General features: G+C 73.1%; 67 protein-coding genes and 2 pseudogenes (2 of these 69 running past the window's edge). 22 read left to right on the top strand and 47 right to left on the bottom strand.

Annotation, left to right across the window (positions count from 1 at the left end; genetic code table 11):
- Window positions 1–1210 carry the start of a CHAT domain-containing protein gene (locus OIM89_RS29745; protein WP_226964868.1) on the bottom strand. It extends 2210 nt beyond the left edge of the window, so the window shows 1210 of its 3420 coding nt (coding positions 1–1210); the start codon lies at window positions 1208–1210; its stop codon lies off the left edge, out of view.
- Between the two features lie 183 nt (window positions 1211–1393).
- On the opposite strand from OIM89_RS29745, the gene OIM89_RS29740 reads away from it, so the two are divergent.
- Both OIM89_RS29740 and OIM89_RS29735 read left to right on the top strand, forming a co-directional pair.
- Window positions 1394–1813, top strand: a complete 420-nt coding sequence (locus OIM89_RS29740; protein WP_264491761.1) for a hypothetical protein — start codon at window positions 1394–1396, stop codon at window positions 1811–1813.
- Entirely contained in the window at window positions 1810–2709 is a 900-nt protein-coding gene (locus tag OIM89_RS29735) for a hypothetical protein (protein ID WP_264491760.1), read from the top strand. The genes OIM89_RS29740 and OIM89_RS29735 overlap by 4 nt, the downstream gene beginning before the upstream one ends.
- Before the next feature lie 380 nt (window positions 2710–3089).
- Here OIM89_RS29735 and OIM89_RS29730 read toward each other — a convergent pair whose 3' ends face one another.
- The gene (locus OIM89_RS29730; protein WP_264491759.1) at window positions 3090–3746 is read right to left on the bottom strand and encodes a transposase; all 657 of its coding nucleotides are present in this window, start codon (window positions 3744–3746) and stop codon (window positions 3090–3092) included.
- Between the two features lie 309 nt (window positions 3747–4055).
- Between OIM89_RS29730 and OIM89_RS29725 the strand changes: the two genes are divergently transcribed.
- Window positions 4056–4847 carry an ABC transporter permease gene (locus OIM89_RS29725; RefSeq protein ID WP_226964872.1) on the top strand — a complete coding sequence of 264 codons (792 nt, stop codon included), beginning with the start codon at window positions 4056–4058 and terminating at the stop codon, window positions 4845–4847.
- Here the strand turns inward: OIM89_RS29725 and OIM89_RS29720 are convergent.
- Window positions 4820–5977, bottom strand: coding sequence for an MFS transporter (locus OIM89_RS29720; RefSeq protein ID WP_226965600.1), 1158 nt, complete (start codon window positions 5975–5977; stop codon window positions 4820–4822). The two genes, OIM89_RS29725 and OIM89_RS29720, sit on opposite strands and share 28 nt — an antisense overlap.
- A 159-nt stretch (window positions 5978–6136) precedes the next feature.
- Window positions 6137–6676: a winged helix-turn-helix domain-containing protein gene (locus tag OIM89_RS29715; protein ID WP_226964873.1), complete on the bottom strand. Its 540-nt coding sequence runs from the start codon at window positions 6674–6676 to the stop codon at window positions 6137–6139.
- A 514-nt stretch (window positions 6677–7190) separates the two neighbouring features.
- Here OIM89_RS29715 and OIM89_RS29710 point away from each other — a divergent pair.
- A complete protein-coding gene (locus tag OIM89_RS29710; protein WP_226964874.1) occupies window positions 7191–7670 on the top strand; it encodes a hypothetical protein in 480 nt (159 codons plus the stop codon).
- Here OIM89_RS29710 and OIM89_RS29705 read toward each other — a convergent pair.
- The 3 genes from OIM89_RS29705 to OIM89_RS29695 form a co-directional block, all read right to left on the bottom strand.
- The gene (locus OIM89_RS29705) at window positions 7637–7993 is read right to left on the bottom strand and encodes a hypothetical protein (RefSeq protein ID WP_226964875.1); all 357 of its coding nucleotides are present in this window, start codon (window positions 7991–7993) and stop codon (window positions 7637–7639) included. The two genes, OIM89_RS29710 and OIM89_RS29705, sit on opposite strands and share 34 nt — an antisense overlap.
- Before the next feature lie 374 nt (window positions 7994–8367).
- Window positions 8368–9129: a thioesterase II family protein gene (locus OIM89_RS29700; protein WP_226964876.1), complete on the bottom strand. Its 762-nt coding sequence runs from the start codon at window positions 9127–9129 to the stop codon at window positions 8368–8370.
- A gap of 145 nt (window positions 9130–9274) precedes the next feature.
- Window positions 9275–10123, bottom strand: a complete 849-nt coding sequence (locus OIM89_RS29695) for an IS5 family transposase (RefSeq protein ID WP_264491818.1) — start codon at window positions 10121–10123, stop codon at window positions 9275–9277.
- A 153-nt stretch (window positions 10124–10276) separates the two neighbouring features.
- On the opposite strand from OIM89_RS29695, the gene ccrA reads away from it, so the two are divergent.
- A complete protein-coding gene (ccrA, locus tag OIM89_RS29690; protein WP_226964877.1) occupies window positions 10277–11620 on the top strand; it encodes a crotonyl-CoA carboxylase/reductase in 1344 nt (447 codons plus the stop codon).
- Between the two features lie 22 nt (window positions 11621–11642).
- The gene (locus tag OIM89_RS29685) at window positions 11643–13439 is read left to right on the top strand and encodes a 3-hydroxyacyl-CoA dehydrogenase family protein (RefSeq protein WP_226964878.1); all 1797 of its coding nucleotides are present in this window, start codon (window positions 11643–11645) and stop codon (window positions 13437–13439) included.
- Between the two features lie 10 nt (window positions 13440–13449).
- On the opposite strand, the gene OIM89_RS29680 is transcribed toward OIM89_RS29685, so the two are convergent.
- Window positions 13450–16029: an AAA family ATPase gene (locus OIM89_RS29680; protein WP_226965601.1), complete on the bottom strand. Its 2580-nt coding sequence runs from the start codon at window positions 16027–16029 to the stop codon at window positions 13450–13452.
- Between the two features lie 579 nt (window positions 16030–16608).
- Here OIM89_RS29680 and OIM89_RS29670 point away from each other — a divergent pair.
- Entirely contained in the window at window positions 16609–17826 is a 1218-nt protein-coding gene (locus tag OIM89_RS29670) for a beta-ketoacyl-[acyl-carrier-protein] synthase family protein (protein WP_226964879.1), read from the top strand.
- Window positions 17827–17841: 15 nt separating this feature from the next.
- On the opposite strand, the gene OIM89_RS29665 is transcribed toward OIM89_RS29670, so the two are convergent.
- The gene (locus OIM89_RS29665) at window positions 17842–18825 is read right to left on the bottom strand and encodes an IS481 family transposase (protein ID WP_226964861.1); all 984 of its coding nucleotides are present in this window, start codon (window positions 18823–18825) and stop codon (window positions 17842–17844) included.
- A 145-nt stretch (window positions 18826–18970) separates the two neighbouring features.
- Here OIM89_RS29665 and OIM89_RS29660 point away from each other — a divergent pair.
- Window positions 18971–19319: pseudogene (locus OIM89_RS29660) on the top strand (transposase); the annotation flags it as partial.
- Between the two features lie 470 nt (window positions 19320–19789).
- Here the strand turns inward: OIM89_RS29660 and OIM89_RS29655 are convergent.
- Window positions 19790–20899 (bottom strand): PucR family transcriptional regulator, encoded by a 1110-nt coding sequence (locus OIM89_RS29655; protein ID WP_254643013.1) that lies wholly within the window; start codon window positions 20897–20899, stop codon window positions 19790–19792.
- 117 nt (window positions 20900–21016) lie between these two features.
- On the opposite strand from OIM89_RS29655, the gene OIM89_RS29650 reads away from it, so the two are divergent.
- Complete coding sequence (locus OIM89_RS29650) at window positions 21017–22072, top strand: ferredoxin reductase (protein WP_078858283.1); 1056 nt, start codon at window positions 21017–21019, stop codon at window positions 22070–22072.
- Window positions 22073–22079: 7 nt separating this feature from the next.
- The gene (locus OIM89_RS29645; RefSeq protein WP_030699634.1) at window positions 22080–23198 is read left to right on the top strand and encodes a fatty acid desaturase family protein; all 1119 of its coding nucleotides are present in this window, start codon (window positions 22080–22082) and stop codon (window positions 23196–23198) included.
- A 345-nt stretch (window positions 23199–23543) separates the two neighbouring features.
- Here OIM89_RS29645 and OIM89_RS29640 read toward each other — a convergent pair whose 3' ends face one another.
- Window positions 23544–24044: a DinB family protein gene (locus OIM89_RS29640; protein ID WP_030699633.1), complete on the bottom strand. Its 501-nt coding sequence runs from the start codon at window positions 24042–24044 to the stop codon at window positions 23544–23546.
- Between the two features lie 35 nt (window positions 24045–24079).
- Complete coding sequence (locus OIM89_RS29635) at window positions 24080–24709, bottom strand: class I SAM-dependent methyltransferase (protein WP_030699632.1); 630 nt, start codon at window positions 24707–24709, stop codon at window positions 24080–24082.
- A gap of 101 nt (window positions 24710–24810) precedes the next feature.
- On the opposite strand from OIM89_RS29635, the gene OIM89_RS29630 reads away from it, so the two are divergent.
- On the top strand, window positions 24811–25386 hold the full coding sequence (locus OIM89_RS29630; RefSeq protein ID WP_030699631.1) for a helix-turn-helix domain-containing protein: 576 nt from the start codon (window positions 24811–24813) through the stop codon (window positions 25384–25386).
- Window positions 25387–25956: 570 nt separating this feature from the next.
- On the opposite strand, the gene OIM89_RS29625 is transcribed toward OIM89_RS29630, so the two are convergent.
- Entirely contained in the window at window positions 25957–27423 is a 1467-nt protein-coding gene (locus OIM89_RS29625) for an oxygenase MpaB family protein (RefSeq protein WP_264491758.1), read from the bottom strand.
- Complete coding sequence (uppS, locus tag OIM89_RS29620; protein ID WP_257381352.1) at window positions 27420–28130, bottom strand: polyprenyl diphosphate synthase; 711 nt, start codon at window positions 28128–28130, stop codon at window positions 27420–27422. Before uppS ends, OIM89_RS29625 begins: the two co-directional genes overlap by 4 nt.
- 1388 nt (window positions 28131–29518) lie before the next feature.
- Between uppS and OIM89_RS29615 the strand changes: the two genes are divergently transcribed.
- Both OIM89_RS29615 and OIM89_RS29610 read left to right on the top strand, forming a co-directional pair.
- Window positions 29519–30130 (top strand): hypothetical protein, encoded by a 612-nt coding sequence (locus tag OIM89_RS29615; RefSeq protein WP_151170320.1) that lies wholly within the window; start codon window positions 29519–29521, stop codon window positions 30128–30130.
- Between the two features lie 52 nt (window positions 30131–30182).
- Complete coding sequence (locus tag OIM89_RS29610) at window positions 30183–30830, top strand: class F sortase (protein ID WP_030699627.1); 648 nt, start codon at window positions 30183–30185, stop codon at window positions 30828–30830.
- 249 nt (window positions 30831–31079) lie between these two features.
- Here OIM89_RS29610 and OIM89_RS29605 read toward each other — a convergent pair whose 3' ends face one another.
- From OIM89_RS29605 to OIM89_RS29585, 5 genes are all read right to left on the bottom strand, one after another.
- Complete coding sequence (locus OIM89_RS29605; RefSeq protein WP_047471732.1) at window positions 31080–32120, bottom strand: vWA domain-containing protein; 1041 nt, start codon at window positions 32118–32120, stop codon at window positions 31080–31082.
- A gap of 240 nt (window positions 32121–32360) precedes the next feature.
- Complete coding sequence (locus OIM89_RS29600; RefSeq protein ID WP_047471731.1) at window positions 32361–32840, bottom strand: thioesterase family protein; 480 nt, start codon at window positions 32838–32840, stop codon at window positions 32361–32363.
- Complete coding sequence (locus OIM89_RS29595) at window positions 32837–33853, bottom strand: 3-hydroxyacyl-CoA dehydrogenase NAD-binding domain-containing protein (RefSeq protein WP_247861465.1); 1017 nt, start codon at window positions 33851–33853, stop codon at window positions 32837–32839. Before OIM89_RS29595 ends, OIM89_RS29600 begins: the two co-directional genes overlap by 4 nt.
- Window positions 33854–33880: 27 nt before the next feature.
- A complete protein-coding gene (locus OIM89_RS29590) occupies window positions 33881–34774 on the bottom strand; it encodes a 3-keto-5-aminohexanoate cleavage protein (protein WP_226964880.1) in 894 nt (297 codons plus the stop codon).
- A 67-nt stretch (window positions 34775–34841) separates the two neighbouring features.
- Complete coding sequence (locus tag OIM89_RS29585; protein ID WP_151170318.1) at window positions 34842–35699, bottom strand: TetR/AcrR family transcriptional regulator; 858 nt, start codon at window positions 35697–35699, stop codon at window positions 34842–34844.
- A 395-nt stretch (window positions 35700–36094) separates the two neighbouring features.
- Here OIM89_RS29585 and OIM89_RS29580 point away from each other — a divergent pair, with 395 nt between their 5' ends.
- Complete coding sequence (locus OIM89_RS29580; protein ID WP_030699621.1) at window positions 36095–36685, top strand: TetR/AcrR family transcriptional regulator; 591 nt, start codon at window positions 36095–36097, stop codon at window positions 36683–36685.
- A 9-nt stretch (window positions 36686–36694) separates the two neighbouring features.
- On the opposite strand, the gene OIM89_RS29575 is transcribed toward OIM89_RS29580, so the two are convergent.
- Together OIM89_RS29575 and OIM89_RS29570 are read right to left on the bottom strand one after the other, a co-directional pair.
- The gene (locus OIM89_RS29575) at window positions 36695–37282 is read right to left on the bottom strand and encodes a hypothetical protein (RefSeq protein WP_008414039.1); all 588 of its coding nucleotides are present in this window, start codon (window positions 37280–37282) and stop codon (window positions 36695–36697) included.
- A 46-nt stretch (window positions 37283–37328) separates the two neighbouring features.
- A complete protein-coding gene (locus OIM89_RS29570) occupies window positions 37329–37682 on the bottom strand; it encodes a VOC family protein (protein ID WP_223282322.1) in 354 nt (117 codons plus the stop codon).
- Between the two features lie 217 nt (window positions 37683–37899).
- Between OIM89_RS29570 and OIM89_RS29565 the strand changes: the two genes are divergently transcribed.
- Window positions 37900–38328 (top strand): VOC family protein, encoded by a 429-nt coding sequence (locus OIM89_RS29565; protein WP_030699619.1) that lies wholly within the window; start codon window positions 37900–37902, stop codon window positions 38326–38328.
- A gap of 84 nt (window positions 38329–38412) precedes the next feature.
- On the opposite strand, the gene OIM89_RS29560 is transcribed toward OIM89_RS29565, so the two are convergent.
- The 14 genes from OIM89_RS29560 to OIM89_RS29495 form a co-directional block, all read right to left on the bottom strand.
- Window positions 38413–39969 (bottom strand): MFS transporter, encoded by a 1557-nt coding sequence (locus OIM89_RS29560; protein WP_101281489.1) that lies wholly within the window; start codon window positions 39967–39969, stop codon window positions 38413–38415.
- A complete protein-coding gene (locus OIM89_RS29555) occupies window positions 39966–40808 on the bottom strand; it encodes a thioesterase II family protein (RefSeq protein ID WP_264491757.1) in 843 nt (280 codons plus the stop codon). Before OIM89_RS29555 ends, OIM89_RS29560 begins: the two co-directional genes overlap by 4 nt.
- On the bottom strand, window positions 40801–41949 hold the full coding sequence (locus tag OIM89_RS29550; protein WP_264491756.1) for a class II histone deacetylase: 1149 nt from the start codon (window positions 41947–41949) through the stop codon (window positions 40801–40803). Before OIM89_RS29550 ends, OIM89_RS29555 begins: the two co-directional genes overlap by 8 nt.
- A complete protein-coding gene (locus OIM89_RS29545) occupies window positions 41946–42254 on the bottom strand; it encodes a hypothetical protein (RefSeq protein WP_023420871.1) in 309 nt (102 codons plus the stop codon). The genes OIM89_RS29550 and OIM89_RS29545 overlap by 4 nt, the downstream gene beginning before the upstream one ends.
- 65 nt (window positions 42255–42319) lie before the next feature.
- The gene (locus OIM89_RS29540; RefSeq protein WP_264491755.1) at window positions 42320–46069 is read right to left on the bottom strand and encodes a bifunctional SDR family oxidoreductase/pyridoxal phosphate-dependent aminotransferase family protein; all 3750 of its coding nucleotides are present in this window, start codon (window positions 46067–46069) and stop codon (window positions 42320–42322) included.
- A complete protein-coding gene (locus tag OIM89_RS29535) occupies window positions 46066–47187 on the bottom strand; it encodes a DNA alkylation repair protein (protein WP_030700193.1) in 1122 nt (373 codons plus the stop codon). Before OIM89_RS29535 ends, OIM89_RS29540 begins: the two co-directional genes overlap by 4 nt.
- The gene (locus tag OIM89_RS29530; RefSeq protein WP_226964884.1) at window positions 47180–53299 is read right to left on the bottom strand and encodes a type I polyketide synthase; all 6120 of its coding nucleotides are present in this window, start codon (window positions 53297–53299) and stop codon (window positions 47180–47182) included. Before OIM89_RS29530 ends, OIM89_RS29535 begins: the two co-directional genes overlap by 8 nt.
- A 38-nt stretch (window positions 53300–53337) precedes the next feature.
- Window positions 53338–62235 (bottom strand): SDR family NAD(P)-dependent oxidoreductase, encoded by an 8898-nt coding sequence (locus OIM89_RS29525; RefSeq protein ID WP_226964885.1) that lies wholly within the window; start codon window positions 62233–62235, stop codon window positions 53338–53340.
- Window positions 62232–71465 carry a polyketide synthase gene (locus OIM89_RS29520; protein ID WP_264491754.1) on the bottom strand — a complete coding sequence of 3078 codons (9234 nt, stop codon included), beginning with the start codon at window positions 71463–71465 and terminating at the stop codon, window positions 62232–62234. Before OIM89_RS29520 ends, OIM89_RS29525 begins: the two co-directional genes overlap by 4 nt.
- 2 nt (window positions 71466–71467) lie before the next feature.
- Window positions 71468–72646, bottom strand: coding sequence for an aromatic ring-hydroxylating oxygenase subunit alpha (locus OIM89_RS29515; RefSeq protein ID WP_226964887.1), 1179 nt, complete (start codon window positions 72644–72646; stop codon window positions 71468–71470).
- Between the two features lie 315 nt (window positions 72647–72961).
- The gene (locus tag OIM89_RS29510; RefSeq protein ID WP_217465911.1) at window positions 72962–74203 is read right to left on the bottom strand and encodes an NAD(P)/FAD-dependent oxidoreductase; all 1242 of its coding nucleotides are present in this window, start codon (window positions 74201–74203) and stop codon (window positions 72962–72964) included.
- 542 nt (window positions 74204–74745) lie between these two features.
- On the bottom strand, window positions 74746–75621 hold the full coding sequence (locus OIM89_RS29505; protein ID WP_030696854.1) for a LysR substrate-binding domain-containing protein: 876 nt from the start codon (window positions 75619–75621) through the stop codon (window positions 74746–74748).
- A gap of 101 nt (window positions 75622–75722) precedes the next feature.
- A complete protein-coding gene (locus OIM89_RS29500; protein ID WP_030696853.1) occupies window positions 75723–76037 on the bottom strand; it encodes a nuclear transport factor 2 family protein in 315 nt (104 codons plus the stop codon).
- 94 nt (window positions 76038–76131) lie between these two features.
- The gene (locus OIM89_RS29495) at window positions 76132–76881 is read right to left on the bottom strand and encodes an SDR family oxidoreductase (RefSeq protein ID WP_030696852.1); all 750 of its coding nucleotides are present in this window, start codon (window positions 76879–76881) and stop codon (window positions 76132–76134) included.
- 534 nt (window positions 76882–77415) lie between these two features.
- Here OIM89_RS29495 and OIM89_RS29490 point away from each other — a divergent pair.
- Window positions 77416–77598: pseudogene (locus OIM89_RS29490) on the top strand (hypothetical protein); the annotation flags it as partial.
- Between the two features lie 109 nt (window positions 77599–77707).
- On the opposite strand, the gene OIM89_RS29485 reads toward OIM89_RS29490, so the two are convergent.
- From OIM89_RS29485 to OIM89_RS29460, 6 genes are all read right to left on the bottom strand, one after another.
- On the bottom strand, window positions 77708–78295 hold the full coding sequence (locus OIM89_RS29485; protein WP_030696850.1) for a GAF domain-containing protein: 588 nt from the start codon (window positions 78293–78295) through the stop codon (window positions 77708–77710).
- Window positions 78279–79154: a S8 family peptidase gene (locus OIM89_RS29480; RefSeq protein ID WP_030696849.1), complete on the bottom strand. Its 876-nt coding sequence runs from the start codon at window positions 79152–79154 to the stop codon at window positions 78279–78281. The genes OIM89_RS29485 and OIM89_RS29480 overlap by 17 nt, the downstream gene beginning before the upstream one ends.
- A 3-nt stretch (window positions 79155–79157) precedes the next feature.
- Entirely contained in the window at window positions 79158–82301 is a 3144-nt protein-coding gene (locus tag OIM89_RS29475; protein ID WP_264491753.1) for an adenylate/guanylate cyclase domain-containing protein, read from the bottom strand.
- 91 nt (window positions 82302–82392) lie between these two features.
- Window positions 82393–82599 (bottom strand): aroma-sacti cluster domain-containing protein, encoded by a 207-nt coding sequence (locus OIM89_RS29470; RefSeq protein WP_030696847.1) that lies wholly within the window; start codon window positions 82597–82599, stop codon window positions 82393–82395.
- Complete coding sequence (locus OIM89_RS29465) at window positions 82596–83330, bottom strand: iron-containing redox enzyme family protein (protein ID WP_175457289.1); 735 nt, start codon at window positions 83328–83330, stop codon at window positions 82596–82598. Before OIM89_RS29465 ends, OIM89_RS29470 begins: the two co-directional genes overlap by 4 nt.
- Window positions 83327–84424: a radical SAM protein gene (locus OIM89_RS29460; protein ID WP_030696845.1), complete on the bottom strand. Its 1098-nt coding sequence runs from the start codon at window positions 84422–84424 to the stop codon at window positions 83327–83329. The genes OIM89_RS29465 and OIM89_RS29460 overlap by 4 nt, the downstream gene beginning before the upstream one ends.
- A 368-nt stretch (window positions 84425–84792) precedes the next feature.
- Here OIM89_RS29460 and OIM89_RS29455 point away from each other — a divergent pair, with 368 nt between their 5' ends.
- The 3 genes from OIM89_RS29455 (at window position 84793) to lanKC (ending at window position 89104) form a co-directional block, all read left to right on the top strand.
- Entirely contained in the window at window positions 84793–84960 is a 168-nt protein-coding gene (locus tag OIM89_RS29455; protein WP_162911630.1) for a hypothetical protein, read from the top strand.
- A 169-nt stretch (window positions 84961–85129) separates the two neighbouring features.
- Window positions 85130–86473 carry an MFS transporter gene (locus OIM89_RS29450; protein WP_030696844.1) on the top strand — a complete coding sequence of 448 codons (1344 nt, stop codon included), beginning with the start codon at window positions 85130–85132 and terminating at the stop codon, window positions 86471–86473.
- A 39-nt stretch (window positions 86474–86512) separates the two neighbouring features.
- A complete protein-coding gene (gene lanKC / locus OIM89_RS29445; protein ID WP_226964891.1) occupies window positions 86513–89104 on the top strand; it encodes a class III lanthionine synthetase LanKC in 2592 nt (863 codons plus the stop codon).
- 5 nt (window positions 89105–89109) lie between these two features.
- Here lanKC and OIM89_RS29440 read toward each other — a convergent pair whose 3' ends face one another.
- The 4 genes from OIM89_RS29440 to OIM89_RS29425 form a co-directional block, all read right to left on the bottom strand.
- Window positions 89110–90912 carry a BTAD domain-containing putative transcriptional regulator gene (locus OIM89_RS29440; protein ID WP_217466772.1) on the bottom strand — a complete coding sequence of 601 codons (1803 nt, stop codon included), beginning with the start codon at window positions 90910–90912 and terminating at the stop codon, window positions 89110–89112.
- Window positions 90913–91065: 153 nt separating this feature from the next.
- A complete protein-coding gene (locus OIM89_RS29435; protein WP_226964892.1) occupies window positions 91066–93984 on the bottom strand; it encodes a helix-turn-helix transcriptional regulator in 2919 nt (972 codons plus the stop codon).
- A 63-nt stretch (window positions 93985–94047) separates the two neighbouring features.
- Window positions 94048–94239 carry a hypothetical protein gene (locus tag OIM89_RS29430; RefSeq protein ID WP_003946487.1) on the bottom strand — a complete coding sequence of 64 codons (192 nt, stop codon included), beginning with the start codon at window positions 94237–94239 and terminating at the stop codon, window positions 94048–94050.
- Window positions 94240–94324: 85 nt separating this feature from the next.
- A complete protein-coding gene (locus OIM89_RS29425) occupies window positions 94325–97330 on the bottom strand; it encodes a type 2 lanthipeptide synthetase LanM family protein (RefSeq protein WP_151170310.1) in 3006 nt (1001 codons plus the stop codon).
- Between the two features lie 654 nt (window positions 97331–97984).
- Between OIM89_RS29425 and OIM89_RS29420 the strand changes: the two genes are divergently transcribed.
- Together OIM89_RS29420 and OIM89_RS29415 are read left to right on the top strand one after the other, a co-directional pair.
- Window positions 97985–99220 carry an MFS transporter gene (locus tag OIM89_RS29420; protein ID WP_051727140.1) on the top strand — a complete coding sequence of 412 codons (1236 nt, stop codon included), beginning with the start codon at window positions 97985–97987 and terminating at the stop codon, window positions 99218–99220.
- Entirely contained in the window at window positions 99180–109925 is a 10746-nt protein-coding gene (locus OIM89_RS29415; protein WP_264491752.1) for a non-ribosomal peptide synthetase/type I polyketide synthase, read from the top strand. The genes OIM89_RS29420 and OIM89_RS29415 overlap by 41 nt, the downstream gene beginning before the upstream one ends.
- A gap of 362 nt (window positions 109926–110287) precedes the next feature.
- Here OIM89_RS29415 and OIM89_RS29410 read toward each other — a convergent pair whose 3' ends face one another.
- Together OIM89_RS29410 and OIM89_RS29405 are read right to left on the bottom strand one after the other, a co-directional pair.
- The gene (locus OIM89_RS29410) at window positions 110288–110809 is read right to left on the bottom strand and encodes an RNA polymerase sigma factor (RefSeq protein ID WP_003946493.1); all 522 of its coding nucleotides are present in this window, start codon (window positions 110807–110809) and stop codon (window positions 110288–110290) included.
- A gap of 56 nt (window positions 110810–110865) precedes the next feature.
- Window positions 110866–112155, bottom strand: coding sequence for a phthiocerol/phthiodiolone dimycocerosyl transferase family protein (locus OIM89_RS29405; protein ID WP_413747424.1), 1290 nt, complete (start codon window positions 112153–112155; stop codon window positions 110866–110868).
- A 586-nt stretch (window positions 112156–112741) separates the two neighbouring features.
- Between OIM89_RS29405 and OIM89_RS29400 the strand changes: the two genes are divergently transcribed.
- Window positions 112742–115343, top strand: the beginning of a protein-coding gene (locus tag OIM89_RS29400; RefSeq protein WP_264491750.1) for a non-ribosomal peptide synthetase. It continues 6092 nt past the right edge of the window; only the first 2602 of its 8694 coding nucleotides appear in the window; its start codon is at window positions 112742–112744; its stop codon lies beyond the right edge, outside the window.

Here is a 115343-nt window from a genome sequence, read left to right as displayed (position 1 = left end):
TGGGGACGCGGTGGCTCCCCTCCGACACCGTCCACGCCTGTTGGAGCAGGTCGATCGCCTCGTCCAGGTCCGCTCGTTCACGGTCCAGCCCGTGGCGCAGGCGCAGCGCGGCGGCGAGTCCTCCGAGCGCGGGCACCAGGTTGGTCCGGTCGCCGGCCACGGCGGCGAGAGCCTCGCGTCCCCGGCGCACGGCCAGTTGGAGAAAGGCGGGGTCTTCGTCGAGGCCGAAGCGGGTACGGCAGACCTGGCCGGCCGTCGCCAGCAGGGCAGCCCGGCCCCAGTCCTGTTCGGGCCGGTGGGCGACGACCGTGTCCAGCAGGAGGAGCACGGAGTCGAGTCCGCCGGTCCGGCCCAGCCGGGTGGCGCGGGCGATCACCGCGTCGGCGAGGGAGACCGCGCGTCCGACCGCTTCGTCCGCCTCGGGCGGGGTGCGGTGGCAGGCACGCTCCAGCACCATCACCGCCTCTTCGAGATCCTGTGCCGCCCTGGCCTCCTCGTACCGGGCGAGCAGGGCGGCTCCGAGGCCGGCGAGGGCCAGCGCGTGGCGGGAGTCCGGACCGGGGTGGGCGCCCAAGGCGTCTCGCCAGGCGGCCACCCGCTCCCCCGGCCCGCGCGAGCCGTCCGTCCCGTTGGCGTCCTGGTGGTCCAGCCCCTCAGCGCGGGTCAGCAGCCACTCCGGCCGCCGCGGGTCGGTGGGCGGGACCAGGGAGGCGGCCCGGCCATACAGCTCCAGGGCCTCGGCCAGGTCCGCGCGGTCACCGCGTGCTCGGTGGCGGGCGCGGAGCACCTCCGCGGCGCCCGCGAGCTCCTCGGGCCGGGCGGGGCGGTCGGCGGCGGTGAGCAGGCGGCGGTACGTCCCTACGGACTCGTCCAGTTCGCCCGTTCCCCCGTGGTGGTACAGGGCGTCGGCGAGAGTCGCCAGGCACATCGCGGCCAGCTCCGGATCGTCCGGGGCCTCGTCGAGGGCGGCCCGCGTCAGCGCCACCGCCTCCTCGGCGTGGCTCCGGTCGCCGCCGAGCCGTCGGCGCAGCAGGGCGATCGCCGCAAGGTTCTGCAGGATGCCGGGCCGCGCCTCGGCGACGACGTGCGGGAGCACCTCGCGCAGCAGGGACTCCGCCTGCTCCAGTGGCGCCCGTTCACCGGTTGTCAGGTACTGCTGGAGCAGTTCGACGGCCGCCAGGTGTCGTGCGCTGACCGAGTCGTGACGCATGCTCTCTCCTGGTCTCGCCCGGCGGCGCCGGGCGCCACTACGCTGGCGGCGCACGCGTCGGTGCCTGCCGCGCTTGGTCCTGGCGGGTCCGCCGCCGGTGGAGGGGATGATGAGAAGCGCATGATCCGACGCGAGGACCCGGCTCGGCGTCTCGGGGACGCCACCGCGGCTCAACTATCACGTATGTGCGACGACTTGGTCGAGGCCGCGGCGCTCCTCGGCCCCGAGGCCGACGAGGCGCTGGCCCGGCTGCGGGCACCGGATGTGCCGGAGGAGCGGATTCTGGCGGAACTGGCGCATCTGGGGGAGTTGATGCGCCGTCACGGGCTGGTCGGCGGCGGCTCGGTGGGCCGGGGTGAGGCGGACCCCGGGGGCACCGCGTACCAGTCGCTTCCCGGCCTCGGGCCGGGCCGGCCGCTGGAGGAGGTGTACGTCTGCCCCGCCGGCCTGTGCGACCGTGTGGAGATCCCGCGACCGGGGGAGGCGGCGCGCCCCCTGTGCGCGGTGTGGGCATGCCCGCTGCGCCGGTTCCGCACGGACCGCCTCGCGCCCGGCGCCGACGGCTCGCGCAGCCGGCATCCGCGTCCCCGGACAGACCGGTGACCGCCTTCCTCACCTCGCTGGGCGGGAAGCTGGCGGAGCGGTGGCTCGCCGGGCTGATGCTGCCGGGTGTGGTGTTCGTGTGCGGGGTCGTGGCGGGAACCGGACTCGGCCACGGGCACGCGCTGGACCACGGTGCCCTGCGGGACACGGTGGACCGGTTCGCCGCCTCCCAGGCGGGCCGCTCCGGGGGCACGCTGCTGCTGCTCGCCGTCGCGACGATCGTGGCGGCGGTGGCCGTCTCGGCGTTCGTACGCGCCCTGGGGGAACTGGTGGCCCGGCTGTGGACCGGTCCGTGGGGCCGGGCCGGAGCGCCGCTGACCCGGCGACGCGTGCGCGCGTGGCGGGCGGCTGCCCGGCGCTACGAGGACGGGCTGCGCGCCAAGGCCCGCGTCCTGCTGGGCACCCGCGCCCCGGCGGCGCTGCCCGACACCGTGGCGCTGTCGGCGGCCCGGGACCGGATCGCGTTGACCGAACCACGGCTTCCCACCTGGATGGGGGACCGTGTGCTGGCCGTGGAGGAGCGCGTACGGACCGCCTACGACCTGGATCTGGCCACGGTGTGGCCACGCATCTGGCTGACCCTGGGCGAGGAGGTCCGCGCCCCGCTGAGCCTGGCGCAGGCGGACTTCACCGGCGCCGCCCGCTGCGCAGCCTGGGGGACGCTCTACCTCGGCCTCGGTATCTGGTGGTGGCCCGGCGCCCTGGTCGGCGCCGCCACATGGGCGGTCGCCTGGTGGCGGGGGCGGGCCGCGGTGGAGTGCCTGGCCCAGCTGGTGGAGTCCGTGGTCGACCTGCGGGTGGGTCAGCTCGCGCTCGCGCTCGGCCGCCAGGTGGCAGGACCGTTCACGCCCGCTGACGGTGCCTCGGTGACCCGCATCCTGCGCAAGGGCTACTGAAGCGGATCGCCCCCGCCGAATGCTCCGCCCAACCGGAGACCGGACGACTTTCCTACTTCGCCGCCAACCTCATCTGGCTCCAGCCCATCGGTGCCGACGCCCAACGGCTGGCCGCCCTCGCCCACAACCTCAAGCACCGGGCAGGACCGCAGAAACCGCCCCACGTGTCGCGGCTACAAGGACTCCTTGCGTGACGACAGGCGGCCACTGCCTCAGTTGCGCCTACAAGAGCGGGTTGTCGGATGTCTGGCTGTGTTGCGCGCTTACGAGCTCGTGCATGGTTGGGATGAAGGCGTGTTGATGTTGCGGTCGGCGTCTTGATCATGCGGCCAGTACGGGCAGTGCGAGTGCTTTCGTGTGGTGGGTTGCTTGTTGGTCGGTCAGGAGTCCGGCGAGGGCTCGGATGGTGTCGGGCAGGTTGTTTCGTCGGGTGTGGTGTCGGCGAGGGCTCTCCAGTTCTTGAGGTGGGCGATGCCGTGTTCGACGGGGACTCTGGCTGAGGAGTGGGCGAAGCGTGCGGCTTCGTGGTGTGCCATCAGCCATTGCAGGTGTTCGAGGTGTTTGCCTCGGCGTTTGCGTGGTGGGGTGACGACCTGGCCGTAGGTTCGCGCGGCGAGGCCCTGGTAGCCGGCGTCGGCGAGGATCTGCAGGCCGATGGTGTCGGCCAGCAGGTCGACCAGGCCGGCGTCACGGGCTTGGGTGATGTCGGCGACGGAGCCGGCCCGGACCTCACCGCAGAACAGGGGGCGGCCGCGCTCATCAGTGACGACGAGGGATTTCATGGCGTTGATGCGGCTCTTGCCGGAGATGAACCGGCTGCGTCCGCCGCGGTGTGCGCTCGGGCGTCTGACCCTGATCTCGGTGGCGTCCATCATCGCGGTCTGGCCGGTGGCGCCGAGATGAGCGATCACATCGGCAAGCGTGCGAAGTCGCAAGCCACCCTCAACGCGACATCCGCGGTCGGCGAGGAGGGGCCGGATCTGACCGACGGCACGGGTAATGGTCGACCGGTCCACCTGAAACCAGCAGGCCAGCACGTCGTGGGTAACGCCGTGCCTCAGGTGCACGAGCGTGGCCAGGAGCCGGTGGACGAAGACAGCTTGTACTTCGCGCCCGCTCCGACCGCACGCCGACGCGGTCGGTCGAGTAGCTCAGCATCCCTGCGGGCCTGCCAGATCGGTCCCAACTCCGCGACCAGGTCGGCAATCACAGCCGTTGAAAGGCCCGTGACCCGACGCTCCGACATGATCAACCCACGTGCCTGCATCCCCACCACGAACGGCCTAACGAGCTGGCAGGGCCAACGTCACCGCTAACCATGCACGAGCTCGTAAGGAGGAGGCGGCATGACCGCGACCCACCACGCACCCGCCACGGCCCCGGTGAGCACGACGCGCGGCAGTGGTTCCAAGCTGAGCTGGGCGTTCGCCGACTCCTGGACGATGACCCGGCGCGAGCTGGCGCACTGGGCGCGCCAGCCCGTACAGGTGGTCGTCGGGCTGGTCTTCCCGGTGATGATGCTGCTGATGTTCGGCTTCCTGATCGGCGGCGGCAAGGGCGTCGAGGGGGACTTCACGTCCTACCTGGTGCCCGGCATGCTCACCATGACCATGGCCTTCGGCCTTGAGACGACCATGCTGTCGGTCACGCAGGACCTCGGCAAGGGCGTCATCGACCGGTTCCGCCCGCGGCCGGACGCCTGGGCATGGCGCCCGCTGCCCGACGGCCGTGCCGAGGTCTCGCTGCGCCTGCTGGGCCGGGTGGACCGGGGAGCCTTGCTCAGCGCGCTGCGTTCGCGCATGGGTCCCTCGGTCCTCCTGCGAGCCCGCAACGCCACCACCGGGGCACTGCCACGGCTGGCCGGGGAACTGCCGGACGAGTCAGCGACGTTGTTCGTCCTCGGCCCCGAGCAGCACCAGCTCACGGTCGTCTCCCGGCACCCCGAGGCGTACGGCGCGAGCGCCGGGCCCTTCGTACGCCGCGTGGTGGCGGCGTACCACGCCCACCGCACGGGCCATCCCGGAGCCGCCGGGCCCCGTGCCCGCCGGCTCCGGGACGGAACCGCTCGGCCCGGTCGGTGCGCGCTTCACACTCCCGGGCCTCACGGTCCTCACCCCGCCGGGTCCCGCGTCGGCTGAGTAGGGGCGGCGGTGCCGGATGCGGCCCCGGCGGCCGTCGCACCCGGCACGTCGGCGTCCGCATGCCCGGCCCTGACAGTCAGCGACCGGACGTCCTTGCTGCACAGTGCCGCAACGGTGACGGAGACCACCAGGCACACGCCGCCCAGCAGCGTCGCGCGCGACCCGAAGCGCTCGGAGAGGGCGCCTGCCGACATCTCACCCACGGGCAGGGCGAGGATCGAGCCGAGCATGTCGTACGAGTAGACCCGCGCCAGCCGGCCGGGCGGAACGTTTTCCTGGAGAGACACGTCCCAGGCGACGCCGAACTGCTCCAGTGCGAGGCCGTTGACGAACATCGCCAGCACCAGCAGCGCCAGGGGCTCCGTCTCGGCCAGCGTGATCAGTGGCAGGGCGTCGAGTGCCACCACCGCCACGCCGATGCGCAGGGCGTGCCGGGAGCGGGAACGGCCCTCCAGGAATCCGCCGATGAGCGCACCGGCCATCTGCGTGGCCAGCACCAGCCCCCAGGCGGTGCGTCCGTACGTACTGTTGGCGATGGTCGGCCCGAGCACCTGGATGCCGCCCGCGGCCACGGCGTTGACCACGAAGAACTGGAGCACCACCACCCACACCCACGTGCGTGCGGTGAACTCGGCCCAGCCTTCCCGGAGTTCGCGCAGCGGCTGGGAGGGTGCGTCCGGCGCCCGCTTCGTCCGGGGCACCCGCACGCCGTGATAGGCGAGGGCGGCGGCCGCGAACACGACGGCGTTGGCGGCCATGCCCCAGCCGGGGCCGAACACGGATGTGATCATGCCGCCGAAGGAGGCACCGACGATCATGCCGGTGTTCACGCCCATGCGGCTCAGGGCGTTGGCGGCACGCAGCTCCCCGGCTGGAACGGTCTGGGGGACCAGCGAGGCCGAGGCGGGCGTCGACACGGCCGCCACCGCGCCGTTGACCACGCTCAGCAGGATGAGCACCCCGAGCGAGGCGGAGTCGGTGAGCAGCACCACCGCGACCACCGCCTGCACCGTCGCGGCCGACAGGCTGGAACCCTGCAGGATGAGCGCCCGCGGCACCCAGTCGGCGAGGACGCCGCCGAAGAGGACGAGGAGGACGTTGGCGACCGACCGGGAGCCGACGACGATCCCGACGTCGAGCGGAGCCGGTCATGTCCAGGACGGCGAAGGCCAGGGCGATGGGCGCCATGGAGTTGGCCCAGTGCGTCAGCGTGCGGCCGAACACCAGGTTGCGAAAGCTCCGGTGGCGTAAGGACGCCAGAACGGAAGCTCTCTCAGTTCGCTCGGTCACTCTGAGGTCCCGTCACGGGTCATTCCGAACAGCATGAGCGTCGCGCTGGCACGTACGGTCCCCGGTGTGCCTCGCGGTCGGGCCTCGTCGTGCAGGAGCACCCCCAGCTCCCGGGCAAGCTCCCGCACCCGCTCCCAGGCCTCGGGGGGCAGCCACACCTCGGCGTCGGAGAACGCCCCCGGCGCCCCGGCCACCCGCTCCCGGCTGCGGCGCTGCAGTTCCTCGGCGACGGCGGAGGCCAGAACCGTGTAGTCGTCGAGCGATCCGCCGGAGACGGACTCCCCACTCGCCGGATTGTGGCGGTACCGCTTGGCCCGGCCGCCGCGCAGGGAGGCCTCCTCGACCATCTCCAGCAGGCCGGCGGCCAGCAGATGCCGCATGTGGTAGCTGACATTCGCCTGCGACTCGCCCAACTCGCGCGCGGCCTCACTGGCGCTCATGGCACGCGCCGTGAGCAAGGACAGCAGGCGCAGGCGCAGCGGATGAGCCAGCGCCCGCAGACCACTGAGCTCCGTGCGTCTCTCGGCAGCGGACATGCCCACGAGTATTCGGCCCCGGCCGGTAGACTGTCAAACACTTCTTTTGGGGTTTCGCGGTCTTCAACGAAACCACCGGCCCGCTGCGGGCCCGAGACGTCTGCGAAGCCCTTACTGCTTCCTGGTGAGGCTGCGGGTCAGCCGACGACCACGGTGACCAGCGGCCCTTCCCCAGCCTCATCCAGATAGGGGCATTACCTCGCGAACCGCCCTCTAAGGGCTCCACGCGATCCCAACTCATTGAAGCCAAAAGCAACTTGCAGAAGATGGCCGTGTCCATCCCGCTGACCGACGACGAGCAGGCAGCCGTCGAGGACGGCCAAGCGGCCCTGGACCGGCTACTCGACCGCCTCGCCGACACACCCACTCCGGCCGGCCCGACACCACGCGACCTGGACCTGCCGGCGACAGCCCGTCTTCTGCCACTCGTAGACGTCCGACAGGGCGGGGCAGGCACCGCACCGCGCTGATATCGGAGTGCGCACAGGCCCAAGAAAGTGTCACAGTCACTGCCGTGACCTTGATAAACGTGCTCGTCGACTTCGCCCGAACCGGCCGGATCGGCCCTCTTCACTGCGGAATGCCCCTGACCGAGGCTGAAGACCTTCTCGGCCCGGGGCGCCCGCACCCCGCCCACATCATGAAGGGGCCCGATATCGACGGCTACCCCTACTCCTGGAACGGGCTGCGACTGGTGGTCACGCAGCGTGCCGTCAGTGGCATCTGGATCAACCTCTGGCCTGGTTCGACCGCCAAACTCCCACCGCTCGTCCTGCCCGATTCCGAGTCATTCGAGGCCACCGTGCTCCGCGAGGAACTGGTCACTGCCCTCGACACCGCCGGCTGCCACCACGAGGTCAACCCTGTCCTGACCTTCGGCGAGCAGTCGAGCATCCTCACCCAGCCGGCCGAGGTCTGCGCTGTGTTTAGCCTGCCTGGCCGGGACCACCACGTTCCGCACTACCTCGACGTGATGCACAAGCACACGGCTTGACATCGCTGATTCCACAGAATGATCCTGTTGACGTGTCCTTCGACGACGCCCGAGTTCCACGGCAGGGTGAGGCCGGCAGTGACCGCGTCGCGGTCTCGGTCGATGCCGACCGCGAGAGTGTGGAGGCTGGGCAGGTCGTCCTGGCGGACGGCATCGAGCCATTCTGTGAGCCATTCGCCCTGGCGCTCGGTGAGCATCTGGGCGAAGGACCGGACGTGACCGGTCAGGGCCTCGAGTTCGGCGCAGTTGGCCAGGACGGCCTTGAGCCGGAGCTGTTCGACCTCGGTGGGGGATTCCGGGCGGCTGAAAATCCACCTGGCCACCACGCGGGGTGCCGGCGGCTGTGCGTACGCACCGAAAGTCCGGTCCGGTGCGCGAGCCGGCCAATGGTGAGCACGTCGGGGCGTTCGTCGTCCATGAATAGGATCCTGAACCCTCCGGCGGCTGGAGACTCAAGCGCCTCAGTATCCGCGGACCCCGGCTTCTTCGAGGGCCCCTGCCCCCGCGTGCGCCGACACATCGCCAGCAGCCTCGTCGTCGGAGGCATAACACCGCTCCGGCACACCCGTCCTGCACTCGACTCACTCCACCGTCACGCCGGTGAGCGCCGTCACCCTGTAGTTGCAAACAGTCCGCGTGGGCAGTCAGGAACCTGTCCCGAGGACGCCGTCGGAGGCCACGGGAATCGGGCACGCGGTCACGTGAGGGCACTATCGAAGAGCCGCGAGCGAACGAATTCCAGGATGTCCTCGTGCTGCTCCGCCAAGTAGAAGTGGCCACCGGGGAACACCGTCAGGTCGAACCCGGCCTCGGTGTGCTCCTTCCAATGGTGCAGCTCGCTCACGTCGACCCATGCGTCGGAGAACCCCGTCAGGGCGTGCACGGGGCTGGTGAGGATCGGCCCGGGGGCGTACCGGTATGTCTCCGCCGCCTGGTAGTCGCTGCGGATCGCGGGCAGAACCATGTCCATCAACTCCGCGTCACCGAAGACCTGCGCGCCTGTTCCGTCCAGGGCCCCGATGTCGGCGACTATCTCCTCGTCGGAGAGCAGGTGCAGCCCGTCGTCCGCATTGCGGTGCGGGGCGCGCCGTCCGGAGACGAAGAGCGCCTTGGCTGGCCGTCCGGCGTCTTGGAGCCTGCGTGCGACCTCATAGGCGAGCGTTGACCCCATGCTGTGCCCGAACAGCGCGTACGGCTTGTCAGTGAAAGGAACCAGGGAATCTGCCGCCTTGTTCGCCAGTTGTGTCATATCGGGGACATTCGGCTCCGAGCGGCGGTCCTGGCGCCCCGGGTACTGCATCGCCAGCACTTCCGCGCGCGGCGCCAGGCCCCGCGACACCGGAAAGAAGAAGCTGGCAGAGCCACCCGCGTGCGGGAAACAAATCAGTCGCACTTCCGCCTCAGGGGACGAGTGGAACCGTCTAATCCACGCCGCACCATCATCGTTGCTACCGCTCATTCCCGCCCTTGCCCGCTTGCCTTGCCTGGTCAAATTCATTGAGTTCCTGATCTGCAACAGTGCAGGAGAACTCCGCCGATCTCAACCCCCCTACACTCCAGGCGCTCCAGCCGCCAGTGAACGCCCTAGAGGTCGTCTTCAAAGGTCAGATCCAGAGCAGGATTGAGGCGATGGTGACGGCCGCCTGGTAGGACTCGCGGGTTTTGTCATAGCGGGTGGCCAGTCCGCGCCACTGCTTGAGGCGGTTGAAGCAGCGCTCGACGACGTTGCGACGGCGGTAGATGCACCGGTCGAAGCCGGGCGGCCGTCCGCCGCGTGTGCCGCGGTTCAGCCGGCCCAGGATCTGGTCGGCGCGTTCGGGGATTGTGTGCGGGATGCCGCGTCGTCGCAGGTAGGCGCGGATCTTTCGAGAGCTGTAGCCCTTGTCGGCGACCACACGGTCGGGCCGGGAGCGTGGACGCCCGGGCCCGACTCTGGGCACGCTGATCGAGTCCATCACCTTCTCGAGGCGGGTGCAGTCGTTGGCGTTGCCGCCCGACAGGACGAATCCGAGAGGGCGGCCGCGCCCGTCGCAGGCCAGGTGGACTTTCGTGCTCAGTCCACCACGGGATCGGCCGAGGGCGTGATCACCCGCTTCGTCCCTGTCAACCGCCCCCTTTTGCCGCGCGGCATGCTGGTGCGCCCGAACGATGGTGGAGTCGACCGACACCAGCCAGTCGATGTCCCCGGCCGCGTCCTTCTCCGCCTGAACGGCCCGCAGCATGCGCGAGAACGTCCCGTCCAGTGCCCACCTGCGAAAACGCGTGTACAAGGTCTGCCAGGAGCCATAACGTTCCGGCACATCACGCCAGGCTGATCCGGTCCGCAGCTTCCACACGATGCCGTTCAGTACCAGCCGGTCGTCCGAACGAGGCCGCCCCGCAGTCCCCGAACTCGGCAGCAACCGCGACAACACAGCCCACTCGGCATCGGACAGTTCATGACGACGCACCATGACAAGCATGATTCCTCATCACCTGATCACCTTTGAAGACGATCTCTAGGGGGAAGCGAAGTTAGGGGTACTTCCTCTCCGCGGCAGCCCCTACGGTCGCCGGTAGATGCGCACTCAATTCCTTCTCCTGCTCCTTTCCTTGAGGTATCCCACGTGAAAGACATAGTGAGCGCCGTCCTTTCCGGCGCTGCGACGTGTGAAGATTTCGCCAACCTGAGGGTTCCGGAGACCTATCGGGGCGTCGTGATCCGCAGAGAGGAGGCGGAGATGTTCGAAGGCATGCAGTCCGCGGACAAGGACCCGCGGAAGTCGCTGCACGTCGACGAAGTCCCGGTGCCGGAACTCGGGCCCGGCGAGGCATTGGTGGCCGTCATGGCCTCCTCCGTGAACTACAACTCGGTGTGGAGCTCCATCTTCGAGCCACTGCCGACCTTCGGATTTCTCGAGCGCTACGGCAGGCTGAGCGCGCTGACCAAGCGCCACGACCTGCCGTACCACGTCATCGGCTCCGACCTCGCGGGCGTCGTCCTGCGGACCGGACCCGGCGTCAACGCCTGGAACCCGGGCGACGAGGTCGTCGCGCACTGCCTCTCGGTCGAGCTGGAGTCGAGCGACGGCCACAACGACACGATGCTCGACCCCGAGCAGCGGATCTGGGGCTTCGAGACCAACTTCGGCGGCCTCGCCGAGATCGCCCTGGTCAAGTCGAACCAGCTGATGCCCAAGCCGGACCACCTGAGCTGGGAGGAGGCGGCCGCCCCGGGCCTGGTCAACTCCACCGCCTACCGGCAGCTCGTCTCCCGCAACGGCGCCGGCATGAAGCAGGGCGACAACGTGCTGATCTGGGGCGCCAGCGGCGGCCTCGGCTCCTACGCCACCCAGTTCGCGCTGGCCGGCGGCGCCACCCCGATCTGCGTGGTCTCCTCCCCCGAGAAGGCGGAGATCTGCCGGAACATGGGCGCCGAGGCGGTCATCGACCGCAACGCCGAGGGCTACAAGTTCTGGAAGGACGAGCGGACCCAGGACCCGAAGGAGTGGAAGCGCTTCGGCAAGCGCATCCGCGAGTTCACCGGCGGCGAGGACATCGACATCGTCTTCGAGCACCCCGGCCGCGAGACCTTCGGCGCCTCCGTCTTCGTCACCCGCAAGGGCGGCACCATCACCACCTGCGCCTCCACCTCGGGCTACATGCACGAGTACGACAACCGCTACCTGTGGATGTCGCTGAAGCGCATCATCGGCTCCCACTTCGCCAACTACCGCGAGGCCTGGGAGGCCAACCGCCTCATCGCCAAGGGAAAGATCCACCCGACCCTGTCGAAGGTCTACTCCCTGGAGGAGACCGGGCAGGCCGCCTACGACGTGCACCGCAACCTCCACCAGGGCAAGGTCGGCGTGCTCGCGCTGGCCCCCGAGGAGGGCCTCGGTGTGCGGAACCACGAGATGCGTGCCCAGCACCTCGACGCCATCAACCGCTACCGCCTCGCGGCAAGCTGACAGAGGCAAAGGGACGCAAGACATGGCCCGGAAAACAACCGTGGTGGGAGTCGTCGGTCTCGGTTCCGTGGGGGAACCCATGCTCCGATTCCTGAACGCAGCAGGCCACGACGTCGTCGGGGTGGACCGCGAACTCGACGTGGTGGCGGCGGTCGATCAGCGCATCAAGGCAGCGCCGACCGCTGCGGTGCATAGCACAGGAGAAGCAGTTGACCATGGCGCGTACACGCTCACCAACGACACCGCAGCCCTAGGCTCGACCGACCTGGTGATCGAGGCCGTGTCCGAGGACTTGGAGGTCAAGTCCCATGTGTTGCGCCGCCTCAACAGCGTCTGCCCGGATCGTACGGTCCTGGTGAGCGTCACCGCCTCGCTCCCCCTGGAACGCCTCGCCATCGCGTCGGGTCGCCCGGGACGCACCTTGGGGCTGCGGATGCTGCGTCCCGTGCCTGCCGGTGCAGCCACCGAGGCGGTGCCCACCTCCATGAGCGAGCGCGGAGCTCTGGCCGTCCTGGAGGAGTTGCTCATGGAGGCCGGCCTGACACAGGACTCCCTGAGCGCCCGTGGGGGGCTCGCGGCGACCGACTTGGTGTACGCGTCCCTCAACCGTGCCGTCGCCATGGTCGAGCAGGGGTACGCCGGCCGGAAGGCTGTCGACACCGCGATGCGCCTGGGCTGCGGGCTGCCTGTGGGGCCGTTCGAGCTGCTCGACGAGGTTGGCCTGGACACCGTTCACGCGGTTCTGTCCGACCTGCACTCGCGCACCGGAGACGCCGGGTTCCGGCCCGCGCCGCTGCTCACGTCGAGGGTGCGGGGCGGCGCCCTCGGCCGGAAGAGCGGCCAGGGCTTCTACCGCTACGACGAGGACGGCAGCCGCCTCGACGTGCCCACCGGATCCGGTGGAGCCGTCGGAGCTGCCAGAGGCCTCGGCTCCCCGGAAGCTTTGAAGGACGGACCGGGTGTGACCGTCGGGCGGGTGGGTGTGGTCGGGTCCGGCACCATGGCCAGAGGCATCGCCGAGTGCACCGTGCTGGCCGGAGTGCCCGCCACCCTGGTGGCCCGCTCCCCCGAGAAGGCTCGGCTCGCCGTGGATGCCGTCGAGGCCTCTCTGACCAGGTCAGTACGCCGAGGCAGAGTCCACCCTGATGACAGGGCTCGTGCCCTCAGGCTGCTCCAAGTCAACGACGCTCTCGCGGCGTTGAGTGACTGCGACCTGGTCATCGAAGCCAGCGCCGAGGACCTCGTCGTCAAGCGGTCCCTGTTCGCCGCTCTCGGCTCCGTGTGCCGCCCGGGCACCCTGCTCGCCACCACCACGTCCAGTCTGTCGGTGGAGAGCTGCACCGAGACGGCCGGCCGTGGCAGCGACGCCCTGGGCCTGCACTTCTTCAACCCGGCTCCGGTCATGCATCTGGTCGAGGCCGTCCGCACCCCGGCGACCAGCGACCACAGCATGGCGGTCGCCCGTGCCTTCTGTGCCCGGCTCGACAAGACGGTGGTGGAGTGCGCGGACCGTGCGGGCTTCATCGTCAACCACCTGCTGTTCCCCTATCTGGCGGATGCCATCCGCATGTTGGACCAGGGGGGTGTCGGCATCGAGGAGATCGACACGGCAGTTCAGCAAGGCTTCGGCTACCCCATGGGGCCCTTCACCCTGCTCGACAGCATAGGCTTGGACGTATCCCTCGCCATCCTGCGGAGACTGAACCAGGAGTTTCCGGGGATGGGCTGTGAACCTCCCCTGGCGCTTGAGCAGCTGGTGGCTCAGGGCTGCCTCGGCCGGAAGGCCGGTCGGGGGTTCACCCGGCCGGTCAGGGGTTGACCCCTGCCGGTCAGGGCCTGACGCCGGTTCGGTCCGCGAGGACCTGCGGCAGGTCCCGTCGTCCTCGTACACCCAGTTTGTGATAAATGCGTGTGAGATGCTGCTCGACAGTGCTGGGCGTGATGACGAGCCGTTCAGCGATGTCGCGGTTTGTCAGCCCGTCCGAGGCCATGAGGGCGACGCAGTGCTCGGCCCGGGTGAGCCCGTCTCCAGTTGCTCGCTCGGGCCCGGGGGCCGGTGACGAGGACATGGGCGAACGCACGGCCTGGTCCGGGACCCGATCCGTGGGCTGGTCCAGGGAGGCTGAAGCCCGGTTCCGATCGAGAGAGTCGACCCGCTTAAGGAGCGCCAGCGAACGGGAGCGCAGCCAGCTGCTCCCCGGGGCCGGCTCGGCCAGCTCCGCCGTGAGGAGCGCGCGGGCTCGGCCAGGGCTGTCGACCTCGATCAGCACCTCGGCCGCGTATACCCGCCAGGCCGTGAACACGGAGACGTCGAGTTTCCAGGCGGCCATCAGGTCCCGGCAGGCGTAGAAATCACCGAGAGCCGCCTGATACCGGCCGACGGACAGGTGGTGGCGTCCCCGCGCCTGGAGGTAGTGCAGGCCGGGCAGGGTCTGGAACATCACAGGGGGCACGGGGACGCGGAAGCACTCGGCTGAGGCGTCGCTGTCGCCGAGCTCGGCGCAGGCCAGGACCTTGGCGGACAGTGGCAGTCCGAGCGCGACGCCCCATGCCTGGGGCGGGACCAGCGTCAGCGCCTCGTCCGCACGCTCCCGCGCCAGTTCGAAGTTCCCCAGCCAGCTCTCGACCGTCGCGCTGGCCGCGGCGAAAATCGCGCGGGTCAGCGGGGTGCGCGGACTGGCCCCGCGGACGAGTAGTTCGCACCACTCGGCTGCCCGGTCCAGCCGGGCAGCCCGGATGAGCGAGACGAGAGCGGCCATGGCAGGGGCCACCGGCGGGTCGTGCAGAACCACGCCCTCGAGGAGCCGCTCGGCGGCGTCGAGCGCCCCGCCGGTCGGCCCCTGCGAGAGCAACGACGACAGCACGAGGGCGCCGTCGGAGTGAGGGTCCACGGCCACGACCCCGCCGCCGAGACCGGTTCGTTCGTCGGGCGCCGCCGCGTGCTCGTGAGCCCCGAGCACCGGGTAGAAGTAGGCGAACCAGACATGCATGGTGTCGAGCCGCACCCGGAGTTCGCCAGACAGCTCGTCCCGTGAGCCGTCCAGATCGGTCAAGATGGCAGCGGCCTCCTCGGGCCGGCCGAGCCAGAGCAGATAGGTGATCAGAGTCATGCTCTGACCGTGGCTCAGGCGACCGTTGACGTGGTCGTCCATGAGATCGGTGAGGTAACGCCGCACCGCGCCGGGGTCGGTCTCCCACTCCGCCTGGGCGAGTTCGACGCGGATCTCCGCCCGCTGCCGCGCGCTGGTACTTATGTCGTACGCCCTCCGCAGCCAGGTCGCGGCCCCATTCGCGTCGTGGTCGGCGAGGGCCTGGGCCGCGGCCTCCCGCAGCACGGCGATGGTCCAGGGGTCCTCGGCGGGCGCGGCGACAATGTGCTGGGCCACCCGGCCCGCCGCGGCGCCGCTCTCGTGCAGTACCCGGGCCGCCGTGCGGTGGAGGGCCGCGCGCTCCGCCGGCGCTGTGCCTTCCAGTACCGTGGTGCGGGCCGCCTCGATCCGGAACTGACCCGCCTCGGTGAGGCCGACGCCTTCGAGCGCGGACATCGCGGGGGCGGTGCGCAGCTGGAGGATCCGGTCGAGGCAGTCCTGCGTAGCCGACGCACCGAGGACGGCGAGGGCACGGGCGACTCGCAGCGCGTCGGGGTCGAGCTGGTCGAGGACGTATTGGACGGCGAGTCGGAAGAGTTCGCCGCCCACCAGAGCCTCGGTGAGCTGCTCGGCGGAGCGATCCCACAGCAGCGCCTGCAGGAACAGGGGGCTCCCCCCTGAGGCCTGGCGCAGGGCGGGGGCCATACGAGCGGTGCGGTCGTCGCCGAGGTGCTCGGCGATCAGGCTCTCGGTGCACTCCGTACATAGGGGGGAGAGGCGGATCAGGGTGCACTCGGGGATGCGCAGACAGTCGGCAGTCAGGGCGGAGCTGCCCTGCCTGCCGCCGTCGGCGCGCTCACCGAGCACAACGAGGACGCGCAGGGCGCCCACCCTGCGCATGAGGTGCTGAAGGCACTGCAGCGAGGCTGCGTCGATGTCGTGGGCGTCATCGACGGTCAGGATCACGGGAGCCCGCTGTGTGAGGAGGGCGAGATGGCGGTAGAGGCTGTCGGCCGCCTTGGCGGTGACCGGGGCTGGGACCTCGGCCAGTTCGGAGAGCGTCTCGGCCTGCCCGGGCGGGAGTGGCACGGTCGCGAAGAGCTGGCTGATGACACCGAGAGGGAGGTCGCGCTCCGCCGCGGAGGCGACCGCGGTCAGGACGACCGCTCCGGAGTCCTCGCCGAGCTCCTGTGCATGGCGGATCAGAGAGGTCTTGCCCATTCCTGGCGCCCCGGTCACGAGCGCGGCACGGCCCGCACCTTCCCCTACCTGCGAGAACAGGCTACCGATGACGTGTCGCGCCCGACATCGCTCCACCATGTTCATCGCCGCTTCTCCCCAGGCAGTCGACTCTCACCCAGCCCATGCACGGGCCGGGTAAATCAAAGCATGTCCTGGGTCTGGACCTGATGGAAAGACCGGACCGATGCGACGTACCCCCGACGGCGGTGGTCACAGAGTCCTGGGCCGGGTGGCCGGCAGCCCGAACAAGGACCGCCCCGACCTGCGCGGCTTACTGCGACGGTCCACCACCTGCTTCGCTTCCCTGGGCATCACGGTCGAACACGTCCTGACCGGCAACGCCTGCGCATACAGCAAGAACACCTGGCGCAGCACCTGCGGCTACCCGGGCATCCCCCCGCCGGACACGGCCCTGGCGCCCGACCGACCGCAAGGTCGAACGCCTCCACCGCACCCCCTATGTCTCAGTCATTTCAGCCACCACACATGCCGATATCGGTCACCCCCCTAAAATCCAGGATCGACAATTCCCAACCCCCCTACGTCTACCCCCTCAACAGTCGTCGGAAATAATGACGGACGGGTAACCCACAACCTGAATAGGTTATGGGCACCGTCACTTGCGGCCTACTGGACCGTTGGCTAGCGTGCGGCCGTATGTGGAACACGATGGACGTCTGGGTGACCGGCCTTGGTGCGATGACACCGCTGGGAGTCGACGCGAATGACACCTGGGTCGCAATGCAGGGCGGCGAGAACGGAATTGGCGTACTCAAAGAGAGCTGGGCCGAGGAACTTCCGGTCCGTATCGCTGCCCAGCTGACCGAAGACCCAGCCGATTCGATGAAGCGGACGGAGGCCCGCAAGCTCGACAGGTCCGAGCAGATCGCGCTCGTCACCGCGCGGGAGGCATGGGCGGACGCCGGTGCCCCCGAGGTCGACCCGGAACGGGTCGCGGTCGTCCTGGGAACGGGCATCGGTGGCGTCACCTCGCTGCTGGGGCAGAACCACATCCTGGAGACGTCGGGGCCGCGCCGCGTCTCCCCGCACACGGTACCGATGCTGATGGCCAACGGACCTGCCGCGTGGGTCAGCATGGACCTGAACGCACAGGGCGGTGCGCACGCCCCGGTCAGCGCCTGTGCCTCGGGCGCGGAGGCCATCGCGCTCGGCCTCGACCTGATCAGGGCCGGCCGCGTGGACGTCGTCGTGGCGGGCGGCGTCGAAGCCAGCGTGCACGCCCTGCCGCTGACCGCCTTCGCCCAGATGATGGCGCTGTCCACCAGCAACGACGCCCCCGAGACCGCTTCTCGTCCGTTCGACAAGCGTCGCAACGGATTCGTGCTTGGCGAAGGCGGGGCCGCCGTCGTCCTGGAGCGCGCCGACCACGCCCGGGCCCGTGGCTCCCGCGCGCACGGCAGGCTCTTGGGTACGGGCATCAGCTCAAGTGCCAGCCACATCACAGCTTCCGACCTACCGGGCCAGGTCAGGGCGATGTCCCAGTCGCTGCGTGACGCCGGGCTGAGCGGGACGGACGTGGGGGTCGTGCACGCCCATGCCACGTCGACACCGCAGGGCGACGTGGCGGAGGCCCAGGCCATCGCGCAGGCCGTCGGTACCCACCCAGTGGTGACGGCGACGAAGTCCATGACAGGCCACCTGCTGGGGGCATCCGGTGCCCTTGGCGCTATGGCCGCCATCCTGGCGCTGCGAGACGGCAGCGTCCCGCCGACGCGCAACCTCACTGAGCAGGACCCCGAGGTCGCACTCGACGTGGCCGCCGGCTCGGCACGCTCTGGGCAGTGGCAGTGCGCGCTCTCGAACTCCTTCGGCTTCGGCGGCCACAACGTCTCGCTGGTCTTCGGGCGTGCCTGAGCACCGACGCGCCAACTAGTTGTATTGACCCGGAGCGTTGTTGACGCGGCTGATCGGAGGTTGGCCTCCGAGTGCGGTGTGGCAGCGGTGGTGGTTGTAGGTGTGGAGGAAGTCTGACAGGGCCGTTGTCCGCTCGTGGTTGGAGGTGTAGGGCCGCAGGTAGGCCCACTCGTCCAGGAGTGTCCGGTTGAAGCGTTCGACCTTGCCGTTCGTCTGCGGCCGGTAGGGGCGGATCTTCTTGTGGGCGATACCGGCTGCGGCGAGGGTCTGGGTGAAGAGCCTGGCCTTGTAGCAGGCGCCGTTGTCGGTCAGGACGCGCTCGACCCTCACGCCGTGAGCGGCGAAGAAGGCGTTCGCCCGCTGCCAGAAGGCGATCGCGGTGTCCTTGCGCTCGTCGGCAAGGACCTCGCTGTAGGCCAGACGGGAGTGGTCGTCGACGGCGGAGTGGATGTAGCTGTAGCCGATCACCGGCTTGTAGCTCCTGCGCTCGCTGGTGGTGGCCTGGCGGTTGCGGTCGCCGGCTGTTCTGCCGACGGTGCGCCAGCCGCCGCCGTCGGGGATGTTGCCGAGCTTCTTGATGTCGACGTGGACCAGTTCGCCGGGCCGGTCGCGTTCGTAGCGGCGGATGGGCTCGCCGGTGGGCCGGTCGAGCCAGGCCAGGCGGCTCAGGCCGTGCCGGGCAAGGACGCGGTGCACGGTCGAGGCGGGCACGCCGAGGATGGGGCCGATCCGGGCCGGGCCGAGTTTCCGGTCGGCTCGAAGCCGGCAGACGCGTGCTTCGACGGCGGCGGAGGTGCGGTGCGGGGTGGTGCGGGGCCGGCTGGAGCGGTCGGTCAGGCCCGCGTCCCCTTCGGTCCTCCAGCGTCGGACCCATTTGTGGGCCGTGGGCCGGGATATACCCATCTCCGCAGCGACGTGCGCCACGGGACGGCCCGCCAGGACTCGTTCGACCAGCAGCCGCCTGCCGTGAACGGTCAGCCGGGCATTACGGTGGGACACGAAGACCTCCGTGTGCGGTGTGGAGCCTAGACACCTCCACCACACCGGAGGTCTTCGCCATGATCAAGACCAATCGGCGTTAACAACGCTCGTGATCAATACAACTAGAGCGTGCCTCTTTGGTGAGTTGCCCGGTTGATCGGATATGCCTGTCTGGTTAGTGATCACCGATGCGATGTGGACCGGATCGAATGCTGGCCGATCCGGTCCGTGGACGAAGGTGGGCCGACCACCGCCGAACCCTGGAAGCCATCGCGTGGAAGTACCGCACCTGCTCACCTTGGCGTGACCTGGCGGAGGAACTCGGGTCCTTTCAGACCGCGCACAAACGCCTGATCAGGTGGGCCGTGGACGGCACATGGGAACAAATCCTCGCGGCGAATCTCGCTGTGGCGGATGCCGGTGGCGACGTGGGCTGGGCGGTCTCGGTGGACTCCACCGTCTGCCGCGCCCATCAGCATTCGGCCGGAGCCACGAAAAGAAGGGCTTCCGACCGGCCCAGATAGGTGGGGCGGCGCTGTCGGCAGGCCGCTGTCAGGGCCTCGGCAACCGGATCGGTCCGCAGATGATCGGCGGTTGCCCAGGAAGGCACCCCGGAATCGGGAATCGTGGTCACGTGCCGTCGTCCGCGGTGCCGGCCCTGCAGCCGAATGTCCGTCAACGCCGATCAAGCCCACTCTTCTCTGGGCGGCCCGCTGGGGCACCACCGAAAGCCGCGTACTCCAAGCCGTATGGGCCGTACTGCTCTACGGGGCCGGCGGCGCCCAAGGGCCGGCCCGAGTCCGCTTCGCGATCACCGCGTCCGGATGCGGCATCCCCCTCGAAGGAATCGAACGACTACCCGCGGCACCACGTACCACGCTGCCCCCGCACGTCGAAGTCGACCCCTGCTCCACACGACACCGGGCACGACGCCGGGACCCGCCAGGGGTGCGAGGACGGTCGGAGTACGCGTCCATACGCGTCAGCTGGGCCGAAGACCGACCGCCAGCGTCAGCTCCAGGACCCGGTCGGGCGATGCGAGATCCGGAAACAGCTCCCGCAGCTGCGCCATCCGGTACCGGACCGTCTGGGGATGGACGAACAAGGCCGCCGCCACCTCGTCCCGCCTGCCCTGATGCAGCAGCCACGCCCGCAACGTCCCCTCCAGCCGCCCCGCGGTCGCGGCAGGCAGGGCGCGCAACGGTGCGAGGGCTCGGGCACGCAGGTCCGCGAACGCGTCCGCGTCGGCGCTCAGCACCAGCTCGGGCAGGTGGCCCTCGGTGTCGCGGATGTCAGGAGAGAGGGAGCGCGCGCGCACGGCTCGTGCGTACGAGGCCGACGCATGAGTCCATGGCCGGGCCGGGCCGACCACCGCAGTGCGGCCGCTCAGCTGCCGCAAGAGGTGTGACCGGTCGGCATCGGGGACGAGCAGTACGCCGGTGGCGTCCGGCAGATCGTCCAGGACGAGGGTGCCCGGGTCGAGCGCGCGGTAGACGGGCCGGGCCTGGGCGGCAGGCAGCAGCACCGCCGTCAGGGAGTCCGGAGGCTGCCATCCGGCCCGCTGAGCAGAGACCAGCAGCGCGTCCGGGCTCACACCGGCGAGGAGATCACGGGCCAGGTGTTCCAGGTGGCGCTCGTGAGCCCTGCCCCAGGCGGCCAGCTGGTCGGCGTGGCCCGCGGCGCTCGCGGCGGAGAGCTCGTCGATATAGGCGAAGGTCAGCTCGGCGAACTTGGCGACCTCGGCGGCCGGCAGACCGGCGGACACGGCGCCCGCCGCCAGGCAGCGCCAAGCCACCCGCGCACCCACGCGGTAGGCGCTGAGCAGGGCGTCCATCGAGCGGCCGTCGCGCACCTCGCCACGGCCCAGTTCGTAAGCCGCGTCACCGCCGTCACCGCCCGCGGCGTTCCCGCTCGCGAGGTCCAGGTAATGCCCCAGGGCGGTGCGGACAGCCCGGCGAATGGTGACTCCCATGCGACCCGACAGGGCGTTGGCATAGGGAGGAACCTCGTCGATGATCGCCTGGACGACCTCGTCGGCGGTGGTCCTCAGCGCGGCCCGAAGCGCTGTGACCGTCGCCTCATCCAGGGCCATTTCGCTGGCCCTCTGGGTTACACGACTCACGTTCTTATTCCCTGCGAACAATTCTACCCACCAGATTCACGTCCTGCGGTCAGGACTTTACGCCCTGAGACGCAGCAAGCTGGAGCCATGACGAGTGCAGCCCTTCGCAGCAGGGCGTGGAAACTGCTGGAGATGGTCACGACGCCGCTGCTGCCGTCGGACTACCTCGACCTGGTCAACCCGCTGCGAGCGGGTGCTGACCTGCGTGGGCGCATCGAGGCCGTGCGGCCCGAGACGCGTGACGCCGCGACCGTCGTGATCAGGCCGGGACGGGGCTGGCGCGGCCACACCGCCGGTCAGTACGTGCGGATCGGGGTCGACGTCGACGGGGTACGCCTGTGGCGCGCCTACTCCATCACCTCGCCGACGAACCGCCAGGACGGCTGCGTCACGATCACCGTGAAGGCGATCCTGGACGGCAAGGTCAGCAACCACCTGGTCCGCAGAGCGAAACCGGGCACGCTGATCCAGCTCGACCAGGCGACCGGCGACTTCGTACTGCCGCAGGCCAAGCCCGCCAAGGTGCTCCTCCTGACTGCCGGAAGCGGCATCACGCCCGTGATGGGCATGCTGCGCGACACCGCCTTCGACGACGCCGTCATGATCCACTGCGCGCCCCAGCCGCAAGACGTGATCTTCCGCAGCGAGCTGCACGACCTGGCCGCGGCCGGGAAGCTGCGGCTCATCGAGGTGCACACCGCCACAGACGGCATGCTCGACATCGCCCGTCTCGACGAACTCGTGCCCGACTGGGCCGAGCGCGAGACCTGGGCATGCGGGCCCACGGGCCTGCTCGACGCCGCCCACGAGCACTGGAGCAGGCACGGCGTCCAAGAGCGCCTGCACACCGAACGCTTCCGCCCCGGCACCGTCGTGGCCGGCGACGGCGGCGAGGTCACGTTCAGCGCCACCGGCAAGACCGTCGACGCGGACGGCGCCACGCCGTTGCTGGACATCGGCGAGGAGGCCGGCGTGCTCATGCCCTCCGGGTGCCGTATGGGCATCTGCTTCGGCTGCGTCACCCCGCTCAGGGCCGGCTCCGTCCGCGACCTGCGCACCGGCGAGATCACCGCGGCCGAGCCGGGCGTCCTCATCCAGACCTGTGTGTCCGCCGCAGCGGGCCCCTGCGACATCGAACGGTAGGAACACATTGACCGCCATCGACCCCACCGCCCACCTGACGGCCGAACAGATCGAGGAACTCGGCCGTGAGCTGGACGCGATCCGCGACGAGGTGATCGCCGACCGCGGAGAGAAGGACGCCGCCTACATCCGCAGGGTGATTGCGGCACAGCGCAGACTCGAGCTGGTCAGCAGAGGCGTGCTGCTGTTCTCCATCTTCCCGCCGGCATGGCTGCTCGGCACCGCCGGGCTGTCCGTGGCGAAGATCATGGACAACATGGAGATCGGCCACAACGTCCTGCACGGCCAGTGGGACTGGATGCGGGACCCGAAGATCCACTCCACCACCTGGGAGTGGGACCACGTCTCGCCGTCCGACCAGTGGAAGCACTCGCACAACGAGCTGCATCACACGTACACCAACGTGATCGGCAAGGACAACGACCTCGGCTACGGCATCATGCGCGTCGACGAGGACCAGAAGTGGCACCCGTTCCACCTCGGTCAGCCGCTGTGGAACTTCCTCAACGCCTGCTTCTTCGAGTACGGCATCGCGGCGTACGACCTGGAGCTCGGCAAGAACCTGAACAGGCGGCGCCGCAAGAACCCGGAGTTCCGCGCACGCGCCAAGGCCGTGGGCCGCAAGATCCGCAAGCAGGTACTCAAGGACTACGTGATCCACCCGCTGCTGTCGGGCCCCTCGTTCCTCCCCACGCTCGCCGCGACGTTCACCGCGAACCTGGTCCGCAACATCTGGTCCCACTCCGTGATCATGTGCGGGCACTTCCCCGAAGGCGTACAGGTCTTCGAACGCCGGTCGATCAAGGGAGAAACACGCGGCCAGTGGTACCTGCGCCAGATGATGGGCTCAGCGAACATCAGCGGCAGCAAAGCCATGCACTTCATGACCGGCAACCTGTCCCACCAGATCGAGCACCACCTGTTCCCGGACCTGCCGAGCAACCGGTACGCCGAGGTCGCGGTGAAAGTGCACGCACTGTTCGAGAAATACGAACTGCAGTACGTCACCGGACCGCTCCCCAGACAAGTGCTCTCCGCGTGGCGCAAGGTCTTCCGGCTCTCCCTGCCGAACAAGAAACCCGACGTCAAAGCACCCAATCATGAGCAGAAACTCATCACCGCCTGACACCCACACACACCGGGCCCACTCCCCGAGCCCTCCGGCCGCAGGCTCCAGAACCACCCACCCACCGGCGCGGCCGGCCCCGGAGAGCGGCGAGCACCCCTCCCCCACGGGCCGGTCGCGCCTTCTGCTGATCACCCAGGACACAGGCAGAAGGCGAGGAGCCCGGCGGTGGAACCGACCAGAGCCCGCCCCCCCTGTCCCTGCCGCAGGACACTCCCCTGACGAAGACCCACGCCGCGCAGACCTCCTCCTCCCCCCCGTAGGCACCCCCCGCAGATGTCGACGCCCCGGCCCCATTACGCGGTCAGCAGCCGGCCGGTGCGTTTCTGACCATGGGAGGGTGGATCACCGGCCGGTCGTGCCGTCAATGAGCTCGCGAAGGATATCGGCGTGGCCGGCGTGCCTGCCGGTCTCCTCGATCAGGTGGGTGAGCGCCCAGCGGATGCTGGGAGCGGGACGGCCTGGCCGGGCTCTCGGGACCGGCGCGCTGAGATCCGCGCACCCGTCCAGAACGCCGTTCACACGCTTGACCGCGTCTCGGTAGCGGACGACGACACCGGCCACGCTGTCCGCCGGCGCGGCGCGGAACGTCGCCTGCCAATCGGCCACGTGCTCCCCGAGGAACACCGACCGCTCGACGTACGTCAGGTGATTGAGCAGACCGAGCAGGTTGGTACCGGACGGCACCGCGGCTGTGCGCACCTGCGGCTCCGGAGTACCGTCCACCTTCGTGACGATCGAGATCCGGAGATAGTCGAGAAAGCCACGCAGGACCTCGATCTCACTGCTCCCGGTCCAGGGCGGCGGAGTATCGCCACGGCCGTCGCGGCGTGTGGGGCTGGACACTGATGGTCACCTTCCCGTGAGGGCCTGACGCTGTGTCAGGTGGTGCGGCGGACGAGGAGGACATGGTCGGTGACCTCGGCAGTGCGCCCGCCCGGTCCCGTCGCGACCCGCCGGAGAACGTCAGCCCGCTCAACCGTCCACGTCTCCAGCGCCAGATCGATATCGGCGGCGACCTCCCGTGGGCTCGGGTACCGGGTGTCGGCGTCCTGGTTCCACGACCACGGCGCGGCCGAGCCGTGGTCGACCACCAGCAGCCGCCCGCCAGGGCGTAGTGCGCGCGCTGCCGAGCGCAGGGCGGATACTCGGTCCAGGTCGCAGGGGGTGTGCAGGTAATGGGCGACGATCAGGTCGAACCTGCCCGGCGGGAAGGACCTGTGCAGGTCGTGTTGCACGGCGGTGATGCGGTCGCCCCGGCGGTGTGAGCGTGAGAGGGCGGCGATCCGCTCGACCGCCACGGCCGAGATGTCGGTGGCGGTGACCTGCCACCCCTGGCCGGCGAGCCACAGTGCGTCGCCGCCATCGCCACATCCGAGGTCCAACGCGTCACCGGGCGGCAGGCCCGTCACCATCTCGGTGAGGCGGGCATTCGGCTGCGGGTCGCCGACTGCCGGTCGGGCCGCGTGGACGCCGTCCCAGAAGGCGACCGCATCGGTGGTGGTACTCATATCGGTAGCGCTCACCATGACTCCTTGGGTGGAAGGCGCTCAGTCTTGCCGGACCCATCAGCGAACGGCACGCAATCTTGCGGTAATGGCAAGATGACCGTATGGATCGCGAGACGGATGAAGTCGTGCTCGACGCGGTGGGGCCGCGGCTGCGTGCGTTGCGTCGTGCACGCGGCATCACCCTTGCCAACCTCGCGGCGACGACCGGCGTTTCGGAGAGCACCCTGTCCCGGCTGGAGAGCGGGCAGCGCCGGGCGAGCCTGGAACTGCTGCTGCCGCTTGCCCGTACCTATGACGTTCCGCTGGACGATCTCGTCGGTGCCCCGCGCACTGGCGACCCGCGCATCCACCTCAAGCCGGTCCGACGGTTCGGGATGACGTTCGTGCCCCTGTCCCGGCGACCGGGAGGTGTACACGCGTTCAAGATGATCATCCCCGCCCGGCCGGAACCAGTCGAACCGACTCCGCAGATCCACGAAGGCTTCGAATGGCTCTACGTGCTCACCGGACACCTGCGGCTCGTGGCCGGTGAGCGGGACCTGACACTGCGACCCGGCGAGGCCGCCGAGTTCGACACCTCCTTGCCGCACTGGCTGGGCAGCGCCGACGGCGGTGTGGTCGAGCTTCTCGTCCTGTTCGGCCTGCAGGGAGTGCGTGCGCATGTAGCTTCTCCTTGATCTTGCACATCTGGAGACTGCGATCTTGAAGTTCCAGAGGAAGAGCACCAGGTGGGAAGCAGGTACACGAAGGGGAACACCGAGGAGTTCAAGCGGGACGCGATTACGCTCCTCGAAACTCCTCGGGCAAGACGGTCACTGGTGTCGCCGGAGACCTCGGTGTCAGCTCCGAGTTTCTGCGCTGCTGGTACCCCCGGGGGAGGGCGGACCGGGCAGACGACGGGTCGGTGAGCTGACCAGCGCCGAGCGCGAGAAGCTCAAGCAGCTGCGCCAGGAGGTCCGCGAACAGCAGCAGACGGGCGAGATCCTGAAAGATACGACGGCCTTCTTCGTGAAGGAGAACGACCGGTGGGTGAGCTGTACCGGTCGATCCATGCGGAGAAGGCGATCTACCCGATCGTTTTGCTGTGCCGGGATGTTGAAGGCCGCCCGCTCCTCCTGCTACGCCTGGCGCGAGGGCGAGGCAGCCCGCCGCGCTCGTCAGGCTGCCGACGACACGCCGCCTCCTGAGCCACTCGTCCGGACGTGGAGACGAGCGTGCGGCCGCGGGCGCCACCATGCACGAGTGCGTCAGGCGTCCGCGAGAAGGGGGTCATACGCGGTGTTCCTTCGGCGGCCGGACATGAAAGAGAGGAAGTCGCCCACGAAGGCGCTGCGGTCGTAGGTGCCGTCGGTGGTGGTGAGGTCGCGGTGGAAGGCGGTGCGGAAAAGCGCCCGGTGTTCGTCCGCGTCGACGGTCCCGCTGCCGTCCTTGTCGGTGGCGTCGAAGAGCACCTCGGCGACGCGGATGAGCGCGGGACCGGCGAGGGAGGGGACGGCGGCGGCGTACTCGTCGGCGCTGACACGGCCGTCACCGTCCGTGTCGAGGGCGGCCTGGAGCTCGCGCCACCAGGCGGCGAAGGCGTCGTAGAGCCGGGTCTCCTCGGGTTCATCCAGGTCAAGGCGGGTGGCCAGTTCGCGTGCCATGGCGGCAAGGTCAGGCCAGTCGAGGTGGCCGTCGCCGGTCTGGTCCAGCACCTGGCGGAAGAACTCCTCCGCCGAGCGCCGGCCCTCTGCCGCCTCCGGGGTAGCCGGAACCGGGTCGGGGTCCGTGTCACCGCTCAGTGGCGTGAGGAGGCGGAGCAGGGCCGATGCCCGCTTCATGCGGGCGCGCAGCGCGGTCGCGGTCCGGGCGCGGGGGTCATCGCTGTCGGGCGAGAGGGAGAGGGTCTCGATGATGGATTCGGCGTCGATCCAGTCCTCGGGCAGAAAACGGGTGAGCCCGGCGGCGAGGTAGGCACCCTGCATCAGGGTCGGGGCGCCGGGCATCTCGGGCAAGCCGGCCTTGCGCCGGTACGGCTCGGGAAGCGAGGCGACGGTGATCGCGCCGAGAAGCGGACCGACGACGGCCCGGCCGGCCGCCCACAGTGTCGGCGCGCCGCCGAGCAGCGCCGGGGCGGGCAGGTGGTCGAAGAGTCGGTAGAGGATGATGCGGGCTGCCTCGGTGTTCTCCAATTCGTCCTCGACGACCCTGTCGAAGTACCGCCAGAAGTCGTTCAGGTCTTCGGGGAGTTCCCCGGCGTCACCGTCGAGCGCGGCGAGGAAGTCGCGGTACTCGGCGTACATGCGCTCCATGGTGCCTTGGTCGAGCGGCTGACCGCTCAGTCGGCACATGGTCACGGCGCTCTCGTAGAGGGTGGCGACCACCCAGGCGCGGGTCGCGCGGTCCATGGCGTCGTAGGAGCGGCCGCGGGTGTCGGAGCCGCTCATGCGGGCGTGCAGCCTGTTGAGCCGGGCGGCCTCCCGTTCGCGTACCGCTGGGTCGGCGTCGAACATGCGCCGCATGCTGAGGAAGGTGTTGCGCAGCCGGCGCCAAGGGTGGGCGACGAAGGTGGAGTTGTCGGCGAGGGCGGCGCCCACCTGCGGGTGGGCGGCTTCCAGCACGGTGGCGCGGATGATGGCCAGCGCCCAGCGCGGGTCGTCGAAGAAGGCCCGGAACTGCGGTTCCGAGGCGAACAGGGGTGTCTCGTCGGTTGTTCCCGTGGTTCCGGTCGTCATGACGGGTCTCCGTTCGTCTGGGGCGGGACGCCGCCGAAGCGGCGGTCACGGCGCCGGTAGGTGTGCAGGCAGGTGAGGAAGTCAGGGGCCCGGAAGTCCGGCCAGAGCACGTCGGGGAAGACCCACTCCGCGTAGGCGACCTGCCAGAGCATGAAGTTGGAGATGCGCTGCTCGCCGGAGGTGCGGATGACGAGGTCCACGTCAGGGGTGTCGGGGAACGGCAGATGGTCCGCGAAGAGCCGCTCGGTCACCTCGTCGGCTTGTATCCCGTTGCGGATCAGCGACCTGGCGGCCTCGACGATGTCTCGGCGTCCGCCATGGTCGAAGGCGACGGTGAGCGTCATCCCCTGGTTGCCGGAGGTCAGCGTCGCCAGATCGGCGAAATCCTGGGCCAGCTCCCGGGGAAGGCGCGGGTCGGCGGCCCCGAGGAAGCGGCAGCGGATACCGCGGGCGAGAAGCAGCGGCGCGTGCTTGCGCACAACCCGGCGGACCAGCCGCATCAGGTAGTCGACCTCGGTGCCGGGGCGGTTCCAGTTCTCGGTGGAGAAGGCGTACAGGCTGAGCCACTCGACTCCGGCCGCCCGGGCCGCCTCGATGATGTCGACGACGGTGGCCTCGGCAGCCCGATGGCCCGCCGTTCGTGGCAGCGAACGCCGCTGAGCCCAACGGCCGTTGCCGTCCATCACGCAGGCTACGTGCCGCGGCACCGCAGGGGCCGGCCCGTCGTCGCGCCGCTGATCATGGCCGTACGGTCGCCCACCCGGCCCGCCCCCCGATGCCGCGCGTGCGCGATGGGCGCCGTGATCCGTCACGCCCGGCCCCGTCTCGCCCGGAGCGGCACGGTCGGCCCTGTCCTGCTCGGTCACACCCACCCCGTATCGCCCGTACGCACGCCCCACCGGAGCGTTCTCTCCCAGGAGTCTGACGGCAAGGACGGGTCCTGACCGGCGAACAGCGAGCCGTCACCCTTGACTCACACGTCCGGTTCTCTTCGGCATCGGCAGCTTCCTCCAATGGCCACGATCGACCACCTCATCCGCCTTCGCCCTCCGTCTCCGTCGCTGCCATCGGCCAGGGCCAGGCCCTTCTCCTGAAGATGAGGCCGCAGGCCCCCGGCAGGCCGCGACGCAGTGGTCGCGGGCGGAGGCACGGTTCTCACCCTCAGCGCCTCGCACGGGCCGCTGCCGCTGAACAAGGACGTCAAACCGTACGACCACACCCGGAAGGACCCGGACTCCTTCACCGTGGCAGAGCCGCGGGCCCAAGCGGCCCGGGCTGCGCCGGGCCTCCGGGTTGCTCCCCAGCTCGGCGGTGACCGACCTGATCGTCGCTTCGGGCCGCGACTCGTACAGCGCGACCGCGTCCGCCTTGAACTCCGGCGGGTAGCTGACCACGAGATGTGCGTCCTCAGGTCCTCAGGATCCAGTGCTCGTGTGTCCAACATCAGGGGTCAAGGCCCCTGTCCGGGTTCGCCACGTGAGGGACGAGGGCGGAGCGCAACGCATCCCACGAAGAGCACAGCACGGAGCTGCCGGGGCACCGCAACTTCCCCGTTCCCGAACACAGCCGCCCCCTGAGGGGCGTGCTCTCGGGCCGAGCGGCGCCACCCGTTCACCGCGGCCCGAGACCGGGTCCGAGGCGCACAACGATGAGTGACACGACGGACTGTCGCCCCGAAGCCCTGGGGCCCTGAAGGGTGTGCACGAGCCGGATCATCGGGTCACCGGCGCCAATCGCGTCTACGTCCGTTCCGCCTGTCCGGCGGAACGGACCACCACCTGCTGCCGGTGCGCTCGCCCGGCCCGGCTTCCCGCTCGCCGCGCACTCGGACCAGGCGAGCCCAGGCCGGGGCGCCCGCTGACGGCGGCGAAAGGCTGCAGGCCCGACGGACGCACCTGCATGCGCCTTCCGCAGGTCTGCCGGGGCGCTACGTCCACGTAAGTCCTCTGCGCGGCCGGTTTCCTTCCTCACTGTCGGCCAATCGGGGCATTTCTGATATTTCGTCGTGTCCTTATCGAACTTTCATGACCTTTCGTGGCACTTCTTAGGCGATCAGGTGATCAGTATGACAATCGTCTCGGCTTAAGGAGCCTTCATGCGCACCTCCAGCACCGTCCATGCCCGCACAGGGGCAAAGGTGGCCGTCGCAGCCGCAGTCGTCGGCGCCACCCTGGCCGCCGGAGCGCCCGCCGCCCACGCCGCCCCCGGCGACAGCGGCAACATCGACATCCGCTCGGTCAGCTGGCACTCGAGCAGTGACCGCGAGGGGGTCGAGGTCTGCAAGTTCGTGCTGTCGGCGAGCAACTTCGAGTCGTTCCCCTCGGTCCCCTGGACGATCACCGAGCAGCCCCCGACCGTGCCGCCGGGCACCACCCTGATGGACAGACTCCCGCTCATCAACGGCAGCGCGCGCAGCGAGGCGTACCTGCTCCCGGAAGGCACGTACCAGCTGGTGTGGGTCGTCCCCGCGGGCCCGAAGCAGAGGAGCTTCAAGGTCGAGTGCGACCGCGGCGGCAGTAAGCCTCAGAGGCCGATCGGCGCCGTACCCGCGGGAGGAGGCGGTGTCCCGGACATGCAGCCCGTCAGCTCCGGGGGCGACTCGAACGCCGGAACCGCTACCGCGGTGCTGGCCGCCGGGGCCGCGGGCGCCGCGGGCCTGATCATGATGCGCCGGTCCGCCCGTCGCCGTGCCCGTGGCGCGGCGTAACTCGCGCTCCCGACGGCGACGCCGAGGGCCGACGCGCGCGTGCCGCCTCTCTATGACACTGTGCGTGACGTTCTCGCTGGTGGCCGGCATTGTCTGGGTGTCCTCGGACTCCTCCGAGGACACCGTGTCGGCCACCGCCGCCCGCGGCCGGGACGCCGCGGGCGGCGGGCGGGAGCCGTTCCAGCGGGCACCGCACGAACCAGATCAGCACGTGCCCGCCTCGCATGCGCCCCTGGTGCCGTCACGACCGCTGAAGGTCGCTATCCCGGCCATTTTCATCGAGGCGCCCGTTACCGGGCTCGGCCTGGATACGAAGGGGCGGCTCGAAGCCCCGCCGTTGAGCAAGCCCAAGCTGACGGGCTGGTACGAGAAGGGGCCCTCACCTGGCGAGGACGGAACAGCCCTGCTCGTTGGTCACCGGGACACCAGGACAGGGCCCGCCATCTTCCTCAACCTCAACGCACTTCGCCGGGGAGACAAGGTCAACGTGGTGCGCGCGGACCGTAAGACCGCGGTGTTCACCGTGGATGCGGTGAAGACGTACACGAAGGACAAGTTTCCCGACGACAAGGTGTACGGGGAGACCGGTCGGCCGGAACTCCGGCTGCTGACCTGCGGCGGACGCTTCGACGAGAGGGCGGGCTACTCGGCGAACGTGGTGGTCTTCGCCCACCTCACGTCATTGAAGAAGGCTGCCTGAACACCGCGCTCATGGCTTAGCTGGCTGGTGCCTCGGGACAAGGTGCCGGCCAGCCTCACGACCGGCTGCCCCAGCCAGGACCGCTCCCTCGAAGTCTCTTCCAAAGAGCTTGCTTCTCATCGAGGCCGGCGACGCTCAAAGGCGACGGCAGGCGAAAGCGAGGAGGCGCGTGCACGCGATGCCTGCCACCACGCGATCGAACGACCCGCTCAGCACACTGCCACGGACAGCGAACTCCACACCGAAAGGTCAGGGCATGAACAGCACCCTCGTGTTGGGGGTGAGCTTGCGGTTCACACTGGTGCTCTGCACGAAGACGGTGAAGTCGTCGTTGTGGTCCGGCTTGATGCGCACCTCGACGTCCGGGAGGCCGAGGAGGGTTCGGGCTTCAGGGCCTGTGTATATGCGGTCCGTCTTCTTCTCCAGGACGGCTATCTGCTTTCGCGGCTGGATCTTCTCCGACTTGCTCAGCTGGTAGAAAGCACCACCGGTGCGGTAGGTGTGACCGGACGAGACAATCCAGTCGCGGATGGCCACGTCGCGCGTCACGGGGATCAGGTGGTAATCCGACGGGTCCAGCGGAGTAAGGCCGGCGGCCTTGATGGTGTCTTCGTTGACCACTTCCGCGCTCGCGGAGAAGACCGCTCGCGACCCCCGGATGCCCTGGGTCCGGCCCACCATGAACTTCTCCGTGGCCTCCTGAATGACCTGCCCTGCTTCCTGCAGGCCCTGGGTGCTGGTCGCGTCCCAGACTGCGATGTTGTCCTTCGGGAATCCGTACTGCATGGCCTCGCGCTTGCCCATCTGGTCGGGCACGAGGACGGCCAGTGTCCAGTTGTCCTGCTGGGTTTCGATCATCTGGGCGACCGCTGCGACGAGTTCCTTCGGCCTCGTGGAAGGGGCGCCGGGACAGCGATGGCTGGCGTTCTCCTGACCGTCGGTGAGCACGAACGTCAGAAAGCTGTGGTCACCGTAGAGCTGCGCGGTCTGCGCGAGCTCTCGCTGTGAGGTGAGGGTGGCTGCGAGCAGTGCCGTCATGCCGCCGACTCGGTAGAGCTGCTTCAGCGAGGGCATCCGCAGGACGTCCTTGTCATAGATGACGCACTCCACCTTGTTCGCGAAGACGTACACCGTGACGCGGGTTTCCTGGTCCAGTTCCCGCGACCGGCGGGCCAGATAGGCAATCTGCTGATCGGCCACCTCAATCACTTTGCCGCTCAGGCGGGACATCGACGAACTGGCATCCAGGACAAGGGCCACGTGATTGATGTAGTTCTGGTTTCCGGACATGAGAACTCCCCCTCGGTTCCGACTTGACACCCCTACCGTCTCACCCGGCACTGACAAACGGCCTTGAGAGTGGAGAGGCAAGGTCTGAGGAGGGAGAAGCAACCGGAGGTCCGTGAAAGCGCGCGTGGAGCGTGCGGCCGGCCGAGGACTACCTCCGCTGCGGCCGAGGCCAGCGGACAGCCGCCTGCGATCAGGACCAGGTGATCACAGGCGCCTGCCCGCTCGCCGCCCCGGGGCGTGTCAGGCCACGGTGGCGATGGAGCGGCCCGCCCAGAGCGGAGGCGGCTCGGTCAGCTCTGTGAAGCGGTGCCGGACCGTGTCCGGAAAGACGGCGGCCCGGGCCGTCCGCTGGTCGACGTGGACCGAGAGCAGCTCCGTCGTCGACACCGGGAGCGCGTCCGGTGCCGGCTCCGACTCCGAGTCGCCGACCACGTACATCTCGTGCGCGAAGTGCGCCTTGCGTGCTGCCGCACCCAGCACGCGGGTGCGGATGGCCAGGTGGGCGGCGTCAGGCACGTCCTGGAGGAAGCGGATGTGGGACTCGACGGTGTAGAGGGAGCAGCGCGTGGACTCGCGGTAGGCGGGGCCCAGGCCCGTCTCGGCCATCAGCGCGTCCGTGGCGTGGCCGAAGACAAGGGAGTAGTAGGCCTCGCTCATGTGACCGTTGTAGTCGATCCACTCCGGGCGGACCGTGCTGTGGAACAGGGGGAGCCTCGTCATCGGGCTTCCCCCTCGCGGCCCAGACGGCCAGTGGCACGCAGGACGTCGATGACACCCTTGTCCCGTTCCGCCACCAGATCCGCGATGGAGCGGCCGTCCGCCGCCTCGTCGCAGCCTGCCACCACGGCGTCGTACAACTCCCTGTCCAGTTCCGGCGCTTCGAGGCGTGTCCACGGCGACTTCAGGGACGGGCCGAAGTGGTCCAGCATGTGCGCCATGCCTCCCTCACCGCCGGCGAGGGCGAAGGTCAGCATCGGTCCCATCACCGCCCAGCGCAGTCCGGGTCCCTCGGTGATGGACCGGTCGATGTCCCGGACCGTCGCCTCACCGCCCGCGACCATGTGGAGCGCCTCCCGCCACAGGGCCTCCTGGAGGCGGTTGGCGATGAAGCCGGGTACCTCCTTGTCCATCGTGATGACGGACTTGCCCGCGACCTCGTAGAAGCGGGCGGCCCACGCGACGGCCGCCGCGTCGGTGTGCTCGCCGCCGACGACCTCGACGAGCGGGATGAGGTAGGGCGGGTTGAACGGGTGGCCGACGACCAGGCGCGACGGATCCGCGGCCGTGGTCTGCATGTCGGTCATCGGGTAGCCCGAGGTGGAGGAGGCTATGACGACGCCGGGCGGCGTCGCCGCGTCCAGGCGGCTCAGCAGCTCGCGCTTGAGGTCGAGCTTCTCGGGTGCGCTCTCCTGCACGAACTCGGCGTCGGAAACGGCCTGTTCGAGGGTTTCGGTCACGGTGAGCCGGTCGGGCGAGGCGCCCTCGGCGAGGCCGAGCGAGGTGAGCGCCGGCCACGCGGCGTCGACGAGGCGTCGCAGCTTCTGCCCGGCGTCGGGCGCGGGGTCCCAGGCGGTCACGTCGTAGCCGCGCGCCAGGAAGTGGGCGGCCCAGCCGCCGCCGATGACTCCGGCGCCGACGCAGGCGACGCGGCGGACGCTCTCCGGAGGGGTGATCTCCGGTGCCGCCGCCTTCGGAGAGGCCGGGCCGGGCGAGGTCGTCTCGGGTGAGGTCATGAGGGGGCCCTTCGTCGTCGCGGCGGGTTACTTGCGCTTCTTGAGGCCGAGCGTGACGCGGGCCTCGTCCGGAGTGGCGACGCGTGCGCCGATCGACTCGGTGAGGGTCACGGCGCGCTCGACGAGCTGGGCGTTGGTCGCCTTGTTGCCCTTGCCGAGGTACAGGTTGTCCTCCAGGCCCACGCGGACGTGCCCGCCGAGCAGGATCGACTGCGCGACCCACGGCATCTGCATCCGGCCGAGCGCGAAGCTCGCCCAACGCGCTCCGTCCGGGAGCATGTTGACCATCGACTGGAGTACTCCGGGATCCGGCGGCGCGCCCCACGGGACGCCCATGCACAGCTGGAAGACGGTCGGGGCGTCGAGCAGGCCCTCCGCGAGCAGCTGCTTGGCGAACCAGAGCTGGCCCGTGTCGAAGATCTCCAGCTCGGGCCGCACGCCCAGTTCCTGGATGCGCCGCGCGCCCGCGCGCAGCATGTCGGGCGTCGAGACGTAGAGGTTGGAGCCGTCGCCGAAGTTGAGCGAGCCGCAGTCCAGGGTGCAGATGTCGGGAAGCAGGTCCTCGACGTGCGGCAGGCGGTCCAGGCCGCCGACGAGGTCGGTGCCGGGGAGGTGGGTGAGCGGGTCGTCGGGGTCGATGACCAGATCGCCGCCCATCCCTGCGGTGAGGTTGATGACGACGTCGGTGCCGGTTTCCTTGATGCGCTCGACGACCTCCCGGTACAGCTTCGGGTCGCGGGAGGGATCACCGGTCTCCGGATCGCGTACGTGGATGTGGACGACGGCCGCCCCGGCGGCGGCCGCCTCCACGGCGTTCCTTGCTATCTGCCTCGGGGTGACGGGGACGTGGGGGCTCTTGCGGACGGTGTCGCCGGCGCCCGTGAGCGCGCAGGTGATGATGACGTTCTCGGTCATGGGCATGTCGGGGCCTCCCGGAATGTTGCCTCCGCGGCGGCGGGGCAGGGGCGGGGCGTCCGTGGTTTCTGGGCTACGGAGCCAGGATCGTGTGGGTGACGTGGGTGGTCAGTGTCGTGTGCATGGCGTCCGCGGCCGTCGCGGACTCCGGCCCGCTCACCGAGAGGACGTGGGTGGCGAGGCCGTCGATCAGGGCGGTCAGCGTCAGCGCCGCCGCGTGCGGATCGATCCCGGCGCGGAACACTCCCTGGCCGGCGCCCCGGCGCAGGACGTCGGTGACGGTCTCCCGCCACTGGCGGTAGTACTCGGAGTGCAGCCTGCCCACCGCCGTGGAGCGCGCGGCCTCGGCCCACAGGTCCAGCCACACCGCCCACTGGCGGCGCTGCTGTGCGGTACGCGGCGTCTGGAGCGCGATGAGCTGGCGCAGCTCCGCCGCCGCGTCGTCCGCCTCGGCGAGGTGAGCGGCGCGGCGCGCGGTGTCCTCGTCCATGCACCAGCGCACGGCCGCCTCCAGGAGTTCGGCGCGGCCGGGAAAGTGGTAGTGGATCGCGGCGCTGCTGGTGGCACAGGCACGGGCGATGTCGGTGACGCGGACCGCGTGGAATCCGCGCTCCGCGATCAGCCGGACCGTCTCGCGGACGATCTGCAGCGGGCGCCCGCCCTCGACGCGGACGGCCGGCGCCGTTTCCCTCTCGCGGGGCCGGGTGCCGAGCAGCCAGTCCGCGTCGACACGGCCTTCGTCCGCGATCCGCGCCAGCTCCGCGACCGTGAAGCGGCGGGTGCCGCTCAGCGCCCGCGAGAGCTTGGACGGGTCCATGACGACACGGCGCGCGAACTCGCGCTGGCTGACGCCTGCGTCCGCGATGACCGCTCGGACGCGGGCGGCGGTGCCGGCTGTCGATGAGCTGGCGGGTCCCTCGTCGGTTTCCACAGGCAAGACCGTAGAAGCATGTTGCGGAAAACTCAACATTGCTGGAGGAGAGATGCCATGGTGCAAGGAGGCGTTGCGCTCCTGACTGATGTGCCAGTCAGGGGCGCAACGCTCTCGGGCTCCGAGGGCGGCTGCCTGCCGGGCGGGCCGGGTGACGGCGTCGGGGGCGGGCCGAGCCCCGCGGACGAGGTCGCCTCGGCGGGCTCAGGACGTGGACGCGTCGTCACTTCTTGGAGCGGGGCGCCCGCGGCCGGCGGAGAGGGGCCGGCGCTGCGGGCAGGCGGGCAGCGATGACCTGCGGAAGTGCGCCCTCCGCTCCCGCCCCGGGCAGGGCTCTGTCGCGGGGGTACCGTGTTGGCGTACCTTCAGTATGTCTAGGACGGGAGGGCAGTCGGATGCCGCAGGGAGTCCGGGCGCAGCAACGGGAGCTGACGCGGCAGGCGCTGGTGCGGGAGAGCAGGCGGCTGTTCTCGACTCTGGGGTACGGGGCCGTGGGACTGTCCGAGATCGTCGCGGCGGCGGGGGTGACCAAGGGGGCGCTGTACCACCACTTCAGCAGCAAGTCGGAGCTCTTCCGGGTGGTGCTGGAGCAGGCGCAGCAGGAGGTGGCGGAGCGGATCGCCGCCACGGCGGACGCGCGGGAGTCGCCCTGGGAGCAACTGCTCGTGGGGTGCGAGGCGTTCCTCGGCGCGTCCACCGATCCTGCGATCCAGCGCATCATGCTCATCGACGGTCCCGCGGTTCTCGGCTGGGCCGAGTGGCGGGAGATGAACGAGGCCACCTCGGGCCGGCATCTCGCGGAGGTGCTCGCCGTCCTGATCGAGGAAGGCACGATCCCCGCCCAGCCCGTCGAGCCGCTGACCCATCTGCTGTCGGGTGCGATGAACGAGGCGGCGCTGTGGCTGGCCGCCTCGTCCGACCCGGCCGATCTGGCCGACGCGACGGCGGCGCTCACCCGCCTGCTGGAGGCCCTGCGCGCACCGTGAGCGGCGCGGTCACCGGCCGCGGTGGGCGCACGGGTAGCAACCTCCCTGGCCGCGGCGGATGTTGTTGAGGGTCGGTGTCCCGACGTGGCCGCACCGGGTGCAACGGCAGCTCCAGGGGTCACGGACGCGCCCTGGGAAGGGTTCGAGCGGTTCCATCCCGATGGCGCGCATCTCCGCCTCGGCGGCCGTGGGCTCGACCGGCGCCCGGCCCGCGCAGGCCAGGCAGCCTCCGCCTCCGGTACGGATCTGGAACAGCCGGGGGTGCACCACGCGGCCGCAGGCGGTGTGCAGGCAGCGCCATCGCATCCGGGCGCCGGGGTAGGGGTCGAGCGGCTCGAAGCCCGCCGCCCTCATGTCGGCCTCCGCTCGCGCCTGGCCCGCGGCGCGGCGCCGCTCCCCCGCGGCGGTCCTGCCGCAGTGCCGGCATCCCGAACTCGTGCCGGTGCGGACCGAGGTGAAGGTGGGGGCCACCCCGTGGGCGCCCTTGAGGCAGCGGCAGTTCCAGGCCACGTTCGCCCCGGGGTAGGGCTCCATGGGTTCGAGTCCGGCCGCGCGCATCACCGCGGCCGCCGTGTCGGGATCGATTCTTGCGGGCATGGCGCGTCTCCCCTGGGGCATCCGTGGTCGCCGAGCGGACCGGTGGTCAGGCAGGTGCGACGACATGGACCCGGACACCGCTGGGGTCCATGACGGTGAGGGCTCCCGGCGCCCGGCCCGGGGGCCGGAACACGCGCCGCGCGTCGAATCCGGCGCGGCTCAGGGCGTGCTGGAGTTCGGCCTCCCCGGCTTCCGACTCCAGGACGATGCGTACCGCCCGTACGGGTAATCGCTGGGCCTCGGGCACGGCCGGGTGGCCGAGGTCGATCAGGCCGAGTTCGCGGGGCGGCAGGGCGGGGCGGGCCAGATCCACGAACCACGGTGTCTCGTAAGTGACCTTGAAGCCGAACAGGCCGGTGTAGAAGGCGCGGGACTCCTCGATGCGGGATGTGCGGATCACGGGACAGAAGCTGGCCAGCATGGGCGCCGTCCTCAACTCACGTACCGACGGTATGCCTGCCGAAGTTAATGACGTACCGCCGGTATGTCAACATGGTCCGGGTGACGGCCGACCGAGTTGCGGGACGTAACGCCCCGGCGCTCCTCTCGTTGCCATGAAGAACCCAGCGGGCGTCGCCGACAGCCGGACCCCGCCCCTCCACGGAACGGTGAGCGAGATGGCCCCCTCTGCCCTGACCAGCTTCTATCCGGTGCTCTGTACGCGGAAGCTGAGTGAGTCGGCCGCGTTCTACAAGAACCTGTTCGGCTTCGAGACGACCTTCGAGAACGAGTGGTACGTGAGCCTCAGGCGGACCGAGCCGCCCCACCAGGAACTGGCACTGGTCGACGCGGGACACCCGTCGGTGCCGGAGGGTTTCCGGCAGCCCGTCCAGGGGGTGCTGCTCAACTTCGAAGTGGCCGACGTCGACGCGGAGTACGCGCGGCTTGTCGACGGCGCCGGTCTGCGTCCCCAGCTGCCGCTACGGAGTGAGGACTTCGGGCAGCGGCACTTCATCGTGGCGGCGCCGGACGGCGTACTGGTCGACGTCATCTCGCCGATCGAGCCGTCCGCGGAGTACGCCGACGCGTACCGGGACCCCTCCTGAGACCGGGCCACCGCGCCGGGGCTCCCTTCTCCCCCACCGCACGCGGGGGGCGAAGGGAGCCCCGGTTCCGTTCTCGGGGGACAGCTACTCCGCGGCCTTGACCAGCGGCTCGTCCCCGGTGGCGGGCTCCTCGCCGGCGCCGGTGGGCGGGCTCTTGATCACCATGGCCACCATGACGGCGGAGCCGAGGGCGAGCAGGGTCCCGACGGCGCCGACGGCGTTCATGCCGTCGGTGAAGGCGGCGCGGCCGGAGTCGGCGAGCGCCGACGCCACCTCGGCGGGCAGGCTCTTCGCCGCGTCGAGGGCGCCGGCGAGGGTGTCACCCGCACCGTCCCCCACACCCGGGGGAAGCTCGACGCCCGCGCGGTACACGGCCGCGCCGAGGCTGCCCAGGGTGGCCACGCCGAGGGCCATGCCCAGCTCCGTACTGGTCTCCGAGACGGCCGAGGCCGACCCGGCCTGCTCGGGCGGGGCGGACCCGACCACGATGTCGGTGCCGAGGGCGACCAGCGGTCCGCCGCCGCCGTAGACGAAGGCGAAGCCGGTCACCACCTGAGCTATTCCCGACGTGCTGTCGGCCGTGGCCAGCATGACGTGGCCGAGGGCGGAGACCACCAGGCCCGCCGCCACCACATGGGCGGGGCGGAACCTGCTCGCGGCGATCGGGGAGATCACTGAGGTGACGATCAGCGCGAAGGCCGCCGGCAGCAGGTACAGCCCCGCCGTCATCGGGGAGAGCCCGCCCACCAGTTGCAGGTACTGGGTCACCAGCAGGTAGGTCCCGCCCGCGACCAGCATGCTGAGCAGCAGCGTCACGAGGGCGGTGCGGAAGGTCGGGTTGCGGAAGAGGCGGAAGTCCATCAGCGGGCTGTCCAGGGTGCGCTGCCGGCGGACGAAGACCACCGCGAGGGCCGCACCGGCGAGGAGGGCCAGCAGCGGCAGCACGGCCAGGCCGTCCTTGGCCAGTTCCTTGAGTCCGTAGATCACCGGCAGGATGGCGACGAGGGAGAGCAGAGCGCTGGTCAGGTCGAGGCGGCCGGCGTGCTCGTCTCGGTACTCGGGCAGCAGGACGGGGCCCGCCACCAGCAGGAGCCCCATGATGGGCACGCCGAGCAGGAAGACCGAGCCCCACCAGAAGTACTCCAGCATGGCCCCGCCGACCACCGGGCCGAGCGCGATGCCGACCGAGAACATGGTGACCCAGATGGCGATGGCCATGCCGCGCTGTCGCGCGTCGGCGAACATGTTGCTGATCAGGGCCAGCGTGGAGGGCATCAGCGTGGCACCGGCGACGCCCAGCAGGGCGCGGGCCGCGATCAGCAGCGCCGGGTCGTCGGCGTAGGCGGCGGCGACGGAGGCGAGGCCGAAGGCTGCGGCGCCGATCAGCAGCAGCTTGCGGCGGCCGACGCGGTCACCGAGGGTGCCCATCGTGACCAGGAACCCGGCGATCAGGAAGCCGTAGATGTCGATGATCCACAGCATCTGGGAGGCCGAGGGGTTCAGCGCCTCGCTGATGTGCGGCACGGCCAGGTGCAACACGCTCACGTCGATCGACAGCAGCAGCGTGGGCAGCGCCAGCACGGCCAGTCCCAGCCACTCCTTCGGCCCTGCCTTGTCGGGGATGTCGGCGATGGTGCTCAAGGTGTTTCCTTTCGGGGAGATGGCGCCGGGACGCCGCCCGGTACGGGGACCGGGGCGCCCGGCGTCGGTGGGGCAGGGTGTCCGGCCGTCGGGCCGGGGCGGTCGGCCAACAGGCGGCGGGCGACGGCCGCCGCGTTGGCGTGGGCGTACAGGTAGAAGTGGCCGCCGGTGAACAGGGATCGGTGGAAGCCACCGGTCGTCTCCAGGGACCACAGGTGAAGGCGCTCGGCGACGACGACCGGATCGTCGACGGCGCCGAGGGCGAGGATCGGCACGCCGGTCCCGGTGAGGGGCCGCTGGTGGCGCTCCATCGCCTCCAGGTCGGCGCGGATGGCGCGCAGGGCGGGCTGGACCAGCTCCGGCCGGGTCATGAGCTGCGGGGCCATCCCGCCGATCTCCGTCAGGTGCTCCAGCAACTGGGCGTCACTGCGGAGGTGGGCGAAGGGCGGCAGGCTCGGGAAGCAGGGGGGCTGGCGGGCGGAGACGGCGAGCAGGTCGGGGGCGAGGCCCTTCTGTTCCATGGCGCGGGTCAGTTCGTAGCCGAGGACGCTGCCGAAGCTGTGGCCGACCACCGTGTAGGGCAGCGGGTCGCGCTCCGCGAGTTCGCGGCTGAGTGCCTCGACGAGCGGCTCGACGGAGGTGAGGGGCGGCTCGCCCAGGCGCGCCCCTCGGCCCGGTAACTGGGCGACGAGCAGTTCGGCGTCGGGCGGCAGCACCTGCCACCAGCTGCGGAAGGCGGAGGGCCAGCCTCCGGCGTGCGGGAGGGCGACCACGCGGCGCCGCGCCCGCTCGCCGGTCGAGCCCGCCCCGGCGCCCGCTCTCAGCCACCAGTCATCCATCGGCCCCTCCGGGTGCCGCACCGACGGGCGTTCCCTGGCCGGCGAGGAGCGGGTGGTGGTCGCGCAGGTGGGTGAGGACCCGGCCCTGGTGGGGTTGCAGGCGCTGGCCGGGCAGGTGCTCCAGCGCGTGCAGGAAGGGGTCGTGCGGGGCCGGGAGCCCCGCGATGGCGGCGGCGGTCGCGAGCACCAGCGTCGGCTGGTACCAGGCCGAGTAGCCGCCCTCGTGGGCGAAGACGATCCTGCCGCCCGCCAGCTCGTCCGCCAGGCGGCACAGGGCGGAGGCCAGGGCGTGGAAGGTGCGGCTGGTGCACATCATCCGGCCCATCGGGTCGTGGGCGCCGGCGTCGACGCCGGCCGCGACCAGGATCAGTTCGGGCCGGAAGGCGCGGGCCGCGGGTTCGACGACCTGGTCGAGCGCCTCGAGGTACGCCCCGTGTCCGCTGCCGGCCGGCAGCGGCACGTTGAGGGTGCGGCCCGTGCCCTTCCCGGTTCCGGTCTCCAGAACGCGGCCGGAAGCGGCCGGGAAGAGCCCGTCCTGGTGGAGGGAGATGTACAGCACGTCCGGGTCGTCGTAGAAGACCCGCTGGAGGCCGTTGCCGTGGTGGACGTCCCAGTCCAGGACCAGTACCCGGCGCACGCCGTGGCGCTGGGCGGTGCGGGCGGCGACCGCCAGGTTGTTGTAGAGGCAGAGGGCCATGGCGCGGTCCGGTTCGGCGTGGTGTCCGGGTGGTCGCACCAGGCAGTACGCCCGGTCGAAGCTCCCCTCCACCACGGCGGTGGCGGCCTGTGCGCACGCGCCGGCGGCCAGCCGTGCGGCGTGCGCGCTGTGGTAGTTGACGTGGGCGTACACGCCCGCGTCGCCGGCGCCCGCCGCGGAGGCCGCCTCGACGCGTTCGAGGTGCTCGGGCACGTGCACCCGCAGGAGATCCTCGTCGGTGGCGGGCAGCGGGGTCACGGCCGTGAAGCGGTCCATCACCCCGGAGGCACGGACCAGGCCCTCGGCGCGCCGCAGGTCGGGATCGACGGCGAACTGCCGCAGTGGCTCGATGCCGGGGCCCACGGGCAGGTATCCCGATCCGGCCCCGGGATCGTGCCAGTGGCACAGCTCGTGGCTGTACCAGGCGGCGCGGGGGGCGTTCACGGGGCGGACACTCCCAGCGAGGCGCGGCTGACCCCGGAGACCTTCTCGATGTACTGGAGGTAGTACTCCCGCTCCTCGTCGGGTGTGCGCTTGGTCCGGAAGGTGGTCTCCAGGAGGTCCAGGACCTCTCCGGCCTCACCGGTGGTGAGGCGCCGGTCGGCGGCCTCCTTCTCGACGGCGCGGATGCGGCCGGCCGGCTCCACCACGCCCTGTGTGTGCTCCTCGGGGCCGGCGCCGTTGTTGCGGGTCGAGGCGATGGTCTTCAGCACTGCGGCGAAGAACGCCGCGGCATCGATGTCGGTCATGTCCAACCCCCTGGGTGTCCTGAATCCTGTGTTCCGTGTCCTGAGGAGAGTGCGGTGTCGCTTGGTCAGGGGAGAAGGCCGCAGGCGCGGCCGGCCTTCTCCAGCACGTCGACCGCCGTGTCGAGGTCGGCCTCGGAGTGGTCGAGGTTGACGATGGTGCGCAGGCGGGGCAGGGTCCGCGGCACGGCCGGATAGACGATGGGCTGCACGAACAGCCCGTCGAGCTGGCAGAGCCGGGCCATGGCGCCCGCCTGCTCGGCGCTGCCGCAGATGACCGGGACCACCGGGGTCTGGCCGGACAGCGTGTCGAAGCCGAGGGCGCGCAGCCGCTCGCGGTACCGCGTGGTCCTGGCCCGCAGTTCACGGACGCGTTCGGGAGCGGCCTCGATCACCTCGATCGCCGCCTTGGCCGCGGCGACCTGGGCGGGGGTGGCGGCGGCCGAGAACATCCAGCCCCTCGCGTTGTTCTTCAGGGCGAAGACCAGGTCGCGGGAGCCGGCGACGTAACCGCCCGCGCTGGGCACGGTCTTGGAGAGCGTGCCCATCTTGACGTCGACGCGGTCCGGGTCGAGGCCGAAGTGCTCGGTGATGCCGCGCCCGGTGTCGCCGAGGACGCCGAGGCTGTGCGCCTCGTCGACCATGAGCGGGGCGTCGTAGCGCTCGCAGAGTTCGACGATGCCCGGCAGGTCGGCGACGTCGCCGTCCATGCTGAAGACGGCGTCGGTCACCACCAGCCGGCCGGCGTCCCCGGTCTTCCTGAGGGCCCGTTCCAGGTCGGCGAGGTCGTTGTGCGCGTAGGTGATGACGTCGGCGCCGGAGAGCCGGTACCCGTCGAGGATGCTGGCGTGGTTGTAGACGTCGCCGATGATGACGTCGCCGGGGCCGACGAGGGCGCCCACGGTGGCCACGTTGGCCATGTACCCGCTGGAGTAGACGACGGCGTCCTCCGCCCCGAGGAACCGGGCGAGGGCCAGTTCCAGTTCCCGGTGGAGGTGGAGGGTGCCGGCGAGCAGCCGTACGCCGTGGGCGCCGGTGCCGTGACGTTCCACGGCGTCGAGGGCCCGCTGGTCGATGTAGTCGTGCCCGATCAGACCGAGGTAGCTGTACGAGGCGAAGTTGAGGAACCAGCGGCCGTCGAACTTGATGCGCGCGCCCTCGGCCTGCTCGATGACGGGCTCGTAGAAGTACTCGTCCCGGGCGACGATCAGGCGGTCCTCCTCGGAGAGCGCGTCGATGCGCCGGTCGAGGAAGCTGCCGCCGGAGGCGTTGCGGAGGCGTCCGGGCAGCGTCCGGCGGGGGACGCGGGCGGCGGCGCGGTCGTCGGCCGGTTGGGGCGGGCGCGGGGCTCGGCGGGCGGGGGCGGGGGCGGGGGCGGGGGCGGGCCGGGCGGGTCCGGGGGCCGGGGTGCGGTAGCGGTCCCAGTCGGGGACGAAGGTGTCGGCGGGTGCGGGCGCCGGCCGGTGGGGTTTCGGGGCAGGGGGCGCGGGGGCGACGGGAGTCACGGCGGGAGCGGGTGCGGGCACGGTGGCTCGGGGCTCCTGGCCGCCGCGGGGCAGTTCCTCCAGGCAGGCGAGGAGGAGGCTGACGCGGCTGTGTTCGAAGAAGACCATCGGGTCGACGTCGAGGCCGCTGCCGGCGAGAGCGGCGGCGAGTTCGACCGCCATCATCGAGTCGAGGCCCATTTCCAGCAGGTCGTCGTCCGGGGAGACCTCGGTGACGTGGAGAATCCTCCGCAGTGCGGTGGCCAGGTGGGGCCAGAGCCCGGTTTCCGGTTCGACAGCGGCGGTCATGGGTTCACCCTTCGCTTGCGCGGTGGCGGACAGGACGTAGTGGGCGGGCGGGCGGCCGAGGACGGTACGCAGCAGGGCGGCGCCGTCGTCCGGGGTGAGGGCGGGCACGCCGTGGGTGGCGGCCCGGGGGGCGATGTCCTCGCCCATGCCGACCGTCCACAGCCCCCAGCCGAGGCTGTACCAGGGGCGGCCGGCGGCGCGCTGGCGGGCCGCGAAGCCGTCCAGGTAGGCGTTGGCGGCGGCGTAGGCGCTCTGGCCGAGGTTGGCGCGTACCGCGGCGACGGAGGAGAAGAGGGCGACGAAGCCGGGCGGTTCGTGGGCGGCGGTCAGTTCGGCGAGGGCGTGCGCGCCGCCTGCCTTGGGGCCGAGCACCTCGGCGATCCGCCGCGGTGTCAGGCCGCGGGCCAGTCCGTCGCGGAGCACCCCGGCGGTGTGGAAGACGCCGTCGAAGCGTGGGGCGTCGGCGAGGAGAGCGGGCAGGTCGCGTACGTCGGCGGCGACGACGTCGAGGGCGCAGCGGCTGCCGAGCCGGTCGAGTCGGTGGCGTGCCTCGCCTTCGCCGGGGACGGTCCGGCCGACCAGGGTCAGGTGGGCGCAGCCCTCGTCGGCGAGGAGTTCGGCGACCCGCAGGCCGATGGCGCCCATCCCGCCGGTGATCAGGAAACGGCCGCCGCTCAGGCGGGGCGGGGTCGCCGGGAGGGGCTGCTGGGGCTCCGTCGTGGGGGTGTGCCAGGTGCCGTGCCGCAGGGCGAGCTCGTCCTCCCCGTACGGGATCGCCGGGAGCGCGGCGGTGGTGCCGGGCTCCAGGTCGGCGAGGCGCACGGTGGTGCGGGGGTGCTCCACGCGCAGGGTGCGGCCCAGGCCCCACAGGGCGGTCATGAAGGGGTCGGGTGCCTCGTCGCCGCTGACCTGGTGGGCGCCGGTGGTGACGATCAGCAGCCGGGGCATCGGCGGGCGGGCCGCCAGGTGCCGTACCAGGGCGAAGACTTTCTGGAGTGCCTCGGTCGCGGGCTCGGCACCGGACAGGCCCTCGGGGGCGACGTAGACCACGTCGTGGAAGGTGTGTCCGGTGAGGGCCTCCTCGAGTCTTTCCGGCGTCAGTTCGCCGGGTGTCAGGCGGATGTCGGGCCGGGGCCCGGCGGGCGTCCGGTCGTCGGCGGCGACGAGCAGGACGGCGCCCTCGCCGTCCGGCGCAGGGCCGGCCGGGTCGGCCGGGCGCCAGCCGACCGTCTCGATGAGGTGGGTCGCGGGCGAGGGCAGGGGGTCAGGGGCGGGCGGCGCGGCGGACTTCAGGGTGACGCGGTCGAGTTCGAGGAGGACTTCTCCCTGCTGGTTGCAGACGGTGGCCCGGCCGCGGACGGCCCCGTTCGCGGGCTCCTCGCCCGCCTCCCGCTCGACCAGGGCGAGCACCGTTCCCGTGATGCGGCGGCGGGCGGTGATCCGGCCGACGTACCAGGGCAGGCAGGCCCCGGCGGCTCCGGCGTCGAGCAGGCCGAGTGCCTGGAAGACGCTGTCGAGCAGCGGCGGCGGCACGAACGCCGGCGCGCAGGTGGTGTCGTCGCCGGTGCGCACCACGGCCAGTATCCGGCCGGGGCCCCGGCGCGCGGAACGTATCGCCCGGTAGGCGGGGCCGTAGGTGATGCCGCTGGCCCGCCGCCACGCGTCCAGCTCGGCGAGCGGCACCGGTTCCGCGCACCCCGCGCCCAGCCCGGCCACGTCGAGGTAGCGCGGCGGTGGCAGCGGGGCGTCCCGGTGACGGGCGGTGGCGTACTCGGTCCCGTCGCAGCGCAGTGAGCACCGCCCGTCGTCGGTGGTGACGTCCAGTGCGGCCCCGGGCCCGGTCACCCGCAGCGGCGCCCGGAAGGCGACGTGCTCCAGCGTGCGGACCCGGTCCGGCCGGGCGGCGTCGCAGGCGCGGAGCAGGACGTCGATCTGCGCCGCGGCCGCGACGACCGGGGTGCCGCCGATCCGGTGGTCGGCGACCAGCGGATCGGCGGCGGTGAGGTGGACCCGGGCGCCGCTCATGTGCGCAGCCCGAATCTCTCGGTGGCCTTGACCAGGCCGTTGACCTGGATGTCGACGGCGTGCTCGCCGGGGTAGTACTTGCGGGTCTGTACCTCCCTGAGGGGGTGGGACTTGCGCAGGCTTCGCCGTTCCCCGGCGGCGAGTTCGAGCGTCGTCAGCTTGAACACCTTGGGGATGCTGCGGCCGTTCTTGCGTACGTGGTGGACGACGTAGTCGACGGTGACGCTGTGCGGGCGGTCGTCGGTGTTGGCGAGGTCCACGTCGATGACGACGGTGTCCCCGACGGTGACCGCCCGCGGGGTGAGGGACAGCCGGTCCACCTGGACGTGCTCTCCCCCGGTCGCGCCCAGCAGTGCCAGGGCCTGCTGGTTGCCCTTCTTGACCAGGGTGCGCAGGCCGTGCTTGACGGTCCATTCGGTCTCGGGGGTGGGGCTCTCCTCCAGCCAGCGCAGGGCGGTGGCGAGGGCGGTGTCCGGATGGTCCTTGGCGATGTCGTTGAGGTTGTTGGCGACGGACTTGCGGACGTACTCCGAGGGGTCGCTGCGCAGCGGTTCGAGGATCGCCAGGACGGGTGCCGGGTCCTGGACGAAGATGTCCAGGGTGCGGGCCCAGGGCAGGCGGGGGCGGACGCCCTCGCTCGCCAGGCGGCGCACGTTGTGGCTGGGGCTGAGCGCCCACTCGGCGACGCGCTTCATCGTCCGGGTGTGGTGCTGCTCGATGTAGGGCCGGATCGCGTACTCGCCGGTGTGGCAGCGGGTGATCGCCTCGATGGCGTCGAGGGACAGCTCCGGGTGGTCGAGGCCGTACTCCTCGACGAACCTGGCCACCGGCATCAGGAACCAGCTGGTGTTGAACATGCCCTCGCCCTCGGCCAGTTCGTCGCCCAGGGTGCCGAGGAGGAGGGGCACGGCGTCCGGGTAGCCGCCGGGCAGCCGGGTACGCAGTCCCTCGGCCAGGACCAGGACGCGGTCCTTGAGTTCCTTGCCGGGGATGCGCTGCTCCACCTCCGCGGCGTACGCCTCGATGTCGAACCCGGGGTGGAGGGCGCGGATCTTCCCGCCGATGAGGCGGGCCGCCTCACCGTTGAAGTGTCGCTTCAGTCCGTACTCGCTAGCCATGGTGCTCGGGCCTTTTCCTGTCGTCGGGTGTGCTGGTGGTGGCGTGGGCGGGGTCCCGGTCCTCGGCCGGGAGCCAGAAGCGCCGTCGGTGGAACGGATAGGTGGGCAGGGTGGTCACACGCTGGTCCTTGCCGTCGTGGAGGGCGGCCCAGTCGAGGTCGGCGCCGGTGTGGTCGTGGTGGGCGGCGAGGGCGGCGTGGAGTTGGCCCTGGTCGGCGTGGTCGCGGCGGAGGGTGGCGATCCAGGCCGGGCCGGCGCCGGTGGCGCCGGGTCCGGCGAGCGTGGCCTTGGCGAGCGGGATCAGGTGCGGGTGCGGACCGATCTCCCACACGGTGCGCGGGCCGGTGCCGTGGAGCGTGGTGACGGCGTCGGCGAAGCGGACCGGCTCGCGGACGGCCCGGGCCCAGTGGGCGGGATCGGTGGCGGTCGCGGGGGTGTGCCAGCTCCCGGTGAGGGTGCTGGCGAAGGGGAGCGTGGGCGGTGTCAGGGGGGTCGCGGCCACGGCGTCCCGGAGCGGGCCGACGGCGCCGTCCATGAGTGCCGAGTGGAAGGCGTGGCTGACCGTCAGCGGCCGGACGGTGAAGGCCGCGTGCGCCCGTAGCCGTTCGAGGGCTTCGGCGGGCCCGGTGACGGTCTGGAGGCGCGGCGCGTTGTAGGCGGCGATCTCGATGCCGGGGTACGCCTCCAGGGCGTCCGCCAGGGTGCGGGCGTCGGTGTGGGCGGCGGCCATGGCGCCGGTGGCGGGGGCGGCCTGCATGAGCCGGCCGCGCTCGGCGGTGAGCCGCAGCAGGTCGGGCAGGGTGAGGACGCCGGCGGTCCAGGCGGCGGTGAGTTCGCCGAGACTGTGTCCGGCCACCGCGTCGGGCCGTACGCCGGCCGCCGCCAGGTACCGCACGAGGGCGACCTGGACGCTGACGATGCCGATCTGCGCGTACCGGGTCTGGTCCAGGAGGTGCCGGGCGTCGCCGTGGAGGAGGTCGAGCAGCGGGACGTCGGTGTGCGGGGCGAGGAGGTCGGCGCACTCGTGGAGCGCGTCACGGAAGTGCGGTTCGGTGGCGAGCAGCCCGCGGCCCATGCCGGCGTACTGCGAGCCCTGGCCGGTGAAGAGGAACGCGGTGGTGGTGCGGTCGATGTGCCGGACGGTCGGCGTGGTGCCGGCGGCGACGGCCGCGAGCCGTTCGGCCAGTTCGGCGCCGGTGGTGCCGTGGACGACGACCCGGTGGCGGTGGGACGCGCGGGCGGTGTTGGCGGTACGGGTGAAGTCGCCGAGCCGGTCGGCGGGGGTGCGGGCGAGCTGGTCGGCGTAGGCACCGGCCAGGGTCCGGAGGCTCTGCTCGTCGGCGGCACCGGCCTGGAGGAGGTGGCTGTCCTGGGCGAGGGGGCGACGGTCCGGAGCCCGCGGTGGTTCCTCGACGATCACGTGGGCGTTGACGCCGCCCATGCCGAAGGCGCTGAGGGCGGCGCGGCGGGGGCGCTCGCCGCGCGGCCAGGGCCGGGCGCGGTCGGCGAGGTGGAACGGGGTGCCCTCGAAGCGGATGTGGTCGTTGGGGCGGGTCACGTGCAGCGTGGCGGGGATGCGTTCGCCCTCCATCGCCAGGAGGATCTTGACGAGGCCCGCGAGGCCGGCCGCCGGCTCGAGGTGGCCGATGTTGGACTTCAGTGAGCCGATCGCGCAGAACTGGGAGCGGTCGGTGTGCGCGCGCCAGGCCCGGGTCAGTCCGTCGACCTCGATGGGGTCGCCGAGGCGGGTGCCCGTGCCGTGGGCCTCGACCAGGTCGATGGTCTCGGGCGGGACGGCGGCGTCCTTCAGGGCCGCGGCGACGACGTCCCGTTGTGCCTTGGGGCTCGGCGCGGAGTAGCGGGTCGTCCGGCCACCGTGGTTGACGGCGGCGCCCTTGACCAGGCCGCGGACCCGGTCGCCGTCCCGTTCGGCGTCGGTGTACCGCCGCAGCACCACGGCGACGGCTCCCTCGCCGGGCACGAAGCCGTCGGCCGTGTCGTCGAAGGCCCGGCACCGGTGACGGGGCGAGAGGGCCATGAGGTCGCCCATGGAGCGGAAGTACTCGGGGCTCAGGGCGGCGTGCACGGCGCCGATCACGGCGGTGTCGACGTCCCCGGACCGCAGGTGCTGGACGGCGGTGTGCAGCGCCACCAGCGAGGAGGAGCAGAGGGTGTTGACGAGGGCGCTGGGTCCGTGCCAGTCCATCAGGTAGGACAGCCGGTTGGCGATCATCGCCTCCAGGCCGAGGCCGCGCCCCTCGTGGGCGCCGTGGCGGACGCGCTCCTCGTGGTAGTGGTCGTGGCTGTAGGCGATCCACAGGCCGGTGGTGCTGTCCTCGGCGCGCCGGCCGGTACGGCCGCCGTCCTCCAGCGCCTCCCAGACCGTCTCGTAGACGATCCGGGCCTGCGGGTCGATCAGCGGGGCCTCGCGGGGGGAGATGCGGAAGGGGGCGGGGTCGAACTCGTCCACGCGGTCGAGGAACGAGGCGTAGGGGCCGGCTCCTTCGCCCTGGCCGCCGCGTTCTTGCGGCAGACCGCGGACGGTGTCCCGGCCCTCGTCGAGGAGCGCACTGAACTCGGCGAGGCCGCGGGCGGAGGGCAGCCGGACGGCCGCGCCCACGACGGCGATGTCACGCGTGTGGGAGGGCTTCTCCGGGGTGGAGCGGGCGGGGGCGCGCCGGGGCCTGGCGGGTGGCTCGCTCACGGCGGGGGGCGGCGGGGCGGCGGCCGGCACGGCAGGGGGCGGGGGTGGGGCGGGCGCGGCGGGTTCCGGCGGGGGCGCCGTTGTGTCCTTTGTCCCGTCGGCGCCGGTGACGGCGGGCGAGTCCGCGAACGCCGGTGCCTCGGTCAGCAGGAACTCGGCGAAGTGGCGCGGGGTGGGGTACTCGAAGAACACCGTGGGGTAGAGGGTGAGGCCGTGTTCGTCGGAGAGGCGCTCGCTCAGCGAGACCAGGCCGACGGAGTCGAATCCGGCCGACAGGAACTCGGTGTCGGCGTCCTCTGCCGTGGTCCCGGTCAGGGCCAGGAACCAGGTGAGGAGCCGTGCGGGGGCGCTCGCCGGACTGGTGGTGGCGGCGTTCGGGGTGAGGGGGGCGGCCCGTTCCGGAGCGGGGCGCGGAGAGGGAGCCGGTGCCGGGGCGGAGGGAAGTGCCTCCGGCGCGGCGCCGAAGGCCGCCGCCGGCACGCGCTTGGAAGCCATGTCGGTGAAGGTCAGCAAGGGCCGGCCGGTCGCGTCGGTCACGGTCTGGGTGACGCGGCACGCCTCGTCGTTCCAGAAGGCGGTGCGGGTCCGGACGTAGGCGGCCTCCTCCAGCGGGCCGTGCACCTCGACGCGGCCGGCCGAGAGCGGGATGAAGGCGGCCGCGTCGCCCGCGCCGAACACCGGGTTGTCCGGGTTGATCGCGGCGATGGTGACGCTGTCGAGCAGTCCGGGGAAGAGTGCGGTGCCCGCCGGATTCAGCGGCTGCTGGCGGGCGCCTTCGACGCGGGCGAGTGTGCCGCCGTCGGCGAGGCCGGCGACCCAGGAGATGTTCCGGTAGTAGCGGCCGTGGTGGTAGCCGATCCGGCGCAGCCAGCGGTACAGCCCGGAGCCCGCGTGGATCTCCGCGCAGGACTCCAGGAGGGAGGCGACCGGTTCGGGAGACACTTCGGCGGTAGGCCCGGTGAGGTAGCGGCCGGTGACGAAGGGTTCGCGGCTCTCGGCGTCCTCGACGGTGAACGCGCCGTCGCCCGCCACCCGGCAGACCACGCGAAGGGCCCCGGCGGGGATGAGGGGGCGGTGGAAGAGGATGTCGGCGACGCCGTGGAAGGGCGCGCCACGCAGGGCGGCTCCCTCGCGCAGGAAGTCGAACCAGGCGACGCCCGGGAGCATCACCGTGCGGTACACGGCGTGCTGGGCGATCGGTGTTTCACCGGGGCCGAAGACCCGGGCGAAGGCGTGTCCCCCGGCGTCGGCCTCGTCGGGGGCGTCCGCCGTGGGCGTCCCGGGTTCGGCGGAGCGCAGCGGCTCGGGGAGGTCCAGGGCGGGCCCGTCGGGCTGGGCGACGGGCAGCAGCCGCTTGTGCCACGGGTGGCCGGCCTGGAGGGCCGTCCAGTCGATTTCGTGACCGGCGGCGAAGAGTTCGGCCGCGACGGCGGCGGTCACGGCGGCCACCCCTGGCGCGTCGCGGACGGCGGCCAGGCGCGCGCAGAGCTCGCCGTCGTCCTGCCGCGCCGCGTCCTCGGCGGCGCGCGAGGGCTCGTCGTCGCGCCGGAGCACGTCGGCGAGGGCCTGCTCCAGCGGGACGCGTCCCCAGGCGAAGTCGGTGACCGCCGCCCACCCGGCGGGAAGCTCGACGGCGTCCTCCGGGAGCCCGGCCGCACGCAGGGCCACGGTGAGGGCGACCGCGGTGCTGAGCCGCAGCAGCTCTCCCGAGAACGTCTCCAGCCGGCGGCCGGTCGCCGTCTCGAAGAGGCTGAGGACCTCGTCGACCGCGGGGGTGGCGCCGCGCAGGGCCGCCAGCCAGGCGGGCGGCGTGGCGGCGGCGACCGGGCGGACCGGCACGGTGGTCCGGGGCGGCTCCTCGGTCCCGCCGGGTCGCAGCAGCCAGGTGCGCAGGGCCCGGGCCAGTGCGGCGGCGTCCGTGCCGCAGACCGCGAGCCGTTCGCCGTGGTGGGGCCGGGCCAGCCGGGCGGTGGCGCACACGTTGGGCAGGTCCTCGGCGGCGGCGGGGAGGAACTGGAGCCACTGGGCCGCCAGTTCGCGGAGTCCGTGAGCGGTGGTGGCCGACAGCGGCAGCACGTGGACCGTCGGGGTGACGGGGCCGGCGGGGGCCTCCGCGGCGGGCACGGCCACCGCCCGGGCCACGACGTGCGCGTTGGTGCCGCCGAAGCCGAAGCCGCTCACCGCCGCCCGGCGGACCGGCACCGAGGGCCAGGGGCCCGGCTCGGCCGGCAGGTGGAAGGGGCTGTTCGCCAGGTCGAGGCGGGGGTTGGGCCGTTCGACGCCGAGCGCGGGGACGAGTCCTTCGCGGAGCAGGACGAGGATCTTGGCGAGCCCGGCGAGGCCGGAGGCCGAGTGGAGGTGGCCGATGCGCCGCTTGAGGGAGCCGAGGGCGACGGAGCCACGCGGGACCCCGGCACGGCCGAACACCTCGGTGAGGGCGCGCGCCTCGATCGGGTCGCCGATGGCGGTGCCGGTGCCGTGCGCCTCGACGTACTGGACGGTGGCGGGGTCGATCGTCTCGTAGACCTTGCCGAGGAGTTCCACCTGGGCGTCCAGGCTCGGGGTGGTGACGCCCATGGTGGCGCCGTCGTTGTTGACGGCCGCCGCGTCGATCGCGCCGAGGACCAGGTCGCGGTCGGCGAGGGCGGCGCGCAGGGGTTTCAGCACCAGGGCGACGGCGCCTTCTCCGGGCACGTAGCCGTCGGCCCTGCTGTCGAAGGTCCGGCAGAGGCCGTCCGGTGAGAGGGCGCCGTTGCGGGAGAGCAGGACGAACGTCAGGGGGTCGATGAGCAGGTCGACCCCGCCGACCACGGCCAGTTCGCAGGCGCCCGCGCTCAGACTCTGGCAGGCGAGCCAGACGGCGGTGAGGGACGAGGAGCAGGCCGTGTCGACGACGAGGCTGGGGCCCGACAGGTCGAAGCGGTCCGAGAGCCAGGCCGCCATGAAGTTCTGCGATCTGCCCCACAGGGCGGCCGGGCCGGCGGCCGTCTGCGGTGCTCCGCCGAGGCCGCGTCCCTGGTCGAAGCCGTAGGCGTTCATGCGGGCGCCCACGAACACGCCCGCGTTGAGCCTGCGCCGGGTCCGGAGGTAGCCGGAGTCCTCCAGCGCCCGCGCGCCGACCTCCAGCATGGTCCGCTGTTGCGGGTCGAGGCTGCGGGACTGGTCGGCGGTGAGGCCGAACGCCGTGTGGTCGAAGGAGAACGGGTCGAGGAGGAAGGCACCCCGGTGGTGGGAGCCCTGGTGGGGGCCGTCCCCGAGGTGGAGGTCGCGGCGCCAGCGGCTGGGCGGGACCTCGTCGACCTCGACGGTGTCGCGCCGCAGCATCTCCGTCAGGTCGGTGGCGTCCTCGGCGCCGGGGAGCCGTGCCGCCAGGCCGATGACGGCGATCCGGCGGTCCTCTTCGTTCACGGCGGTCCTCCCGGTCGGGTCTGCGGTGGGGTGCGTGGTCACGGCGTCACCCCGTCTCCGCCGTCGGTGAGCAGGGGCCTCAGCAGGAGGCTGAGCGCGGTGGCGCCCGTCGCGTCCGCCGGAACGGCCGGCCCCGCGCCCGCCTCCGGCGGTCCGGCGGCGGTGGCGGCCAGTTCGGCGGCGAGTTCGTCGGCGGTGCGGGCGCGCATCAGCAGGGAGGGGTCGACCGTGCGGCCCGCCCGCTCTTCCAGGGCGGTGGCGAGCTCCGCGATGACCAGCGAGTCGAGCCCGAGCCCGCGCAGCGGGCGGTCGCCCGGATCGTCGCCCAGCACGTGCAGGAAGGCGTCCCGTACGTGGACGCGCAGCGCCGTGCGGTCGCGGCCGGTGGCCGGGGCGGGGATGACCGTGCGGGTACCCGGCCCGGGTTCCCGGGTTCCGGGGGCGTCGGCCGGGGAGGCGGGCGGGGCCGCGGGTGCGTGTCCCGGGAGGACGACGGCGCCGCCGGTGAGCAGATGGCCGAAGAAGGCGGTCTCCGCCTCGGTGGCGTCGAGGGAGTGGGCGGCGGCGAAGGCGGCGTCGGCGGCCATGCCGACGCCGGTCCAGTTGGGCCAGGCATGGGCGGTGACAGCGGTGACGGGCCCGTGCTCCCGTTCGGCCAGCGCCAGTTGGTAGGCGTTGGCGAGGCTGTAGTCGACCAGGCCGCGTCCGGCCTCGGCGTGTGTTCCGGCGAGGGAGGACGTCAGCACCGCGAAGTCGGCGCCCCGGTCCTGCGCCAGCCGGACGGCGTGGAGCGAGCCGTCCGTCTTCGGGGCGACGACGCGGGCGGCGTCGGCCCAGGGGCGGCGGCGCATCGCGCCGAAGGCGTTGACGCCGCCGGAGCAGTGCACGACCCCGCGCAACCGGCCCCACCTCGCGTCCAGTTCGGCGGCGACGGCGGTGAGCGCCGGGGCGTCGGTCACGTCGCACGACCGGTAGACCACCTCGGCCCGCGCGGCGAGGGCGCTCAGCGCCCGGGACCGGCCGGGGTCGAGGGCGGAGCGGCCGACGATGGCGACGTGCCGTGCGCCCCGGTCGATCAGCCGCTCGACGAGGCGCCGGCCGATCGCTCCCAGGCCGCCGGTCACCAGGTAGTAGCCGTCGGGACGGACCTCGTAGGCGCGGCCGGGCCGCGCGGGGGACGTGTCGGGTACGTACCGGACTCCCGCCCGGTGGGCGGTGGCGGTGCTTCGGCCGCCCCGGTGCAGCGCCGCGTACTCGGCGGCGAGCACACGGGCCCGGGCTTCGGCCGGTTCCGACGGGTCCAGGTGGACGACCGCGTGGGCGATGCGGCTCTCGGCGCAGGCGGCCGCGACGGCCATGGCCTGGGCCGCCGTCCCGGGGCGCAGGCTCGCGTGCTCCCCGGGCCGCACGGCGGCGCCCTGACAGGCGGCCCAGAGCAGCCGGCCGTGCGGGGGCAGCGCCTTCAGCGTCTCCGCGACACCTGCCCAGAAGGCGCCGAGGTCGGGCTCCTGGCCGGGCGGGGTGGCGTCCACCATCAGGACGGTGTCCGCCTCGGCCTCGGTCCCGGCCACGTGGGCGCCGTTCAGACGCAGCTCCGCGGTGAGCGCCTCCTGGAGAGCGGGATCGGTGACGACGAGGCGGACAGCGCCGGGTGGGGCCTGGGCCCCCTGAGGCAGTGCCTCTTCGCGCCAGGTGGCCCGGTACGCCTCCGGAGGCGCGTCCTCGGCCGGAGCCGTCTCCTCGGCGCGCATGTGCCAGTGCCGGCCCGGCGCGAACGGATAGGTCGGCAGGTCCGTGGTGCGCGCGCCGGGGACGGAGAGCGCGGGCCAGTCGACACCGGTGTACCCCGTCCGCACCAGCTCGGCCAGGGCGGCGTGGCCGGTCGGCGCCGGGTCCGGGGCCCGCGCGCCGGAGCCGGCGATGCCGACCGGTAGGCGCCCGGCGGCGACGGCCCGCAGGTTCTCGGCAAGTTCGGCGGCGTCGCGTCCGTGAACGGCCGTCACGTACTCCTGCGGCGAGCGGCCGACGTTGGCGGTGTGGCACAGGTCCGCGGTGTCCCACGGGCCTCGGGAGGTGGCGAAACGGTCGGCGTAGGCGGCGGCGAGTTCGCGTACCGCCCGCTCGTCCGCCCCCGTCACCCGCACCAGGTGACTGTCCTGCACCACCACCGCACCACGCTCCACCCGCGGCGGCTCCTCCACGATCACATGCGCGTTCACCCCACCCATCCCGAACGCACTCACCGCACCCCGACGCGGACCCCCCTCACGCCCCCACACCCACGCACGATCCACCAGAAAGAACGGCGAATCCTCGAACCGAATGTGATCATTCGGCCGCCGCACATGCAACGACCCCGGAACCACCCCATGCTCCATCGCCAACAACACCTTCACCAACCCCGCCAACCCCGCCGCCGGCTCCAAATGCCCGATGTTCGACTTCACCGACCCCAACGCACAGAACTGCGAACGCCCCGTGAACCGACGCCACGCCCGCGACAACCCCTCCACCTCGATCGGATCACCCAACCCCGTCCCCGTCCCATGCGCCTCCACCACCCCCAACGACTCCGGAGACACCCCCGCATCCACCAACGCCGCCACCACCACCTCACCCTGACCCCCACCACTGGGCACCGTCAGACCACTCGTCCGACCCCCATGACCCACCGCACTCCCCCGCACCACACCCCGCACCCGATCACCATCACGCAACGCCGCACCCAACGACTTCACCACCACCGACACCACCCCCTCCCCCGGCACAAACCCATCCGCACCCGCATCGAACGCCCGCACCACACCCGAGGGCGACAGGGCCCGCAGCTCACGCATGGCGACGTAGTGCAGCGGGCTCATCCCGACGCGGACACCGGCGACGACGGCCTGCTCGCACTCCCCGCCCCGGATGGACCGCACCGCCTGGTGCAACGCCACCAGCGACGACGAGCACAACGTGTCCACCGTCATGCTCGGACCCCGCAGATCCAGGAAGTGACTGAGCCGGTTGGCGAGGAAGGCGTTGTGGTTGCCCAGTCCGCTGTGGGCGTCGAGTTCGGGGGCGATGTTGTACTCGCGGTAGTGCTGGTAGCTGGCGCCCACGAACACGCCCGTCCCGGGGGCCAGTTGACGGGGCGGGAGCCCGGCCGACTCCAGCGCCTCCCAGGTGGTGCGCAGCAGCCAGCGGGCCTGCGGGTCGAGCACCTCGGCCTGCTTGGGGAAGAAGCCGAAGAAGCGGGCGTCGAACTCCTCGGCGTTGTCGAGGAATCCGCCGACGTCCGTGTGGCGCCGGGCGGCGTAGGCGCCCCACCGGTGGGCCGGTGCCGGCCGGACAGCGGTTCCCCCGTCGGCCAGCAGCGACCAGAGCGCCGCTTCGTCCTGGGCGCCGGGCAGGGCGAAGGCGAATCCGATGATCGCCAGGTCACCGTCGCGCACCTCGTCGTCGGCCGGCGCGGGCACCGCGGCGGGATGCTCCGCCCGTGGCCGCTCCGGCCGGCTCGCGGCTTCCTCCGCCGGGGCGAAGGTCCCCTCGGCGGCGCGTTCGGCCAGGTACCGGGCGAGGGTACGGCAGTCCGGCGCGTCCAGCACGTCCGCCAGGCTCACCCGGAGGCCGTGGGCGCTCTCCAGGTCGGCCGCGACAGCGGTCGCGAGCAGGGAGTCGAGACCGGCGCCGGAGAGCGGCGTGGTGGCGGCGATGCCCGGGTCGTGGAAGACGCCCTGGACGGCGGCGAGGACGGCGGCCTCGGCGGCGGCCAGGTGTTCCGCCCGCGGCGGCGCGGGGGACGGCTCGGCGTGCGGGCGCGGGGCGCTCGCCCCGGGTTCCGGTGCTCCCGGGCCGGCGACCGGGCGGTACTCGATGCCGCTGAGCCTGGCGAGGACCCGGCCGTCACGGGCGAGCAGGGTCGCCTCGCCCCGGCGGACGGGGTCGGCGCCGGTGTGCTCGGCGTCGAGCACGACGTAGGCGGTACGGGCCGGGTCGTCCCAGCGGACCACCCGGGCCACGGAGACCGGCAGGTACGTGCCCCGGGGGACGGCGGGGTCGGCGAGAGTGAGGACGGCCATGCTCTGCAGAGCGGCGTCCAGGGCGACCGCGGCGCGCTCCGGTCCGCCCTCGGCCGGGGTGTCCAGCCGGGCGAGCACGCGCGTGGCACCGTAGCGGAGGCCGGCGAGGGAGCGCAGGGGTGCCTCGATCTCCATGCCCTGGGCGGCGAACCAGGCGTACAGGCCCTCCGGTTCGAGGCCGCGGCCGAGCCCGGCGCGCAGCTGGGCGAGGTCGGGTGCGGCGGGTACGGCGTCCTGGGTGCGGCCGGCCGTCGTCAGGCGGGCGATGACGCGCTCGCCGTGGCGGAAGACGGCCGGGCCGGGGTCGTCGAGGTCGGCGGTGAGCGGGCCGTCGCCGGTCCCCCGGGCGGTGAAGGTGACGTGTTCCAGCACCTCGGCGTGGTCGAGGGCGAGCGCCAGGGGGAGGGCGGCGGGGACGGTCGGCTCGCCGAAGACGCGGTGGGCGTGGGTCAGCCGCCGGACGCTGTCGTCCGTGTCCGGGCGGGAGGCGGTCGGCTGGTCGCCGGAGGGGGGACGGAAGGGGTAGGGCGGCAGGACGATCCGGCGGGCCCGCGTGCCGGCGTGGACCTGGCGCCAGTCCACGCTGCCGCCGCTCGCGTGGAAGCAGGCCAGTGCCGTGCTCAGGCGGTCGTCGGGCAGTGCCAGTTGGGCCCGGAGCCGGTCGGCGCCGACCGTGGTGTACGCGGCGAGGCGCGCGTAGGGGGCGGCGTCGGCCGCGCCGGTGGCGGGGCCGAGGTCGGTGGCGACCACGCGCCCGTCGCGCAGGACCGTTCCGTGGGCGTCGCCGTGGTGTCGGGCGATCCGGTCGAGCCCGGCCCTCAGTTGCCCCGGGCCGGAGCCGAGGACGGCGGCGCGGTGGCGCTGGTGGTCGCGGCCGACCGCGGCCGAGCGGCACAGTGCCGCCGTGTCGGGAGCGTCCTCCTCGCTGAGCAGCCGCAGCAGGTCGCGGGCGCGCCGGGCCAGGGCCTCGGGGGTGTGCCCGGAGAGGACCAGGAGGTGTTCGCCCAGCGCGGGGGGCGGGCCCTCGGGGGCGGACTTCCCGGGAACGTGTTCCTCGACGACGACGTGGGCGTTGGTGCCGCCCATGCCGAAGGCGCTGAGGCCGGCCCGGCGCGGGTGGTCGCCGCCCGGCCACGGCAGCGGCGCCGTCGGGACGGTGAACGGCCCGGCGTCGAGGTCGAGATGGCTGCCGGGCCGTTCGAACCCGGCGAGCGGCGGCACCTCGCGGTGGCGGAGGCAGAGCAGGATCTTGACCAGCCCGGCCAGGCCGCTGGCGGGCTCCAGGTGGCCGATGTTGGCCTTGGCGGAGCCGAGGAGGCAGGGCTCCCTGCGCTCCGGGCCGGCGCCGAACACCTCGGTGAGGGCGGCGATCTCGATGGGGTCGCCCAGACGGGTCGCCGTGCCGTGGGTCTCGATCAGGGTGATGTCGGAGGCGTCCAGCTCCGCGTCGGCCAGGGCGGCGCGGACGACGGCGCTCTGGGCCTCGCTGCGGGGCACCGGCAGGGCGCTCCCGCGGCCTCCGTGGTTGACTGCGGCGCCGCGGATCACCCCCCAGACGGTGTCGCCGTCCCGTTCGGCGGTGGCGAGCGGCTTCAGCATGACGGCCACCGCGCCTTCGCCCGGCAGGAAGCCGTCGGCGCGGTCGTCGAAGGGACGCGGCCGGGACTCGGACAGGGCGCCGAGCTGGCTGAGGCTGCGGTAGTACCAGGGGGTGAGGCCGACGTGGCAGGCGGCCACGAGGGCGGCGCCGCACTGGCCTGCGCGCAGGGCCGCGACGGCCTGCTGGACGGCGACCAGGCCGGACGAGCAGAGCGTGTCGACGGTCTGGGAGGGGCCGGTGAGGTCCAGTGCGTAGGAGATCCGGTTGGCGAGCACGGCGTTCATCGAGCCGAGCGCGGTGTGCGGCCCGACCTCCTCCAGGCCGCGGGCGTCGCGGTGGTGGGTGTAGGTGGCACCGACGAAGACGCCGATGTCCCGGTGTCCGGCGAGGCCGCTCTCGTCGCGGACGGCCCAGGCGTGTTCGAGGAGCAGTTTCTGCTGGGCGTCCATCTCCTCGGCCTCGCGGACGGAGATGGAGAAGAACGCGGGGTCGAAGCGGTCGATGTCGCTGAGGAAGGCTCCGCTGCGGCAGTACGTGCCGGTCATCTGCGGACCGCGCGGCTCGAAGTGGGCGGCGACGTCCCAGCGTTCGGGGGGCACCTCGGTGAAGGCGTGCCGTCCGGAGCGCAGGAGGTGCCAGAAGCCCTCCAGGCTGGTGGCGCCGGGCAGGTCGGCGGAGACCGCGACGACGGCGATGTCCCCGGGCCGGGTGGTGCGGGTGGCCGTGGTCGCTGCCGGGGGCTGTGGGGCGGGCGCGGGAGGCGGGGGTGCCGGGAGGGCGGCGGCGACTCCGTAGCGTTCCGTCAGGGCCTCGGCGAGCTCGGCGAGTCCGCCGTACTCCAGGAAGAGGGTGGCGGGGAGGTGGACGTCCCATCTGCGGGACAGTTCCTCGGCCAGTTCGACGCTCATGATGGAGCTCATGCCGTGGTCCGCCAGCGGGGTGGCGCGGTCGAAGGAGGCCAGGCCGAGGCGGTCGGTGAGGAACCGCGCCAACTCGTCCTCGACACGGGCACGTTGCGCGTGCGGGGTGGGAGTCTTTCCGGTGGACGCCCGTACCGGTGCGGGCGGGGGCTCCTCGTCGGCGAGGGTGTCGGAGGCGTCCGGGTGGGCGATGACGACCTGGCGCGGTGGATCGCCCAGCACCGCGAGGAGGGCGTCGAGGGCCTCGGTGGTGCCCAGGGGCCGCACACCGCGTCGCCGCAGCTGCGCGGCGACGGCCGTGCCCATGCCGGTCTCGCCCCACAGCCCCCAGTCGACGCTCGTCCACGGTGCGCCGTGGGCGTGGGCGAAGCCGTCGAGGTAGGCGTTGGCCGCCGCGTAGCCGCCCTGGCCGAGGTTGCCGAAGGCACCGGAGACGGAGGCGAACAGGACGGCGAAGTCCAGCTCCGAGCCGACGACGGCGGCGGCGAGTTCGCGGACGCCGTCCACCTTCGGCCGCATCACCTCGGCGAGGTCCTCGGCGGTGGCCGTGCGGAGCAGCCCGTCCTTGAGGGTCCCGGCCGCGTGCACGACTCCGTGCAGCTCACCGACGTCCGCGCGGATCCGCCCCACCAGGTCGGTGAGGGCTCCGGGGGCGGTGACGTCGACGGCGTACGAGCGGAGGGTGCAGGCGGTTCCCTCGACCTGCTCCGACGAGGGGTGGCCGGTGCTCGCGCCGCCCGAGCGGCTGGCGAGGGCGACGACGGCCGCGCCCTCGTGTGCGAGCCGCTCGGCGAGGGCGAGGCCCAGGCCGCCGTGGCCGCCGAGGATCAGGTAGTGGCCGCCTCGGCGTACGGGCGGGGTGCCGGTGGCGCCCGGGCGGGCGGGGACCCGGACCGGTTCGTGGCGGACGCCGTGGCGGTAGCCGGTCTCCAGGGGGCCGTCGCCGAGTTCGGCCGGAAGCGCCGCCTCGGACTCCTCGTCGAGGTCGAGGAGGCGGGGTCGCAGGCCGGGGTACTCGACGGCCGCGGTGCGCATCAGGCCCCAGAGGGCGGCGCGGGCGGGGACCGGCCGGTCTCCGTCGGCCACGGGCTGGGCCGCGTGGGTCACGACGAGGAACCGGGCACGGCGCTGTCGCTCGCCGAGGGTCTTCAGGGCGGCGGCGCAGCCGTACGGGCCGGTGGCCAGTTCGGTGGAGTCCGCGCGGACCGGACCGCTGTTGCCCAGGTGGACGACGCCGGCCACCTCCTCGCCGACCGCTTCCCAGAGGCCGCGGAACGCCGCCTCGCCGGTGTCGGCGAGGACATGGCGGTCCTGGCCGTTCCCTTCCCCGCGTGCCGGGGCTCCGAGGTGCGCGTCGACCACGCGGGCGCCGCCGGCCCGCAGCAGCCGGCCGGTCTCGTCCGCGAGGCGGTCGTCGTCGCCGTGGCGCAGTACGACCCAGGTGCCGGTCGTGTCGGGCCGGGACGCCGGGGGTGCGGCGGCGGGGCGCCACTCGATCCGGGAGAGCGGGTGGCGGGTGGCGGCGGGCGCCGTCCGGACCGCGCCCGGCCCGGTCGTCCGGCGCATCCGTACGCCGGTGAACTCTGCGGCGGTCTCCCCGGACGGGCCGAGGACGACGGCGTCGCCCGTCGCGTACGCGCCCTCGAAGCCGGTGCGGCGGACCAGCACGGTCACCCCGGTGGCGCGGGCCGACAGGTCGGCGAGGACCGCGACGCGGGCGATGCCGATGGGCAGCATCGGCACGGGCGTGGTGCCGGCACCGAGTTCCTGGAGCGCGCAGCTGACCACCTGGAGGACGCCGTCGACGAGCAGGGGGTGCGCGTGCCAGGGCAGGGGCTCGGTGTCGGTGCGCAGCCGGGCGCGGGCGGCGCCGTCGCCCACGGTGAGTTCCCGGACGGTCCGGAAGTCTGGTCCGTAGTCGAGGCCCGCCCGGGACCAGCCCTCGTACAGCTCCTGGGGTGTGAGGGGGCGTCCGTCGGCGGCCGGGCGGGCGGCGTGGCGGGGGGCGGTCTCGCCGTCGCGCAGCAGGCGGCCGGTTCCGGTGGAGAGCTGCTTGCGTTCGCCGGCCAGGACGGCGCTCAGCATGAAGCGGGCGCCTTCCCCCTGGGCTTCCTCGTGGGTGACGTCCAGGCGGACGGGCACGGTGGCCTCAGGGGTGAGGGCGAGGGGGCGCAGGAAGGCGACATCGGTGAGTTCCATCGGGACGAACGGCCGGCGACGGGCGATCCCCGCCAGCGCCATCTCGATCTGCACGGCGGCCGGCAGCAGCCCGGCGCCCTCGGCACGGTGCTGGGCGATGAGGGGTTCGCGCCCCGCGAAGGCCTTCTCGTAGGTCTCGGCTCGTGGCGTCACTCTGCTTCACTCCGGTGCTCGTAAGGGTGGTCGAACAGCGGGTGGCTGACGGCGTTCGCCGTGGCGCGGCGAGCGGGGGGTGCGGTCAGCTCCTGTCGGGCGAAGGGGTACGTGGGGGCGGTGGTGGTGCGCTGGTTCTTGCCGGCGTGCAGGGCGGCCCAGTCCAGCTCCGCGCCGGTGGCCCGGTGGTGGGCGGCCAGGGCGGCGTGCAGCTGGACCTGGTCGTTGCGCTCCCGGTGCAGCGTGGGCACCCAGGCCGGGTGGGGCTCGGCGAGGACGGTGCGGGCCATCGGCAGGAGCTGGGGGTGTGGGCCGATCTCCCAGACCACGTGCGGGCCTTCGCCGGCGAGCGTGGTCAGAGCCTGGGCGAAGCGGACGGGGCGGCGGATGGCGGCCGCCCACCGCTGTGGGTCGGTGGCGGTCGCCGCGGTGTGCCAGTCACCGGTGAGCGTGTCGGCGAAGGGGAGTTCCGGCGCGCGCAGCGCGGTGGCGGCGACGGCCTCGGCGAAGGGCCGCACGGCCGGTTCCATGGCGGCGGAGTGGAAGGCGTGGCTGACGGTGAGCCGCTGGGTGCGGTACGGGCTCTCCTCGCAGAAGCGGGCGATGTCCTGCTCCGGCCCGGTGACCGTGTGGGTGCGCCCGTTGTACGCGGCGATCTCGACACCCGGGTGGTTCCGCAGCGCCTCGGTCAGCGTGGCGGTGCCGGTGTGGACGACGGCCATGGTCCCGTCCGTGGACCGGCCCTGCATGAGGGCGCCGCGTACGGCGGTGAGCCGCAGCAGGTCGGGCAGGGTGAGGACCCCGGCGGCCCAGGCCGCGGTGAGTTCGCCGAGGCTGTGCCCGGCGACGGTGTCGGGGCGTACCCCCGCCTCGGCCAGCAGGCGGGTCAGGGCGACCTCGACGCTGACGACGGCGGGCTGGGCGTACCGGGTCTCGTCGAGCAGGTGCCGGGCGTCGCCGTGGAGCAGGTCGAGCAGGGGCACGTCCAGGTGCGGGGCGAGCAGGTCGGCACATTCGTGCAGGGCGTCGCGGAAGTGGGGTTCGGTGGTGAGCAGGCGCCGGGCCATGCCGGCGTACTGGGAGCCCTGCCCGGTGTAGAGGAAGGCGGTGACCTGCCGTCCGGCGGCCCGGACGGGCTTCGTGGTGCCGTCGGCGATCTCGCTGAGGCGGGCGGCCAGTTCGGCGCGGCCGGTGCCGTGGACGGCCGTGGTCCAGCGCTGGGCGGCGCGCCCGGTGTTCACGGTGCGGGCGAAGTCTCCCGGGTCGGCGCCCGGGGAGGCGGTGAGGTGATCGGCGTAGGCGGCGGCGAGTTCGCGTACCGCCCGCTCGTCCGCCCCCGTCACCCGCACCAGGTGACTGTCCTGCACCACCACCGCACCACGCTCCACCCGCGGCGGCTCCTCCACGATCACATGCGCGTTCACCCCACCCATCCCGAACGCACTCACCGCACCCCGACGCGGACCCCCCTCACGCCCCCACACCCACGCACGATCCACCAGAAAGAACGGCGAATCCTCGAACCGAATGTGATCATTCGGCCGCCGCACATGCAACGACCCCGGAACCACCCCATGCTCCATCGCCAACAACACCTTCACCAACCCCGCCAACCCCGCCGCCGGCTCCAGATGCCCGATGTTCGACTTCACCGACCCCAACGCACAGAACTGCGAACGCCCCGTGAACCGACGCCACGCCCGCGACAACCCCTCCACCTCGATCGGATCACCCAACCCCGTCCCCGTCCCATGCGCCTCCACCACACCCAACGACTCCGGAGACACCCCCGCATCCACCAACGCCGCCACCACCACCTCACCCTGACCCCCACCACTGGGCACCGTCAGACCACTCGTCCGACCCCCATGACCCACCGCACTCCCCCGCACCACACCCCGCACCCGATCACCATCACGCAACGCCGCACCCAACGACTTCACCACCACCGACACCACCCCCTCCCCCGGCACAAACCCATCCGCACCCGCATCGAACGCCCGCACCACACCCGACGGGGAGAACGAGCGGAGCCGTGAGCCGAGCTGGAAGTACTGGGGGGACATCCCCAGGTGGACGCCGGCGACGACGGCCTGTTCGCACTCCCCGGCGCGGATGGACCGCACCGCCTGGTGCAACGCCACCAGCGACGACGAGCACAACGTGTCCACCGTCATGCTCGGACCCCGCAGATCCAGGAAGTAACTGAGCCGGTTGGCGAGGATCGCGTTGTGGTTGCCCAGCCCGGCCGGTGTCTCGACGACGTCGCCGACGACCATGTCCCGGTAGTGCTGGTAGCTGGCGCCCACGAACACGCCGGTGGACGGGGGCACCCGTCCGGCGATGCCGGCGTCCTCCAGCGCCCGCCAGGCGGACTGGGCGAGGTGGCGCTGCTGCGGGTCGATCCACTGCGCCTCGGCCGGCGAGAGGCGGAAGAATCCGGCGTCGAAATCGGTGAGCCCGTCGACGAACCCGGCCTTGCGCAGGTAGACGGTGCCGGGCCGGCCCTCCGTGCCGTAGTACGCCTCCAGGTCCCAGCGCTCCTCGGGCACCTCGCGCAGGCAGTCCTCGCCCGCCATGAGGACGTGCCACAGTTCGTCGGTGCTGCGGGCGTTGGGGAAGATCCCGTCCATGCCGATGATGGCGATGTCGTGCCGGTCGTCCTCGACGTTCTCGGGGCGGCTCGCGGGGTACCGCTCCCTGGCGCGCGCGCTGTCCGGGCCGGGCGTGGCGGGGGACGGCCCGGGCTGTGGCGGCTCGGGCGCCACCTCGGGCGGCGGTCCGGTGGCGGCGGCGCCGGGCGCCCGGTCCGAGGGGACGGAGGTCACGCCGTAGGCGTCGCGCAGTTCGGCGGCGAGCCGCTCGACGGTGCCCACCTCCAGGACGAGGGTGACGGGGATGTCGACGTCGAGCCGGGCCTTGATGTCCTGGGCCAGCGAAACGGCGAGCAGGGAGTCGAGGCCCTGCTCCTGCAGCGGGCGGTCCGCCTCCACGGCGTCGGACTCCAGCTCCAGTGCCTCGGCCACCCAGCGGGTCAGCACGGTGTCGAGGTCTTCCCCGGCGGCACGGGCCCGGGCGGGACGGTGCCCGTTGAGGCGTTCGGCCGGGGTGCCGGCGGGAGGGGCCGCGCCCTGCGGCGCCGGGTGGGACCTCTCGGGCGGGGCGGGGTGTGCGGCGTCGCGTTCCGGGGCCGGGGGCGCGGCAGGGCCGGAGGGCGGCGAGGAGAGCCGCTTCCAGGTGACCCCGTGTGCCTCCAGGACGGGGGTCGCGCCGTCGAGGACGACGAAGCTGCCGGTGAGCAGGCCGGAGCCGGGCGGCGTGTCGCGGTCACGGCGGGCGTGGACGCGGACGGTGGCGGGGAGAGGCCCGAGGACCGTGAGCCGCTCCACGGTGAAGGGCACGTAGAGCCCGTCCGCTCCGCACGCGGCGAGGGCTATCTGGAACGCGCCGTCGATCAACCGGGCGTCCAGGGGCCCGGTCGCCGGGCCTCGGGAGCGCAGGTCACCGGTGGCCACACCGGGCCCGGTGGACAGCGCGGTGACGGTCCGGAAGCCGGGGCCGTACCGCAGTCCCTGGCGGGCGAAAGCCTCGTACATGGCGTCGAGGTCGACGGGGGTGCGGGCGGTGCCGGAGAAGTCCGGCACGGTGAGCGCCGAAGGCCCGGGGACGGTCACGCGGCCGTCGCAGACCAGGGCGCCCGAGGCGTCGTTGAAGCGGACGGTGGTGCCGTCGTGCTCGGCCGTCACCCGGGCGTCGCCCTCGACGGGTGCCCGGAAGGTGAGGTCACGCAGGCAGAACCGGTCCTGGCCGAGGAGCTGGGCGATCCGGCCGGGATAGGCGGCGCCGGGAAGGGTCGGCGTGCCGAGGACCAGGTGCTCGGCTGCCTCGGGGTGTTCGCTCCACGACCGTACGGCGGGGCCGGCCGGCCCGTCGGAACGGGCGGGGGGCGCCTCGGCGGGCTCCAGCCAGAGGTGGCGCTCCTCGTGCGGTGCCGTCGGGAAGCGCACGGGTGCCCGGCCGGGTGGCGCCGTGAGCCGCGCGCCGGCGGCGAACTGGCGGGCCGCGGCGTCCAGCCGCTCGCGGGGCGCCCCGGGGGCCACCGGCACCTCCGGCAGCCCCTCGTTCCCGGTGGCCGCGCCGGTGTGGAGGGATCTCGCCCGGCTCACCCCGGCCAGGAAGAGCCGCAGCTTGTCCTCCAGTTGTTCGGCGCTGTCCACGACGCAGGCCAGGCGGTGCGGGGCGGCGGGGCGGCGCAGACTCGACTCGCTCAGGGCGCCCAGGGACGGGCAGTAGGCGGAGTCCAGCATCAGCAGGAGCCGCCGCGCCAGCGTGCGCAGCGCCTCCGGCGAGCCGGCCGACAGGGCCAGCAGCCGCGGCCCCTCGCCGTCCGCCGCCGTCGTGTCGGGGGCGGCCTCGACCACGACGTGCGCGTTGGCGCCGCCGAAGCCGAAGCTGCTGACGCCCGCGACGCGCGGCCCCTCCCAGGGCACCGCCCGGTCGGCGACGAACAGGGGTGAGCTGCCGAAGTCGAACGCCTTGTTGGGCGTGCGGAAGTTGAGGGACGGCGGGATGGTGCCGGCCTGGAGGGCCAGGACGGTCTTGATGAGTCCCGCGACGCCCGCGGCGGGTTCCAGGTGGCCGATGTTGGTCTTCACCGAGCCGACGGCGACCGGTCCCGCCGCTGGCCCGCCGAGGACGGTGTGGAGCGCCTCCAGTTCGATGAGGTCGCCGAGCTGGGTGCCGGTGCCGTGCGCCTCCACGTACCCGATGCCGCCCTCGCCGACCCCGGCGGCGGACAGCGCCTTGCGCAGGACCGCTTCCTGGGCCGGTCTGCTGGGCGCGGTGAGGAACCCGGCGCTGCCGCCGGTGTGGTTGACGGCGGTGCCGCGCACCACGGCGAGCACCGGGTCCCCGTCGCGTTCGGCGTCGGCGAGCCGCTTGAGGACGACGACGCCGCAGCCCTCGCCGCGGACGTACCCGTCAGCCGCTTCGTCGAAGGTGCGGCAGGCGCCTCGGGGCGAGAGCATGCCGCCCCGGGCGAAGGAGCGTGTCTTGTCGGGCGTCAGGATCAGGTTGGCGGCGCCGACCACCGCGGCGTCCACGTCTCCCGCGCGCAGGTGGACGGCCGCCTGGTGCAGGGCGACCAGCGAGGAGGAGCAGGCCGTGTCGACGGCGAGACTCGGGCCCGACCAGTCGAAGACGTAGGACAACCGGTTGGCGACCATGGACAGGGCGGTACCGGTGGCGGCGTGCGGGTCGGCGTGGCCGGTGCTGCGGGCCACCAGCTCCGGGAAGTCGCTGGCGATGGTGCCGACGAAGACACCGGTGCCGACCCCGAGCGAGTGGTGATCGTGGCCGCTGCCCTCCAGGGCCTCGGCGGTGACGCTGAGCAGGAGCCGCTGGAGGGGGTCGGTGCGGCGCGCCTCGCGGTCGGTCAGGCCGAAGCGGGCCGCGTCGAAGCGTTCCACTCCGTCGAGCCACCCCATGCGGGCCTCGTCGGTCTCCGACCAGAGGTGGGCCCAGCCGCGTCTGTCCGCCGGTGCCTCGTCGATGCTGGAGACGCCGTCGAGGAGGTTGCGCCAGAACTCGTCGGGGGTGGCGGCACCGGGGAAGCGGCAGGCCATGCCGATGACGGCCAGGGCGTCCCCGGCGGGCGGCCGCACGCTGTTCCGCGGCCGCCCGGTCACCGGCGCGGAGGCGGCGGCCGGGCGGTCCGGCTCCCGCGGGGCGTCCGTGACCGTCGGGACGGCGGCCGGCTGAGCCTGCACGGTCTCGGGCTCGGAGATCCGTACGGTGCCCTCGGCGGCGAGCAGCCGGGCCAGGGCGGCCGGTGTGCCGGTGGCGAAGATCGACGTGGTGCTGACCGGCGTGCCCAGGCTCTCACTCAGGCGGGCGGCGGCGAGGGTGACGTTGGCCGAGTCACCGCCGAGGTCGAAGAAGTTGGCGTCCGTCGCGAAGTCGTCGGTGCCCAGGGTGGCGGCGAAGGCGGCGGCGACCGTACCTGTGAGTCCGGACAGGGTCGTGCCGTCCGCCGGGGCGCCGCCGGCGGTCTCGGCCGCGACGGCCGTGGCGGGCGACGGTGCCTCGTCCGTGCGGATGATGGTGTCGCGGGTCGGCTCGGGCAGCAGGGAGCGGGCGGTCTTGCCGTTGCCGGTGAGCGGCAGCGCGTCGAGGCGGACGTAGGCGTCGGGGACCATGTGGTCGGGCAGCGAGCCGCGCGCCCACGCGTCGAGCTCGGACCTGGTCGCCGTCTCGGCGCCGACCAGGTAGGCGGTAAGGCGGGGTTCGCCGCGTCCCTCGAAGCGGGCCGCGGTGACCACGGCGGCGCCGACACCGGGGAACCGCTCCAGCACCCCTTCGATCTCGGCGGGTTCGACGCGGTGGGCGCGCACCTTCAGCTGGGCGTCGGTCCGGCCGAGCCATTCGAGGGCGCCGTCGGCGTGGAGCCGCACCTCGTCCCCGGTGCGGTACAGGCGGACGCCGGTGGCCGGGTGGGTGAGGAAGGCGTCCGCGGTGAGGTCGGCCCGGTGGACGTAGCCGCGGGCGAGGCCGGCGCCGGAGATGTACAGCGCTCCGGTCGTGCCGGGGGCGCAGGGTTCGAGTTCCTCGTCGAGGACGTGCAGGTCCAGACGGGGCAGGGGCTCGCCCAGGGGCAGGAAGGAGCCGACCGAGGTGACGCGGTGGCTGGAGGCCCAGATGGTCGCCTCGGTGGGCCCGTAGAGGTTCCACAGGGAGCGCGCGGAGGCGTGCAGCTGCTCGGCGACGCTGACGGGCAGTGCCTCGCCGCCGGAGAGGACGGTGAGGCCGGCCGGGGGCCGCCAGCCGGTCTCCAGCAGCAGCCGCCACATGCTGGGGGTCGCCTGGGCGATGGTGGCCTCGCCGGTCAGTTCGGCGAGGCGGCCCGGGTCGCGGGCGGCGTCGCGGCCGGCCAGGACGACGGTGGCGCCCTTCGTCGGCGGCAGGAGCAGTTCGAGCAGGGAGATGTCGAAGGCCACCGTGGTGTGGGCGAGGACCCGGTCCTCGGCGGTCACGGCCAGACGCTCCCCGATCCCGGTGAGAAAGTTGGCGAGGGCGCCGTGTCCGACCTCGACGCCCTTGGGGTCGCCCGTCGACCCGCTGGTGAACAGGACGTAGGCCAGGTCGCCCGCACCCACGTGGGCGGGCACGGCCACGGCCGATCCGTCCGCCTCCGGGACGGGCAGGACCGGGCCGAGCGAGGCGCCGAGCGCGTGGGTGCGCGCGTCGGTGAGGATCAGGTCGGCCCGCGCCACCTCGGTGTACCGGCGCAGCCGCTCGGCCGGGTAGCCGGGGTCCAGCGGCAGGAAGGCCGCACCGGCCCGCAGCACGCCGAGGAGTGCGGGCAGCAGGTGCGTCCCCCGCTCCAGGAGGACGCCCACGACCGAGCCGGCCTCGACACCCTGGTCGTGGAGGTGGGCGGCGACGGCGTCGGCCCACGCGTCGAGGGCGGCGTAGTCGAGGGTGCGGTCACCGCAGCGGACGGCCACGGCCTCCGGCCGGGCGGCGACGGCGGCGGCGACCAGGTCGAGGACGGTCGGGCCGGACGCCTCGGGTTCCGGGGCCTCGGCACGGGCGGCCTGTGCCTCCGGCTCGGCGGGCACCCCGGTGACCGCGGAGGGCTCGGTGGCGGTCTCCGTGCGCTCTTCGCCGTGGAAGAGCGCGGACAGGGCGAGGTCCTCGATCCGTTCGGTGAAGGCCAGCGCCTCTTCGCGGCTCATCGCGGTCTCCCGCACGAACACCGTCGGGGGCCCGGTCTCGACGCAGAGCAGCGCGACCTCGGTGTGCGGTTCGGCGGACGCCTCCTCCCCGTCCTCCCGTTCCACCACCATGACCTGGGTGAACGAGGGTTCGTCGGAGCCCAGCGGGCGTCCGGCGAGGCCCAGGCGGATCTCCAGGTCGGCGGCGTACCCTTCCCGGGCCGCGGCCTCGTCCAGCTTGCGCAGCAGGGAAGCGGTGCCGTCGGCCTCGTACCGGACGGGGAAGCGGACGGCGGTGAGGCCGTGGGTGCGCTCTCCCCGCAGCCGCGCCGCCGACGGCGACCAGGCGAAGTCGAAGCAGGTTTCGCCGGTGCGCTCGGCGACCGCGTCGAGGAAGGCGCGCACCACGTCGGCGGTCTCCTGGCGGGAGGCGGGGAGGTACGCCAGTTCGTAGCGCCCGTAGTGGGCGGTGGCGGCGGTGAAGTCGTCGGCCGTCAGCCGGGCCGGCCGCAGCGCGCCGAGACGCGTGCGCCACCAGGGCTCGTGGGGCCGCAGGGAGTTCTGTGCGGCGGCCACGGCTTCGAGCCGTTCGGCCGACACGCCGGGCACCGGGGCGCCTTCGGTGATGCCGAGCCGCTGGGCGGCGGCCTGGCCGCTCAGCGCGGACCCGTCGACCGCGAGGAAGTCGCTGAGGACGAGGTCGGCGTCGGGCGCGGCGAGGGTGATCGCGGAGGTGGTGACGGCCAGGGCGACGGTGCCGGTGCGCACCTCGTCGCGCGGCAGCAGCCGGATCTGACGGGTGAGGACGGCGCCCTGCTCGGTGAGGAGTGCCGGGACACCGAGCGGATTGGGGAAGGAGCCGTAGTCCAGGGCCTTGGAGAGCCGTACGGCCTCGGCGGCCGTGGTGCCGGCGTGGATCACTCCGCCGGAGGCCGGCCGGTGGGACCGGCGGTAGAAGCGGCGCTCCCGGTCGCCGGTGTCGACCGGCTCGGGCAGGGTTCCGGCGACGACGTGCGGGACGAGGTCGCCGAAGAGTTCGATGCCGGTCTCGGCGGTCTCGTACGTCAGCGAGAGGGCGGTGGAGTGGTCACGGACCGGGAACCACCGCTCGAGCAGGACGCTGCCGGCGTCCACGGCCTCGGCCATGCGGTGCCAGGTCGCGGCGTGCCGGGTGGCGCCTTCGTACAGCGCCCAGGCGGGGACGTGGCTGCCGGAGTAGCGGGGCAGCGGTCCGTCGTGGAAGTTGATCGCGGCGACCCTGGGCAGAGCGAGCACCTCGGCGCGCAGGATGCGGAAGTTGACCATGCTGAACAGGTAGTCGAAGGGCTGCCGGGACAGCGTGGCGGTGAGGTCGCCGTGCGGGTCGTGCAGGGCGATGCCGTGTTCGGCGGCGAAGGCGGCGACAGCCGGGTCGTCGCTGAAGACGCCCTCGACACGGACGCCGGCGTCCAGCAGCTGGGCGGCGCAGCGGGTGAGGACCCGGGTGCCGCCGATCAGGAAGCAGGTGGTCGGCATGGTCACCCCTCGGCCGTCACGGGTTCGGCGGAGTGGTCCGGTCCGGCGGTCTCGGCGGCGACCCAGGCGTCGATCTGGGAGACGACCTCCTCGTCCAGGGAGAGCTGGCCGGGGGTCCACTGCGGGTTGGAGAGACCGCGGTGGGTGCGCTCGCACATCTCCCAGTCCTCGTAGTTCGCCTTGTCCCAGAGGGCGAACACGGCCTCGTGGGAGAAGTCGTCCTTGGCGGTCTCCGAGGGGTGGAAGAGCCAGAAGTGCCGCACGACGCAGGTGCCGGGGCTCTCCGGCCAGACCCACTGCATCATCACGTAGTCGGCGGTGAAGCCGAAGAGCAGGTTGGGCAGGATCGTGATCCAGTTGATCCGCCGACGGTCGGCCTCGGGAACCAGCGCCATCGGTTCGCGCCCGCTGCGTCCCGTCATGGAGACGGAGTTGAAGCCGCCCCGGATGGACTGCCAGGCACCGACGAGGTCGCCCTTGAGGTCATAGGTGCCCGCGTCGTCGAAGTCGGTGATGCGGTGCAGGTCCTTGTGGGCGGTCGGGAAGTGCAGGCTCTCGTTGACGTTGTGCGCGACGAGCTTCCAGTTGGAGGCGACGGGGTAGTCCTTGGCCTGGACACACTCCAGTGCGGCGAGTTCGTAGACGCGGGCGAACTCGCCGAACTCGCCGAGGGACTCGTCGAGGTCGGGTGCGTCGTCGGAGAAGGCGATGAAGACGACGCCGTGCCGGATCTCGGTACGCACGGGCAGCAGCCCGTTCTTCTCCTTCTCGAAGAAGTGGTCGAAGTAGGTGCCGTTGTAGCTCTTGAGCGCGCCGTTCCGGTCGTACACCCAGCAGTGGTAGAGGCAGACGAGGCTCTGCCGCTTCCCCGCCGCCTCCTCCACCAGCTTGTAGCCACGGTGCCTGCAGTAGTTGTGGTACGCCTGGATGCCGTTGTCGCCGTGGAGCAGCAGCACCGAGCCGGTGCCGATGTTCAGGGTGGTGTAGGAGCCCTTCTCCTTGAGCCGGGAGACGTGGTCCACCGGCAGCCAGCGGCGCCCGTAGATGCGGGCCATCTCCCGCCGGTGCTGCTCCTCACCGGTGTAGAACTCGTGCGACCGGCCGATGCCGCCGGTCTCGAAGTACGGCCGCTGCTCGGCCTGTTCACTGATGAGCTGGAACATGCTGGACGCACGCGTCATCTGCTGGGCTCCCTCGGGGTGAGGTGCGTGAAGGCGGGTGGCGGGGCCGCCGCGGTCGGGGACGGACGGCCTTCCCCTCGTCCCGTGCGGCGTGGCGGCCGAGCGGAGCGCTCGCCGCCTGTGGGCAGGGCCGGCCGGGGCCGGGGGGAGGGGGAGGTGGGCGCGGCGGTACGGCAGGCGGCCCGGGCGGAGCGTGTCGACGGGTGGGCGCCGCTCCGTGGCGAAGTCGCCGGGCGGGCGGTGGTGCCGGTGGGGGCTCGCGCGCCACGCGTCCGCGTGGCCGCGACAGCGCCGGGCCCGGAGGTGCGGGACCAGTCAGCCGGCGGGGTCGTAGATCCGCCGGTCCTGGGGGACGCCGGCGTCGTCGTAGAGGCGCTCCAGGGCGTCCGGCGCGTAGATCTCGTGGTCCTCCACGACGCCGCCGATCAGCCCGAGCATCCGGTCGGTCCACTCCTGGCTCTTGCTCATCGCGTCCATCGTGACGCGGAAGAAGGGCGGGAGTTCGGTGAGGGGGGCCAGGGTGGTGGTGAAGTCGTAGACGCCGGCGCTCTCCTCGTCGCGCACCTTGTGGTACTCGGCGAGGGCCTCGTCCATCGGCCGCTCACCGGCGAGCCCCTGGTGGAGGCGGTCGGCGAGCAGTTCGCCGTGGAGGAAGGCGTCGGTCATGCCCCAGCCGGTGTACGGGTCCTTGTGGTACCCGGCGTCGCCCACGAGGGCCCACCCGGGGCCGTAGGGGCGACGGTAGTAGTTGTCGGGGTAGCGCATGGGTTTGAAGTCCTCCTCGCGCCTGCCCAGGTCACGCAGTTGCGCGCCCATGTCCGGGTCCACGTCGTCGAAGACGGCGTGGAAGCGGTTCTCCACGTCCTGGCGGAACTCCTTGAGCTGGGCGCGGGAGCAGATGACGGCCAGCATGCTCAGGTCGTCGTTGGTGGGCCAGGTGCCGAACCACTGCTCGTTGAGCCCGGCCTTGTGGTGCAGTCCCCAGTCGAGCCCGCTGTAGTACGAGTAGTAGATGAAGCCGGCGGCGGGACGCACGTTGTACAGCTCGGCCCCCACCTTCTTGGCGACGGTGGAGTGGAAGCCGTCGGCACCGACGACGACGGTGGCGCGGAACTCCCGCTCGGGTCCGTCGCCTTCGCGGCCGCGGATGCCCACGACCTGCCCTTCGACGGCCACCACGTCGGTGACGGTGAAGCTTTCGAGCACCTCGGCGCCGGCCCGGCGGGCGGCGTTGACGAGGATCTCGTCCAGGACGCGGCGGCGGGGAGCGTACACGGCGTCGAGGCCGTCGACCGGGGCCGCGAAGCCGTTGAGGTGGATGCCCCGGTAGGAGTAGTGCATCTTCTTCAGTTCCGGGGTCTTGGCGGCGACTATCTCGTCGAGCAGCCCCCACTCGCGGAGTTTCAGAAGTCCCGCCTGGTGGATGTAGTGGGTGGAGACGGCGTCGCTGGGAAAAGAGGACCGGTCCACCACGAGCACCCGGTGGCCCTGCCGGGCAAGGAGCATTCCTACCGGCGATCCCGCGCAACGGGCACCCACAACAATGACGTCGTACACGCGTCCCCCAAGAATCGGATCGAGCCCACACGGCCGCCCCTCCGCTCCGCCGGCACTTCCCGGCCAACGGACCGCGGCACTGGCGAGGAGGCTATGAGGATCTCCAACTAAAGGTCAATAGACGCCAGGGGGCAGGTAATTCGGCTGCCGCGACGGCGGGATACCCAACATGGACACTCCTCCGCTCGCACGAAATCAAACGTCGGCCTTATGCACCCTTTGGGCACCGTATGACCCCGGCGCGCACCCCTGAATACTGTGACCTGCGTCACACTCATTCAGTCAGGCGATTCAGTCACATCCGCCGACCATTCGCCCACGCGTCACGCAAAGTACAGGTAAAGCAGAAGCGGCTATTCCGCTTCTGCCCGCTGCCGCCAATGTCCAACTACCAAGGTGAAGTCAGCCGAGTAATTAATCGTTCATTTCACGCCTCGAATTAACTATTACCCGCCAGGGCGACGGCGCTTCAGCACTCCCCTGCCGCCCCGGCCGGCGCGAGGTGGGTGAGGCGATGGCCTTTCGGCTTTCGAGGGGTGTACTCACAGCCTGACATGAGTGAGGAAGGTGGTGCGGCTGGGGCAGGTGGTGTGGGGGAGATAGAGGGCGTGAAGGGGCGCGTGAAGGGGTGGTTCGAGGGGAAGGACGTGCGCTTTGCCGCCTGCCGCGGGGCCTGGTGGCGTGGTGACGAAGGCGATGTGGCGGGTGCCGATGACGGCTGTGACGGGGGGTGTGCCCTGGCGGAGGGTGCGTGCGGTCTCCGGCTCGAAACCCGCGTCCCGGCAGTGGTCGACGAGGAGGTCGGTGTAACCGGAGCGGCCGGGATCGCCCCAGACCAGGAAGGACTCGTGGGCGAGTTCGGGAAGCGCCACGGAGGTGCGGGCGGCCAGGGGGTGGTCGCAGGCGACGGCGATGTGCAGGCGCTGGTGGCCGAGGGTGGTGCGGGCCAGGCCGCGGGCGGGTGCCATTCCGCGGCACAGGCCGATGTCGAGGTCGCCGGCGAGGAGAGCGGCGGTCAGCTCGGAGGGGTAGCGCTGGTGGATCTCGGGGCTGACGTCGGGGTGGGCGTCGGTCACCGGTGCGAGCAGGGTGACGAGTTCGTCGCCGGTGACGGCGGGGGTGTGGCCGAGGCGGAGCGTCCGGGTCTCGCCCCGTCCGGTCTGCCGGGCGCGGCGCAGGGCGGCCCGGGCCATGCCGTTGAGGACACGGGCGTCCTCGAGCAGGGCCGCTCCGGCGGGCAGTACGGTGACGCCCGCGGTGCCGCGCTCCAGCAGCGGCACTCCGACCTCGCGTTCGAGAACCCGGATGGAGGTCGACAGGGCCTGCTGGGACAGGTGGAGCCGGGCGGCGGCGCGGGTGACGCTGCCTTCCTCGGCGACGGCGATCAGGTGGTCGAGCTTGTTCAGGTCCAGGCGCACCTCCACGCCTCTCGGCTCGGTGGTGGATGGTCAGGAGGCGCGGCCGCCGTGGCACGGAGCCACGGCGGCCGCGCCTGAGGCCGAGGGGCCGGACGGGTCCCTCAGGCCTGGCCGGTCCCGAAGTGGCTGACGCGTCCGTCGGTGACCGTGAAGGCCCACCGCGTGCGCATGCCGCCCCAGGTGTCGTTGGTGTACGTGGCCGTCAGAGTCAGGCCGTCGGCCGAGACGTCCTCGACGTCCATGCGGCCGTTCGAGGAGAAGATCTCGCGCTCCGCCCACGCGGAGAGGTCACGCTCGGTGCCGTCGTCGGACATGGTGGCGTCCTCGGTCAGCGCGGCGAGGAAGGCGTCCCTGTCGCCCGCGTTGACGGCCGCGACGAAGGCGGCCACCGCGGGGTCACTCGGTCGTACGGTCATCGATTCCTCCTGGTGTGGTCCGCAGGGCGTCGACCCCGACGTGCCCGGTCGCACCGAGGCCGGAGCCGGCGCGCCCCGCCGGAACGGCACGGGGTCAGCGGGTGGTGTAGCCGCCGTTGGGGAACATCGTCTGGCCGGTGAACCACCAGCCTTCGGTGGCCAGGAACCTGATCACCGGGACGATGTCCTCGATCTGGGTGAGCTGGTTGCCCATCGCCTGCGACTTGTGGAACTCGACCCGCTCCGGGGTCTCCTGGCCGTAGAAGAACGGCGTGTCCATCGGCCCCGGAGCCACCATGTTCACGGAGATCCCGCGTTCCGCGAACTCCTTGGCCGCCGCACGGGTGAAGTGCTCCAGGGGCGCCTTGCCTCCGGCGTAGGTGGAGTAGCCGTCGGTGAAGGCGGCCAGCAGGGACGTACCCAGGCTGATGATCTTGCCGTGGTCGTTCAGCCGGCGCCCGGCCTCCTGGATGAAGAAGTACGCCGCCTTGGCGTTGACGCCGAACATGCGGTCGTACTCTTCCTCGGTGGTTTCCAGGATCGGCTTGCGCAGCACCATCCCGGTGGTGTTGACCGCGATGTCCGCGCCACCGTAGGTGTCCACCGCCGTGTCGAAGAGGCGCCGCACGTCGGCGACCTTCGTCAGGTCCCCCTGCACGGAGACGGCCTGCCCCCCGGCCTCCTCGATCGCCTTCACCGTCTGCCCGGCCTCGCTCTCGGAGCTGTGGTAGTGCACGACCACCTTCGCCCCGGCCTCCGCGAACGTCCTGCTGACCAGCCCGCCCAGGTTCTTCTCGCCACCGCCCACGACGGCGACCTTGTCCCGCAACGTGTTCCCAGCCATGCTCCGTACTCCCTCGCGTCTTCGCCGACGATCGGTTCGATCACTCACTACTGGCGAGACTAGGCGGACATTCCGGGCATCGGGTAACAGAAGTTTCGGGTCGCTCCACAAACACCGTCGGTACCCCGGCCGGCGGACCGGCTCACCGGGGACGGCCCCGGCTGCCACGCCCCTGCCTGGCGCGGCGGACCCCTCACCCGCTCCGGCTGACCGGGGGCCCGCCGCTCCCGGAGCACCTGGCCTGGAGTGGCCGCGACCTTCGACCACGCGGGGAGCGGCGGCGAGGCGGCCCGGAGCGGTGCTCACCGTGGCCCCCGCCGCTCTGTCTCTCCTGGTCGCCCTCGTGGCGCTGATGTGTGTGGTCGGCCACGCGCAGCGGGACAGCTCCCCCGCCGGGCCGTCCGCCGTCGAGTTCACTCAGCTCTCCGCGTCCGTCGAAGCGCCCCACGGGACGGCCGCGCCGTGCGGCAAGAAGGTCCTCACCGCTCGGGCCACGCAGCGCCACGACGGCGCTCCCCGCTCGCCCGGCTGCTCTTCGCCGTCGGCTGCCCCGTGGGCAACAAACTCGTCCTCGTGCTGCTCGGCGCCTCGGGCGCCATGAGCTGCTGGGCTCCTCCGCAGCCCCTGCTGGCCGTCCTCTCCGTGGGCCTGCCGGCGGAAGCCGCGCTGCGCCGCCGGTCCTCCCAGACCGAGTGCGCGGTTCCGGCTTCCGCCTGACCCACGCCCGGTTCTGTTCCGCCGCCTCTTCGTACCGGCGCTCGGCCCCGGCACCACGGTCACCCTCACCGGGCGGGTGGGCCGGGGGCCCGCGTGCCGCGGACACAGGTCAGGCGGATTCGCGCAGGAGTTGTTCCAGGCTGCCGAGGAGGCGCAGGGCGTCCGCACGGCGGGACGGGGGAAGCGCTGCCGGAGGGTCGGGAGAGACCACCCGCAGGGCCGTGGCCGCCTGGCGTGCGAAGAGGGCCAGCAGGTCGAGTTCGGGGAGGCCGGAGCGGGCCTGGGGGGACGGGTCCAGGACCTCCAGGACCCCCAGCACCCGGCCGTCGCTGACCAGGGGGGCGGCCATCAGGGCGTCCGGCACGTACTCGGTGGACTCGGCGACCGAGCGGTCGAAGGAACGGCTGGCGGTGAGGTCGTCGACGACGACCGGTTCGCCCGAGGTGGCGACCCAGCCGGCGATGCCGCTGCCCGCCGGGAACCTGCGGCCGACCAGGAACTCCTCGCCCTCGCCGGAGACGGCCGCGAAGACGAGTTCGTCGCGTTCCTCGTCGAGGAGGAGGACGGAGCCCGCCGCCGCGCCGAAGATGGCGCGCGCCACCTCGACCACGGACTGGAGGAGTTCGCGGCGCCGGGCGTCACCGGCACCGCCGGGAAGCGGGACCGGTGCGGTGAAGGGTTCAGTTCTCGGAGTCATCGGATGCCTCTCCTGCCGGAAGGTGGTGCCGCGGCGCGAGCGTCACGTTGGCCGCGGACAGATAGAGGGCGCTCTTGAGCTGGAAGGGCGTCATCCTCGGACGGGCCGACAGGAGACGCGCGCTGAGACCGGTGATGTACGGGGTGGCGAAGCTGTTGCCGGTGGTGCGGATGGTGGCGCCGCCCAGCCAGGGCACGGTCACGTTCTGGCCGGGGGCGAAGAACTCGACCGGCGGGGACGGGTTGTAGAGGTGGACGGGGTCGTCCTCCTGGTGGCTGCCGACGGAGAGCACCGAGGCGAACCGCCAGGGGAAGCTCTCCACCGGTGTGTTGTGGGCGGAGGCGACGAGCACCGTCCGGGCGAAGTAGGCGCGGTCGGCCAGTTCGTGCAGGTGGTGGGCGAACCGCGTGCGGGTGGTGGAGAGGCTGAGGTTGATCAGGTCGAATCCCTGGTCGACGGCCCACCGCAACCCCGCGAGGAGCACGTCCCCGGTGCCGGAGAACCGCTCGCCGAGCACCCGGACACTGGTGATCTCGCACTCCGGCGCGGTGCGGCGGATGATGCCGGCGCAGGCGGTGCCGTGGCCGCAGGTGTCGCCGGTGGTGGTGGGAAGGACCTCCGCCTCGCCCGTGGCCCCGTCCTTGACGACCACCCAGGAGCCGGCGAGCGGCCCGACCAGCGGATGGTCCCGCTCCACGCCGGAGTCGACGACGCAGACCCGCACGCCGCGCCCGGCCCCCTCGGCGGGGCCGTCCGGCACGGCGGGGTCGGCGACGACGGGCAGGTCGTCGGGGCCCCGCCCGCGCAGGCTCCAGGTCAACGCGGTGCCGGGCGGTGCCCCGGTGGTGGTCGTCCCCATGGGTCAACTCGCCTTCTCGGTCGTGGTCGTACGGGCCTGGACGGCTACGAGGCCGACCGGCAGGGTGCGGGCGGCCCGTACCCCGGGCAGGTGGCCCTTGTCGCTGAAGTGCTCCTCGGCGCGGCGGGCCTCCGCACCGGCCCGGGCGGGAGCGCCGAGCGAGGCGAGGACGCGGGCGCGGTCGAGGGCGGCCGTCGCCCGCAGCAGGGGCGAGTCGGACAGCGCGGCGGTGGCCACGGCCTCGTCGGCGGCGGCCAGTGCCTCCTCGCCCCGTCCGTCGGCGGCGGCCAGCCGGGCCCGCAGCCCGGCGAGGTCGACGGTGTCGGCGCGGGCGAGCGCGTCGGCCCGGGTGGCCGGGAGGAGGCGCTCGGCCGCCTCGGGGACGCGTCCCTCGTCCAGCAGCAGCCGCCCGGCCTCCAGCGCGATGGCGACCCGCATCCCGCCCGCGCCCAGCCGTTCCGCCTCTGCGTCGGCGCCGGCGAGCAGCCCCAGGGCCTCGGCGCGCCGTCCGGCCAGGGCGGTGACGGTGGCCCGGAAGACCGGCAGGAAGACACCGGCCTCGGCGTAGGCCAGCTCGGCGGCGAGCCGGGCCGCCTCGCCGAGGGCGGCGTGTGCCTCGCCCGGCCGGTCGTCCAGGGCGAGGAGGACGGCGAGCGGACAGTTGAGGGTGACGCCGACGGTGGGCCGGCCACCGCCGTGAGCGGTGAGCAGGGCCCGGCAGCGGTGGATCGCGGCGGCGACGGGCTCGGGCCCGCGCCACAACGACACGCCGACGGCTCCCAGAGCCGCCGCCCGCTCGGGCTCCGCGCCCGCGGCGACCGCCTGGTCCAGGGCACGGACCAGTTCGCGGTCGGCCTCCTGGTGGCGTCCGGTGGACTGGCGCTGCTGTCCGAGGCGGAGGCGGGCGCGAGCCTGGCCGACCCGGTCACCGGCCGCCTCGAAGACGGGCAGCACGGCACGGGCGACCGAGGCGAGCGCGGCGCCGGGGTCCTGGACGGCGAGGGCGAGGCGGGCGTGGGCGGCCTCGACCGGGGCGGCTCCCTCCGTCACCACCCGGCGCAGCAGGGCGGCGCCCTCCTCGGTCCGGCCGAGCGCGACGCGTACCTCGCCGAGGCGGCGCAGGGCCGTGACCGCGCCGGGCGCGTCGGGCTCGGCCAGTTCGACGGAGCGGCCCAGCAGGCTGTCGGCCCAGGTGAGGTCGGAGCGGGCCACGGCCTGGGCACCGGCCCTGCCGAGTGCGGTGGCGGCCCGGGCGCGTAGCAGGGCGGTCCGGTCGTCGACGAGGCCGAGCGCGGCCCGGAGACGGCAGGCGCGTTCCAGGTGACCACCGACGGCGGCGTCCCCGGCCGCGGTGACGCTCGGCAGCCGGGATGCCTGTTCGTGGCGTTCCGCCTTGGCCCGCTTGGAGAGCGAGGCGTACGCCACCTCCTGTACCAGGCCGCCGGCGAAGCGGTACGGGCCACGGGGGCCGGTGCCGACCGGTTCGACCAGGCGGCGTCGCCGGAGGCGCTGGAGCACCGGCACGACGGTGGGCGGCTCTTCGCCGTCCGGCGGGGCCGTCGTGCCCGGGGCGGTGGCCGCGAGGCGGGCCAGTTCGACGGGGTCGAACTCCCGGCCGACGACGCAGGCGATGTCGAGGACGAAGCGTTCGGCCGGGTTGAGGGCGCCTATCCGGGCGCCGAGGAGGGCCTGGAGGGTCGGGGGCAGCTCGTCGCCGGGGAGCGCCGGTGTGTCGTCGGCGGGCAGCAGGAGTTGCTCCAGGTAGAGCGGGTTCCCCTCGGCCCGGTCGAGCAGCCGGGCGGCGACCGGAGCGTCCGGCGCCCCGGTCAGCTCGGCGGCGAGGCGGGCCGACTCCTCGCGGTCCAGCCCTTCCAGGCGGAGCGGAATCGCGGTGGCGGGCGGGGCGGCGCCGCCGGGGCGGCCGACGCAGACGATCAGTACCGGAGCCTCCCCGAGCCGGGAGTGGAGGAGTTCGACGGCGCGTACCAGGAGTGGCGGGGCCCAGTGCCAGTCGTCGAGCAACAGGACCGGGCGGCAGGTGCGGGCGGTGCGGGCGAGGACCGCGGCGAGGGCCGCGCACATCTCCTCCAGGGGGACGTTGGGCGTGCCGTCGTCGAGCAGTCCGGCGGCCAGGACGCCGAGGGCGGCATCGTCCTGGTGGCCGTCCGCGGACCGTGGTGCCTCCGCCAGGATCGTGCGCACCGCTTCGGCCAGGGGGGCGAGAGAGCCGTGGTCGCCGTAGTCGCGGCAGCGTCCGGCGCCGTGCACGGGGCGGCCGGAGCCGCTGACGCGGCTGCGCCACTCCCGTACCAGCCGGGTCTTGCCGGTGCCCGCCTCGCCCGCCAGGTGGAGCAGCCGGGCGCCGCGGCGGGCGGCCTCCGCCTCCTCGGCCAGACGGGCGAGTTCGGCGCGGCGTCCGACGAAGGCGACGTCGAAGCGGCGCAACAGTTCGGGGTCGTCGGCGCCGAGGGCGAGGAGCCGGTAGGCGGGGACGCGGTCGGCCTTGCCCTTGAGGGCGAGGGGGCCGGCCTCCTCGACGGAGACGGTGGGGCCGGCGGCGCTCAGCGTCTGCGGGCCGATCAGGATCTCCCCCGGTCCGGCGTTCTGCTCCAGCCGGGCGGCCACGTTGACCGTCTCGCCGGAGACCAGCGCCTGCCGGGCGGTGGCGTCCGAACCGGCCACCACCTGGCCGGTGTTGACGCCGATCCGGACACCGATGCGCAGGCCGAGGCTCTGCTCCAGTTCGGCGTTGAAGCGTTCCAGCGCCTCGCGGATACCGAGGGCGGCGGCGAGCGCCCGGCGGGCGTCGTCCTCGTGGACGTGCGGGACGCCGAAGACCGCCATGACGGCGTCGCCGATGAACTTCTCCGGTGTCCCGCCACGCGCCTCGATCTCCGCGCTCATCAGCCCGAACCAGCGCAGGGTGACGGTGCGCAGCGTCTCCGGGTCGAGGGCGCCGGAGAGCGCGGTGGAGCCGACCATGTCGCAGAAGAGCACGGTCACCGGCTTGCGCTTGTCCTCGGGCAGCGGCAGAACGGGGGCGGCGGCCGGCACGGGCCGTTCGGCGCCGGGGGCGGCGGGCGTCCCGCAGGCCGGGCAGAACCGGGCGTCCGTGGGGAGCCCCTGGTGGCACGCGGAGCAGGTCATCTCTCGGGGTCCTTCCTGGCAGGACGGTGTCGTGCGGGCGGCGTCGACGCGCCGGTCCCGGCCCACGGGTGCGGGCCGGGACCGACGGGTGTCAGAACAGGGCGCCGCCCGCGATCTCGCCGTGCGCCTGCACCTCCGGGCCGACGGCGTCGAGCCGTCCCTTGATGTCGAGCAGGACGGCGAGTTCCTCCGGCTCCAGGCCGGTCAGGACCTCGCGTTGCTCCTCGGTGAGCAGGTCGACCGCGAACCCTGCCTCGTGCAGCCGGGTCAGCAGATCGGGTCGCTGTGGTGGTGTCATCCGGGACCTCCCGTCGGTGTGGGCCGTCCGGTCTCCCGCAGCGGCACGTCGGCCGGTGCGCGGCGCCCGAGCCGGACGAAGATACGGGTGAGCGCGTCCACGGTGTGCAGGGCGCTGACAGCGAGGAGCGCCTCGTCCCGTCCGGTCAGCGGCAGGGAGTCGAGCAGGGCGTACACGTCGTCGACGTGGCCCGCGTCGAGTTGCGCGTGGGCCTGGACCGTACGGAAGGCGGCCTCGGGCAGGCGGGTGCGCCGGGCCAGCGCGGCGCCGAGCCCCGCGGCCGGCGCGTGTCCCTCCAGGACGGCGATGTAGCCGACGAGGGCCAGCGGGTGGTGGTGCTCGGCCCAGTAGTACTGGGCACCGGTGAGCGCGGCGACGTCGGGCGGGGGGACGGCCCCGGCCACGGCCTGCGTGTCCACCCCGGCGGCGGCCAGGTCCTCCAGCAGCCAGGCGTCGTGGCCGGTCTCCTCCAGGACGTGGGCCCGCAGGTACCGGGCGAGGGGGGCGGCGAGCGGGTCGGCGCCACGCGGTGCGGCCCGGTCCGCGACTTCGGCGGCCCGCTCCATCAACGGCACGGAGGCCCTGATCACCTGGTGCATCGTCACGAGGTAGGCCAGGTAGCGCTCCCGTGGACGGCCGGCCCGCCACAGGGCGGCGGTGGCGCCGTGCGGCCCCGCCTCGACCAGCGAGAGTTTGGCCCGCAGACGGCCCGAGGCCGAGCTGGTGTTCACCGGGGGGCCTCCTGTTCGCCGGGCTCGGGCCGCTCCACCCAGGCGGCGTACGCGGCACAGCCGTGGGCGCGGACCAGAGCGGTGGGGCCGTGGGCGCGCCGGGCCCGCCCGACGGTGAGGTCCAGGAGGGCGCCGGCCGCCCCGGACGCGGTCCGTTCGGCGGCGGCGACGGCACCGGGAAGCGCGGAGAGCCGACGGCAGGCGTCGCAGTAGGAGGCGGCCGGGGGCGCGTCCGGGGCGTGGCGTGCCCTGAGGTGGAGGGGGCCGACGGTGCGGACCGCCCGCAACAGGGGTGTATCGAGGACGCGGGCGCGGACCGTGCCCCAGCTGTCCTCGGCGATGTGGCCGAGGCGCAGGTGCGGCGGTACGGGACGGCGGTCGACGGTGTGCTGGTTGCAGCAGGCCAGCACGGTCCCGTCGAAGGCGACCACCGGCCAGGCGGCCATCGCGCAGGGCGCCGGGGCGGCCGCGCCGTCCACGCCGACGGCGCGTGCCGGACGGGCCCAGGTCGCGGCGCGGCCGAAGGCCCTGATCTCGTTGACCAGGACGGGCAGGGTGCCGCCGAACTCACGCTCCACGGCGGCGGTGGCCTCCGCCAGGTAGGGGTCGTCAGGTCCGGTGCCCGTCAGGTGGAGACTGACGCGCGTACCAGTCGCGCCCAGGGCGCGCAGGGCGGCGAAGACGGCCGCGCGGGGCACTTCGCGTTCGTGGTGGAGGTCCAGGCTGGCGGAGAAGTGGTCGACGGCGGCGGCGGCGCGCAGCACGGCCCTCGGTACGCTCCGGGCGCGGGCGAAGAACATGCCGCTGAGGACGGCGGTGCGCGTCCCCTTCTCCTTCGCCGAGAGGGCGAGTTCGCGCACCAGGCCGGGCATGAGCAGGGGCTCGCCGCCGGTCAGCATCATCACGTCCGGGCGGTCCCGGGGGGTGAACGAGGCGACGAAACGCCGCAGGTCGCCGGGGGCGGGCCGCTCGCCGGTGTCCGGGCCCGAGCCGGTGGAGCAGTGGGCGCAGCTCAGCGGGCAGCGGCGGGTGAGCGTGACGAGCACGCCGGCCGCCGGTTCGGGCCGCAGGCCGATGATCTCCGCGAGTCGCATACGTCGCTCCTTCCGCCGCCCGCGCGGCGGGCCAGGTCCGCACGGCGGGCCGCGCGGGCGTCACCCGTACCGCAGGAGCTTCGCGCGCCGGGGTTGGCGAACGGTCCGGAAGCGGTTGGCGAACGGTATGGGCCGAGGCCCGGGGCGCGAGGGGCCCGGGCCGGGGAAGCGTCCGGGCTCCCGGCGGGGCAGGGAAAGCCCCCGCTGGCTGGGGGTTAAGCGATGCCATACCGGCGGCGAGGCGTTAGCCGGGACGGGCTTCCTAACGTTCTGGTCATCGGCAGGCCGACGGCACGCCGAAGCCGGTGAGGCGCTTCCCGCTCGCCGGCGCATCCGACGCGACACCCCACGAGTGGACGGAGACCACCATGTCCGAGAAGACCAACCCCGAGACCCCCGAGACCGTCGAGTCCCCCGAGGTCGAGGCGCACAGCGCGTCGGTCCTGGACCTGCAGGGCACCACCTCGGTGGACCAGGAGCACATCGCCGACGGCAACTGCATCAGCGTCCTCAGCGTGGTCGAGAACCAGAAGTGACGTCCGGGCCGGGCGCCCGCCACCGCGTGGCGCCCGGCCGGATGGGGCGGCTCCGGACCCACGGAGACCGCCCCACCGGACGTCACGGCCCCTCCCCGGGCCCTTGCCGCGTTCCCTGTGAGCCCTTGCGCCCCCTCCTGACCTGACCCGACCCCACGGGAGCCGACCCATGCCCGAGCCCGAGCGCGCGGTCGCGCTGCGTGCCAACCGAGACTTCCGGCTGCTCTGGCTGAGCGGCCTCTTCGCCGTGATCGGCACCCAGATGACGGCGCTCGCCCTGCCGTTGCTCGTCCTGCGCGAGACCGGTTCGGCCGTGCAGGCGGGCGCCATCGGAACGGTCTCCATCGCCTCGCTGCTGGTGACGATGTTGCCGGGCGGCGTGGTCGCGGACCGGGTGGAGCGGCGCCGGCTGATGCGGCTCTGCGACCTCGGCAGCCTCACCGTGGTGACGGCGCTGGTCGTCGCGGTGTGGAACGGGCACGCCCCGCTCGCCCTGGTCCTGCTGGTCGCGGCGGCCGGAGCGGTGATCACCAGTCTTTACGGCCCCGCCGCGTTCGGGCTGATGCGCGCCGTCGTGCCGAAGGACCAGATGGGGACGGCGACGGCCCGGCTCCAGGCCCGCACCGCCACCGCCCGGCTGGTGGGCCCGCTGATCGGCGGGGCACTGTTCGGCGTCCATCCCGTGCTGCCGTTCCTCGCGGAGGCGGTCGGTCTGGCGCTGTCCACCCTGTGCGTCGCCCTGGTCCGCACCCGCTCACGCCCGGCGGCCCGCCCCGGGCGCGCCTTCAGCCGCCGCGAGCTGACGGCCGGTCTGGCCTTCCTCTGGCAGCTGCCCTACCTGCGGACGGTGCTGCTGGTCTTCGGTCTCGGGATGAACTTCGGCTTCGGGGCGATGAGCTTCACCGCCCTGTCCGTCTTCTCCGACAGCGGCCGGTCGGGAGTGGGCGGCGGCCTGGTCGTGGCCTGCACCTCGGCGGGCGCGCTTGCGGGGGCCCTGCTGGCGCCCCGGCTCCGGCCGGAGCGGCGTACCGCGCTGCTCGTCCCCGCCACCTGCTGGCTCTGCGTGGCGACGGCCGGCGCGCTGGCGGTGGTACGGGTGCCCCTGGTGGCCGGGTTGCTGGTGATGGCCTGCATGTTCCTCTCCACGGTCGCCAGCATCGGCTTCCTCTCGACGCTGCTGGTGGTGACCCCGGACGACCGGGTGGGCCGGGTGCAGAGTTCGGCCGGGTTCCTCTCCTCGCTGGTGCAGCCGTTCGGGCCGCTGGCGGGCGGCGCGCTGCTCGGCGCTCTCGGCCCGGCCGGTGCCTTCACCGCGATCGGCGCGGTGCTCGCGGTCTCGGCCGCCGTGGTGACCTTCGCCCCGTCGGCCCGCGCGGTCCCCGCGCACGAGGCGGCGGCCGGGGACCCCGAGGGCGCGCAGAGGCCCGGGAGACCGGACGCTCCCCCGGCCGCCGGAGGGAACGACCCGGGGACCGGCAGGGCGGACCCGGCGGCCGCCGCTCCCCCGCACTGACCCGACCCGCTCACCTCCCCGGCAGAAAGGCGGCGGACCGTGCCCGGCCTCCACCAGAACCAGCTCTACTCGCTCGCCGACCCGACGTACTACGAGACACCCGCGCGGCTCCCCGACGAGGGGTCCAGGTTCGCGCTGGACCGGCGGGCGGCGCTCCCCGGGTGGGACAAGGGACGCTCGGGTCTGTGGACCTGGCTGCGGCCCGAGGGGGCGCCGGTCACCGAGCAGGGGTGGAAGATCCACGTCTCCACGGTCCCCGAGGAGGCCGCCGCGACGCTGCGGGAGACCGTACGGATCTGCCTGCGCCACGGGGTACCCGTCAAATTCCTGCGCAGCCGCCAGGCGCTCGCGCTGATGTCGGACAAGTACATGGCGCGCGGCAGCAGCGGCAAGTTCATCACCGCCTACCCGCCGGACGAGCCCGCCTTTCTGCGGCTGGTGGCCGAGCTGTCGGCGGCGCTCGACGGCCGCCGCGGCCCCTACATCCTCAGCGACCTGCGGATCGGTGACGCTCCCGTCTACGTCCGGTACGGCTCCTTCACCGACCGCTGGTGCCGGGCGGCGGACGGCGGCACGGTCCCGGCGCTGCGCGCCCCGGACGGGCGGCTGGTCCCCGACGAGCGTGACGTGGTCTTCCGGGTGCCTCCGTGGGTGACCGTGCCGCCGGAGCTGGGCCCGCACCTGGCGGCCCGCGCGGCGGCCCGGGACGACAGCTTCCCGTACGTGGTCGAGCGCGCCCTCCAGTTCTCCAACGCGGGCGGCATCTACCTCGCCCGGCACCGCGGGACCGGCGAGCGGGTCGTCCTGCGCGAGGCCCGCCCGCACTGCGGCCTGGACTCGGCGGGCGACGACGCGGTCACCCGTCTGCACCGCGAACACCGGGCCCTGCGGCGGCTGGCCGGACTGGAGTGCGTGCCACGGGTGCACGGAGTGCGCACCGTCTGGGAGCACCATTTCCTGGTCGAGGAGCACATCGAGGGCCGCACGCTCTTCGAGGAGATCGTCGCCCGGTACGCCCTGGTCCGCGGGGAGCGCACCGACGCCGAACTCGCCGCCTACCGCGCCTGGGTGGACGAGGTGACAGACCGGCTGGCCGCGGCCCTGGCCGCCGTCCACGCCCGTGGCCTGCGCTTCGGCGACCTGCACCCCGCCAACATCGTGCTGCGCCCCGACGGCCGCCTGGTCCTCATCGACTTCGAGTACGCGGTGGAACTGGACGACCCGAGCCCGTTCGCGGGCGCCTTCGGCATGCAGGCTCCGGCGGGCACCGCCGGCGCGGAGGCCGACGCGTACGCCCTGTGGTCGACCTGGCTGCACATGCTGATGCCGCTCACGGAGATGGCTGGACACGACCGTCGCAAGGCCCTGGTCCTGGAGCGCTGGGCCCGCGACCGCTACCGGCTCGGCCCGGACGCGGGACCCCCGCGCCCGGCGGCGCTCGCCTCGGCCGCCGGCCGGACCGACCCGGTGGCACGGCTCCTGACGGGTACGCAGCCGGACTGGGGACGACTGCGCACCATGCTGGCGGCCGGGATCCACGCCGCCGCCACGCCCGAGCGCCTCGACCGGCTCTTCCCGGGCGGGCCCGACGGGTTCGCCAGCGGCGGCGTGTGCGCGGCGCACGGCGCGGCCGGGGTGCTGCACGCCCTGCGGCACGCCGGCGCCGAGGTGCCCCCCGAGTGGGTGCGCTGGCTCGCCGAGGCATCCCTGCGCCGCCCGCCGGAGCGCGCGGGCGGGCTCCTCGACGGCCTGCCCGGTGCGGCGGCGGTCCTCGCGGCGCTCGGGGAGGGCGACGCGGCGGTGGAGCTGCTGGAGCGGGCCTCGGCCGGGCCCCCGCCGACGGGCGCGGACCTCGCCACGGGCCGCGCGGGACGGGCCCTGGCGGCACTGCGGGTCACGCGGGCGGCCGGGGGGCCCGGCGCCTGCCCGCCGCCCGAGGTCTTCCGCACCGCGAGCGACCTGGCGCGACTGGCGCGGGGCGAGACCGTGCCGGGGCTGAGCGCGCCGCCTTCCGCCGGCCTGCTGCGCGGCCTCTCCGGCGCCGCCCTGCTCCACCTGGAGCTGTACGAACTGACGGGTGAACGCCACCTGCTGGACTCCGCGCGGGACATCCTGCACCGGGAGGCCGCGCACTGCGTACGGATGCCGGGCGGTTCGGTCCAGGTCAAGGACGGCCGCCGCCACCTGCTCTACCTGGACCAGGGCAGCGGCGGCTTCGCCCTGGTGGCCCGCGCCTACCTGGACCACCGTGAGGACCCCCTGCTGTCGGGCCTGCTGCCCGGTGTACGCCAGGGGTGCGTCCTGGAGTTCGTCCGCGAGCCGGGCCTGTTCACCGGCCGCGCCGGACTGACGGCGACGGCACACGCGCTGGACACGGCGCCCGCCGACGGCCCGGCCCGTACCGCACCGGCACCCGACGTCCTGGCGTCCGTACGCAACCTGACCTGGCACCTCGTCCAGAGAGACGACCGTCTCCTGGTCCCCGGCGCGGGTCTGCGCCGCTTCTCCGCCGACCTGGCGACCGGTTCGGCGGGGCTCCTGCTCGCCCTGCACACCCTGGCCGCCCCTCCCGGCCCCCCGCCCTCGCCCAGGGGGCCGAGGGCGCTCCTGTCCCTGCTCACCCTGGGGTGACGGGCTCACCCCGGCACACCCACCCGTCGCCCGGTCCGCCCCTCGGCGTTCTCACGGGCGAAAAGCCAGGTCAGGCGCGGCACTTCGTAGTGTGCGGCGTGAGCGGTGACCTCGCCGCCGGAGGCGGTGACGGCGCCACTGCCGATCAGGGACTCCACGGTGCGCACGGCCTCCCGCACCGGACTGTCCAGGGCGGCCGCCGCCTCGGCGAGGGTGAACGGGCCCTCCGGTCCGCCGGAGGCCAGCCGGGCGAGGGCCCTGGCCTGGGCCGCCGGGAGGTCGCGCCAGGCCACGGCGAGCCGGTCGCGCACCAGGACGTCCCCGGCGGAGAGTTCGTCGAGTGCGCAGGCGGGGTCGGCCAGCCGGTCCGCGTACTCCGCGAGCGGCAGGTGGCGCAGGACGGCGAGGCGCATCCCGGCGACCCGCACGCCGAGCGGGAGCAGCCCGCAGCCGTGCACGACGCGCAGGGCGGCGGCGCGGTCGGCGGCGACGCGGGCCGCGCCGACGAACCGGGCCAGCAGGTCGAGGGCCTCCGCCGGGTCCATCGGCGGCACGTCCACCCGGCCGACCGGCGCGAGACCGCCGAGCAGGCCCCGGGCGGTGACCACCACGCCCGACCGGCCGTCCGCCGGCAGCAGCCCCCGCACGGCGTCCTCGCCGGGGGCGTCGTCCAGCACCACCAGGGCACGGTGCCGTACCAGCCAGCGACGCCAGGCCTGCGGGGTCGCGGGGACCCCGGTGAGGCCGGCCAGGCGGTCCAGGACGGTGGTGGCCGGGCGGGCGGCGCCGGTGCTGTCGCGGAGCCGGACGAGGAGGCAGCCGTCGGGGTAGCGGTCGGCGAGCAGCCGGGCGGCCCGTACGGCGAGGGCCGTCTTGCCGCTGCCCGCCGGACCGGTGAGCAGCACGGTGCCGCCCTCCCCGCCGGGCCGGTCGAGCGCGTCGATGAGTTCACGGAGCTGGCCGCCACGCCCGGTGAACGCGGTCGGGTCCGGGGGCAGTTCGGCGGCAGTGGTGGGCCGGGCGGTGGGGTGGGTCCGGGCGGCGGAGAGGACTTCCCGGTAGCGGTCGGCCATGGCGCCGCCCGGCTCCAGGCCGAGTTCCCGGGCGAGTTCCTGCCGGTACTCGTCGTAGACGGCCAGCGCCTCGGACCGGCGCCCCGACTGGTGCAGGGCGGTCATCCACGCCGCGTGCAGACGTTCGCGGAGCGGATGCCGCTCGGCCAGCTCGCGCAGCTCCTCCACGACGGCCGGGCCGCGGCCGAGGGCCAGTTCGCACTCGGCCCACTCCTCGTGGACGGACAGGCACCGGCGCTCCAGGCGTTCACCCTCGGCCGCGAGGGCGGGAGACCGCCGCAGGTCGTGCAGAGGTGTGCCCTGCCACAGGCCCGCCGCTTCACGCAGCAGGCCGACGGCGGAGGCGGGTTCGAGCCCGGCGGCGGACCGGGCGAGCCGCCTCATCCGCAGGGCGTCCACCTCGTCGTCCTCGACGCGCAGCGCGTAGCCGCCGCAGTCGTGGACGAGGAGGTCCGGGGAGGCGGTGCGGCCGTCGCCGAGCAGGGTGCGCAGGCTGCTGACGTAGACCTGGAGGTTCTTGCGGGCGGTGCGTGGCGGGTCGTCGGGCCAGACGGCGTCGGTGAGCGCGTCGGTGCCGACGGGGGTGTTGGGTCTGCTGAGCAACAGGCCGAGGACGAGACGCTGTTTGAGCGGCCCGAGGGAGAGCGGCACTCCCCCGCGGTGGGCGGCGAGGGGCCCGAGGACGGTGAAGTGCGGTCGGGACGGGTGCGCGCTGGTGCGGGGCGCAGGGGTCACGGGCGGGCCTCCCAGCTCCGTTGTCCGGGCACGGTGGTCACGCGTGCCCAACGGCGATGCTGCCCGGCGGGCCCGGGTACGGCATCGGGGCGTTCCCCCTACCTTTCCGCCGGGCCCCCGCCCGAAAATCCCCCACGGCCCCCAGGTGCCCGGTCAGCGGGGCACGGCGGCCGAGGCGCACTCGGCCGCGAACTCGCACAGGGCCGTGCGGTCCTGGCGGCCGGTCTTGGCGAGCAGGCTCGCCATGTGCTTCTCGACGGTGCGCGGCGAGATGGAGAGGTGCCGGGCGATCTGCTGGTTTCCGGGCCGGTCCGGGAGGAGGACGAACACCTCGTACTCTCGCGGGGTGACGCCGCTGGTGCGCAGCGGGGCGGGGATGCGGTCGCGGCCGTCGCGGCGCTGCGGGGCGCTGGCCCCGGCCCTGCGCAGGGCGGCCCGGCAGGCGGAGGCGACGGGCTGGACCCCGGCCGCGTGGAAGTACTCCTCGGCGGTCCGCAGCCACCTCACCGGTTCGCCCCAGCCGTCGGCGACGGCGGCCTCCGCGACCAGCCGCAGCGCGAGATGGCGGGCGAGGGGGAAAGCCTCCCCGGTGCGCAGGGCCGACCGGACCGCTTCCGCGGCGCCCGCCGGGTCGCCGCCGCGTCCCCGGTGAACCGCGTCGGCCATGCCGAGGAAGAGCTTGTTCCAGGCGAGCTGGGCACCGTGCGAGGCGAGGGCCGCCCGGTGACCGGCGATGTCACCGGTGTCGTCCAGGGCACGTACGAGGGGGAGCAGGCCCCAGCGGCCGCCGAGGAAGTACAGGCTGGGCCGTTCGCGCTCCCAGGCCACCGCGGCCTCCAGGTGTTCCCGGGCGCCGCGGCGGTCCTCTTCGAGGAGGGCTCCGACGGCCAGGCACAGGCCACGCTGGAGCGGGACGAGCAGCGAGTCCTCGCCTCCGGCGCGCCGGAACCGCAGCAGCGCGGCGTCCCGCTCGCGGCGGTGCCCCTGGTGCGCGGCGAGGGTGGCGTCGGCGAGGAGGAGGTAGCGGTGGGCGGAGAGGTTGCGTACCCGGGCGGCGGCGTCGGCCGAGCGGTCGACGGTGGCGCGGGCCTTCTCCCAGTCGCCGCAGAGTACGGCGTTCATGGCGAGCAGCCCGTCCACCGTCTGGGTCAGCGCCAGGGCACCGAGTTCCCCGGCGGCGGTGCGGGCGGCCGCCAGCCGGGTCGCGTCGCCCGTGCGCAGGAAGGCGTTGGCGCCGAGCCGGACCAGGGCTTCCGTGCGCCAGGCGGCGAGCTGGTGGCGTTCGGAGACCTCGAGCATCCGCTCCAGGCAGGCGTCCGCCGCGTCGAAACCCTGGTCCCGGCTGAGCAGGCCGAGCAGTTGCCACGCCTGGCAGGCGACCACCGGCAGGCCGTGCTCCTCGGCGACGGCCGCGGCCCGGCGGGCGGCTTCGGCGGCGTCGGCGGTGCCGTCCTCGCCCGGGCCGCCGGGAAGCAGGACGAGGTGGCCCTCGACCACGGCGAGCGCGGCCTCCTGCCCGGGCGGCGGTGTGGGGCCGAGCAGGGCGCGGGCGGCGCGCACCCGGCGCCCCGCCTCCTCGGGGTGCTCGCCCATGACGGCGGCCCAGGCGACCCTGATGTGCGCGTCGGCGCGCTCCGCGGCGGCCGGTGTGCCGGGCGGCACCGGCGGCAGTCCGGCGGCCAGGGCGAACGCCTCGGCGAGCCGCCCGGCCTCGGCGAGGGCGACGGCGAGCGAGGCGGCGACCTCGGGGCGGCGGCCGTCGGGGATGAGTTCGCGGGCACGTTCGAGGAGAACGGCCGCGGAGCCGGCGGCTCCCTGGGCGAGCATCCGGCGGCCGGCCTCGGCGAGGTGCGCTCCCGCCGCGGCGGCGTCCCCGGCGGCCAGGTGGAGGGTGGCGAGGAGCTGGCGGGCGTCCTCGCTCATGGCGGGCCCCAGTTCCTCCAGGGCGTCGGCCGCCCGGCGGGCGGTGGCGGCCCGTTCGGCGGGGAGCAGGGCGGCGGTGAGGGCTTCGGCGGTGAGCGCGTGCCGGAAGGCGTACCGGTCGGGTGCGGCACCGTCGGGGGCGATGACGCCGGCCTCGGTGGCGGCGCGCAGATGGGCGAAGAGGGCGCGTTCCTCGTAGCCGAGGACGGTCTGGAGCAGGGGGACCTGGAAGGTGCTGCCCAGGGTGGCGGCGGCGAGCAGGAGTTCGCGGACGGGTGGGTCGAGGCGGTCCAGGCGTGCGGCCCAGCTGCGGACGATGCCGGTGGGGACGCCGCCCTCCGGGCCGTCCTCGCACCGCCAGCCGGTGTCCGTCCGTCGCAGGGTGCCGGAGTCGACCAGGTCGGCGAGGAGCACCTCCACCAGGTACGGGTTGCCGCCCGCGCGGCGCGCGATCCTGCGGTGGGCCTCGGCGGGTACCTCGCCGGGGGCGGCGTCCAGACACGCCTCGGTCATCCTGTGCACCTGCGTGTCGTCCAGCGGGCCGAGTTCGAGGACGGTGGCCGTCTGCCGGCCGGCGGCGGCCCGGGCGACGTCCAGGGCGGGGCCGGGCTCGGGTCTGAGGGTGCCGAGGAGGAGGACGGGCAGGTCGGCGAGGTTGTCGGCGACGTACTCGACGACGGCGATCGTCTCGGTGTCGGAGTCGTGCAGGTCCTCCAGGACCATGACGCAGCCGCGTTCCCGCCCGAGGACGGAGAGCAGACGCAGCAGGGCCTCGGCGAGTTCGACGACGGAGACGGCGAACCGGGGGCCGTGCCGCCATTCGGGCACCAGCTCGGACAGGGCGGGGCGGAAGGGGTCCAGTTCTGGTTCCTCGGGGGTGCCCGCGGCCCGGAACCGGGAGGAGAGGGCCTCCATCAGCGGCCGGTAGGGCACGACGAGCCCGGTGGAGGTGGCCCGTCCGCGCAGGACGGGCACCTCGCGGGCATACGCGTCGAAGGCGCACCGGCCCGCCAGCCGCGACTTGCCGATCCCCGCCTCGCCGACGAGGAACACCGCCCTTCCCGAGGACTGTCCGGCAGCGCCCAACGCCCTTTCCAGTAAAGCCGATTCGCTGTCCCGCCCGACGATGACCGAGGAAGTCGCACGCATGTGCGCAGGCTACTTGAGCGGGCCCCGGAGCGGCAGGGCGTGCCGCTCCGGACCGGCCCGGCGTCACTGCGGAGCGGTCATGGTGGTCCACGGCAGTTCGTGGGAGTAGGACGCCCCGCCCTCCGACGCGCTGAGGAGTCTGGAGCGCAGCCCGAGGGCGCCGGTGGTGAAGAGGGTGATGGCGCCGACCGGGTGTGCCCCGGCGCTCTCGCCGGCGCCGTCGGTCAGGTGGGTGGCAGCGTCGTCGATCTGCATGGGATGCCTCGATCCTTGGTCGGGAGGACGGTTGAGGTGCGCGGGCTTCGGTGCGGTGGTGCGTGGGCGCACGGGTGCGCAGCGGTCAGAGTCGGTGGTCGGGGGCCGTGAGCCGAGTGGGCTGGTCGAGGAGGAGTACGGAGGGCACGCGGCCGGGGAACCCGGCGCGCAGCAGCCCGTGCCCGATCCCCGCGAGGCCGGTGAGCAGCCCCGCGTGCGGGACGTGGTCGGGAGTGCCGCAGCGCGGCCCGTCGTCCTCGACCGCGGCCAGCAGCACGCCGGTGCGGTGGACGAGCCCGGCGCGGGCTCCGGCCAGGGCGGCATGGCCGAGGAGTTCGAGCCGGCCCGCCTCCCCGTGGCAGAGGCTGTCGTCGGGGCGGGGCTCGGCGTGCCGCAGAAGGTGGGCCGTCGTGGTGAGCCAGTCGGCCAGCGGGGGGTCGGCGAGAGCGGCGGGGCTGTCGGCGACGGCGAGGGCGGTGCCGGCCCGGCCGTGGCACCAGCCTCCTTGAGCGTCGTCCTTCGCCGTCGGGAACGGGGCGACAGCCGCCCGGAGCGCCTCCAGCCCCGCCTCCCGGAAGCGCGGGGAACCGGTCCGCTCGGCGTACCGCAGCAGTGCCCATCCCGTACCGGCCGAGCCGTCCAGGAACCCGGTCCCGGCGGGAGGGCCGGCGGCCACCAGCCGTTCCGCGCACCGTCCGGCGGCGCGCAGCGTCTCCGGACGTCCGGTGACGCGGTGTGCGGCGAGGAGCACCGCGAGCCCGCCGGCCGTTCCGGCGCCGACGCCCGTCTCACGCTCGCCCGCCGCCGCTGCCTCCAGCAGCCGCAGCGCCGCGGGAAGCGACTCGGCGCACACCGGCTCCCCGAGCAGCCGCTCCGTCTCCAGCAGGGTGTACGTGATCCCGCCGAGCCCGGCGAAGGCGCCCGAGCCCACGGCGGGCGGCGCGGTGGGGTCCTCGTGCAGGGCGTCCAGCAGCCCGGCCACCGGCGCCAGGGCCGCGCTCGCCGTCTCCGCGTACCGGGCGACACCGGTGACACCGGCGAGCTGGGCGAGGAAGAGGGCGGGGCCGCAGTAGCCCGCCGCGAGGTCGGCGGGCATCGGGCCGAGCCGCCAGTAGCGGTCGCCCAGCAGCTCCAGGCCGAGCCAGTTGGCGCGGTCCGCCGTGCGGTAGGCGAGGGAGACCAGCTGGTCCCCGAGGGAGCGGGCCGCGGCGAGGAGCCGTTCGGGTTCGGGCGCGGCGGCGGGCCGGGGGCCCCGCCCGGCCCCGGCGGGGTGGTGGACGGGCTCGGTGGAGGCGGAGACCATCGCGGCGCGGATCACCCACTCCTGGTCCTGCCGGTCCACGCTGTCGAGGGCCGCGATCTTGCTGGTGGCTCTGGCCAGTCCGGAGAGCGGCACCGTGCCGGGCACGGCACGGCCGCTGACCCCCCTCAGGGCGGTGCCGCCGGCCGGAACGGTGAAGACGGGCACGTCGTGGGACCAGAGCTGGGTGATCTCCTCGTCTTCCAGCCCGGGCAGGGCGGGGCGGCCCAGCGTGCCGTCCCTCAGCCGGGCGAGGACGGCGTCCCGCGCGCCGGCCTCGCGCATCAGCTCGGGGTGGGTGGTCTCGTCGAGGAGGGTGGCGTAGACGGCGGTGGGCCGCGCCACCACCCGCACCTCGTCCCGCCGGAACCGCTCCAGCAGCCCGGTGGGCCCGAGCAGTTCCGCACGCGCCTCGCCGAGGGCCGCGTAGGCCGCCCGGAACCCTTCGCGCAGCTCGGCCGTGTACGCGGCCGGTTCGGCGGGCCTTCCGTGCAGGCGGGGGCGGTTGGCGGACTCCCGGAACCGGCCGGGGCGCCGCACCAGCCGCATGGCGTCCGTCCCGCAGTCGGCCCACCCGGCGAGCGCCACGGGAGAGAGCGCGGCGCGGCCGCCGCCGACCGCCGACATGTCGAGCGCGCTGTCGTCGCCGAGAAGGAACTGCGGGAGCAGACCGACCCGGTGGACGGAGTCGTGCAGTGCCCTGCTCGCCGGGTCGTCGGAGTCGGCGATCGGCAGGGCCGGGTGGAAGAGGGTCTCCACGTCGACCAGGAGAGGGTGCTCGCCGTGGGCGATCAGGTTCTCGTGGTGCAGGTCGGTCCCGTCCAGGGCGTGCAGCAGGGCGAGCAGCGCGCCCTGCCGCCGGTAGAACTCCCGCACCTGCGGCCCGCTCCGGCAGGGCAGCACCTCCACGAACTCGACCCAGCCGTGGGTCCTCCTGTCGACCACGGTCAGCGTGCGCAGCCGGGGCGCGCCGGGCAGGCGGCCGAGCCAGTCGGCGAGGTCGTTGAAGTGGCGGTGCACGGCGACCGGACGGGGCTTGTACACCAGCCGCGCGCCGTCCGCGAAACGCAGCAGCGCCACCGTCCGGCCGCCGCCGTGGCTGTCCCCCGCCCCGGCCTCGACGTCGACGAGCAGATGTCCGTCCGCCCCGCACGGGAGCCCCGCCTCCGCCAGGGCCGCCTGGTCGGCGGCGAGTCGGTGCAGCAGTTCGGCGAAGGCGTCGGCCGCGTCGAGGCTGACCCGGCCGAGCAGGCGGGCGAGGACCGGATGGGCCGTCAGCAGAGCGGTGAGGCCCTGCCGCTCCCCCACCTGCCGCAGGAACTCCCGGAACCGGGCCCTGCTGTCGTCACCGGCGAGCCCGCCCGCCTCTCGTGCCCGGTGCAGTTCGGTCACGAGGACGCGGGCGGCGATCCGGGCCAGTCGCGGCCCGAGCGCCCGGACCAGTCCGGCACGGACGGCGGTCAGGTCGACGAGCCGCCGCTCCGCGCCCCCGAGAGCCGCCACCATCCGCTCCCCCGCCGCCTCGGCGAAGGGTGCCAGCACCCGCTCGAACCCGCTGAGACCTTCGTACCGCCCGTCGGGCGGGGTGAGGACTGCCGGCGTGGTGGCGAGCACCCGCTCGACCCACACCGCCCAGTCCGGCACCTGCCCGGTCCGCTCCCCCGGGCGCAGGGCCGGTACCCACCAGGCCCCGCCCCCGGTGTGCCGCTGACCGTTCTCCAGCAGGGCAACCGCCCCCCGTCCGGCGGGGCGGGCGTCGCCGCACCCCGGTCCCGAAGCGTTCCGCTCCAACGTCCCACCCCCTCGATCCCGACGCGGAACCTGTCGGCCCGCGGCGTGACCCATCGTGCCGCGTGGGGGAGGGGGGCACATGGGGGTCGGGCCCCCATCTTTCCTGGCGGGCGGGGGGAGGGCCGAGCGGGCAGGCCGGGACGGCCCGCCCTCACCTCCGTGCGGCTGGGCACGTACACCGCCGCGCGGCCGCCCCGGTACGGGGATGCCGGTGCGCGAAGGCGTTGACAAGAGTCTCCGGGCCCTAAGATCATGAGCCGCACGCCACGTCCCCCACGCGCACGACCCGAGCGGACACGCCGGTCGCATCACGGGCCGCACCCCCTCATCACCCTCTTCCGGGAAGCGTTTTCCGGTAGCACGAACGTGGCCGGGGTCCCGAACGCACCGAGACACATCTGACGCTGACGCTGCTTTTGCGACAGCCCTGGCGTCGGGAGACGATGCTCATGGAGGAGTGGCCGACGTGCACGAGGTGTACGGCCCGGCGCTCCTGACGGACTGGTGAGGCCGATGTCGCAGGCAGGAACGGCTGACGCCGGCGAGTCGTCTTCAGGGGCCACCGGAGGAGGCCGGGCGAGCGCGCACGGAGGCGGCGAGGGGCAGGGCGGAGGGACGGGTGGGCGCTTCCGCGCGGTTGTCGGCGCCTACGCGGTGTCCGGCTACGGCAACTACCTGAACCTGATCGCGCTGAGCCTGTTCTCGTTCCAGGTCACCGGCTCGGCCTTCGGTGTCGGCGCGCTGATGGCGCTGCGCCTGTTCGCCGGATTCCTCGCCGGGCTCGGCTCCGCCGCGCTGGCGGCCCGGACGACCCGCCTGCGGATCATGGTCGGCGCGGACATCGGTCAGGGCGTCGCCATGACCGTCCTCGCTCTCTGCGCGGACCGCGCACCGGTGTGGCTGCTGGGCTGCGCCGTCGTCGTGACGGGCGCGGGGAACGTCTGCTTCACCGTGGCTCTGCGCAGCGCGGTTCCCGCCATGGTCGGTCCGGAAGCCCGCACGCGGGCGAACGGGTTGCTGGTCACGGGGCGGTCGATCGCCACGGTGCTGGGGTTCGCCTCCGCCGCCCCGGTCATCGCCTTCGGTGGGTACGGGGCCGCGTTCGCGTTGAACGCGGCGAGTTTCGCGGTCTGCGCCGTGGCCCTGCTGGCACTGCGGCCGCGCACGGACGGGGAGGACCGGGGGGCGGAGGAGCCCGGCCGGGAGGAGAGCGCCGGGCGCCCTGGGCGCCGGCGGCCGTGGCGGGGCGCGGCCGGTCTTCCCGGGCTGCTGCTCGGGATGATCCTGCTCCGGGGGGTCGACGCCCTCGCCTCCTCCTCGCACAACGTCGCGCTGCCCGTGGTCGCCCACGCCGCGGAGCCGTCCGCCCCGGCCCTGTTCATGACCCGCTTCTGGGTCGCCTGGGCCGTCGGCACTATCGCCGCCCACCTGGTGCTGAAACGTGCCGGCAAAGGAACGGCGTGGGGTGAACGTGCCTTCGCCTGGGGCACGCTGGCGATGTCGGTGTGCTTCGTGGCGGCCTTCACCGGCCTGCCCGCCGCCGGCCTCGTCGCGGTCGCCGCCTGCGCGGGCTTCGCGGACGGCTGGACCGAGATCGTCTACACCTCGCGTCTGCAGGCGGCGCCGGACCGTCAGCGCAGCCGGCTGTTCGGCATGTCCGCCACGGCGGAGACGGCCGGCTTCGCCGTGGGCACCGTACTCGCAGCGGCGGCCCTCGAAGCGCTGCCCGCCCTGAGCGTGGTCGGGGTCTTCCACGGTACGGCGGTGCTGGCGGCGCTGCTCCTGCTGGCGTTCGCCGCCACCGCGGCCCGGTCTCCGTCGCGCACCCACGGATCAGAAGGGGACACACATGGAACGCGTCCAGGGACAGGCACTCCTCCGGGGGCCTGAGCCCGCATACGGCGAGCACGATCCGCACAGCCCCGTGGACGCCCTGCTCCGCGCCGCCGGCGCGGCGACGGGCGCCGGAGTCGTGACTCTCACGACGGACGGAACCCCGGCCGGCCTGCCGTATCCCCACCTCCTGGCGCAGGCTCGCCGGCTTCTCGGCGGGCTGCGGGAGCGGGGGCTGCGGGCCGGTGACGTCGTGGTGTTGTGCGGGTTACCCCTCGCGGAGTTCTTCCCCGCCTTCTGGGCCTGTCTCCTGGGCGGGGCGCAGCCGGCAGCGATCGCGGAGCGGGCCGTTCCCGGCTCCCCCGCGTACGAGCGTCTGCTGCACGCCTGCACGACGCTGGACGCCGCCCTGGTTCTCACCGACGGTCCCGGGGCGTGGGACCTGACGGCCGCCGCTCCGCACCTGCGGGTCGCCGTCGCCGAGGAGTGTCTGGGCGCGCACCCGGCCGAGGACCACGCCGAGCCCGCCGGGGCCGAGGTCGCGCTGCTGATGCTGTCCTCGGGCAGCACCGGTGCCCCCAAGGCGGCGCGCCTGACCCACGCCGGCCTGACGGAGTTCGCCGCGAGCGCACGCCGGGCACTGGACGTACGGCCGGACGACACGATGGTGAACTGGCTGCCCGTCGACCACAGCGGGGCGTTCCTGCTGTACCACCTGCTGGCGGTCTTCGCGGGGTGCACCAACGTCCACTCCCCCACCGACCGTGTCCTGGCCGAGCCGCTGCGCTGGCTCGACCTCCTCGAGACCTACGAGGCGCGGCACAGCTGGGCCCCGACCTTCGCCTACGGGCTGGTCGCCGACGCCCTCGCCGAAGCTCCTTCCCGCAGCTGGGACCTGAGCCGCCTCAGGACACTGCTCTGCGGCGGTGAGCGGGTCGTGCTGCCGGTGCTGCGCCGCTTCCTCGACGCCACCGCCGCCTCCGGGGTCCGGGAAAGCCACATCGTGCCGGCCTGGGGGATGGCCGAGACGGTCACCGCCGTCACCTACGGCCGGCTGGACCGGCCCGGCACCGTGCACCGCCTGCTCAAGAGCAGTCTGGGCGGCGGCCTGGTGCGGGCCGACGAGAAGACCCCGGACGAGGAGTGCGCCACCTTCGTCGCGTCGGGCTCTCCCGCGCAGGGAGTCACGCTGCGGATCGTGGACGACGCCGGCCGGCTCGCGCAGCCGGGCAGCATCGGCCGCCTCCAGGTGCGTACACCCGCTCGTCTCACACCAGGCTACGTGAACAACCCGGACGCCGACGCGGAGGCGTTCCCCATGGGAAGGGACTGGCTGGACACCGGCGACCTGGCCTTCCTCGACGAGGGGCAACTCGTGCTCACCGGCCGGCGCAAGGACCTGATCGTCGTCAACGGTCACAACGTGTACTGCCACGAGGTCGAGGACGCGGCCACGGCCGTCGCGGGGGTCCGCCAGGGCGAGGTCGCGGCGTGCGGTGTCCCGGACGAGGCCGGCGGTACGGAGCGGCTGGCCCTGTTCTTCGTGAGCCGGGGCGCGGACGAGGACCGGCGGATCTCCCGGGAGATCAGGGCCGAGCTGTTCTCCCGGCTGCGTCTGACCGCGGCCCGGGTCCTGCCCGTCGCTCCCGGCGACTTCCCGAGGACTCCGGCGGGCAAGGTGCGTCGCGCCGAGCTGCGCCGCAGACTGCTCACCGAAGGCGGCACCGCCACCGCACGGTCCGTCGTCGGCGCCCTTTCGGGCGACCTGACCGGGGCGGTGTGCGAGGAGATCGGCGCCCTGCTCGGGAACGCCGTGGACCCGCACGTGCCGTTCTACGAGCTGGGACTGGACTCCCTGCTCCTCACCCGGCTCCGCTCCCGCCTCGAGACCCGGCTCGCGGTGCCCGTCCCCCAGACCGTCTTCTTCGAGCACCCCACGGCCGCCGCACTCGCCGCGCACCTGTCCTGCGCCCCCGCACCGCCGCCGCGCCCCGCGGCCGAGGACACGGCCACGGCCACGGCCACGGCCACGGCGGACGACGCGGCCGAGCGCCGCGTCGCGGTCATCGGCATGTCGTTGCGCTTTCCCGGCGCGGACTCGCCCGACGGATTCTGGGCGAACCTGCGCGACGGCGTGGACAGCGTACGGGTCTTCGACGAGGAGCAACTCGCCGCCGCCGGCGTCTCCGCGGAGCAGCGGCACGCCGCCGGTCTGGTGCCGGTCGGCGGCGTCGTCGACGGGGCCGACGACTTCGATCCGGAGTTCTTCGGGATGAGCCCCGCGGAGGCCGGCCTGACCCATCCCGCGCACCGGCTCTTCCTGGAATGCTGCCACGAGGCGCTGGAGGACGCGGGGCGCGCGGCACCCGAACACGGCGCCGTCACCGGCGTGTTCGCCGGCGCGGCCATGCACCTGTACGACCACCAGAGCCCGCCCGCGTACGCACCCGCGGCTCCGGGGGACCCGGCAGCGGGCATGCAGGCGGCCATCGGCAGGGAGTCCGACTTCCTCGCCTCCCGTGTCGCCTACCGGCTGGGGCTCACCGGCCCCGCCATCGGCGTGCAGACGGCCTGCTCCACCTCGCTGGTCGCCGTCCACCTGGCCGTGCGGGCGCTGCTGAGCGGCGAGGTGTCCATGGCGCTGGCGGGCGCTGCGGCCGTACACCTGCCGCAGGAGAGCGGCTACCAGGGCCACCCCGGGTCGGTCCTGTCCCCCACCGGACGCTGCCGGGCCTTCGACGCGGAGGCCGACGGCACCGTCGGCGGCAACGGTGTCGCCGCCGTGCTGCTCAAACGGCTCGACCACGCGCTGGCCGACGGCGACCGCGTGCACGCGGTCATTCTCGGCTCCGCCGTCAACAACGACGGGGCGGGCAAGGCCGGCTTCAGCGCGCCGGGCGTCGCGGGCCAGGTGGAGGTGGTCCGCCAGGCCCTGAGCAGGGCCGACGTGCCCGCCGAGACCATCTCGTACGTGGAGGCCCACGGCACCGGCACGCCGCTCGGCGACCCGGTGGAGCTGGAGGCGCTGGGCCGGGCGCTGGGCGAAGGGACCGGGCGGACCGGATTCTGCACGGTGGGCTCGGTGAAACCCAGTATCGGCCATCTCGACAGCTGCGCCGGGATGGCCGGATTGCTGAAGACGGTCCTGATGCTGCGCCACCGCACCCTGGTCCCCACACTGCATCTGGAGCGGCCCAACCCGGAACTGCGTCTGGAGGGCGGCCCCCTCGTCCTCGCCACCGAGCTGCGGCCGTGGACGACTCCCGAGGGAGTGCCCCGCAGAGCCGGGGTCAGCGCGCTGGGGGTCGGTGGCACCAACGCGCACGTGGTACTGGAGGAACCACCCCCTCGGTCAGCACCCGCGATTCCCGAACTGCCGTTCCTCGTCCCGGTGTCCGCCCGCGACCCCGAGGCGCTGGAGCAGCTGGTCGGTCTGGTCCGCGAACGGCTGCGGAAGGAGCCGGAGCTCCCCGCGGCGGACGTGGCGGCCACGATGGCGTTGGGCAGGCGCCACCGGGCCTCGCGGGCGACGGCCGTCGGGCGGACAGCCGAGGAGCTGGCCGCCTCCCTGGAGGACCGGCACGGCGGGCCGCCTGCCCCGCAAGGCCCGCCGGCGTTCGCCTTCGCCGGCCAGGGCACCGCCCGTCCCGGCATGGCGGGCGGTCTCCACGCCGCCCATCCGGTCGCCCGGCAGGTCCTCGACCGGTGCGCGGAAGTGTACGGGGACGAGTTCGGCGGCACGCTGCTCACGCCTCTGCTGGACGGTTCCGCGAAGGACGTCACCTGGCCCACCGAGACCGCGCAGGCCGCGCTCTTCGCCCACCAGGCGGCGCTCGCCGAGGTGTGGCGCGCCGCCGGCGTGCGTCCGCGCCTGCTGTTCGGCCACAGCGTCGGCGAGTACGGGGCCCTGTACACGGGCGGCGGCCTCACGCTCGAAGACGGTCTGCGGCTCACGGCGTGGCGCGGGCGCCTGATGCGGGCGTCCTGTCCCCCGGGCGGCATGATCGCGGTGCGGACCGGGCCGACGGGGGCGGAGCGCGTCGCGCGGGCGGCGGGGGCCGTCGTGGCGGCGTTCAACGGGCCCCGCGCGCAGGTGCTCTCCGGTTCGCCCGAGGCCCTGGACGAGGCGGTGCGCCTGCTGGACCGGGAGGCCGTGCGATGGCGGGCGCTCCCGGTCGACCGGGCGTTCCACTCCCCGGACGTCGAACCGGCTCTGGAGGAGTTCCGCGCGTACGCGGAGGGGGTGGCCTACAGCCCCCTGCACACTCCGGTGGTGACGGCCGCCGACGGACGGGTCCGGCAAGTGGGCTGGACGCCGGACGCCGGCTACCTCCTTCGCCAGGCACGCGAACCTGTCAGGTTCGACCTGGCCATGGCCGCCGCGTCGGCGGAGGGGTGCGAGGACTTCGTGGAGCTCGGGGCGGGAGACACCCTCACCGGTCTCGGACGTCATTGCGTTCCGCGCAGCCGCTGGCTCGGCGGGCAGGGCACCGGACGTGACGCCCCGGACCAGGCGCACGGGCTCCTGCTGTCGCTGGGGGCGGTGTACCGCGCCGGCACCGACCTGCACTGGCAGGTGGTCAACGGCGGCGGGAGCAGGGTGCCGCTGCCGGGACACCCGCTGCGCAGGCGCCGGATGACGGGTCCCGCCACGCCACCGCCGGCCACACCTCCGAAGGAGTCCGACGTGCCGGACCACCTGCTCTCCCACGTACGCCGTCTGACCGCCGCCAAGCTCGGCCTGGAGGTACCGGACGTCGAACCCGACACGTCGTTCTTCGAGCTGGGCGCGGACTCGCTCGCGCTGATGGGCATGACGGCGGCGCTGGAGGAACGGTACGGCGCGCGTGTCCCGGTGCGGGAGCTCTTCTCCACCGCCGACACCCCGCGTGCGCTGGCAGAACGTCTCGCTCAATTGGGCGCCGGGCCGGCGTCGGCCTCCGGCGACGAGAGGAGCGGAACGGAACAGCGGCCGCAGCGGGAGGAGGCGCCCGTCACCGCCGCCGCGCCACCGGCACCCTCCCCCGCGGACCCCGGTCCGGAGGCTGCGGGCGGGCTGCTCGCGTTGCTCGGGCAGCAGTTGAAGCTCACCGAGCAGCTCGTCGAGCAGGTGACCGGGGTGATGTCCCGGCAGCTCGACGTCCTCGCCTCCACCGCGGTCCCGGCCGCTCCACCGGCCGATCCGGCACCCGCCACCCCGCCCGCCCAGGACCTTCCCCGGCCCGGGCCCGCCGACCGGCGTCCGACGGCGCCCGCGGCGCCGGTGCCCGTCCCTCGCTCGGCACCGGACAGCCACGACACACGGCGGCCGCCGGACGCGTCGCGAGGCTGCGACTTCAGCCTGTACTTCTTCGGCGACTATCCCGAGGAGGGCGAGAGCGACAAGTACGCGCTGATCATGGAGGCCTCGGCCTACGCGGACGAGCAGGGTTTCCATGCCCTGTGGCTCCCCGAGCGCCACTTCAACTCCTTCGGCGCTCTCTTTCCCAACCCCTCCGTGCTCGCCGCGGCACTCGCGGCGAGCACCCGGAACATCCGGCTGCACGCCGGATCGGTCGTCCTTCCTCTGCACCACCCGGTGCGGGTCGCCGAGGAGTGGTCGGTGGTCGACAACATCTCCGGCGGCCGGGCGGGCCTCTGCGTCGCGAGTGGCTGGCACGCCACCGACTTCTCACTCGCCCCGCACCACTTCGGACGCCACCGCGAGGTGATGTACGAGCAGCTGGACACGGTGCGCCGGCTCTGGTCGGGGCAGCCGCTGCCGGTGGCCGCCGGCGACGGCGAGGACGTCGAGATCCGTCTGCACCCCGCTCCTCTGCAGCGCGAACTCCCCCTGTACGTGGCGGTCGTGGGGAACCCGGACAGCTATCGCCGGGCCGCCGCCGAGGGCCTGGGGGTGGTCACCAACCTGATGACGCAGACGGTCGAGCAGCTGGCGGAGAACATCGCCCTGTACCGCCGCACGAGGGCCGAGCACGGGCTCGATCCGCAGACCGGCCGGGTGGTGGTACTGGTCCACACGTACCTCGACGAGGACGGGGCCCGGGCGCGGGCAGAGGCGTACCGGCCGTTCGTGTCGTACCTGCGTTCCTCCCTCTCCCTGTTCGGCCAGGTGACCAACAGCCTCGGTCTCACCGCCGACCTCGACAACACGCCCGAGGAGGACGTGGAGTTCCTGCTCCAGCGGGCCTACGAGCGCTACTGCGCCTCCCGCGCCCTGATCGGCGACGAGGAGACCGCCGCCGAGACGGTACGCCGCCTGACGGAGGCCGGCGCGGACGAGATCGCGTGCTTCGTCGACTTCGGTGTCCGGAAGGAGAAGGTACTGGCCGCCCTTCCGGTGCTCGACCGCCTCCGCCGTCGCGCGGGCCGGGGCGGTACGGAGCCGGCGGCGTCGCAGCCGCAGCGGCTCCCGCTCACCCCCGCGCAGCGCCGCATCTGGTTCCTGGAGCAGCTGCATCCGGGGACCGCCATGTACCACGAGCCGAAGGCGATCCTGCTGGACGGTCCCCTGGACACGGCCGCCCTGCGCCGGGCCCTCCAGCGTGTGGCCGAGCGCCACCCGGCCCTGCGCACCGTCTTCCTGGACGACGACGGCGTCCCGTACCAGGAGATCCGCGACCAGGTCCGGCTGGACTGCCCGGTGGAGGAGTGCACCGGGGCCACGGTGGAGGAGGCGCTCGGCAGCGCGCTCGCCACGGAGGGCCGCAGGCACCTCGGTCTCCGTGAGAGCCCGCTGGTGACGGCGCGGCTGCTGCGCCTGGCCGGCGAACGGCATCTGCTGTTCCTCCTGGCCCACCACATCGTCTTCGACTCGGCCTCCACGGCGGTGCTCGTCCGCGATCTCGCGGCCTGCTACCGGGCGGAGCGCGGTGTCGCCCCCGCGCCGCCGCCCCCGCGGCCGGTGGCCCCGGGCCCCCCGTCCGACCAGGCGGCGTCCCTCGCGTTCTGGCGGCGCGAGCTGGCGGGGGCCCCGGAGCTCGCTCTCCCCGTCGACCGGCCCCGGCCTCCGGTCAGATCAGGGGACGGGGCAAGCCTCACCCACGAACTCGACGCGGAACTCACCGGCGCGCTGAAGGCGTTCGCGGCGAGGACCCGCGTCACCCTGTTCATGGCCCTGACCGGTGCCGTCGCGGCGGTGCTCAGCCGGCTGAGCGGCCAGGAGGACGTGGTCCTCGGCACGGTCCTCAACGCCCGGCCGGCCGGCGCGGACCACCATGTCGGCCTCTTCCTCGACACCGTCCCCCTCCGGCTCGATCTGGCCGGCGACCCGGACTTCCCCACCTTGCTGCACCGGGTGCGCGTGGCCACCGCCGCCGCCTTCGAGCACAGCGGAGTCCCCTTCGACGCACTGGTGGAGGAGCTCGCCCCACGCCGGGACCCGGGGCGGAACCCGCTCTTCCAGGTGATGGTGGAGTACGAGAACGAGAGTGAGGTGGAGTTCGACCCCGCCGGGCCGGGGGCGACACTGATCGACGTACCGAGCGCACGAGCCCCGTTCGACCTGAGTGTCTACCTCACCCACCACGCGGACGGTGTGCGGTTCATGGTCGAGTACGACACGGCCCTGTTCGACGAGGCCACCGTCGCCCGCTTCACGCACCACGTGGAACAGGTACTGCGCCGGACCCTGCGGACCCCTCACGCGCCGCTGGGGGAACTGACGGCCCCGAGCGGCGCCGATCGCGCGGCTCTCGCGCGGATGGGGCGCCTGGACGAGGCGCAGCCGGTCGTCGAGGACACCCTGCACGGGCTGTTCGAGCGCCAGGCACGGCGGACCCCGCACGCCGTCGCGCTGGTGAGCGGAGAGCGAACCGTCTCGTACGGCGAACTGGACGGCCGGGCGAACACGCTCGCCCACGACCTGCGCGCGAAAGGAGCCGCACCTGGCGAGCGCGTGGCTCTGCTGCTTCCTCGCGGCCCGGAGCTGATCGCGGCTGTGCTGGGGGTGCTCAAGAGCGGCGCCGCCTATCTGCCGCTCGACCCCTCGCTGCCCACCGCCCGGCTGGCCCGGCTGCTCGACGACGGCGCGCCCGTGACGCTGCTGACCACGGCCTCCGTCCTCACCGGCCACCCCGGAATCGGGACGGAGGGAGCCCCATGGACCGTGCGCCTGGTGGAGGAGGTCGAGGGCGGGCCCACGACACATCCGCCGGAGGGCGGTGCGGGCCCCGAGGACCCCGCGTACTGCATCTACACCTCGGGCTCCACAGGTGACCCCAAGGGGGTCGTCGTGCCCCACCGCGGCCCGGTCAACCTCGTGCGGGGGCTCGGGGTGAGCCATGCGGCGCCGCGCACCCTCCAGTGGACGTCGCCGGCGTTCGATGTGAGCGTGCAGGAGATCTTCACGACCCTGTGCACGGGCGCGGAACTCGTACTGATCGAGGACGAGGTGCGGCACGATGCGGCGGCGGTCACCGAGGCGGTGCGGCGCCACGGTGTGGAACGGTTGTTCATGCCGTGCACGCCGCTCAGGTACCTCCTGGAGACCGGACCCGACCTGCCCTCGCTGCGCGAGGTGTACTCGGCGGGCGAGGCACTGCACCTGACGCCCGCCTTCCGCCGCTTCCTCGCCACGCACCCCGGATGCGCCCTGTACAACCAGTACGGGCCGACGGAGACCTCCGTCATCGTCACCTCGCACCGCGTGGACCGGGACGGCGGGGCGTGGCCACCGGTCGGCACGCCGGTGCCGGGCGCGCGGATCATCCTGCGGGACCACGCCGGGCGGGAGGTGCTGCCCGGGGCGGTCGGAGAGATCCACGTGGGCGGGGCCCCGGTGGCGTACGGCTACCACGGCCGGGTCGCGGAGACGGCCGACGTCTTCCTCACGGACGGCTCGGGTTCCGTGCTGTACCGGACAGGGGACCTCGGGCGCTGGCGCACCGACGGCACCCTCCAGTACTGCGGCCGGACGGACGACCAGGTCAAGATCCGGGGCCACCGGGTCGAGCCTGCGGAGGTGCGGACGGCGCTCAGCGCCCTGCCCGGCGTCCGGGACGCGGCCGTCGTCTCCCGCCTCGACCGGCACGGCGACCACGAACTGGTCGCCTACGTGGTGCCCACGGAGCCGGACGGCGACCGGCCGGACCTGCGCGCGGCGCTCTCCGCGGTACTCCCCGGCCACCTGGTGCCGCGTCACCTGGTGCACCTGGACCGCCTGCCGGTGAACACCTCGGGCAAGCTGGACCGGGCGGCACTACCCGAGCCCGGACCGGACCTCACGGCGGCGGACGGGGACGAGGAGCCCGCCACCCCCACCGAGAAGGCCCTGCACGAGCTGTGGTGCGAGGAACTCGACGTGCCCCGGGTGCCGGTCACCCGCTCCTTCTTCGAGGCCGGGGGCCACTCCCTGAGCGCGATCCGCGTGCTGAACCGGATGGCGGAGCAGCTGGACGTCGAACTGTCCATGGCGGAGTTCTTCCTGACCCCCACGATCCGCGCCCTCGCGGAACGCGGTGACCGGCCCGGCCCCGCCGGTGAGGTGGCCGACTCGGTGCCGCTGACCTCCACACTGCGCAGGCTGTGGCACCGGCACCACGCCCACGCCCATCCGGCCGTCTACAACATCGCGCACCGTGTCGACCTGCGGGGTGCGCTCGACCCGCGGCACCTGGCGGGCGCCCTGAGGGACCTGGTGGGCCGCCATCACGCGCTGCGGGGCAGAGCCTCGCACCACGACGGTGAGTACCGGTTCGAGGTACTGGCGCAGGTGCCCGTGGAGCTGCCGCTGGACGACCTGACGGCGCGGTCCGACGACGAGGTCGATCGGTGGTGCCGGGAGCAGGCCACACGCCCGTTCGCGATGGACCGGGCGCCCCTGTTCCGCTTCCGGCTGGCACGGCTCGGCCCGGATCACTGGGTGCTGGTAACGGTCTTCCACCACGCCGTGTGCGACGGCTGGTCCCTGGGGGTCGTCCGGCGCGAACTGCGGGAGCTGTACGACGCCCGGCAGGCGGGCTCCGGATACTCACCGGCGCCGCCGGCGGTGCAGTTCACCGACTGCGCGCGGCGGGAGCACGCGCTGAGCGGCGACCGCAGGGCGGAGCTCGAAGAGTTCTGGCGGACAGAGCTCGAAGGGGTCCCCCTGCGCCTGCCACTTCCGTACGACCGGCCGCGGCCGGCGACGCTCTCCGGCGCGGGAGCGCTGCACACCTGGCGCGTCGGAGGACCCGTCCCGGGACAATTGGCCGAGGCGGCCGCCACTCTGGGGACGACGCCCTACGTCGTGCTGGCCGCGACGTTCGCCACCTGGGCCGGCGGGCTCTGCGGGGGCCTGCCCGACGTCGTGCTGGCCGCGTCCAGCGCCAATCGTTCCGCGGCCGAGCGGGCCGGGGTGGTCGGTTTCCTGGGCGACGCCGTCCTCGTGCGCGCACGGCTGGGCGCGGCCGACACCTTCGCCGACCTGGTGCGGCAGTTGGGCGCGACCCTCTTCACCGCCCTCGACCACCAGGACCTGCCCCTGACCGAGGTGGTGGAACTGGTGTCGGGGGAGACCGTGGAGAACCTCTTCCCCACCGTGCTGTTCTCGGTGGTCACCACACCGCCGCCGGACCTTCCCCTGCGCGGCCTGACCACCTCGGTACGTGACCTCCCGACGTCCGGGGCGGCCCGCAACGAGCTGTACGTGGTCGTGGTCCCCGGACCCGGGGAACTCACCGTCACCTTCGAGTACTCGACGGACCTCTTCGACGAAGCCACCGTCACCGCCTGGGCCGACGACTTCACCGAGCTCCTGAAGCAGGTCCTGCCGACATCGTGATCACGGGCCCCAGGTCTTCCCGGCGGTCAGCCTCGCCGGGAAGACCTCCCCCTGCATCCGCCACGGACCCGGGCACCGTCGAGGTCAGGTACGAGGGGCGTCAGGGCGAGACCATCCGGGTGGCGCGGACGCCCTGGGGACGGTACGAAGCGGTGGACACGGGCTTCGTCTCCTGGGGGATCGCGGTACTGGCGCCTCTGCTGCCGCTCGGGGCGGCAGCCGCTGCCGGGGCCCTTGCCGTCAGAGAGATCCGCCGGGCGAGGCGAACGGACGGCTGCGGCAGAGCCGCGTGACTTCTCGCGGCAGGAGGCGGTCACCGGAATGGCACGCGCCCGCGCGTTTCTCCCCGCCACGGGGCCCCGTCAGGCGGCGGTCGGCTGCCATGCCTCCTGGAAACGGCGGCGGGCCCGGTGGAGCCGGGAGCGGACCGTGCCGACGGGGAGGGCGAGGGTCTCGGCCATCTCCACCTCGTTCAGGCCGTACACACGAAGGGTCAGCACCTGGCGGTGGGCCTCGGACATGCGGTCCAGGACGTCGTTGATGTGGACGGCGTCGAGTGAGTGGGGTTCGTGCCGCGAGTCCACCTCAGGGCTCGTCGTCTCGCGGCCCAGGCGCCTGGCCGTGCGGACCGCCTCCCGCACGGTGACCGAGCGGACCCACCCGTAGAAGGCGGCGGGCTCCCGCAGCCCCGGCAGGCCGCGGTAGATCGCGAGGAGCGCCTCCTGCCGGGCGTCGGAGCCGTTGTCGTGGGCGACCGAGCGGCAGACACGGGTGACGTAGGGGGTGATGTGCAGCAGCAGGTCGTTCATCGCCTGCTCGTCGCCCGCCCTCGCCCGCGGCAGCAACCGGTCCACGGGGGCGGGCAGTTCGTGCGCGGTGTTCATGGGGTGCTCTCCTTGCGGGGAGGACGGTGCGGGCGGGCCGGTCGGGCGGTCCGCGGTCAGCCGGCGCTGACCGGTGCCGGGGCGGCGTCCTGGGTGAAGGCCAGCAGCGCGGTGCGGACGTCGTCACGGAAGGCCCGCATGTACTGCGGGGTGAAGCAGGCCGTGTGGTGCGGGAGTTCGACGGCGAGCCGGTTGTCGAAGGAGACGACGCAGGCCATGACCGGGCTGCGGCCGGCCTGGGGGAAGTACGACTCGCGAGCCGGGACGAGGCGGACGTCGGTGGCTTCGACGCCCTCGGGGAAACGAGGGGCGGCCGTGGCGCCCATGTTGGTCACGATGACCGAGCCCATCTGCAGGGCGGGGTGGGCGGGGACCCTCGGCATGATGCGCATCTCGTGGAAGTGGTCGCCGCGCTCGACGGACTCCCGCAGGCGGGTGCTGATCTCCCGGGCGAGGTCGAGCGGGTCGGTCTCCCCGCCGACCGGAACGGCCTGGAGGTGGGAGGTCACGGAGGCCACCATCACGGACGGCGAGACGGGCGGGGTGAGCCGCGCACGCAGGTCGACGGGTGACATGCATCCCAGCGTCCGCGGGCCGTCGCCGTCCAGGCGCGCACGGGCCGCCGTCATCAGGGCGGCGGCGACGAGGCCGTGCACCGAGACGCCCGCGTCGCGGGCCGCGGAGCGCAGCCGGGTGGTCTCCTCGGCGCCGAGGACCAGGCGGCGGACCTCGATGCGGTGCTCCGACGGGTCTTCGGAGTCGGCGGGCCGGTCGCGCGGGGTGTCGTAGGCGAGGAGCTCGACCGGGTGGGCGCTCGTCTCCTCCATGCGGCGCAGCAGGTACTTCTCGGTGTCCTCGGGGTCGGCCGGGGGCAGCAGCTCACTGACGGGCCTGGGCCACTCTGCCTCGGCGACGGGGACGGGCGGGATCTGCCCCGGGACGGTCGCGACGAGTTCGCTGTAGCGGTCCCAGAGCGCGTTCATGAGGGTGATGGCGCTGTGTCCGTCGGTCACGGTGTGGTCGATCGTCACGGTCAGGAGGTGGGTGTCCGGCCCGGTCGTCACCAGGGCCGCGCGGCTGAGCGGTCCGCCCACCGGGAGCGGGACGTTCAGTTCCTCGATGTACGCCTCGTCCCCGCCCTCCTTGAGGATCAGGCGCGGCCGCTCGTCCTCCGGAAGGAGTTCCAGGGCATGGCCCCCTTCCGCGGGGACGATGCGGGAGCGGAGGGTGGGGTGCTCCGTCGTGAGCGCGTCGAACGCCTCCGCCAGCGCCGAGGGGTCGACGTTCCCGCGCAGGGCGCAGGAGAGGAACGCCCGGCTCCGCTGGGCTACATAGAGGTTTTCCACGGGACACAGCGCGCGTCGCATTTGGCAGCCCTTCCAGCCGTCACCGCACGGTCCGCACCCGCACGGATGGCGGTTCTCCACATTGAGTGCGGAGCCCCTGTCACGCCTCATGGCGAGGGGAGACAGCGAAAGGCCCCGATCTTGGCGTCACCCTAGGAGCCACGCGTTTAGGGATTCACCTAAGAACGACCGGGCGGCCGAACGGCGGAGGTGCGCGGCAGACAGTCGCGCAGCTCAGGGCGTGTGCGAAGTGGGCCACCGGGAGGACCGGCGGACTCCCGTGAATCCGGCCGAGCGGAAAGTCAAGGGGCCCATTCGCCCCCTTGAATTAACGGCCGCCGGCCGACTCTTCCTCCTTTTCTCCCGCCGCTTTCCCAAACCTCTCCGGACGGACATCACAGCACCCTCTAGGTATTTCCCTGGAATGGGCCGCCGAGTGCCGTCCGCGCTTGATCCGCCCGACCGGGCGAGGGCAGGGTGAACCGGGGCACGGCCCGCGACGACCGGACGGGGTTCCTGCCCCCGGAACGCCGCGCTCGCCCTGACCCCCCGTGAGAAGTCCTGCTCGCAACCGAGGGTTGGTGTCATGTCTGGCAACGAGGACGATCGTCGGCCGCTTTCCGGGGCACAGGAGGGGCTCTGGTTCGCCCATCGGCTCGCGCCCGGCACCGCCGCCTACAACACCGGTGAGTACGTCGAGATCCACGGACCCGTCGACACCACCGTCTTCGAGACGGCGCTGCGGCGGACCGTCCGCGAGGCCGACACCTTCGCCCTGCGCTTCCTGGACACGCCCGACGGACCGCGTGCCGTGCGGGACGGCGAGCCGGACGAGATGCCGGTGCACCGGGTGGACGTCAGCGGTGAGGCGGACCCGGCCTCAGCCGCCGAGGAGTGGATACGCCGGGACCTGGCGACCCCGGTGGACGTGGTGGCGGGACCGCTCTTCTCGCACGCCCTGCTGACGCTCGCCCCCGACCGGTTCATCTGGTTCCTGCGCGCCCACCACATCCTGCTGGACGGCTACGGCTACAAGCTGGTGGCGCGTCGTCTGGCCGACACCTACACGGCGCTGGCCGCAGGGGAGGAACCGCCGCCCGCCGGCTTCGAGTCCGCGGACCGGCTCGCCGCCGAGGAGGCCGCCTACCTCGGCTCCGACCGCCGTCAACGCGACCGCGCGTACTGGACGGAGCGGCTGGCGGGGCTGCCCGAGCCGGTGCGGCTCACCGACCGCACCGCGCCGCCCGGAGCTCCGTTCCTGCGCCGCACCGCGGTCCTCTCCCCCGCCGAGACGCGCGCCCTCGACGAGGCGGCCAAGGCAATGGGGGTCGCGCGGACCGATCTGCTGGTCGCCGCCGTCGCCGCCTTCCTGCACCGCATGACCGGCGCCGACGATCTGGTCCTCGGGCTCGCCACGATGAGCCGGCTGGGCAGCGCGGCGCTGCGCACCCCCGGTACGGCCTCGGACATCCTGCCGCTGCGGGTCGCGGCCTCGGCGGACACGCCGGTCGGCGTGTTCGTCCGGGCGGTCGCGGACGGCCTGCGCGGGCTGCGCGCCCACCAGCGCTACCGCGGTGAGTCGATCCGCCGCGACCTCGGCGTGCTGGGCCGTGGCCGCCGTGTGCACGGGCCGGTCGTCAACATCGTCCCCTTCAGCGAGGACCTCACCTTCGGCGGACACCCCTCGACCTCCCACCACCTCTCGGGCGGCGCGGTCGACGACCTCCAGATCTCGGTGCGGCCCGGCGCGGAGGCGGACACCGTCTGGCTGGCCTTCGACGCCCACCCCGACCTGTACGAGGAGGACGGACTCGCCCTGTTCCTGGAACGGTTCCTCAAGGTCCTGCGTGAACTGCGGACCGGCCCGGAGGATCTGCCGCTGGGTGAGACCCCGGTGCTGCTGCCCGGCGAAGAGCCTGTCCGCCGGGACGAGCCCACGCCGCCCGTGACGCGTACCCTCCCCCAGCTCTTCGAGGCCCGCGTCGCCGACAGCCCCGGGCGCACGGCCGTGTCCTGTGCCGGTGAGACGCTGAGTTACGGGGAACTGAACGCAGAGGCCAACCGGCTGGCCCGCCTGCTCGTCGAGCGGGGTGCGGGACCCGGCAGGTTCGTCGCGCTGGCGCTGCCGCGCGGCCTGCGGCTCGTTCCCGCGCTGCTCGCGGTCCTCAAGACGGGCGCCGCGTACCTGCCGCTGGACCCCGGCCACCCCGCCGAGCGGCTGCGGCTGGTCATGGCGGACGCGGAGCCCGTCGCCGTCGTCACCGACACCGCCGGATCGGGACGGCTGCCCGCGACGGACGCGCAGCTCGTCGTGGTCGACGACGCGGCGACCGCGGCCGACCTGGCGGGCCGCGCGCCGCACGACCTGACGGACGCGGACCGCGCGGGCGCGACCGGCCCCTACGACACCGCCTACGTCATCCACACCTCCGGCTCGACGGGACGCCCCAAGGGCGTGCCGGTGCCCCACGCCCACGTGGTGCGGCTCTTCGAGGCGTCCGGAGAGCACTTCCGCTTCGGCGCGGACGACGTGTGGACGCTGTTCCACTCGTACGCCTTCGACTTCTCGGTGTGGGAGCTGTGGGGCCCGCTGCTGCACGGCGGGCGGCTGGTCGTGGTGCCCTACGAGGTGAGCCGTTCGCCCCGGGAGTTCCTGCGGCTGCTCGACGAGGAGGGGGTGACGGTCCTCAACCAGACGCCGTCCGCCTTCGAGCAGCTGGTCCTGGCGGACGCCGAGACGGACCGGTCCACGGGCTCCCTGCGGTACGTGGTCCTGGGCGGGGAGGCGCTCGTGGCGGAGCGGCTGCGCCCGTGGGCCGACCGGCACGGCCTGGACGCGCCGGAGCTGGTCAACATGTACGGCATCACCGAGACGACGGTGCACGTCACCTTCCACCGGCTGGTCCGTGCCGACCTGGAGGACCCGCGCCGCCGCGGCGTCATCGGCCGGCCCCTGGCCGACCTGCGGGTGTACGTCCTGGACGCGGCCGGACGGCCGGTGCCGCCCGGGGCGACCGGCGAGATGTACGTGTCCGGGCCGGGTGTGGCGCCCGGTTACCTGAACCGGCCGGAGCTGACGGAGGAGCGGTTCCTGCCGGACCCCTTCGGAGCGCCGGGCACCCGGATGTACCGTTCCGGCGACCTGGCCCGGTGGCGGGCGGACGGCACCCTCGTCCACGCGGGCCGCG

Source organism: Streptomyces sp. BI87 (assembly GCF_025957665.1).
Classification (GTDB): Bacteria; Actinomycetota; Actinomycetes; order Streptomycetales; family Streptomycetaceae; genus Streptomyces; species Streptomyces albidoflavus.
This window is presented reverse-complemented; position numbering and strand designations above follow the sequence as displayed.

Excerpts from the sequence above, each read along its gene's own strand:
- OIM89_RS29685 (WP_226964878.1), top strand. The coding sequence starts at position 11,643 with ATGGCCCGGAAAACAACCGTGGTGGGAGTCGTCGGTCTCGGTTCCGTG.
- OIM89_RS29555 (WP_264491757.1), bottom strand. The coding sequence starts at position 40,808 with ATGGATGACTGGTGGCTGAGAGCGGGCGCCGGGGCGGGCTCGACCGGC.
- OIM89_RS29535 (WP_030700193.1), bottom strand. The coding sequence starts at position 47,187 with ATGGCTAGCGAGTACGGACTGAAGCGACACTTCAACGGTGAGGCGGCC.
- OIM89_RS29580 (WP_030699621.1), top strand. The coding sequence starts at position 36,095 with ATGCCGCAGGGAGTCCGGGCGCAGCAACGGGAGCTGACGCGGCAGGCG.
- OIM89_RS29480 (WP_030696849.1), bottom strand. The coding sequence starts at position 79,154 with ATGGGGACGACCACCACCGGGGCACCGCCCGGCACCGCGTTGACCTGG.
- OIM89_RS29650 (WP_078858283.1), top strand. The coding sequence starts at position 21,017 with ATGACGAGTGCAGCCCTTCGCAGCAGGGCGTGGAAACTGCTGGAGATG.
- OIM89_RS29575 (WP_008414039.1), bottom strand. The coding sequence starts at position 37,282 with ATGCCCGCAAGAATCGATCCCGACACGGCGGCCGCGGTGATGCGCGCG.
- OIM89_RS29540 (WP_264491755.1), bottom strand. The coding sequence starts at position 46,069 with ATGAGCGGCGCCCGGGTCCACCTCACCGCCGCCGATCCGCTGGTCGCC.
- OIM89_RS29605 (WP_047471732.1), bottom strand. The coding sequence starts at position 32,120 with ATGTCCGGAAACCAGAACTACATCAATCACGTGGCCCTTGTCCTGGAT.
- OIM89_RS29515 (WP_226964887.1), bottom strand. The coding sequence starts at position 72,646 with ATGACGCGTGCGTCCAGCATGTTCCAGCTCATCAGTGAACAGGCCGAG.
- OIM89_RS29670 (WP_226964879.1), top strand. The coding sequence starts at position 16,609 with ATGTGGAACACGATGGACGTCTGGGTGACCGGCCTTGGTGCGATGACA.
- OIM89_RS29470 (WP_030696847.1), bottom strand. The coding sequence starts at position 82,599 with ATGACACCACCACAGCGACCCGATCTGCTGACCCGGCTGCACGAGGCA.
- OIM89_RS29495 (WP_030696852.1), bottom strand. The coding sequence starts at position 76,881 with ATGGCTGGGAACACGTTGCGGGACAAGGTCGCCGTCGTGGGCGGTGGC.
- OIM89_RS29545 (WP_023420871.1), bottom strand. The coding sequence starts at position 42,254 with ATGACCGACATCGATGCCGCGGCGTTCTTCGCCGCAGTGCTGAAGACC.
- OIM89_RS29500 (WP_030696853.1), bottom strand. The coding sequence starts at position 76,037 with ATGACCGTACGACCGAGTGACCCCGCGGTGGCCGCCTTCGTCGCGGCC.
- OIM89_RS29655 (WP_254643013.1), bottom strand. The coding sequence starts at position 20,899 with ATGGCCCTGGATGAGGCGACGGTCACAGCGCTTCGGGCCGCGCTGAGG.
- OIM89_RS29615 (WP_151170320.1), top strand. The coding sequence starts at position 29,519 with ATGCGCACCTCCAGCACCGTCCATGCCCGCACAGGGGCAAAGGTGGCC.
- OIM89_RS29520 (WP_264491754.1), bottom strand. The coding sequence starts at position 71,465 with ATGCCGACCACCTGCTTCCTGATCGGCGGCACCCGGGTCCTCACCCGC.
- OIM89_RS29590 (WP_226964880.1), bottom strand. The coding sequence starts at position 34,774 with ATGCCCATGACCGAGAACGTCATCATCACCTGCGCGCTCACGGGCGCC.
- OIM89_RS29435 (WP_226964892.1), bottom strand. The coding sequence starts at position 93,984 with ATGCGTGCGACTTCCTCGGTCATCGTCGGGCGGGACAGCGAATCGGCT.
- OIM89_RS29635 (WP_030699632.1), bottom strand. The coding sequence starts at position 24,709 with ATGAGTACCACCACCGATGCGGTCGCCTTCTGGGACGGCGTCCACGCG.
- OIM89_RS29630 (WP_030699631.1), top strand. The coding sequence starts at position 24,811 with ATGGATCGCGAGACGGATGAAGTCGTGCTCGACGCGGTGGGGCCGCGG.
- OIM89_RS29565 (WP_030699619.1), top strand. The coding sequence starts at position 37,900 with ATGGCCCCCTCTGCCCTGACCAGCTTCTATCCGGTGCTCTGTACGCGG.
- OIM89_RS29410 (WP_003946493.1), bottom strand. The coding sequence starts at position 110,809 with ATGAACACCGCGCACGAACTGCCCGCCCCCGTGGACCGGTTGCTGCCG.
- OIM89_RS29595 (WP_247861465.1), bottom strand. The coding sequence starts at position 33,853 with ATGACCTCACCCGAGACGACCTCGCCCGGCCCGGCCTCTCCGAAGGCG.
- OIM89_RS29700 (WP_226964876.1), bottom strand. The coding sequence starts at position 9,129 with ATGAGCGGTAGCAACGATGATGGTGCGGCGTGGATTAGACGGTTCCAC.
- OIM89_RS29450 (WP_030696844.1), top strand. The coding sequence starts at position 85,130 with ATGCCCGAGCCCGAGCGCGCGGTCGCGCTGCGTGCCAACCGAGACTTC.
- OIM89_RS29475 (WP_264491753.1), bottom strand. The coding sequence starts at position 82,301 with ATGACCTGCTCCGCGTGCCACCAGGGGCTCCCCACGGACGCCCGGTTC.
- OIM89_RS29680 (WP_226965601.1), bottom strand. The coding sequence starts at position 16,029 with ATGGTGGAGCGATGTCGGGCGCGACACGTCATCGGTAGCCTGTTCTCG.
- OIM89_RS29715 (WP_226964873.1), bottom strand. The coding sequence starts at position 6,676 with ATGTCCGCTGCCGAGAGACGCACGGAGCTCAGTGGTCTGCGGGCGCTG.
- OIM89_RS29695 (WP_264491818.1), bottom strand. The coding sequence starts at position 10,123 with ATGGTGCGTCGTCATGAACTGTCCGATGCCGAGTGGGCTGTGTTGTCG.
- OIM89_RS29455 (WP_162911630.1), top strand. The coding sequence starts at position 84,793 with ATGTCCGAGAAGACCAACCCCGAGACCCCCGAGACCGTCGAGTCCCCC.
- OIM89_RS29610 (WP_030699627.1), top strand. The coding sequence starts at position 30,183 with ATGACACTGTGCGTGACGTTCTCGCTGGTGGCCGGCATTGTCTGGGTG.
- OIM89_RS29415 (WP_264491752.1), top strand. The coding sequence starts at position 99,180 with ATGGAACGCGTCCAGGGACAGGCACTCCTCCGGGGGCCTGAGCCCGCA.
- OIM89_RS29485 (WP_030696850.1), bottom strand. The coding sequence starts at position 78,295 with ATGACTCCGAGAACTGAACCCTTCACCGCACCGGTCCCGCTTCCCGGC.
- OIM89_RS29625 (WP_264491758.1), bottom strand. The coding sequence starts at position 27,423 with ATGACGACCGGAACCACGGGAACAACCGACGAGACACCCCTGTTCGCC.
- OIM89_RS29430 (WP_003946487.1), bottom strand. The coding sequence starts at position 94,239 with ATGCAGATCGACGACGCTGCCACCCACCTGACCGACGGCGCCGGCGAG.
- OIM89_RS29600 (WP_047471731.1), bottom strand. The coding sequence starts at position 32,840 with ATGACGAGGCTCCCCCTGTTCCACAGCACGGTCCGCCCGGAGTGGATC.
- OIM89_RS29460 (WP_030696845.1), bottom strand. The coding sequence starts at position 84,424 with ATGCGACTCGCGGAGATCATCGGCCTGCGGCCCGAACCGGCGGCCGGC.
- OIM89_RS29740 (WP_264491761.1), top strand. The coding sequence starts at position 1,394 with ATGTGCGACGACTTGGTCGAGGCCGCGGCGCTCCTCGGCCCCGAGGCC.
- OIM89_RS29725 (WP_226964872.1), top strand. The coding sequence starts at position 4,056 with ATGACCGCGACCCACCACGCACCCGCCACGGCCCCGGTGAGCACGACG.